Genomic DNA, 115,343 nt, shown 5'->3' with positions numbered 1-115,343 from the left:
CTGTTCAACCGATTTATTATTTTGCTGGTGGTTTCTATTCAAAAGAATACCAAGATGCGAAAGATTTACCTGAAAATGCCAAAGTGGGGATTCCTAGCGATCCAACCAATGAAGGTCGTGCTTTAGCAATTTTAAATGCAAACGGCGTGATTAAATTAAAAGAAGGTGTCGGCTTTAATGGCACGGTGGCAGATGTCGTGGAAAATCCTAAAAACATCACTTTTGAAAGCATTGATTTACTGAATTTAGCTAAAGCCTATGATGAAAAAGACATCGCTATGGTGTTCTGCTACCCAGCCTACTTAGAACCTGCTGGTTTAACAACGAAAGATGCGATCTTGTTAGAAGATGAAGAAGCAAGTAAACATTACGCATTACAAGTTGTGACACGTAAAGGCGAAAAAGATAGCGAAAAGATCAAGGTTTTAAAAGAAGCGATGACAACAAAAGAAGTTGCTGAATACATCAAGAAAAATTCTAAAGGCGCCAATATTCCTGCGTTTTAATGAATAGAAAAAATGAAGCCTCTTTTTTGAGAAGCTTCATTTTTTTCTTTTCTTTGATTTATAGTATAGTTAATAGGAAGGAGGTGCCGGTGTGGTCGAATTATTTATTTTAATGATGGAACGGGTGGGCTTAATTATTTTACTGGCCTTTCTTTTAGTGAATGTGCCTTATTTTAAGCGTGTTTTATTAAGTCGTGAAAAAATGTCTTCAAAAGTTCAGTTGATTTTGATTTTTGGTTTATTTGCTATTATTTCTAATTTTACAGGTATCGAAATCGCTAAGAATCAGATTGTCCCCAATAATTTACTAACCTATTTAAGCAGCAATGCTTCCATTGCGAATACGCGTACGTTAGTAATTGGCGTTTCTGGATTAGTGGGTGGTCCGATTGTCGGCAGTACGGTTGGTTTAATTGCTGGTTTTCATCGGGTTATTCAAGGCGGGGGGCATAGTTTCTTTTATGTGCCTGCTTCTTTAATTGTTGGCTTAATTGCCGGTTTTTTAGGGAGCCGCATGGCAAAGCAAACCGTTTTTCCGTCTGCCGGCTTTTCTGCCATTGTCGGAGCGTGCATGGAAATGATTCAGATGATTTTTATTTTCTTTTTCAGCGGTGATCTAGCGGATGGAGCCACGTTGGTTCGTTTTATTGCGCTGCCGATGATTTTGTTAAATAGCGTAGGAACGTTTATTTTTATGTCGATTCTAACGACGACATTGAAACAAGAAGAGCAGGCCAAAGCGGTTCAGACGCACGATGTTTTGGAATTAGCAGCGGAAACACTGCCTTATTTTCGAGAAGGACTCAATAAAAATTCCAGCAAAAAAGTTGCGGAGATTATTAAGCATTATACAAAAGTCAGTGCGATTAGCATGACAAACAGTCATCAAATTTTAGCTCATGTTGGTGCAGGAAGCGATCATCATATTCCAGAGCTAGAAGTCATTACAGAGCTTTCTCGGGAAGTGTTACGGACGGGCCGAATGACCATCGCGCATGCCAAAGAAGAAGTCGGTTGTTCGGACCCTAATTGTCCGTTGCAAGCGGCGATTGTGATTCCATTATTTTCCCATCAGCAAATTGTTGGCACCTTAAAAATGTACTTTACGGATCCAGCGCAGTTAACGCATGTCGAGGAACAGTTAGCAGAAGGTCTTGGGACAATTTTTTCTTCACAAATTGAATTAGGGGAAGCGGAAGTACAATCAAAATTACTTAAAGAAGCTGAAATTAAATCCTTGCAAGCGCAAGTGAACCCGCATTTCTTCTTTAATGCCATCAATACTATTTCCGCATTAATGCGGAAAGACAGTGAAAAAGCGCGGAAACTATTGCTCCAATTAAGCAAATACTTTCGAGGCAACTTGCAGGGAGCCGTGCAAACTACGATCCCAGTTTCACAAGAACTAGAACAAGTAAAAGCCTATTTGTCATTAGAACAAGCACGGTTTCCGAATCGTTATCAAGTAACATTTGACGTAGAAGAAGCGGTTGCTTCAGAAAAAGTACCGCCGTATGCGATTCAGGTGTTAGTGGAAAATACCATCAAGCATGCATTTGGCAGCCGGAAGGAGAACAATCAAGTCCGGGTAGTGGTCAAAGCAAAACAACACAAATTACATGTGGATGTGTATGACAATGGGCAAGGGATTCCTGAAGAACGCCGCTTGCTATTAGGAAAGACAACAGTGACTTCGGAAAAAGGCACCGGCACGGCACTGGAAAACTTGTCCCGCAGAATGGCGAACCTTTATGGATCAGAAGGTTGTTTTTTAATTGAAAATTTAGAAACAGGCGGGAGCCATGTTCATTTAGAAATCCCGATGGAACAGGAGGAATTAGATGCACGTATTAATCGTTGATGATGAGCCCTTAGCACGAGAAGAATTGAGCTATCTTGTTTCCCAACATCCGCAAGTGACGAGCGTTGCAGAAGCGGATTCTGTGGCGGAGGCAATGGAAGAGATGATGGATCAAAAGCCAGATTTGTTATTTTTAGATATTCATTTGACCGATGAAAGCGGGTTTGATTTAGCGGAAAAATTAACCCATCTTAAAAAAGCGCCCTACTTGGTCTTTGCAACCGCCTATGATCAATATGCGTTAAAGGCCTTTCAAGTGAATGCAAAAGATTATATTTTGAAACCTTTTGAAGAAGAAAAAATAACACAAGTCATTGAAAAAGCATCGAAAGAAATGGGCCAAGCTGTCCCAGAAAACACTGCCGAAAAAGGACCAAAATCTGAAGCAATACCTATTCAAGGGGAAGACCGCATTTATCTTGTGGCGCCAGAAGATATTTACCTCGTTTCTGTCGAAGAACGGCAACTGAGCATTTTTGTGGATCAACAAGTTTATAAGATGACAGGAACCCTCAACAGTATTGAACAAAAATTACCTGCCGCGCTCTTTATTAAAACGCACCGAAGTTTCATCTTGAATCGAACAAAAATTCAAGAAATCCAGCCGTGGTTTAATAACACGTTGCAAGTGATTTTAACCAACGGCTCAAAAGTACCTGTTAGCCGTTCATACGTCAAAGAATTTAAAGAAAAACTTGGCTTAAGTTAAAAAATCACCACTTGAAATGTCGAATGCATTTCAAGTGGTGATTTTTGCATTTGGTGAAGAAATTCTGGCATTTCATGAAAAAAAGCCCTTAAAAAAACGTTTTCTTTGTATACTTAACCCATAGAAAACAGACAAAAGGGAGCGAAGAAGAATGGAAAAGAAAGTATATTCATTTTTACAACAAGCAGCAGTTTTTGCCATTATTATGTTAATCGCCAACGGCTTGGCGTTCATTTCCCCAATACCAATGCCTGCTTCAGTAATTGGCATGGTGTTATTGTTCATTGGTTTATGTACAAAAGTTGTTAAATTGGAGCAAGTGGAAGGGCTAGGTAATAGCTTATCAACGGTTATTACATTTTTATTTGTTCCTTCAGGGATTTCCTTAGTTAATTCTTTAGGGATTATGCAACAATTTGGCGTTCAAATTGTTTTTGTTATTTTAGTAGCGACACTAGCGTTACTAGCAACAACTGGTTGGACGGGCGCCTTTTTATTGCATATGAAAGATGCTCGAAAAGAAAAAGAACCCGCAGCAACGAAGAAAGCGAAAGGAGAGGTTCGCGCATGAATCCGTATGTTGGCATTATTATTTCATTAGCTGTATTTGGCATAGGTACTTGGTTGTTTAAAAAAAGTAAAGGTTTCTTCTTATTTACACCATTATTCGTTGCGATGATTTTAGGCGTTGTCGTTTTAAAAGTAACAGGAATTAGTTACGAGCAATACAATGAAGGTGGCAAATATATCAGCTTCTTTCTAGAGCCTGCGACAGTAGCGTTTGCGATTCCTTTATATAAAAAGAGAGACGTGTTGAAAAAATATTGGTTAGAAATTTTAACGGCGTTAACAATTGGTTCTTTTGGTTCGCTAGTGGCTGTTTATTTTGCAGGAAAAGTGATTGGCATGGATAATCATTTAGTGGCCTCAATCTTACCACAAGCAGCTACAACAGCGATTGCCGTACCTATTTCTCAAACTGTTGGCGGCATTGCTTCCATTACGGCGTTTACTGTAATCTTCAATGGTGTACTAACCTATGCCTTGGGCCGAATTGCATTGAAATGGTTTAAAATTAACAATCCAATTGCCAAAGGTTTAGCTTTAGGTGCGGCCGGACATGCCCTAGGTGTGGCAGTAGGCATGGAAATGGGCGAAACAGAGGCTGCTATGGCTAGTATTTCTGTCGTAGTGGTTGGCGTAGTTACTGTTTTAGTAGTTCCTTTCTTTGCAACGGTCATTGGTCTATAAAAAAGTGGGCTTCCTCACTCTTTTATGAGTAGCTAATTTCTATCAGCTAGCAGTCTCTGCTTATTCTGTTCCCGCCGTTTATCAATTTTTAAGCCTGGGACAAAAATCCAAAGTGATTTTTGTCCCAGGCTCTTTTGTGTTGTTTACACGATTTTTTGAGTATAGATAGGGCGTATGGAAGGATTGACCAGTCTTTTTATAGAATGGTTGCTCCTAAAGTTTGTTTAAAGTGGCGTAACGCCCATTCGTGTCCTTGTTCATCAAAACTAGCAACGGCGCGTTCAGGAATCATTAATTGATAGCCTAAATTATAGGCATCAACAGCCGTATGCAACACGCAAATATCTGTACAAACACCAGTTAAACAAAGCTCTGTAATTCCTCGTTCTCGTAACCGAATGTCCAAATCCGTGCCACTAAAAGCAGAATAGTGCCGTTTGTCCAGCCAATAAACGGTTGCCTCATTTTTGTGAGCTTGATAAAAATCAGCTAGCGAGCCAAACAGATTACGCCCGTCAGTTCCTAAGACATTGTGGGGCGGGAAAAGTTTATTTTCAGGATGATAGTGATCTAGGGGGTCATGCCCATCAATGGCAAAAACCACAAAATCGCCATTGTCAAAATAGTGCTTTGTTTGTTGAACAAGGGCCGTTTCAATGGCTTGTCCAGCGGCACCAGTGGTTAGTTTTCCGTCTGTGGCGACAAAATCATTCGTATAATCAATGGAAATCAGAGCTTTCATTTGGCAACCTCCTAAAGGTTAAAGTCATTTTGTTCATTTTACAGCTTTTAAGAGGGCATTTCAAATGATAAAAGTACATCAAATTCTAAAAAAGCTGTTTCAAAATAAACGCTTTGGCTAAAAAACATGCTATAATTTTGCTACAAATTAAAGCAGGTGAATAGAGTGAAAAGAAAAATTGTACGTTTTATCCTTTGGTTGTTAGGAATCCTTGTGGTTATTTGCTTAGGCGTGTTTCTCGCCTTTCAATTATCTCCTAAGCCAGGCGCTTGGGTCATCAACCAGTTATTCGCAGGCGAAGTTGAAATAAAAGATTCAGCTTCCTATGATAAAGCATTGCCCAATGTTCAATTGCAAGAAAATCAAACATACCCTTCTTCAAGAAAAAAGAATACCTTTGATTTGTATTATCCCCAAACGTCAAAACAAGCGGTACCAGTCGTTTTATGGGTCCATGGTGGTGGCTATGTGGGAGGAGATAAGTCTGGGATGAAAGAGTTTGCGACACGTTTAGTGGCTGATTCCTCAGTTGCCTTTATTTCAATGAATTATGAATTAGCACCAGATGCACCTTATCCAAGCCAGCTCCAGCAGGTCAATGAACTTGTTCAATTTTTGTTAGAAAAGAAACAAGCGTATCCCATGTTAGATTTATCTAAGCTTTTTATTGGCGGGGACAGTGCGGGTGCACAGATTGCTCTACAATATGCAACAGTTCAAACCAATGCCAACTATGCCAAAGAACTAGGGATGACTGCAGTGTTGCCGGCTAGCCATTTAAAAGGTACACTCTCGTATTGTGGTCCGGTGGATTTGAAACAAATGGCCAACCAACAAAGTGATAATCGTTTTATGAAATTTTTCGTTAAAACAGTGGCTTGGTCCTTGCTCGGCACTAAAGACTGGCAGACGAGCGCGGAACTGCAAGAAGTGAGTTTAGTGGATAAAGTCACCAAAGAATTTCCCCCGACGTATCTAACAGACGGCAATAGTTTTTCATTCCAAGATCAAGGACTAGCCTTGGTTCAGCGGTTAAAAACTTTAAATGTTCCAGTTTCGGCTCTCTTTTTCAAAGATAAGAAAGCAACAATCACCCACGAATATCAATTCGACTATCAAACAAAAGAAGCTAAACAATGTTACCAAGAAACAGTCCAGTTTGTGAATACGTATAAATAAACAGAGGCCTTAGAAATATTTCTAAGGCCTCTGTTTATTTATTTTTGTCATTTTTTTAGCTGAGAAATATGTATAAATTAAACAAAAATGTTTATTTAATGATGTTTACATGAGAAAAAATCCGTGCTATACTACGAACTCGTTTGTTAATTTTAATGTTAAAAACAACGTTTTTGTTATTTTTGTGAAAAAATTAACATTTTTATCTTACAAAAACAGCAAAAAATTCGTTTAGTCAACAAAAAGAAAATTAAAAAATAAATTTTTTTTTTGAAATTAAGAAAATATCTTTAAAAAAATCAGAAGAAAACTTCGTATACTTGAGCCATAGGTTGGTTGTGGAAAGTTTACTTCGAGGGAGGAGTGATGAAGTTAATGAAAAAGAAAATCGCTGTTTTATTGGCAACTTGTTTACTTGTACAACCATTTTTATCTGTTTCAGCGTGGGCGATTGAAGGGGAGCAACAAACAGAACGTACGCAGACACAGCCAAAAAAAGCAGAAACCAGTACAAGTGAAGCAACAAAAGAAAGCAGCGCACATTCTATAGAACAGTCATCAATGACGGAATCTAGTGCTATCACAGAAAAAGTAACCACCTCTTCCACAGAAACAAAACCAAGCGAAGAGCAGAAGCAAATCACGTTGACATTTGAAACAACGGATCAAGCTTTGTTTCTAAATGATGCCAAAAGTTATCAAGTGGTAAAAGAAAAAAATCAGCCACTTCGGACAGAAGAATTACCAAAATGGGCGAATAGTGAGGAAAATACGACTTTCGTTGGCTGGTCTTACCAAGGAAAAACATATACAAATGAAGAACTTCTTCAATTAGAGTTTTCAGAAGATACACAACTTACGGCTGTCTTTAAACAGAAACGGACACGCATGGCCAGAGCTATCTCAGTTGATCAGTCCATTGCGGACACAATTGCTCCTGCAGATAAAACAAAAGTGATTGTTGTGCCAAGTCCAGCAGGAGATGGAGCAGCGTACAAAGAATATGCATCGACAGAGGCTGGCTTGAAAGAAGCCTTGTTTGATTTGTATCAACAGGGAAACAATGGCGATTTCACTCTTTATATAGGAAACAATATTACGACGAGTGCGGCGACCACCGCTAAAGTGATTCCTGACACCGTTACGGCAAGTAATATGACCTTTTACGCCTTGCAAGGCAAGGTCAATCATTTAGTGATTACTGGAAACAGCGCGGATCCGATTAGTATGGATACAACTTTACCTACAGGTTCCAAAACATTGGCACTAGGAATTGTTCACTTCGGTACAGATATTACTTTAAGAAATATTTCTTACACAGGATCACAAATGTATTTAAACGGTCATAGTTTGTCCTTGAATGGTGGTTCTATCGGGAATGGTTTCTCTGTGTTTGGCGGAACGGATTCAGGCGATGTTACAGGAAATCCTGTGATTACAGTAAATAGCACAGGTTCAGGTACGTGGTATTTTTATGGCGGAAATAATAATGGTGGAACTTTAAAAGGAAACCCAACGTTGCTCATTAATAACACGGTCTCTGGAATCAATACGCTATCAGGCGGTGCAAATCTAGGTACAGTCGATGGGAATGTAACCGTTTCTGTTAAACGAATCAATGGTGCTCTTTCTAATTATTATGGTGCAGGAATTGGTACAGCAGCAAACCCAATTTCTGTGACCGGGAGTGTTTCCAATGAGTTAGACATTGCAGCGGAAGCAAATAGTTCTTTTAGGATGTCCACTTACTATGGTGGCGCACTTTATGGAAACATTAATGGTACCATTAAAAATTCATTATCTGGATATGGCGGTTGGAGTTCAAGAGGGCCTTATGTTGGTGGTTCAGGTCGTGGGAATATTGGAACAAATCGTGGAACAAATGCAATTTCCACAACCCTCGATGCAAGTAATTATACAACCTATGGACCAAGTATTATTGGAGCCAATCGTTATAACGGAACAATAACAGGAAATATTGAAAATACGGTTATTGGTGGAACAACCGCTGCTCAAGGCGGTATAGGTAATTTTGATGGTGGTAGTGGAACGGAAGCTGATCGATTATCAAAAGCAGCACTAGGGGCTTCCAATGAAGGTACCTATGATGCTTATACATCAGAGCAACGGGCAAAATTAGCTTTTGATAGTGCAACTTATAAAATTTTAGGAAATATTCACTCACATCTTGTTAAAGGTTCATTTGGTAATGCGGATCTATGGCGAACAACCGCAGCTGGTGTAGGTGGTTACGTAGAAGGTAAGGCGACTATAGAAGTTGGAACACAAACAGGCGATGGCACAGCTGGCGGCGATGGCTTGGTTTATAAAGGAAGTCGTCCAACTGACACGAATTATTCTTCTAGTAGAAATAATTTAGCGAATGCGAAAGATTTTGATATTGCTGGCGGTGGTCTTGTCATTGGCCGAGATGCTTGGACTATCTACATTCGCGGTGAGTCAAATACAGTAATTAATAATGCTGTAGCTCGACGAACATACGGTGGTTTATTTTCTGGCGTTGTTGAAGGGAACACCTCTAATACATTGAATGGAGGTATTGTCGATACCTTAGAAGGAAGTGGTTATGAAGGCGGTCGAGTTTATGGAAATGCCCAAGCAACTGTCAGGAATGGTCAAGTTGACTGGTTCTTATCTGGTGGTGGCTGGAATGATAAAAAAATTGTCGGGAATGTTGGAGTAACCGTTTATGATGGTGTCATTAATGCCTCAATGGGAGCATCTTATGGTGCTTCAAGTGATCATACTGTTACTGGAAATTCTAATAATATTGTTTACGGTGGCGACTTTTCTGGTACTCCTCGTGAAGGAACGAATGGTTTTTCTGGCGGAATAACAAATGTTGGTTCTTTGTTAGGAAACGCAAATTTGACCATTGATTTAAGAAACTACAATCGCGAGTTTAAATTGCCTTCGGGAACGTCTATTTCAGGAGGTGTTCCTTATAACGGAACAACTAATTTAGGAACAGATGATTCTAATACAATCACGCTAAATATCTATACAAAACCAGGTTCAGATGTTTTGAATGGTGCAGCTATATACGGAGATGGCGCGCGGACGTCCTCATATACAAAAAGTGGCAAAATTATTATGAATATTCAAGCAACAGGTTCAAGTATTGGTAACTTATATGCAACAAATTATGGTAATGCCCCTACGACAGGGCTGTTACGTGATGTCGAGATAAATTTACAAGGTGCCAAAACAATCAATGGCTTATCTGGTGGAAATGCAACAGATAGTTTCACCAATACCATTGTTTCTAAAAATGCTCAGAAGGTTGTCATTAACATTGGCGAGAACGTTGATGGACTTGATAACTATCAAACAGAACCACTAAATGCGACAGGCTTAGGCGTTGTCAACTTTACGGAATTAAATGTCACCAATGGCATTAAATTAATGGCTAATGGTGGGAACATCAAAAATGGCGTTTCTGCTACTGCCGCGAATCATAGTACGACTTACAATGAATTCGGATCAATTCATCTATCTAAAAACGCTGGAATTGGGATCACCAACACGGCCAATTTAATTTCAGCTAGCAAACTAACGGTTCAGGATCATGCAACATTAGAAACAATTCCTGGTACAGGTAAAGTAAACATTGCGGATTTTGAAGCTGTCGATCCAACAAAAGATGAACTTTTATGGATTAAACCAACGACAGATACAACTGCTTTGGTGGATAGCACAGGGACTTGGTTTGGAAATGTCAAAGCCTATCAGGTCTTGACGATTAATCCAACGGTCAATAATGCTACAAAACTTACGCCAACAACGTTTCATGGGATTGAAAAAGCGACTGGAAAAACATTTATTGGCGATAACGATGTGACCAAGGGCGCCAATGGTTATGGGATAGCAATTCCTGGCTCCATCATCGATTACGAAGTGGAAACGCCTGGAATTGTGGCAGGTGCAGGTACTATTTCTCATGATGTAAAAGAGGTCAAAGCCGGCAATGCACCGTTAACCTTACAAGCGTGGGGCACCGAAGTAGCTGGACAAAAAGTTCAAAAAGGACGTTTGATGATTCCGACCTCAAGTACTTTAACACCAACCCTAAGCTTCCTTCCTGACGAAGTAACAGGTTCTTGGTTGCACCAAGGAACGGTTAAATCTAGTGAAGTTGGGAGCACGATAGAGCAAATTCCGGAGCAAAAAGATACCACCCCGCTTTCATGGAAAGCGACGAATACGAATTACAGTTATCAGGTGAAAGTTCAATTTTCAAATAAAGTGGAACTTTCAGGGCAATCGGTGATTGTCACAGAGGACGAGGCAGCACAGCTAACAACTGTTGATAAAGTAGTGGAAATGCTCGGCGCAAAAGGTCGACCGTTTTTCAAGACCTCATTAAAAGAGACGGATTTACCACAAATTCAAGCGCCGTTAGCAGAAAAAACTGTATCGCGGACACATGATATTCAATTAGAAGCAGGGACGTCAGGGGATAATTTGCAAAACAAAACGGTTCATTTAGTTGTTGTGAAAAATGAAAGTGTGCTTGCCAAAGATCGTTCGTTTGCCTTGTATGCGACAAGTGCGCATTTGAAATTAAAAGAAGCAAATGGCTTAACGAATTCAGACGAGTTGGCACAATGGACACAAGCAACGGTGATTTTCGCAGATGGTCGGGCCAATCAAACACCAAGTCTTGATGCCGCAACCTTCCAAGCCATTCAACAAGCGAAACCAGAAGAATTAGCCAAAACGGTGCCAGCCAATTATCAATTTACAGAAGCTGGTGAAACGTTAAATAAAAAAGTCAATGTGTCTATTTCAGGTGAGTTAACGTTAGAAAAAGTACCTAAAACAATTGATTTTGGCAAACAAAAAATTTCTGCCAAGCCAGAAGTTTACTGGCCAACTCTTTCAGATGATTTAGTCGTTCAAGACACACGCGGGACAGAAAGTACGCCTTGGAAACTGAATGTTCAGGTAACGAATCCCTTAACGAACGGCACAGATCAATTGGAAGATTTGTCGTTGGTTACAGACAAAGGAGAATTTTTACTCAATAAAGGAGATACGGTTGTTACAGAAAATGAAGGCTCCGGTTCAGGTAGTTATACAATTAACCAAGGTTGGGGTGCGGCAAACCAACGGGGACTTAAACTATCTGTGCCAGTCGAGAAACAAAAAGTCGGCGAATTTAAAGGGACATTGTCATGGTCATTAGTCATGGCACCATAATAAGGAGGAGAGAAGTGAGATGAAAAAATACCTTTTGCTTAGTTGTTTTTTAGGTCTTTTCAGCTTCTGTCATTCAGACACTGCGTTTGGGGAAGCAGCTTATGAAAATAGTGGTGTTGTCTCCTTTTATGGAACGTATGAATATCCCACAGAAGAGTCGACAACAGCGACAAGTAATTCTTCCACAACGACCGAACCCACCAAGCCAGCTGACGGAGGCGCTTCATCCGTCCTTTCTTCTGGCGTATATGGGTCGCGCCAAGGAAGATTACCGGCGACAGGTACCACCAATCAAGGACCATTTATTTATTTGGGAATCAGCCTTATCACTATAGGCATATTATTTATTAAAAGGAGAAGAGAAGATGAAAAAAACAGTATTAGCAGTAGTAGGGATTGTAGGATTTAGCGGTGTCCTAGCGACACAACAAGTATTTGCGGAAGATATTAACGTGAACTATACAAGTAATGGCGCCATTACATTTGAACCAGATACAGATCCAACGAAGCCAGTTAATCCAACCAATCCAGATGAAAAAGTTGAACCAGAAGATCCAACTGACCCAACTGGACCAAAACCAGGGACTGCAGGCCCCTTATCAATTGACTATGCTTCAAGCTTTCAATTTGGCGCCCAAAAAATCACTTCCGACACGAAAGATTATTACGCACAAATTCAAACATTTAAAGATGGAACAACAGGTCCCAACTATGTTCAGGTAACGGATAAACGTGGGACACAAGAAGGCTGGACGTTAAGCGCTGTACAAAATGCGCAATTCAAAACAGCCCAAAATGAAGAATTAGTGGGGGCCGCTTTATCGATTGCCAATGCAGGTGTGACATCGATTGTTGATGCCGCATACGCGCCAACACCAACAGCAGCACATACCTTTGTTCCTGGAACAGAAGTAGAATTAGTCAAAGCAGAAGATGGCAAAGGAATGGGGACTTGGGTCTATCGTTTTGGGAAAGATGCGACAGAAGGTGCTACTGCCGTGAAATTAAATGTCCCAGGTAAAGCGATTAAATTAGCAAAAGAATATCGTACGACCTTAACATGGACATTGAAATCTGTACCAACGAATGTTGGAGGCTAAGTAAATGAAAAAAACAGTCGTCTACTCCTTGTTATTCGGAACAATGTTGCTTGGCGCCACTGTTCCTGCTGAAGCGGCGACGGTCGTATTTGATAGCGAACAGTCGATTGTTTTTACCCCAAGCACAGATGGGACGGATCCAGTAAATCCAGAAAATCCCGATCCAGAAAAACCAGTTCGACCAGTCGATCCAACGAATCCTGATGGACCTAATCCAGGCACACCTGGGCCGCTTTCCATCGATTATGCCTCAAGTTTGGATTTTGGGAGTAATGAGATATCGAATAAGGATCAAACGTATTTTGCCAGAGCGCAAACCTATAAAAATCCAGATGGTTCAGCAAGTGAATTGGCAACTGCTAATTATGTGCAAGTAAGTGATTTACGGGGAACCAATGCTGGCTGGGTTTTAAAAGTGAAACAAAATGGTCAATTTCGTAATGCAGAAACATTACACAAAGAATTAACAGGCGCCACCGTCGCCTTTGCTGAGCCCAGTGTGCGCTCAAATGCGACGGACGTATTGCCGCCAACTGCTACCGCAAACATTCAATTGGATGCTGCAGGCGCAGAAACTGTTGTCATGCAAGCCCCAGAAAAGACCGGCGCCGGAACGTGGATCACGCTGTGGGGGCAAGCAGAAAAAGTGACCGAAAAAAATCAACAAGGACAGCAAGTAAATGCCACAATCACACGGGCAATCTCACTAACTGTTCCCGGGAAAACCCCTAAGGATGCAGTACAATATAAAACAACATTGACTTGGCTACTTTCAGATGTACCAGTAAATAATGGAGGGAAATAAATGAAAAAGACAAAAGTAATGACATTGATGGCAACCACAACTTTAGGCGCATTGGCACTTGTACCAATGAGTGCATTAGCAGTCGACGGTGGTGAATACCAAACAAACGGAGCGATTCAATTTGCACCAAATACGAACCCAACGAATCCAGTTGATCCGACGAATCCAGATCCGGATAAACCAATTACGCCAGTTGATCCAACTGATCCAACAGGGCCTAAGCCAGGGACAGCAGGTCCGTTATCCATTGACTATGCATCTAGTTTATCTTTTGGGGAACAAACGATTACCTCAAAAAATATGACCTACTATGCAGAAACACAAAAATACAAAGATAACGCTGGTGCCGATCAAGAAGGCCCGAACTTTGTTCAAGTCTCAGATAATCGTGGGACTGAAACAGGTTGGACGTTAAAAGTAAAACAAAATGGTCAATTCAAAACTGAAGCCAACCAAGAACTAACAGCGGCCAAAGTAACTTTAAGCAACGGACGCGTGGTTTCAGCTTCACAATCTGCAAAACCAACGACAGCGCCAGCTACGATTGAATTAAACCCAACTGGGGCTGAATCAGTGGTCATGGCTGCTGGCGATAAAGAAGGTGCGGGTACGTACTTAATGAGCTGGGGCGATAGTGTAGATGCCGCTAAAACAAGTATTTCATTAGAAGTACCTGGTTCAACCACAAAATATGCGAAAAAATACACGACAACTTTTACTTGGACTTTGACAGATACACCTGCTAACACAGGAAACTAAGAACGACAGCATACACGCAAGATCGGGATATAAGTCAAAAATTTTTTGGCTTATCTTTCGGTCTTTTGGTGCTTATAATACAACAAAGAATGACAGACATAGGAGAATGAATATGAACAGATGGAAAGTATATGCAACGGTAATCGCTTGTATGTTATTTGGCTGGATTGGCGTGGAGGCGCACGCTTCTGAATTTAATTTTGCGGTCACACCAACAATTCCCGAAAATCAAGTGGATAAATCAAAAACCTACTTTGACTTAAAAATGGTGCCTGGTGCCAAACAAACCGTAGAAATTCAGTTACGCAATGATACAGATGAAGACATTACCATTGAAAATACGGTGAACTCAGCGACAACAAATTTAAATGGCGTAGTAGAATATGGCCAAAACGGAATCAAACCTGACAAAACTTTACGCTTTAACTTAAAAGATTATGTGGAAGCACCGAAAGAAATCATCTTGCCGAAGCATTCCCAAAAGACCTTACCTTTAACCATCACGATGCCTAAAGATTCTTTTGATGGCGTGATGGCTGGCGGTATAACACTCAAAGAGAAAAAGAAAGAAACAACGACTTCTGCGGATCAATCAAAAGGGTTAGCTATTAATAATGAATACTCCTATGTTGTGGCTATTATTCTTCAGCAAAATGAGACAAAGGTTCAACCAGATTTAAAATTACTGGGGGTTAAACCAGGCCAAGTCAACGCGCGAAACGTCATCAATGTTTCTTTACAAAACCCACAAGCGGCCTATTTAAACCAATTACATTTAATCAACACTGTTTCAAAAGGAGGCGAAACGCTTTACCAATCCGATACTGAGGATATGCAAGTGGCGCCAAACTCTAACTTTAGTTACCCAATTTCTTTAAAAGGGGAACGATTAACGCCAGGGAAATATGTCTTGAAATCAACGGCCTATGGTGTAAAAGATGAAAAGGGCACCTATCAAGTCAAAGGTGCCAATGGTGAAGAACGGTACCTGTACAAATGGGAATTTACAAAAGAATTTACTATTTCTGGGGACGTCGCTAAAGAATTAAATGAAAAAGACGTAACCATTAAAGGAACCAATTGGTGGTTGTATCTACTGATTGCATTCATCATTCTAGCGCTGCTCTTATTGATTTTCTTCTTGTATCGTAAAAAGAAAAAAGAGGAAGAACAACAATCTGAGTAATAAAAAGGGCTATCTATTGACAAAAAGGGTTTTCCTTGTAAAAGTAAAGGTACTTTTACAAGGAATTGCTTCCCATAAAGTAGAGGTAGAGAGAGTGAGAAGCCATGAGAAAAAAGTATCTTTTTTTATTTAGTTCTTTGCTAATTTTTACGGCTGTCGAAATAGAACCAATTCAAACATTGGCGACACCTATTTATAATCCCTTAGAACCAACGGAAGAAATTCAACCAAAACCAGAATCAATCACCCCTCAGGAAAAGTCAGAACCGGAACAACCTGTGCCAACCCCTCCGGAAGATCAAAAAACAACGGTTCCTTCTGAAGAAAAAAAGCCTTCACCCAAGAAAAAAGACAAACCTGTGGAGAAACCGGCAATGTCAAAAGAAAAAAAGAAACAAACAAAAGAAACAACGGCTCATCCCCTACAAGTGAATAAAGATTTTGTCTTTCCTAACGGACTTGGTGCAGGCGGCGATGAAGAATCTGAAAGCTATTTAGCAGCGGTTGGGTACTTTCTTTCAGGAAATGGATTGTATGGGAAAAAAATGGATGTGAGAGAAGTCTATGATATTGATGATGTTTTTAAATAAAGTGGATAAAAGAAAAATCGCCTTATTTCAGTTACTGGAAAATGCACCGATGTTAACAGAGTCAAAAGAAACCGTAATGCAGGAGTTAGAATTATCTGAATTTATTGTGAACAAAACGGTTGCTGAATTAAATGCCGATTTTATTGAATTTGGTTTATCAGAGGATTTTCAAATTGTGAGCGATGGTATTTTCTTAACTCTTAATGAATCAGGAACGGAAACTTCCGCTACTTTGATTGATTGCTACATTAAAGAGTCGTTACGTTTTGCTATGTTTCAAGATTTCTTTTTTCAGCGTTTTGATTCTGTGAATGAGTTTGCTTTAGAACACTTTGTTAGTCACACATTGGCTTATAAGGAGTTCAAGGAATTAAAGAAAATGCTGGAAAATTATCAAATTACAATTAATAAAGAATTTCACTTGGTGGGAAATGAAACCAATTTACGCGAAGTAACAACACTGGTTTTTTTACAATTATACCAACGTGATTTTTCATTGTACGGTAAAAAAGTTTTAGAGCAGATTCGGAACTTTGAGCTATTTTTTTCTGAGAAGGTTCATCTTAATCAGCGTGCAGGCTATGCACAAGCTAAATGTTTTCATTTTTTGGCGGTTTCTTTAGTACGAACGCAGCAACAGTTTTATGTAGAGAAAAAAGTAGATTCGCAAGTGTTAAAACAATTAGCCGGTGACAATCAGCAGAATGTTTTCAACTGGTTAGAGAGTCTTCAAATCCCAGAACCACAACGAACAAACGAAGGCAATTATTTACTCTTATTTTTAATTGCTGAAGAGTGGCTTCAAGTAGCTTCAGCAGCACTTTGCCAAAGATTTGCAGAAATTCAACAATTGAATCGTGACTTGTTAAGCTATTTAAAAATACAATTTCAGCTTTCCGAGGAAGTCCTGCAAGGTTTTGAACAAAAAGTAACAATCGTTCATTTTAAATTGTTCCATTTTCCAATAGAAGCAAACTATAGTTATCGCAAAATGGATATAACCTACTTTGCAGAAACGTATACAGAGTATTTTTCTGCTAGTCGACAATTTATTCAAGAACAAAAAACGAATCCCGCTGTTTGGGATGCCAGACAGTTTTTATTTTATCGGTATCTGTTGTTAATGGTGGATGCGTTACCATTGAAAAAAGTTTTGGCTCCGATTACATTGTGTGTCGACTTTTCCTTTGGTGAAGCCTATAATCGTATGATACAAAAAAATATTGAAAAAATTACGGAATGGAATATCATTTTCAAAGCACATGTAGATGAAAGTGTACAATTAATTTTATCGGATATTCATTTTGTCGATTGGCCTGAGATTACTCAAATTATTTGGCTAGCGCCACCACGTCCTGTTGATTGGTCGCATTTTATTAAAACGCTGAGTGCACTAAGACCGCACTCGGGAGAAGAAAACAAGGTCGGGACAGCACCGCTTAGCTCCGAGAAATAAGAAGAAATTTCCGGAAATTGTTCTTTAATTTTTGGATAATTTCGGCTTATTTCCGAAGGAGCTGGTTCTGTTCCCGCCGTTTATCAGATTTTGAGCGTGGAGCAAAAATCCAAAGTGATTTTTGTACCGCGCTTTTTCTTTTAGAATATAAAAATTAAAAATAATAAAAAAGTTGAAACTTTTTATGCTTGTGATTCGTCTATATAAGTGTACAGGAAAGGAGGTTCCAGAAATCGATGGTTTTCGATGGTTGGAAAAGAAAAAAACAAATTCGCGCGTTAGAAACGCTTGTGGATACCAAATATGAAAAAATGTATCGCATTGCCTTTAACTATACACATTCGAAAGAAGATGCCTTGGATGTGATTCAAGAAAGCTTTGAAAAGGCACTGAAGGCCATCCAAAAAGGACCAGATATTAATGATTTTGACGCGTGGTTCTTTCGAATTCTGCTTTCTGTAGCGACAGATTATTGGCGTAAAAAGAAACGAGAAGCTGTTCATATTGAAAAAGATGAACATGTGTTAGCCCTTTTAAATAATCCCCAACGCAGTTTTTTAGAAATTGAAGAAATTATTAATCAATTAGATAGTCCCAATCGTGAAATTATTCTATTAAAATTTTTTGAAGGATTTACGCTAAAAGAAATCGCCTTGATCCTGGATATTAACGAAAATACGATTAAAACGAAGATGTACCGCAGTTTGAATGAACTCCGAAGTCTATTGAATTAGTAAAAGAAAGGAAGCGAAAAAATAATGGAAGATTTTGTAAAAAGCGTTGTTAAAAACTTTTCAAAAGAATACCGCCAACAACCGTTGCCAACGAATCTACAAGCGGAAGTCAAAGCGCGTTTTCATAAAGAGAAAAAGCGGTACACCTGGCTTCGTTTTAGAAACCGCTCACTGCAAAGTAGTCTAGTAGTAGCTTGTGGCTTTGTCTTATCAGTCAATTTGTTTCCAGGTTTTAGTGAAGCAGCCCGCAACATCCCTGTGTTAGATAAAATTGTTCAATTAGTCACCATCAAAACGTTGACAGCGAAAAAACAGGAAAGTGAAGTAAACATCGATGTCCCTAAAATCCAAACATCCCAAGAATCTTCAGTAGCCGATACACTCAACAAAAAATACTTGAAAGAAGCCCAAACAGAATTTCAACAAGTCAAAGGGCAATTGTTTGATGGTTCTCGTGTTTCAGTCACTGGAGATTATGAAAAAGTCGTGGACGACCGTCGCTTCCTAGTGGTCAAACGAACCTTCACAGAAATTAAAGGCAGCTCTGCGACGACAACGAAATATGACACCATCGACAAACGAGCCAATGTTGTCGTTTCACTCCCCTTAATTTTTAAAAATGATTTTTACATTGATGTCATTAGTAGTGAAATTAAACAACAAATAGCAGACCAAATGAAGAACGATAGCAATAAAATATACTGGTCCGAAAAAGAGGATGCCCCCAGTGATGTTCAACCCTTCAAAAAAATTAAAAAGGACCAACCTTTCTATATCAATGAAAAACACCAATTAGTGATTGTGTTTCCTCAAGGAGAAATTGCGCCTTACTATATGGGCACCCCTGAATTTGTGATCCCTAATCAAGTCATTGAGAATGAATTGGCAGCGCCTAATTATTTAAAATAAACTCAGTAAAAAACACGCGACATTTCTTAAAACTGTCGCGTGTTTTTTGCTGACCTAACCAAGTCAGTTGCGGTTTTACTGAGAGAAGCGTACACTAGAATTAAGCATAACAAGAAAGGGCGAATGGCAATGGAAAAATCAGAAAAAATTAGTATTTTACAAGATGTGGTTAAAATTAAATCTGTAAATGGAAACGAAGAAGAAGTGGCAATCTATTTACAAAATCTTTTGAAAAAATATGAGATCCCTTCTGAACTTGTTTCTTATGCACCAAATCGTAGTAGTTTGGTTGCTTATTTAGGTGAAAACCGAGAAAAAGTCTTAGGGTTTAGTGGCCACATGGACGTGGTTTCTGAAGGGGACGAAAGTCAATGGACTTTCCCGCCATTTGCGGCCCATATTGAAGGAAATAAATTGTATGGCCGTGGCGCAACGGACATGAAAAGCGGCTTAGTCGCAATGGTTTTAGCAATGATTGAATTAAAAGAAAAGGAAGTTCCATTAAAGGGAGCGGTTAAATTTTTAGGTACAGTTGGTGAAGAAGTCGGCGAGCTAGGTGCTGGCCAATTAACTGAAAAAGGCTATGCGGATGATTTAAGTGCCTTAGTCATTGGAGAACCAACCAATTATAACTTGATGTATGCGCACATGGGTTCAATTAACTATTCTGTTGTGTCACACGGAAAAGAAGCCCACAGTTCGATGCCAGAAGAAGGCATTAACGCGATTAATAATTTGAACGAATTTATTACAGAAGCAAACCAACAAATGGCGGAAGTCACAGCAAACTATGAAAATCCTGAATTAGGTCGAACGATTCACAATGTAACCGTCATTAAAGGTGGCACACAAGTGAACAGTATTCCAGGTCAAGCAACCTTGCAAGGGAATATCCGTTCAATTCCAGAATTCAGCAACGACCAAGTCATTGCATTATTACAAAAAATTATCGATGAATTGAACAAAAAAGAAAAACATCAGTTAGAATTAACGATTGATTACAATAAAATTCCTGTAAAAGCTGAGAAAGATTCTGCGTTAATCCAAGCCATTCAAGCCCAATTTGATCAACCATTACCATTAGTGACAAGCGCTGGGACCACAGACTTAGCTGAATTTACTAAATCAGACAATACATTTGATTGCGTTGTCTTTGGACCAGGTGTGACCACTACTGCACACCAAGTCGACGAATATGTCGAAATTGATAATTATTTAGATATGATTGATAAGTATCAAGCGATAGCAAAAAGTTATTTAAATTAAAAAAATGTCGCGCCTGAATCATAAAAATCAGGTGCGACATTTTTTATAAGGTTTATTCTACCACAGTCCATTCATTTAAGGTTTTGCCGTTCTCATCAACTAGCTCTAACCAGCTGTTTGTTCCAGCAAAATAGAGAAACAAGCCGACTTCATTAACGCTTTTTAAGACGATATCTTCCGTTGTGACAAAGTCTTTAAATTGGCCCTTGCGTTCATCACGAAGTTTTTCACCAAATCTGGCGGAGAAACCGACAGACCCGTCTTTATTTAAAGGGGCTTCTGGCATCATTGTCGCGCCAGCTTTAATAAGCATTTCATTGCGCTTTTGCCAAAAAACTGTTGCTTTGCTTTGTCGAGTATCAATATAAAAAGGAATTTGGCTGACTTCTTTTGTCCATTTGTGGCGTGCTTTGGCTGGTCTGGCTTTCTTCGGCGCCGGTTTTTTAAACAGAGAGTAGCCAAAACGTTCCAAGATAAAGGTGACTGTTTCTTTATAGTTAGTCACTGTCGCTACCGCACTTTTCGGAATTTTGACTGTCGTTGGGGTCGCTTCCAATGTTAAACCACTTTCTTTCGCATCATCTAGGAAAGCTTGCGCTAAATAGGCAAGTTCTGTGTCCCAAGTCGGTTTCAATAAAATCGAGTGATCAAAAGAAACTTCTTTATATGTAGCTTTTTCTTCAGCAAGTCCTAAAGCAACTAGTTGGTTATCTCTTAGCAAGAAAAGAATCGCTGCCTCTTTTTTCGGTAATTTAGTTGTTTGTTCAATGATTAAGTGGGCCTGATCGGCTAAATCAATGAGTGTCTTTGTTTTTTTTAAATCAACGGTTAAATGTAAGTCCATGAAGTCTGCTCCTTTATCGTTAGTTTCTTCATTGTATCATGAAACAGTGTCTTCGTCTTTTAACGAGTCAGCAACCTTACAATATTGTTTGAAACAAAAAGAAGCTTTCATGGTATACTTACTCACATGCATAATTTTTAATGAGGAAAGTAGAGGAACAAGAATGAAAACACTTGGCAATATTTTATGGTTCATCTTTGGCGGCTTTTTTGGTGGCTTATCTTGGCTATTCGCAGGCGTGATTTGGTGCATTACAATTATCGGTATTCCGATTGGTTTACAATGTTTCAAATTAGCGGGGTTGAGCTTTTGGCCGTTTAAAAAGCGAGTCGTGTATAGTGATAGCGGCGTATCTTTGGTGGTAAACATTATTTGGCTGATTATCAGTGGACTACCATTAGCAATTGGGCATTGTATTAGTGGCTTGTTGCTTTGTCTGACAATCATCGGTATTCCGTTTGGGCAACAATCCTTTAAATTGGCGAAATTAGCGTTAATGCCGTTTGGGGCCCGTGTTGTTTCAACAACTGATTTTTATTTTGAATAGTCAGAGGTTTCTCATTGACAAATAAAACGAAACAGCGTATTCTGTAAATGTAACAAGTAACGTTACATTTAGTTTGGAGTGATTAGACATGGCCATGTCAACGAAATTAAGTGTTGCGATTCATATTTTAAGTTTGATTGAAACAGGTCCTCAAGAACAAGTGACTTCTGAATACATTGCTTCGAGCGTGAATACGAATCCAGTCGTTGTTCGACGACTAATGAGCCAGTTAAAAAAAGCCGGCTTGATTCATTCCATGCGTGGAGCCAATAAAAATACCTTATTAAAGAAACCAGAAGAGATCTCACTGTATGAAATTTATACAGCGGTTGAATTGGAACGAGAGATTTTCAATATTCATCAAAATCCTAATCCAAACTGTTCCGTTGGGGCAAATATCCAATCGGTACTAGAAACTGAATTTACTAAAGTGCAACAAAAAATGGAAGAAGAATTGAAAAGCATCACCTTAGCAGATGTGATTCATGAAATAGAAGTTAAGAGAGATAAGTAATCTCTCTACTTTTAAAGTATTAAATGTAACTATTTTAGTTCTATTTAAAAATGAAAGGATGATTTACATGAAAGTAGCAGTATTAGGAGCAACAGGAAAAGAAGGACAATTACTTTTAGCAGAAGCTAAACGTCGCGGGATGGACGTGACAGCCATCGTTCGTAATGCCTCAAAAATAACAGATGGCACACCGACCATTGAAAAAGATGTTTATCAATTAACAACAGAAGATATTCAAGCGTTTGATGTATTAATTAGTGCCTTAGGATTCCCTGATGTGCAAGATTTCCCCAAATCTACCCAGCATTTGATTGAGATTTTAACCAATCAAAAAACGCGCTTGTTTGTCGTTGGGGGCGCTGGAACCTTGTATGTGGACCCAGAACACACAACTCAATTAAAGGATACACCATCATTCCCAGCAGAAATTCAGCCATTAGCTTCGGCGATGGGCGAAGCTTTAAACTTATTGAAAGAAGCTCAAAACATTCACTGGACCTATATTAGTCCTGCAGCCATGTTTGATGCTGAAGGTCCTGCGACAGGCCATTATGAAGTCGCTGGCGAAGAATTAACAACCAATAGTCAAGGTGACAGCTACATTAGTTACGCAGACTACGCCGTTGCCATGTTAGATGAAGTGGAAAGTAATGCACACCCAAATCAACGAATTAGTGTGTATCAATAAAAGAAAAAAATCATAAATAAAGAAAGAAGTGAGAGATAAAATGTTTTATCTCTCACTTCTTTCTTTATTTACACAAAAATTAATAACATTTAGAACAAGGTGTTAAGCCTCTTGCTTGGGCATCTGCCAACGTAGTTGCCGTATAGGTTCCATTTCCACATTTACGTGCATGGTATTTACTGCCAGTTGGTGTCACAAGAACAGTTGCGCTTGTTTCTGGACCAGCATTTGCAGCAGCCGTCTCGACTTCCGCCGGCGCCTGTGCGGCTTGTTGCGCCTCTGCTTCAGCTTGCGCTTTTGCTGCCGCTTCGGCTTGTTCTTTTTGCGCTTTTTCAGCGGCTAGTTTCTGAGCTTCTGCTTCTTTTCGTTGTTTTTCTTTGTGGGCATCTAATTGAGTTTTAACAACGGCTACCCGTTTTGTTAAAGCTTGATTTGGGGAGTTTAAAGCGTCAATTTGTTTGATCGCTTCATTATAGTAAGCTTCATTGGTTGGTTCTTGTTCAGCTTTTTCAACAGCGGCAGTTGCACTGGCGACTAATTGTTCATTTTTTTCTTTTTCAGTGATAGCGGTTTGAACAGTCGTTAATCGTTGTTGAAATCCTTCTTTGCCAACTGGGGCAGCAGCTACTAATTTTTCAGCTGCTTGATAATCGCTTTTACTTTTAGATTTTTCAGCAGTTGTAACTGCTTCATCAACAGGTACTGCTTCTTTGATTTTTTCAAGGCGATCATTGTATTCCTCGTATTCTTGACTTAATGAAGATACTAAGGTTGCGGCTTCATCATAGTTTTTCTGAGAAGGTTGTTTTTCAGCGTAAGCTAAGGCTTTTTCTGTTTTGGCCAATTCTTGCTCAGAATCTGTGATGCTCGCAATAAACTCTTTTGACGGTGTGACTTCGACTGATTTTTCAACTTTGGTATCTTTCTTCTCAGCAACAAAAGTGATTTTTTGCGTTTTTTCATCGGACAGTTTTACTTTGTAAGCAAACGTTTTGTCTTTCGTTTTTACTTCCTTGCCATTGGCCGTTAGTTTGCTGCTGCCATCGTATTCGCCTTTGATGGTGGCTGAGCCATTGGCATCGGTTTCAACACTCTCTGCATCAAGTGAAAGCGTTGGGGAAGAATCTGTCGTGGCAACCCCACCAATAAATAGAGCAGCACTTGCTAATGCGACATAGCCATATTGTTTTTTCGGTTGTTTCTTAATTAATGCTTTGATAGTCAGTCCCCCGCTGACAAGTAACCCTAATAGGCCCAAAAGTCCTAATACTACACTCATTCATTTCTCTCCTTTCGATATAACGTTATTATACAATGTATTGTGAGAAAATGAACATTTTTTTCGTAATAATTAATAAATTTCCTGATAAAAAAATTATTTCCTGAAGCTCAAATTCTTTTGTAAAAATTTTGTTGTGCTAAAATGGAAAGTGAGTTTAACTACGTATGTTATTAGAGAAGGGGAAATCAATGAAAGCAGAGATCATTGCAGTCGGAACAGAGTTATTACTGGGACAAGTAGTGAATACCAACGCCACCTTTTTATCAGAAGAGTTAGCTGCGCTAGGCATCGATGTTTACTATCAGACCGTTGTTGGTGATAACGGCGGCCGCTTAGAAACGCTACTAACAGAAGCAGAACAAAGAAGTGATTTAATTGTCCTTTGTGGAGGGCTAGGACCTACAGAAGACGATTTAACCAAGCAAGTTGTCGCACAACATCTCCATAAATCATTAGTAGAAGATCAAGAAGGATTGAACCGCTTGCACCAGTTTTTCCAACAGTCTAAGCGGCCAATGACGGAAAATAATCTACGACAAGTGTTAGCTATTGAAGGTGGACAAGTTCTTCAAAACCCGACAGGATTAGCGGTTGGTTCTTTCGTAACAGAAGGCACAACAAGCTATTTGCTCTTACCAGGACCACCCAATGAATTAATTCCGATGTTCCAACAAGCGGCACGACCTTTATTGATTGATGCGTTTCCACGAGAAGAACAATTGATTTCAAGAGTCTTGCGTTTTTATGGCATTGGTGAATCACAGCTGGTGACCGAGATTCAATCGTTGATTGCGCACCAAACGAATCCAACCATTGCGCCTTATGCTAAGCCTAATGAAGTGACACTTCGTTTAACAGTTAAAACAAAAGACTTAGTAGCTGGCGAAGAATTATTAACAGCGACGGAAGAAAAGGTTTTAGCTAAAGTGGGAGACTATTTTTATGGGTATGGGGATGACAATAGTTTAGCCAAGGTAACAGTGGATTTGTTATTACAAAACGGACAAACCGTCACGGCTGCTGAGAGCCTCACCGCTGGCCTATTCCAAAGTACACTGGGGGAAATTGCGGGTGCTTCGAAGATTTTTAAGGGAGGCTTCGTGACGTATTCGCAAGAAACAAAAGAGAACTTTTTAGGAATTTCTCATGAACTTTTAGAAGAGCATGGCACGGTAAGTGAAGCGTGTGCCAAAGAAATGGCAGAGAAAGCGCGTCAGTTAGCTAAATCTAACTATGGTTTATCATTTACTGGGGTCGCTGGTGACCCAATCGAAGGTCAACCGACAGGCACTGTTTGGATTGGGCTGGCGGAAGAAGGCCAACCAACCGTTGCAGAATGTTTCCATTTTAACCGTGACCGAAATTATATTAGACAGAGTGCGGTTATGCGAGGGTTAGATCTTTTGCGGCGCCGAATCATTAATAAAAAATAAATATGCGAATGTTTGTTCGGTTTTTTCTTGCTTTTTTGGTACAAAAGAGATATGATAGACCTACTAACAGGAAATGAAAAATAAGTTTATATAAATTAAAGGAGGATTATCCATTGGCAGATGATCGTAAAGTGGCTTTAGATGCCGCACTGAAAAAAATTGAAAAGAACTTTGGGAAAGGCTCTATTATGAAATTAGGCGAAAAAGCTGATCAAAAAATTTCAACTATCCCTAGTGGTTCTTTAGCGTTAGATGTTGCATTGGGCGTAGGTGGGTATCCACGTGGCCGAATTATTGAAGTATATGGTCCTGAGAGTTCAGGTAAAACAACTGTTTCTTTACACGCAATTGCAGAAGTGCAACGAAATGGTGGAACAGCCGCTTTTATCGATGCTGAGCATGCATTGGATCCTCAATATGCGGAGAAACTAGGCGTTAACATTGATGAATTACTTTTATCTCAACCAGATACGGGTGAGCAAGGCTTAGAGATTGCCGATGCCTTAGTTTCAAGTGGTGCGATTGACATCGTTGTCATCGACTCGGTTGCTGCGTTAGTTCCTCGTGCAGAGATTGATGGTGAGATGGGAGCGAGCCATGTCGGCTTACAAGCTCGACTAATGTCTCAAGCACTACGTAAATTATCAGGCTCAATTAATAAGACAAAAACAATTGCTATTTTCATTAACCAAATTCGTGAAAAAGTTGGCGTGATGTTCGGAAATCCTGAAACAACTCCTGGTGGACGTGCATTGAAATTCTACGCAACGGTTCGTCTAGAAGTCCGTCGTGCAGAGCAGTTGAAACAAGGAACAGACATCGTCGGTAACCGCACAAAAATTAAAGTCGTTAAAAACAAAGTGGCGCCACCATTCAAAGTGGCAGAAGTTGATATCATGTATGGCCAAGGGATTTCCCAAGAAGGTGAATTACTAGATATGGCTGTGGAAAAAGACCTTATCAGTAAAAGTGGTGCTTGGTATGGCTACAAAGAAGAACGAATTGGCCAAGGCCGTGAAAATGCCAAACAATACATGGCGGATCATCCTGAAATGATGGCAGAAGTGTCTAAATTGGTCCGTGATGCATATGGCATCGGTGACGGTTCAACCATTACAGAAGAAGCAGAAGGTCAAGAAGAACTACCCTTAGATGAATAAATAACGAGTGAATACGACTCGTTAAGAAGAAGGACAACACTTACTGAACAGGACAGGTGTTGTCTTTTTTTGTTTAGAACTAAATTGTTAAATAGACTGTTGTCCATGTCCGAACCCATCCACATCAAGCAGCTTAGTCAAACAGCAGACTATGCGGCGTTTGTTCTAAAATTTAAACAATTCGTGACGGCGGAAACCTAAAAATGTGACGTTGTCTAATATTTGCTGCCCTTTCCAAAAGAAAGGGCTTTTTTAAGTTGACACCTTTCGCGACAAACATTAGAATAAAATTGTGTGTATGCACAAATATGCAAGTAGGCATATTGATAATTGATTTTAGTTTATCAAAAAACTACAAGATATGAATTAACAAAAAGATAGTATGGAGGTGGAAATATGGTTTTAAATATTCTCCTCGCTATCGTCGGTTTGATTGTCGGTCTTGGTTTAGGATTTGTTATTGCAAAGTCACGTCATGATAAAGCAATAAATGGTGCAAAAATTTCAGCGTCGAGTATTCTCGAGAACGCTCGGAAAGAATCAGAAACACTGAAAAAAGAAGCATTGCTAGAAGCTAAGGAAGAGAACCAGAAGTATCGTTCAGAAATTGAAAGTGAGTTGAAAGAAAGCAGATTAGAACTTAAATCTCAAGAAAATCGTTTAATTCAACGGGAACAAACGTTGGATCGTAAAGATGACTCTCTTGAAAAACGTGAAGGCTCACTGGAAGAAAAAGAAGAGAAACTTGGTGCTAGACAGCAATTAATTGATGAGCGAGAAAAAGAAGTAGAAAACTTAATTAATCAGCAACATCAAGAATTAGAACGAATTGCTTCCCTTTCAAAAGAAGAAGCAAAATCGATTATTATGAAGTCAACAGAAGAAGAGTTGAATCATGAACTAACCTTGATGGTCAAGGAGTCAGAACAACGTGCCAAAGAAGAATCTGATCGCAAAGCGAAGAACTTGCTTTCCCTAGCAATTCAACGTTGCGCTGCTGATTCTGTTTCTGAAACAACTGTTTCCGTGGTCACTTTACCAAATGATGAGATGAAAGGTCGCATTATTGGTCGTGAAGGACGTAATATTCGTACATTGGAAACATTAACAGGGATTGACTTAATCATTGATGATACGCCAGAAGCGGTTGTGTTATCTGGATTTGATCCAATCAGACGAGAAATCGCTCGAATGACCTTGGAAAAATTAATCCAAGATGGTCGGATTCATCCCGCTCGTATCGAAGAAATGGTAGAAAAATCACGTAAAGAAATGGATGAACGGATTCGTGAATACGGAGAACAAGCAGCCTTTGAAGTAGGTGCTCATACGTTACATCCTGATTTAATTAAAATTTTAGGCCGTTTACGTTTCAGAACAAGTTATGGTCAAAATGTCTTGAACCATTCAATCGAAGTAGCAAAACTGGCTGGCGTTTTAGCCGCCGAATTAGGCGAGGATGTTCAATTAGCCAAACGTGCAGGGTTACTACATGATATTGGGAAAGCATTGGATCATGAAATTGAAGGTTCTCACGTTGAGATTGGCGCAGAATTAGCTGCGAAATATAAAGAAAATTCAGTAGTTATTAATGCCATTGCCTCGCATCATGGTGATGTGGAAGCAACCTCAGTTATTTCTGTTTTAGTGGCAGCCGCAGATGCGTTATCTGCAGCCCGTCCAGGTGCACGTAGTGAATCGTTAGAAAACTACATTCGCCGCTTAGAAAACTTAGAAAATATTTCTAATAGTTTTGAAGGCGTTGATTCAAGTTTTGCTGTTCAAGCAGGACGTGAAGTTCGTGTCATGGTGAAACCAGAAGAAATTTCTGATTTAGAATCTGTTCGTTTAGTTCGAGACATTCGGAAGAAAATTGAAGATGACTTGGATTATCCAGGACATATCAAAGTAACGGTTATCCGTGAAACACGTGCCGTAGACTATGCGAAATAAAATAAAAAGCGAATAAGTATCGCGTGTAGTGTCTCAACGAACAATTGCAAGGATTGTTCGTTGAGACACTTTTTTTAATCTTTTAAAACCAAAACTTTCTTTTCAAAGCGAAAACAACTATAATAAACAAGAGATGTTAAAAAGAGAAGAGGAACCTTTTTGCGTATATTATTTATAGGAGATGTTGTCGGTTCTTTAGGAAGAGAAGCCTTAGCAACGTATGTCCCTAAATTAAAGAAGAAATATCGTCCACAAGTGACCATTGCCAATGGTGAAAATGCGGCATCTGGTCGGGGAATTACTGGCAAGATTTATAAGAAATTTTTGCAAGATGGTGTCGATGTTGTTACGATGGGTAACCATACGTGGGACAACAAGGATATCTTTGAATTCATTGATGATGCGAAGAAAATGGTTCGTCCAGCGAACTTTCCAGAAGATGTGCCTGGTCAAGGAATGGTTTTTGTGAAAGTCAATCAATTGGAACTAGCGGTGATTAATTTACAGGCCCGCACATTTATGGTGCCATTGGAAGATCCTTTCAAGAAAGCCGCCGAGCTAGTGGCTATCGCTCGCAAACGGACACCGCTCATTTTTGTGGATTTTCATGGCGAAACGACGAGTGAAAAACAAGCCATGAGCTGGTTTTTAGATGGCCAAGTTTCAGCCGTTGTTGGAACACATACGCATGTTCAAACAAATGATGCTCGGATTTTACCGAAAGGGACAGCCTTCTTAAGTGATGTCGGTATGACCGGACCTTATGATGGGATTCTAGGAATGAAGCGTGAACCGATTATTGAGAAGTTTATGACAGCATTGCCGAAGCGCTTTGAGGTAGTCGAAACAGGGCGGACAATTTTATCTGCCTGTATTTTAGAGATTGATGACCAAACGGGCCAAGCGAAGATGATTGAGCCGATTCAGATTAGCGAAGATCGCCCGTTTCAAGAATAATAGAAGAAAAGTTAATCTCGGATCATTAAGAGGTTAACTTTTTCTGCTCTTATAGAAAAAGTGCCGGTGAAAGATGAAGGTGAAAAAAATGGAGCCGTTGAATTTAGATGCACAAAGTAATAAAGAATTAGAAAAATTGTTACATTTAATTGGACAAGATGAAGTCATTCAGCGCTACCAAGCGATTGAAGAAAAGGTAAAGAAAAACAAAAAGCTGACAGAATTAGTGGAAGAAATTAAAGCTGCGCAAAAAGATGCGGTTCAATTTGCTCACTATGGCAAACCAACTGCTGAAAAAGAAGCCATTCAACGAGCTGATGCGAAAACAAAAGAATTTGATGAGCACCCACTCGTTGTAGCCTACCGCGAACAACTGATCGAAGCCAATGACTTAGTCCAACATGTCACGGCGCTCATTCAATACCGCGTGAACGAAGAGCTAGAGAAGGAAGGGAATTAAATGCCACAAAAGACAAAAAATACACCCATGATGGAACAATATTTGTCCATTAAGGCCCAATACAAGGATGCGTTTTTATTTTATCGCTTAGGTGATTTTTATGAATTATTTTATGAAGATGCTATCAATGCAGCGCAAATCTTAGAATTGACGTTAACCAGTCGTAACCGCAATGCGGATGATCCGATTCCTATGTGTGGCGTTCCTTATCATGCCGCGCAAGGCTACATTGATACGTTGATTGAGCAAGGCTATAAAGTAGCGATTTGTGAGCAAGTGGAAGATCCAAAGACTACCAAGGGCATGGTCAAACGAGAAGTGGTCCAGTTGGTAACGCCAGGAACGGTGATGAATAGTAAAGGCTTGGAAGCCAAAGACAATAATTACTTAACTGCTGTGCTAACAGATGGTAATCAGTTTGGTTTTGCCTATGTAGATTTGAGTACAGGCGAATTAAAAACAGCAGTCTTGGCTGATGAAGAGGGCGTTTTAAACGAAGCTTCTGCGTTGCAAACAAAAGAAATGGTCCTAGGTTCAGGGATTCCTGAATCGTTAAAAGAGAACTTAAGTTTACGTTTAAATATTATCTTTTCGACACAAGAAACGGTGGAAGAAAATGCCGAGTTTAGTTTTTTAACCAATGAACTGATTAATCCATTAGAAATTGAAATTACAGGCAAATTATTATCTTATTTATCCGTTACCCAAAAGCGGAGCTTGTCCCATATTCAGAAAGCTGTGGAATATCAGCCAGATCATTTCTTGAAAATGGATCATTATTCTAAATTCAATTTAGAATTGAGTCAGTCGATTCGAACAGGACAGAAAAAAGGGACTCTTTTGTGGCTATTAGATGAAACGAAAACAGCTATGGGCGGCCGTTTATTAAAACAATGGTTGGATCGTCCGCTAATTCAGGAACGTCAAATTAAGGCGCGTCAAGAAATGGTGCAATCCTTATTAAATGCCTATTTTGAACGCTTAGATTTGCAAGCAGCATTGACGAACGTTTATGATTTAGAGCGGTTAGCAGGACGCGTGGCATTCGGCAGTGTGAATGGGCGTGATTTAATTCAATTACGGACCTCTTTAGAACAAGTACCAACGATTCGACAGTTAATTGTCGGGATCAATCAAGGGGAATGGGATGATTTGTTAGTCGACTTAAACCCCGTTGAAGATTTAGTGGCATTGATTGCGACGGCGATTAATGAAGAAGCCCCTTTACAAATTACTGAAGGAAATGTTATTAAGGACGGCTATAACGACCAATTAGATGAATACCGTGATGCCATGCGCAATGGTAAGCAATGGCTAGCGGAGTTAGAAGCGAAAGAACGCCAAGAAACAGGGATTAAAAACTTGAAGATTGGCTACAATCGTGTCTTTGGTTATTTCATTGAAATCACTAAGTCAAATTTAGCGAATTTAGAAGAAGGAAAATACGAGCGGAAGCAAACATTAGCTAATGCGGAGCGCTTTATTACGCCCGAACTAAAAGAACTAGAGCGTTTAATCTTAGAAGCTGAAGAAAAATCAGTTGAACTAGAATATCAATTGTTCTTGGCCGTGAGAGAACAAGTAAAAACGAATATTGATCGATTGCAAACACTGGCTAAAACCATTAGTGCGGTTGATGTTTTACAATCTTTTGCAACAATTAGTGAACGGTATCAATACGTTCGACCAACGTTAAGAAGTAACACGAAAAATTTGGCGATTGTCGAAGGACGACACCCAGTCGTGGAAAAAGTTTTAGGGCACCAAGAATACATTCCAAACAGTATCCGCATGAACCCAGAAACAGATATTCTCTTGATTACTGGACCAAACATGTCAGGGAAAAGTACCTACATGCGTCAATTGGCTTTGACGGTGGTCATGGCGCAAATTGGCTGTTTTGTACCAGCGGAAAGTGCTGAAATGCCAATTTTCGATCAAATTTTTACACGGATTGGGGCCTCTGATGATCTAATTGCAGGGCAAAGTACCTTTATGGTAGAAATGATGGAAGCCAACCAAGCACTGCGGCACGCCACGCCTAACAGCCTAATTTTATTTGATGAATTAGGACGCGGCACAGCAACCTATGATGGGATGGCGCTAGCGCAAGCCATCATTGAATATATCCATCGTGAAGTACAAGCCAAAACGCTATTCTCTACACATTATCATGAACTAACTGTTCTAGATGAAACCTTAAAAGGCTTGAAGAATATTCACGTGGGCGCTGTCGAAAAAGATGGCGAAGTGGTCTTTCTTCATAAAATGATGGAAGGACCTGCTGATAAGAGTTATGGGATACATGTTGCTAAAATCGCTGGTTTACCAAGCCCACTTTTAGAACGAGCAGCCACCATTTTATCCGCTTTAGAAGCGGAAGAAACAACGATTCCAAGTTCAGTTCATCATGAAGAAGTTTCAGAAGTCCATGAAGAAACCGAGCAACTTTCATTATTTAAAGAAGTTTCAACAGAAGAATTAAGTGTCATTGACACATTGAAGAAAATGAATCTATTAGAAATGACACCACTAGATGCGTTAAACATGCTTCATCAATTGCAAAAACGTATCTAATTAGGAACCGAACCGGTTAGGAGGTCGTGAAATGGGGAAAATTCAAGAACTATCCGAACAACTAGCCAACCAGATTGCTGCTGGTGAAGTTGTTGAACGTCCCGCTTCTGTCGTCAAAGAATTGGTGGAAAATGCACTGGATGCAGGAAGCACCCAAATTGATATTTTTATTGAAGAAGCTGGCTTGAAAACCATTCAAATTATTGATAATGGTGAAGGAATTGCCAAAGAAGATGTACTGAATGCCTTCAAACGCCACGCCACAAGCAAAATTCACACAAGAGATGATTTGTTCCGAATTCGCAGCTTGGGGTTCCGAGGCGAAGCCTTACCAAGTATTGCCTCAGTTTCTGAAATGATTGTCGAAACTGCCACAGCTGAGGAAGAAGAAGGCAGCTATGTGATTCTAAAAGGGGGCAAGGTCGAAGAAAACCGACCAGCAGCCCTCCGTAAAGGTACAAAAATGACCGTTTCTAATTTATTTTATAATACGCCCGCTCGTTTGAAATACGTCAAAACGATCCAAACGGAATTGGCCAATATCGGTGACATTGTCAATCGTCTGGCGTTAAGTCACCCTAAAGTCGCTTTTCGCTTAGTTCATGACGGCCACAAAATGATGAGTACAACAGGCAATGGTGATTTAAAACAAACGATTGCCGGGATTTATGGCATTAGCACCGCAAAGAAAATGTTGAAAATTGAAGGAAAAGACCTTGATTTTACTTTGACAGGGTATGTCTCATTGCCAGAAGTCACACGGGCCAGCCGTAACTATTTATCAACGATTATCAATGGTCGTTATATTAAAAATTTCGCGTTAAATAAAGCAATTGTAGCCGGCTATGGTTCGAAACTAATGGTGGGGCGTTTTCCAATTGCTGTGTTAGAAATTGAAATGGATCCGCTGTTAGTCGATGTCAATGTCCATCCTACTAAGCAAGAAGTTCGTTTAAGTAAAGAAAAAGATTTAATGGCATTAATTGAACAGGCGATTCAAGAAGTGTTGAGCCAAGAACAGTTGATTCCCAATGCGGCAGACAATTTGCGTTTTAAAAAGAAACTACCGCCAGAACCTAAAGCCGAACAAATGGAAATTCCTCTATCGACTGAACAACCTGCGGTAAAACAACGACCGGGCAGCTTAAGCTATAATCCCGCAACGGGTCGCTTCTATGCGGAACATGCGACAGACGAAACACCAGCCTCAAGCGCCCCTGAAGCTGTCAACCAGACAGAAAGAGCAGTGGACCCAATGGACGATCCATTTGCGCCGCCAGTGCCAGAATCAACGAGTATAGCAGAAGAAACGTCAGCTTACGAAACCTCTTCGGCAGATGTTGATTCCGCAAATCAGTGGGAAACAGCTAGTAATGAGCAACAGGTAATAGCCGAAGAAACGAAAATAACTGAAGTATCTGATTCAGAACCTTCTCTGCGTTCATCAGAGGCTGCTGACGAGGTTTTCCAAGAAGAAATGAAACTTCACCCGGAATTCGATGCCAATAGCGCTGCGAGTCAAAGAGAACTGAAACAAGCCTTGAACAAGTTGGAAGAAGAACGACCGACAGAACGTTTTCCTGAGCTAGAATACTTCGGTCAAATGCACGGAACTTATTTATTCGCACAAAGCAAAGATGGCCTGTTTATTATCGACCAACACGCTGCCCAAGAACGAATTAAATACGAGTATTTCCGTGAAAAAATTGGCGAAGTCAGTGACGATTTACAAGAGCTATTGGTACCAATCGTTATTGATTATCCAAATAGCGATGCCTTGAAAATTAAAGAGCAGAAAGAAACCCTTGCGGAAGTCGGCATCCATTTGGAAGACTTTGGACAAAATAGTTTCATTGTGCGGGCGCACCCAACTTGGTATCCTGCAGGCGAAGAGGAAAGCATTGTTCGCGAGATGATTGACATGTTGCTAACAACTGGCTCGGTCAGCGTGAAAAAATTCCGTGAAGCAACTGCCATTATGATGAGCTGTAAGCGATCCATCAAAGCCAATCATTACCTCAATGAGCAACAAGCACGCGTGCTATTAAAAGATTTAGCCTTGTGCGAAAATCCGTTTAATTGTCCGCATGGACGTCCGGTGCTGATTCATTTTACGAATTCAGATATGGAACGAATGTTTAAACGCATTCAAGACCCCCATTAAAAAGAAACGAGGCGTCATCAATTTATGCAAATTATTTTAGCATCCCAATCTCCTCGCCGTCAGGAGTTATTAAAGCGTGTGGTTCCAACTTTTACGATTGCACCAGCCGACATCGATGAAACTGTTGGCAAAGACGGCTTACCAGCAGAATATGTGGCGCAAATGGCTGCCCAAAAAGCAGCGGCTATAGCAGAGCAATCCCCCGAAGCACTAGTCATTGGCTGCGATACAATTGTGGCATTGGCGGGAGAAATCCTCGGTAAACCGACTTCTCGGGAAGACGGTTATCGCATGTTGCGCCTCCTAAGTGGCAAAACACATGACGTGTATACAAGTGTGACGTTGAAACAAGGGGAAAAAGAGCGCTCCGCGACAGTTCATTCAACCGTGACGTTTTATCCACTGACAGACACGGAAATCCATGCTTACTTAGATACCGCAGAATATGCCGACAAAGCAGGCGCTTATGGTATCCAAGGACAAGGGGCATTACTAATTGAAGCAATCGCCGGCGATTATTACGCCATTATGGGTTTACCAATTGCCAAAGTAGCCCGACTACTAAAAGAATTCAACTAATATAAGACAGTCCTTTTCATTCGTCAAAAAGAGAAAGGACTGTCTTTTACTATGCAAACTATTAGGTGCCTGTTTGGCAAACGTGGTATCATTGAACCCAATAAATTGAACAGAAGAAAAGGAGTGGACAGAATGACAAAACCAACAGAAGAAGAATTAAAACAAACCTTGACGGATCTTCAATATGCCGTCACACAAGAAAACGCAACAGAACGCCCTTTTTCAGGAGAATATGATGACTTTTACCAAGACGGAATCTATGTAGACATTGTTAGTGGCGAACCGTTGTTTAGCTCCCTAGACAAATACGATGCTGGTTGCGGCTGGCCATCCTTTACCAAACCAATTGAAAAACGTGGCGTCAAAGAAAAAGCTGATTTTAGTCACGGCATGCACCGAGTAGAAGTTCGCAGTCAAGAAGCGGATTCACATTTAGGGCATGTTTTCACTGATGGCCCACTCCAAGAAGGCGGCTTACGTTATTGCATTAATGCGGCAGCTTTGAGATTTGTGCCAGTGGCAGATTTAGAAAAAGAAGGCTATGGCGAGTACCTTTCTTTATTCAAATAATCCTCATTTTTTAGACAAATACGATAAAATAGTTAGAAGAAAGCGACTTTTGATGAATATCTTGTATGAAATACAGAAAATCTCTTGATTTATTTGGCTAGGACTACTATTATTTTAGAAGGAAAGTATTGTTCAGTTTTAACGAATTGGCTGAAATAGAAAGTGGAGGTTCTAATGTCGAAACATTATTTTGATCCAAGATTGAAAATCTTTTCTTTGAACTCTAATCGTCCCTTAGCAGAAAAAATTGCGGATGCTGTGGGTGTGGAGCTAGGAAAGTGCTCTGTAACACAATTTAGTGATGGCGAAATTCAAGTGAATATTGAAGAAAGTATTCGTGGTGCACATGTTTACGTCATTCAATCAACAAGTAGCCCTGTTAACGATAACTTAATGGAACTATTAATCATGATTGATGCGTTAAAACGTGCGAGTGCTAAAACAATTAACGTGGTTATGCCTTATTATGGGTATGCACGTCAAGACCGTAAAGCACGTGCCCGGGAACCAATCACTGCTAAACTTGTTGCAAACATGATTGAAAAAGCTGGTGCAACAAGAATGTTGACATTGGACTTACATGCGGTCCAAATTCAAGGATTCTTTGATATTCCAGTGGATCATTTGATGGGTGCACCATTAATTGCCGATTACTTCATCGAACACGGCATTCAAGGCGATGACGTCGTTGTTGTTTCCCCTGACCATGGTGGTGTAACGCGTGCACGTAAATTGGCAGAATTCTTAAAAGCACCAATTGCGATCATTGACAAACGTCGTCCAAAAGCGAACGTAGCAGAAGTAATGAATATCATTGGTCATGTGGAAGGCAAAACATGTGTCTTAATTGATGACATGATTGACACAGCGGGGACAATTTCTCTTGCTGCAAACGCATTGAAGGAAGCCGGAGCAAAAGACGTTTACGCTTCTTGTACACATCCCGTTTTATCAGGACCAGCCTTACAACGTATTGAAGATTCAGCAATTGAACGCTTAGTTGTAACAGACTCTATTTACCTATCTGATGATCGTAAAATTGCTAAAATTGACGAAGTCAGCGTTGGTGAATTAATCGGAGATGCGATTAAACGTATCCACGAAAACAAACCAGTTAGTCCGTTATTTGAAACAAAAAATAAATAATTATAAAAAACGCCCACATCATTTTTCTGATGTGGGCGGTTTTTTTGTGTATTATAAATTATTTAATAGCAAATGAATAGCAAGAGGATACATGAGATTGTTATTACAGAAACAATAGGTAGAGGCTAAAACCCAGCCCATTCCACAATAAAAAAGCATGGAAATTGATGGTAATAGTCCATGGCTAAGACCAAAAAAAAGACCAGAAAAAAATATTTTACATAAGACACTTCGAGAGGTGTTTTTTATAAAAAATAAGTTCATAAAAATGCCACGAGTCAGGAGTTCTTCTATTATAGGTGAAAAGAGTCTAGTATGAAGGGCCATTAAAACAGGTGCTACATTTCGGACTTCATTAATATAATGTTGATTTTCTGGAGTAGACATGCGTGAGAAAAGTAAATTTAGAATAATAGAAAATAAGAACATGCCAATAGCTAGTAATAGACTTTTAAAGATAGCTTGTTTTTTTTCTTTACTATTTTTTTATAGAAAACTGACAGCACGATAATAATAATTAAAGATAGTATACTATCAAAGATAATCAAGGTTTTTTCGTTATTTTTTATAGCTATTAAGCTCATTCCAGTTAATGCTTCTATGCTGGGTAGGGCTGTCAAAAAAGTGAACAGGAGATAAAGAAGTGTTTTTTTCTTTGTAGATAATTTTGTTTCGATACTATAACAACCTCCTTTTCTATTTTGTCAGAATGATATGTTTACAAATTGAACTACTAATCAAGGAATAAAAAGGAAATGAAAAAATGATGCTTCATCTATTGTGAGTTTTATTATAATTAGATAAAATATAGATGTCAAAAAGATTAAAAAGGTTGGAGCTTTAAAAATATTGGAAAGGAGTATACAAATGAAAAAGATAACTGAACGACCAATTGTCAAAATCTTAATTAAGATTTTGATGTTTGCCCTATGTTTTTATGCGGGGATAAAATTCGTTGATTTCATTTTTCCGTTAGTAGGATTTAAACAATAAGCAAAAGAAATGAACGTGGAGACAAGCACAAAGGACCGTGAACTTCGTTGCTAATAGTAAAGTATTGGTCCTTGGAAACTAAAAAGCTGTTAAAAATGACAATAAAAAATAACCGTTTACTTTGACTGAGTACGGTTATTTTTAAATAATTCAAAAAGTCACCGTCTTAAACGGCTCTACATCAGAGAGGTATGTTGACGCATATCTCTCTTTTCATTTTCATTATAGCACAATTCCCTAAAAAAATATATTTGAAACTAATTACTTTTTAGTTTTACATGGTATAATCTAAGTGTAGAGAAGTTATGGCGGTGGCTATCTAATCTGAAAGTGAGGTGGTGCGTATGAGCGTACTTCCAAAATTTACAGAAAGGAGAGGCCTTTTGTCAGCATATGAGACAATTCAGACGATCCTAGGTTTTGGTATGTTTACCATTGCTTTGATTGCACTGATTGTGAAATTGCTTAAAAATGACAAGAAAAAATAACCGTCTACTTTGACCAGTACGGTTATTTTTAATAATACAATTGGTCACCGTCTTAAACGGCTCTACATCAGAGAGGTATGTTGACGCATATCTCTCTTTTCGTTTTCATTATAGCACATTTTCCCAAATAGTACGAATAAATTTAGCGTTAATCCGTGAAATCCTAAAAGCTGTTAAAAATGACAATAAAAAATCAGTCACCGTCTTAAACGGCTCTACACTAGAGAGGTATGTTGAAGCATATCTCTCTTTTCATCTACATTCTAGCATAGATACAATGTAGATGAAAAGAGGTGCCTGCTGCTAAAGGTTCTTGTCATTCTTTAGCGATTGAGCAGTGCATCAACGCTTAGTTCAGTCATTTCAGAGACTTGCATGTCGGCTCCGAGTAAGGGTTGGTTGGCCGACAAGCCGACGGCATAGATGCCCGCGGCTTTCAAGCCGTCAATGCCTGATTGTGCATCTTCAAAGCCAATGGCGTTTTGCGGTAGCACGCCAATACTGTCAGCGGCGGCTAAAAAGATTTCAGGATCAGGTTTGCCTTTGCTTAACGAGTCGGGATCGACAATTGTGGCGAAGTACGCGCGCACGCCTAATTTTTCCAAAATCAGGGGCGCGTTTTTTGAAGCCGAAGCCACGGCACAGGGAATGTGACGTGCTTGGGCTTGCTGTAGCAATGGCACGACACCAGGTAAAACATCTTCTGTCGTTAAATGTTCTAATAATTGAACGTAGTGGTCATTTTTTTGCTGAGCTAAGGCTTCTTTTTCTGCTGGAGTAAACGCATTTTCAAGGTGGCCATGGGCTAAAATGCGGTCCAAGGAATCCATCCGACTAATGCCTTTCAATGTTTCGTTGAAGGTTTCGTCAATGGGAATACCTAGCGAATCGGCCAACGCTTTCCAAGCTTGATAATGAAATTTGGCGGTGTCAGTAATGACACCATCCAAATCAAAAATAAATCCAATCGTCATTGTGGTTCGCTCCTTTATTGATAATGTACTTCTTTTGGTCGTTCGGCGGTTAACGGAATCAACGCGCCCTGAACTAATAATTGTGTGTCTTTATCTGCTGTAATCGTGACACTGGTTTGTGTTAATGAAAATTGATAGGTCACGCCTTGATGAATAAACTGGAACGCCAATGCTTGCCAATGTTCAGGTAAGTTTGGACAAATTGATAACTCGTTCTGGCGCGTGTCAACGCCTGCATACGTCGCTAAAGTAACGTGAATCGTCGCAGCCATGACCCCTGTATGAATCCCTTCAGCGGTCGTGCCACCTTGAATGTCACGATAATCGGAATACAACGCTTCTTGATAAAGTTGCCAAGATAGCTCATGGAATTGCGCCATTTCTGCCAATTGGGCATGAACAATTCGTGACAAAGTCGAACCATGAGACGTCCGTTTTAGATAATACAAAAGATTTTTTTCCAAATAATCCGCAGGCAATTGATACCCTAAATCTTCTAAAATTTGATCCACTCGAGTTTTGTCTAAGTTGTAGAACAACATTAACGTGTCGGCTTGTTTCGCCACTTTGTAATCATCGGGGGATTCTCCTTCAGCTTTTAAAATTCGATCCATGCGGTAAATATTGCCGTATTTCTCTTTCATCGCTGTCCAGTCAATCTCTTTTAAGCCGAAATACCCTTCATATTGCGCAATAATGCCGTCAGAATTAACTTCAATTTCCAGTGAATTTTGAATTTGCTGCATGCGGGCTAGATCAGCCGAAGTGGTCTGAGTTTTGGCAAAAAGTTGTGCCTGTTCTTCCTCAGAGAAAAGTGCCAAAATGTTGGTTAATTCTTCGAATAGCCAAACCACCATCAAATTCGTATAGGCGTTGTTTTTCAAGCCGCTTTCCGCTTGGTCTGGATAGCCCTCGTGAAACTCATCAGGTCCCATCACTTTATCAATAAAGAACCGTCCTGTTGCGTCATCTAACGTCGCAGCGCTGTTCCAAAATTGAGCGATTTCTAACAACATTTCGCCGCCATATTGTTTCATAAATTCATGATCCTGTGTACTATGCCAATACAACCAAGCATTGTAAGCAATCGCTAGGGACACATGCCGTTGCAAAATACTATGATCCTCGCCCCAATGTCCATTCAACGGATTTAAGTGAAGTTTTTGCGTGGTTTCACGCCCATCACGCCCTGATTGCCACGGATACATTGCGCCACGATACTGGCTGGCCGCCGCATTCTCCTTCGCTTTCTCTAATCGGTGGTAACGATACAGCAACAATTGTTTCGCTGTGTCAGGATAATGTTGAATATAAAAAGGTAAAATAAAAATTTCATCCCAGAAAATATGTCCACGATACGCTTCACCGTGCAAGCCTCGGGCGGTAATCGAGACGTCCAATGCTTGTGCTTGGTTACTAAAAGGCGAAGCCGAAGCCAGCAAGTGATAACTGTGAATCCGTAAAAGTTTTTGAGACATCAAATCGCCTGTCACGGTAATGTTGGCTTGTTGCCAAAGAGTTTGCCAAGCGCGGGCGCTTTCCTGAGCGGCGGCCGCAAAAGAGTCCTTCGGCGTAAACGGTACCTGCCAACTTTGTTCGGCGTGGCTGGCTTGTACAAAGACTTGTTTTTCTAGCGTATAGCGCGTTCCTTGGTGCGCCATCACGGTTACCACTTGGGCGATTTTTTCCGCTTCTTCTTGAATCGTAATGGCTTCTTTTTCAAAAAAATCACCGGTTATCAAGGCCGTTTCTCGGACGCTTAAGTTAGATTGATTGGTACAAACCTCAATCACGGTTTTGTTTTCCTGCGCGCTTAATGCTGTCACCTGAAAATGTTTGGCTGTTAAGTTGCGGTACCGCGCCACGTTATAGTTGTAGACACTGCCATCCGTGACGGTTTTCAAAGTAATCGGGGCCGAAAAGTTTAACGGCTCAAACGTATATTGCAGATGATAGTCATTCGGCTGTGCCATATTGGCGATTTTTTTCGTCGTTAATTTAATTTGCTGATTGTCCGCATCTTTCAATATCATTTCTGCGACAAACAACCCCGTTTTCAAGTTCAGTTGACGGTGTAATTGTTGTAGCGTGTCTGGAGAAATCGTTAACCAGTCGGTGGCATCGCCAATTTTTAAAGCGATGTGTTGGTTGTCAGGAGCGTTGACGAAATCTTCATTTTCCACTACTTGACCCGCCACTTCCGAAGCCGCTGTATTATAAAGCCCCGCAATGTAGGTCGCTGGATAATGATCATCCGAAATCGTCATCTCAGGGGTTGTGCCACGCAAGCCTAAAAAGCCATTGCCGACAGTTAACAGGGACTCCACCGCATATTCATTTTTCCCAGGCACGTAGCCATAATAGTCCAAATGCCAAGCCAAATACTGCCGTTTTTCTTCAAATGCTGCCAGCAGATTCGGTGCCGCCGCTTGTTCGGCTGCTGTTAAAAGTGGCGTGTTCAACTGTTCCGCGAACGCTTGAATCACCGCTTGCGGAACTAGCGCCAACGTTTCCTCTGGCGAAAAGAAGTCCGCTGGGAACTCAGCCACAATCCCTCCCAGAATCGGCGCAGCCTCTGCCAAAATCAATTGGCACAGTTCAGGAACCGTTTCTTCGATAGTCAAAGCTTCAAAAGGGAACGTTTTTTGGTGAAGCGGTTCCAATTTATGGTTAAAAAAAGTCGTCGTTAGTTGGTTCGTTGCGAATGTTAATTCTAAAATGGTCATGTTTGGCGCCTCCTTGTAAACTTGTATAGACATGTTATGTTTGACTACAGTATAGTATGAACGAATCAGAATTACAAGGATTTTCCCCAGATTCTTGGGAAAACTTTTCCAGAAGGGGGAAGCAACAGACTACGCTGGGTCCGAAAAAAAGGCGGTCAAGCAGTGGTTTGGCTGGGGGAGTTTGTGGCGTAAGCAAGGCAGAAAGTGCGGGGGATTTTTCTGACCAGCTCTAGGTTTTTCGGAGGGAATATGCTATGCTTTTAGAAAAGAAATTGTTGGTAGAGGAGGATCGGCATGAACAAGTTTCATGACATATTTTTAGAATTAGAACAACAAATTGTCCAAGGCGACTATCAGCCAGGCGATTTATTACCTAGTGAAAATCAATTAGTGGAAACCTACAATGTTTCCCGTGAAACAATTCGGAAAGCCTTGAATTTGCTAATTAACGCTGGTTACATTCAGAAAAAACAAGGCAAAGGCTCGATTGTGCTCAACTTTAAAAAGTTTAATTTTCCTATTTCAGGGGTGACCAGTTACAAGGAGTTACAACAAACTCAGCATATTGAAAGTCATACCCATGTGGTTTCCTTAGAAGAAATTCCTGTGGAGCGCAACTTGGCTCAGTTGACTGGCTGGAGGGAAGGGGCCCCTGTTTGGCGCTTAGTCCGGCAACGGGAGATTGAAGGGGAAGTCGATATTTTAGATATTGATTACTTGATTAAAGAGATTGTCCCTGAACTGCCGAAGCACCGTGCCGAAGATTCGATTTTCGATTATCTGGAAAACGACCTTGGCTTGGCGATTAGTTACGCCCAGAAAGAAATTACCGTGGAACCGCTCACAGAGATGGACAAGCAGCTGATTGGTGAAGTGGAAGGCAATCATGTTGTCGTGGTCCGCAGTATCATGAACTTGGAAGATACCCGCTGTTTTGGGTATACGGAATCCCGTCACCGCTTAAACAAATTTAAGTTTGTGGAATTCGCCCGCCGCCGCAAGTTGTAAGTCTTGGCGACTAGTAAATGCAAAAATGGCTGTCATTAAATGAAATTTTACGGTTTTTTCGCCGCAACCGCGAATAAATGTATAAGATTTTAGGAGAAAACGTCACAATGTTAGAGGTGAACCTCTACTTTGTGACGTTTTCTCGTTGTTTATTAAAAGGATTCGCCCAAAAATGCATTAAATAACAGATGAAAATATCAAAAAGTATTGAAAAAAAGGTTTAAAAAAAGGATAAAACGTTGATTTTAAAAGGAATTTCGTTTTTTTACCAGAGCTGTTAAATATTTAAAATCACAAGAAAATGAGATTCTTGTATAATAAGGCTATAGCTTCAGAGGCGCGGAAGAAATGATCAGCGCACTCTGGAAATTCAGAACAGTTAAAGGAGACGTACATATGATGAAAAAGAAAATTTTGGCAAGTTTATTAGTTGGTAGCGCCGTGGTGGGTGCAAGTTTAGCACCACTGTCGGCTCAGGCGGTAACGACAGGGAATACGCCAGTGACAGTGGGTTTTGAAGGGGGCACGTTGCCAGATACTAATGGAGAAACGAATACAGTAAGGCCTGACCCAGATGCTACAAATAGCAATTTCGATTTACTATTTATTCCTAGAGAATTTGATTTTGGAACACTATCCATTTCAGATGATTTGTCGAAACCAATCCCAAATAAATGGGATGTGGGTGCAGCTAATGGACAGTCAGAGAAAGTTGCAGTCGGTGATTTAAGAGGAACCAAAGAAGGCTGGCATCTAACTGCTCAATCAACTGGCATGAAGCTAGGTAATGAGAGTTTAGAAGGCAATATCACTACTGTCATTGAATTGCTGCCATTGATTTATAATGAGACAACTAACCGGTATGTTCATCAAGATCCTGGGCTTGCCGATCCAGTTGCCAAGCCTGAAATTATTAATGCAAAAGCTTTTTCAATTCCTTTAGGCGGAGATGCCGCACTTCTTGCGAATGCCACAGTAGGAAGAGGGCAAGGATTATGGCAATTTTCAATGTATATGACTTCTTTAAATATCACCACTTCAGCGAACAACATCAAAGCCGGAAACTACACAGGTAACGTCACCTGGAATCTCGTCGCAGGGCCATCAATCTAAGCATAAACAAAAAAGTCATCCCCTCAGGATGACTTTTTGCTTATTTCTCTGTGAAGGTGCTGTCTGTTTTGACAGTTTCAGCAGGCGGTGTTTGCGCCGCTAATAAGTCGCGAATTTCTTTTAAGTAATCTTCGCTCGTTGGTACCACTTCTTCTTCTGCCGCTTCTTCTTTTTTGCCGCGGTTTTTCATTTTGTTGGCCGCTTTGACAATCAAGAAGAGGACGAAGGCCGTAATTAAAAATGTAATAAGTGCACTAATCACGCTACCAATATTGAATTCAACGCCTTCGACTTTATAGACAAGGGCACCCAATGCATCGTCGGCACTCTTTTTCCCAGTCGTCAAGACAAAAATCAGACTAATTAACGGGGTAATCAAGCCTTCCACCACTTGTGTCACAATCGCTGTAAACGCACTACCAATGACAACACCAACGGCTAGGTCTAAGACACTCCCGCGCATGATAAACTCTTTAAATTCTTTAATCATTCTTTTTTCCCTCCTCACTTTAAAAACAGTATACCGAATCTTCTTGAAAATTTGAACTGAAAAACTCTTATCATTCAGAAAGCACCTGAAGCTGTGTTATAATGGAGCTATTGGAAAAAACATTAAAAAATGCTTTAGAATTTACGCGATACATATATTTCACAGCATTCTTTAGGTAAGATGAAGCAAATGAAGGAGCGATGCGGCAATGTCTGTTCAATTAGTTAAAGGCGTGAATTTACACGTCATTCCTACAGAAAAATATAAAACGGTGCGTCTTTTAGTCCGCTTTAATACACGATTAAATCATGAAACTATTACAAAAAGAACGCTGTTGTCCAGTTTGATGGAAACCAACAGCTTGAATTACCCGAATCAAGTCAAGTTAAGTGAGCGTTTGGCGGAACTTTACGGCGCTAGCTTCGGGATTGGCGTTTCCAAAAAAGGCAATCAACATTGGTTTAATATTTCTATGAACATTGTCAATGATCATTATTTACAGGATAGTCAGGTTCTCGCCGAAGCGGTGGACTTTTTGAAGGAAATTATTTTTGCCCCCAATATTCAGGCGGGCCAATTCGAGGCGGAAACCTTCCAACGGGAGAAAGAGAACTTGAAAGCGTACTTGGAAAGTATTGTGGAGGATAAGCAAACCTATGCCTCTTTGGCGCTTCAAAGTGTCTATTTTAATCAATCGGAGGATCAAAAAATCCCTAGTTTCGGGACCGTTGCGGCGTTAGCTGAGGAAACAGCGGCATCATTAGCAGCGTATTATCAAAAAATGCTGGCGGAAGATCAAGTGGATATTTTTGTTTTAGGTGATGTCAAAGAGGCGGAGCTAGTGCCGTTATTCAAGCAATTACCGTTTACGCCTCGTGAAGAAGGCAAAGCCGCGATTTTCTACAATCAACCAATTCGCAACGTGATTGAAGAGCGGACCGAGCGTGAGGTGTTAGCCCAATCGAAATTAAACTTGGCTTACAACACGGATATTTATTATGGCGATAGCTATTATTTTGCATTGCAAGTGTTTAATGGAATTTTTGGCGGTTTCCCGCATTCTAAATTATTTATGAATGTCCGTGAAAAAGAACATTTAGCGTATTATGCTTCTAGTAGTATCGACACCTTCCGTGGCTTCATGACGGTTCAAACAGGGATCGATGGCAAAAATCGGAATCAGGTCTTGCGTTTGATTTCGACAGAATTGGAAAATATTCGTTTAGGTAAGATTAGCGAATTAGAAATTGAACAAACGAAAGCAATGTTAAAAAATCAGTATATCTTAGCGTTAGATAATGCAGGCGCGTGGCTGGAAAAAGAATACTTGAACGAATTAATGCCGCAGACGATGCTGACGGCGGAGGAATGGATTGCGCGGATCAATGCCGTGACCATTTCAGAAATCCAAGAAGTAGCCAAACGCTTGGAACTTCAAGCGATCTTCTTTTTGGAAGGGTGACAACAGTTAATGATAATGTATAAATATCTATAAATATATTATTATGAATATCGATATATGGGATAATCATGTTGATGTGAAGATCATGACTATGTATTCGATAGGGGAATTTGGAAAACAAATAGGTGTAACGCCACAAACATTGAGAAATTGGGATAAAAAAGGGGAATTGAAACCTGCTCATGTTTCGAAAGGTGGCACTCGTTATTATATCTGAAGAACAACGAAATCAATTCTTAGGAATCGCTGGAAGAAAGAAACCAAATCGGATAACTATAGGTTATTGTAGAGTAAGTTCAAATAAGCAAAAAGACGATTTAGAACGTCAAGACTTACATGATTGCACGAGGGTATCAATTTGACATTATTCAAGATATTGGTAGTGGAATCAACTACAATAAAAAAGGATTAAATCAATTAATCAATAGAATTACTAATGGCGAAATAAACAAGGTAGTGATTCTGTACAAAGACCGTTTAATCCGATTTGGTTATGAACTTATTGAAAATCTTTGTAATAAATATGGTACAGAAATAGAAATCATTGACAATACAGAAAAGATTGAGGAACAGGAACTAGTCGAGGACTTAATCCAGATTGTCACAGTTTTTAGTTGCCGATTACAAGGAAAACGAGCGAATAAAGCTAAGAAGATGATTAAGGAGTTGATGGAAGATGATACGAGCGAAAAAAGTAAGGTTGCGCCCGACTGAAGAACAAGAAAAGCAACTATGGCAATCGTCTGGTACTGCACGATGGATTTTCAATTGGACGTTAAAAATGCAAGAAATGAACCATCGGTTTGGCGGAAAGTTCATCAGTAACAACGATTTACGAAAGCACATCACAAAAATGAAGCAATGTCCTAAGTATGCTTGGTTAAACAATGTATCCAATAATATTGCTAAACAAGCCGTAAAAGATGCTTGTAACGCCTATAAAAAGTGGTTTGATGGTATGACAGATAAAAGTCGTTTAAAGGCTGAAAAGCCACGATTCAAGGCAAGAAAGAAGTCGAAACCAGCTTTTTATAATGACAATATCAAACTGAAAGTAAAGCATAAATCGGTCTTACTTGAAAAAATTGGTTGGGTAAAGACAAGTGAAAAGTTGCCGGTGAATACGAAGTATTTTAATCCACGAATTAGCTTTGATGGAAAGTATTGGTATGTATCAGTTGGCATTGATGAAGTACAACCAGCGCAGAGCTTAACAGGTGAAATTATTGGAATTGACCTAGGTATCAAAGATTTAGCGATTGTTTCTAATGGCAGAGTCTACAAGAATATTAATAAAACAGGAAAAGTAAAGAAGATTGAGAAACGATTACGTCGGTTACAACGTAAAGTCTCACGAAAATACGATATGAATAAGGAGGGAAACCGATTCGCCAAAACTTGTAACATCTATAAATTAGAAAGAGAAATTCGACATACACATCGAAAACTAGCGAATATTCGTCAGAACCATTTACATCAAACAACAACGGAGATAGTGAAAACCAAACCATCGAAAATCGTTGTAGAAACCTTGAATGTAAAAGGCATGATGAAAAATAAGCACTTAGCAAAATCAGTTGTACAACAAAAATTCTACGAGTTCAAAAGACAACTCCAGTACAAGTGTGAAGATTATGGTATTGAATTAGTGGAAGCTGATAAGTTCTATCCAAGTTCTAAATTGTGTCACGAATGTGGACACAAAAAAGTAGACTTAAAACTGTCTGACCGTACCTATCACTGTGAAGAATGCGGATATACAGCGGATAGAGATTATAATGCAAGTCTGAATTTAGCAAGTTATAGTGCGTAATCTACGAGCTTCTACTGAAACAGAAACGTAGATATGTAGGATTCGTTGTATCCGAATTAACGCCTGCGGAGTGTTATAGCAAACGAGAGTAGCGAGCAAGTAGCAAAATCGGGCACGTAGAAACAGGAAATAAACATAAATCTGATAACTTTTATAGTTGGTTAGAAATATTTATAGATTTTTGGCAACGGAGAAACGGAAAATGATTAAAAAAGACTATGCACAAATTAAAGAAACATTGTATACAGAAACACTGGCGAATGGGTTAAAGGTTTACCTATTACCGAAAAATGATTTCCAAAAAACGTATGGCTTGTTTACGACCGATTATGGTTCCATTGACAATACGTTCGTGCCAATTGGTCAAGAGGAAATGATTGAAGTACCTGACGGAATCGCCCACTTTTTAGAACATAAAATGTTTGAAAAAGAAGATGGCGATGTCTTCCAAAAATTTGGGCAACAAGGAGCTTCAGCGAATGCCTTTACCAGTTTTACGAAAACGAGTTATTTGTTTTCAACGACGGATCAAGTGACACAAAATCTAGAAACGTTGCTTGATTTTGTGCAATCGCCGTATTTCACGAAGGAAACGGTCGAAAAAGAAAAAGGCATCATCGGACAAGAAATTCAAATGTATTTAGATGATCCTAACTGGCGCTTGTTCTTTGGCATTTTAGGCAACCTTTATCCGAAACATCCATTGCATATTGATATTGCCGGTACAGTGGCAAGTATTGCGGAGATTACCGCAGAAGATTTGTATACATGCTACAATACGTTTTATCATCCAAGTAATATGACCTTATTCGTGGTAGGAAAAATGGACCCTGAAGCGTTAATGGCCTTCATTCGTGAAAACCAAGCGGCGAAAGAGTTTCCTGCCGCCCAACCTATTCGTCGGCATTTTCCTGAAGAAACAGCTGCTGACATTGTCAAAGAGAGCGCCATTGAAATGGCAGTCACACGGGCAAAAGTGCTTGTTGGCTTGAAAGGCTTAGATGAAGTGCCAACAACGGGTCGTGACTTAATGAAATATCAAGTCACCGTGAACTTGTTGTTACAATTATTGTTTGGTAATACCTCTCAAAACTATTTGGCTCTTTATGATGAAGGCTTGTTAGATGATAGTTTTAGTTATGACTTTAATTTAGATCGCAGTTTCCATTTTGCGGATATTGGCGGCGATAGTGAGCAACCAGAAGTCTTAGCAGAACGAATTGAAGCTATTTTATTATCTGCCACAACAAGTCCAGAATTAACGGAAGAAAATTTGTCCTTATTGAAGAAAAAAATGATTGGTAAATATTTCCAATCCTTAAACTCTTTAGAGTATATCGCCAACCAATTTTCACAATCATTGTTTGGGGAAACCACGCTGTTTGATAAGATTGAAGTCATTGAAAGCATTCAATTAGCCGACGTCCGCCAAGTAGCAGAGACCTTGATTCGTGAAGAAGGATTGAGCCGTTTCTACATGTATCCTAAAGGAGAAACCGAGCAATAAACCAACTGTTTAAGAAAAAGAAAAATCTTTGAAATCTTTCAATTTTGTTATCCTCAGTTGGCTTCTTTTGTGGTATTCTTAAAGGACGGGAATGTTTTCCTTGGCAATTGAAAAAGACTGATGAGACAATCGATAAATTAACAAAATAGACTGGAGAAGATGGACGAGTGGCCAGCGTAAATATTGGAGAAACACTAAAAGAAGCAAGATTGCAGAAGAACATCTCAATTGATGAACTGCAACAAATGACAAAAATTCAAAAAAGATATTTAGAAATTATTGAACAAAACGATTTTGAGTCCTTACCAGGCACCTTTTATGTGCGGGCGTTTATCCGCCAATATGCAAGTGCGGTCGGCTTAGATGGCAATCAATTGGTAGATATCTATGATGGCAAAGAACCTGAAATTGTCGAAGAACCCAAGCCAGTGTATGAAGAGCTTGAAGGATCACGTAAGCAATTGCATGACGAAGAGAAGCAATCCAGTTGGTTACTGCGGAACTTACCAGCCATTGCCTTTTCGTTAATTGGTTTAGCCATTGCGGTCGTGGTGCTGTATATTATGTGGCAAGATCAAAAAGCCGAACCGATTATTCAAACACCGGCAACTAGTGCCAGTGTGGAAAAACCAAAAGAATCAAGTCAAGCCCCAGAAAGTAGCACACAAAGTAGTACACCGCCGTCTTCTTCAAGCGAACCAGAGAAGAAAACAGCTGTGGCTGTGGTGAGCGATGCCAACAATCAAGTAACTGCAACGGTTAAAGATGCGAATAGGCCAATCAACATTACCTTTAAAGGGACTGAAGGCTCTTGCTGGATTGGCGTGATGGTCGATGGCAACTATACGTACCAACACACCCTGCAAGCAGGAGAGACCCAAACAACAGCTTTACCTGCGAATGCCGCCAATGCGACACTGATTTTAGGCGCCTCAAATAACGTCGCCATTCAAGTCGATGGCGCCGATTTAACACTGGAAAAAACGCCAGTTTTAATTCGTAAGGATGTTACATTAGGGATTACGTATCGTTAGAAATGGTGTAAGAAGAATCTGGATAAACTGTCAAACGGCAATTATTCCAGATTCTTTTCTTTTTTTCGTGACACTGCCAGCAAGATAACGTAAAATAGAACAGGAGAAGGAAGGGGCAATTGAAGTGAATTTACCAAATAAATTAACAGTTTTAAGAATATTTATGATTCCGATTTTTATTATTATTGTGTCAGTGCCAATGGACTGGGGAACGATTAGTTTTGGCGACACAACGTTAGCCGTTACCCAATTAGTGGGCGCGATTATTTTTGCAGTTGCTAGTTTTACAGACTGGTTGGATGGCAAAATTGCCCGTGCGCAAGGCTTGGTGACGAACTTCGGAAAATTTGCGGACCCATTAGCGGACAAAATGCTAGTGATGACCGCTTTTATCGTCTTAGTTGGTCAAGGCAAAGTACCTGCTTGGATTGTAGCAATTATTGTTTGTCGTGAATTGGCAGTAACTGGTTTACGGTTGTTATTAGTCGAACATGGCGAAGTAATGGCCGCAGCTTGGCCGGGAAAAGTAAAAACAGCTACCCAAATGGTTGCAATTATTTTACTATTCATTAACAACATTCCATTTTCAGCACTCCATCTACCACTAGATCAAATCATGCTATATGCCTGCTTGATTTTCACCATTTACTCTGGTGTTGATTATTTTGCTAAGAATAAAGATGTTTTTAAAGGTTCGATGTAAAGAGAGAATCAAAACGCTTGGCTTGTGCCAAGCGTTTTTTTAGTATTCATGATTGAATCGGCAAATAGATTTTTAAGTAGAGGAACAGATGAATCGATAAAACAAATCGGCAATTTCTTTATGCTATTTTTCATTTTGGTTATATCTACATACAAATAATTAGTTTGTTGTTGACAAAATAAACTAAATAGATTACTATTTAGTTCGTTAGCTTATATATAAACTAAATAAATTTTTTGGAGGAAATTATGAAAAAAACAGATATTTTAAATAAACTATTAAAAATTGCTCAACAACCTTACTTAATCTTTGCTTCTAGCATAGAGGAAAAACCAGATAACACTTTTGAAACGTTAAAATTGCTTGCTTCTGAAGAAAATGTAACAGCTGGAAGAATCGCTGAATATTTAGATATAAAACCTTCTAGTGTGACACAAATCATAAAAAAATTAGAGTCTGTTAAAGCAGTTAAACGAGTCAAAAATGAATCAGATGCTCGGGTCACATTTGTTGTATTGACTGATAAGGGACGAGAAAGTTTAAGTACTCAAGGAAATATTTCTAATGGATTTAATGAAGAAATGTTTAAGGGCTTTTCAGAGGAGGAACTAGAGTCTTTAAATAATTATTTAGAACGTATAGAAAAGAATATTTCTAGTGAAGAATTTTTAGATAAAATTGAAACAATTTTTGGCGACGATAAAAATTGGGAACATTTCAGAAAAATATCAGCTAGATATGGTAGAGCTAGAGAACAGATGATGGGACATGATGGCTTTGGTAGATTTGGTGAATTCAACGGTGAATACGGTGGCTTTGAAGGATGGAAGAGAGGTCGGAGAAGATAATGGCAGTAGGTGGAGGCGGCAAAAATAGTCATGATTCTATCCGAGCAGATAAAACAAAATTTTCGTTTAAAGAATTTTTAGGCTTAATCAAGATGACAGAGCCTAACTATTTACTGCTTGGCATTGGGATGATATTTCTTGTGATTTCTTCTAGTATCCAAGTGTACGTTCCAAAACTTGCTTCAAGTTTAGTCAATAATTTTCAAAAGGGAGTAGATTATAGTTTATTAGGTAAAGTTGTTGGATTATTTATATTTTCAGCACTCGTTTCTGCATTAGGAGGGACAATTTTAGGTATTTTTGGTGAAAATGTCATCCAAAATATGCGTAAACGCTTATGGAATAAATTAACTATTCTAAAAGTTTCTTATTTTGACTCTGTTAAAGCGGGTGAAATATCCAGCCGGGTCGTAAATGATACTAATCAAGTTAAGCAATTGTTAGCCGTTACTTTTCCTCAAACAGTTGCCAGTGTGATTACAGTTATTGGTACGGTATATATGATGATTAAAATGGATTGGCATATGTCGCTTGCTATGGTAATTGCTGTTCCTGTTGTAATCCTTTGTATGATTCCAGTAATGGCATTTGGCTCAAAAGTTAGTCACATTCGCCAAGATGCTATGAGTCAATTTAATGGACTTGCTACTGAAACGTTGAGTGAAATTCGTTTAGTCAAAACTTCTAATGCTGAATCTCAGGCGCAGGTTCGTGCTGCAAATGAAGTGGATCGGTTATTTAATGTAGGGAAAAAAGAAGCAATATTTGATGCATCTATGCAACCAATTATGATGATGGTCTTTATGAGCATGGTATTTGGGCTATTAGCATATGGGATGCATCGAATTGCCATTGGTGTGATGACAATCGGAACATTGATGAGTTTCTTAATGTATCTATTTAATCTTATTGGTGCCATGCCAATCATTGCGACGTTATTTTCTGAAGTAGCTAAAGCAGCAGGATCAACGCGACGAGTGCAAGAATTGTTATCTAGAGAACCTGAAGACTTTGAAAGTGGACAAGATATTGATTTATCGGAAAAGACTTTATCAGTTAAAAATGTAAAATTTTCTTATGAAGATGCACCAGAGGAACCTATCTTAACAGACATTTCTTTTACTGCTCAGCCAAACCAAGTAATTGCTTTTGCTGGCCCATCAGGTGGCGGAAAATCGACGATTTTTAGTTTAATTGAAAGGTTTTATGAACCTACAGAAGGACAAATTAAATTTGGAGATATTGACATAAAAGATATCAAATTATCAGATTATCGTCGTCAAATCGGCTTTGTATCACAGGATTCTGCGATTATGGCAGGGACAATCAGAGATAATCTAACGTATGGCTTAGCAGAAAACTTCTCAGATGAACAACTATGGGATGTCTTGGAACTAGCATATGCGCGAAAATTTGTAGAAGAAATGCCAGATAAATTGAATACGGAAGTCGGTGAACGTGGCGTTAAAATTTCTGGAGGACAAAGACAGCGTATTGCAATTGCTCGTGCATTCTTGCGGAATCCCAAGATTCTAATGTTAGATGAAGCTACTGCTAGCCTAGATTCAGAATCTGAGATGAAGGTTCAAGAGGCATTGTCCAATTTAATGAAGGGCCGAACGACATTGGTTATTGCCCATAGATTGTCGACAATTGTTGATGCGGATAGCATTTACTTTGTTGAAAAAGGGAAAGTAACTGGTTCAGGAAAACATGATGAGCTAGTAAGTAAACATAAAACTTACGCTAAATATGTGTCCGAACAATTTAAAGTAACGGAATGAACGAAATAAGCAAATTTAAAATAAAGCTAAGACAACACATGCATTTAACTAATTGTCTTAAGATTTAGAAAGAACTTGGACATAACCCCCAAGTTCTTTTTTCTAACTTATTTTTACCCACAAGATAAAAAGCGTGGGACAAAAATCACTTTGGATTTTTGCTCTACGCTCAAAAACTAATAAACGGCGGGAACAGAAACAACACTACGCGTTGCTTCGATCTCAACAACTTCTAAGGTGTTTTCTCGACTTGCGTCTCGTCACAGTACAGCCTTCAAAAGAGCTACAGCTCTAAGAGTTGCGATGTTTCACTGTGAAGCATGAACAGATGAAATCATCGTACCTACTTGGTGAAGGTCCTTCGGAAATAAGCCGAAATTGTTGAGAATCACGAAGAACGTAGTGTTTCGATGATGAACAATACCTACTTGGTCTCCAAAAATTAAAGAACAATTTTCGGAAATTCCTTCTTATTTCTCGGAGTTAAACACTTCTGTCCCGACCTCTTTAAATACCTCCATGATAGTTCACTTACTTCATAAAATGTAGAGTCACGGTATAAAGCCAATTTGCGAGGACCGATATTACAAAAATAAGCACCATTCAGATCTTTACGACAAGTAATGCGGATCGGTCTTAGTCGTGCTAATGTTATCACGGATTTTTTTCAAGGAATCGGCATTTTGATCAAAATTGTGATACATCGTATTTGTATATAAAATATCCATTACCGTTAAGTAACTAATCCGTGAAGCCAAGGATTCCGCACGAAACAAGCCTTCTTCGGTGACGACAATAATTGCTTCGTCGGACAAGCCTGCCAACTCTGAACCGCTGTTACCAGTTAACGTAATCATTTTTGCGTTGGTTTTTTTAACTTGTCGTGCTAGGTTGATTGATTCTTTGGTTTTGCCTGAATGGGAAAAAATAAACACGCAATCTTCACTGGTTAATTTTGTGACAAAGCTTAACTGCATGTGGTAATCAAAAATGTAGTTACACCGATAGTTGGTCCGAATGAATTTATGGAAACTATCAAAAGCCACAATCGAGGACCCGCCTTGCCCAAAAAAATGAAGCGTTTTGGCAGAGTACATCAAAGCCAACACGTTATCTAACAGCTCCTTTGTTAAGAACTGTGTGGCGTTACTGAGGGAATAAATATTGGCTTGTAAGACTTTTTTAGCAATCGTAATACTATCATCATCTGGTGAAATATCATCGGCGCCATTCACGCTATTGACGTTTTGAAAAGTCGGCTGATAATTAGAATTCCTGGCGATATCAATTTTAAATTCTTGGAACCCAGAATAGCCAATCTTTTTTACAAATTGATACACGGAAGATTGGGAGACGCCAATTTCGTTGGCCAGACTTTCTAACGTCATTTGTGTCAATAATGATTCAGAATGAACAAAGTAATCGGAAATTTTCTTTTCTGTGAGGCTCAAATTCGGTTTTTTGATCCGAATCCGTTGATCCAAATAGTGGTTTTTCATTAACACGTTCCTCCAATCTTATTTTTTAAAAATAGAATGAATGCCTTTTCATTGTTGGTATAGACTGATTATAGTGGAAAAAGAGGACAAATACAATTTCTCTTTTTCTCCACAAAAAAGAAATTCTTTAAAAAAGCCAAAAAAAAAATAAATAATCTTTTTTCTGAAAAATGAAGGGGTCTTGAAAAGACTTCTCTCAACTAAAGAAAGTAGCCAGTAAAAAGAACGTGATACCAAGAGATTTACTTGTGTTTTTTGTATGAAAGCTCCTTAAAAATAAAAACGTTTTACCTTTTGAGTAGGCAAGATTTTTGCTAAAAAATAAAAAATATTTTTTAATTAGTGTAATCGTTTACATTATTTTTTTTATCCTTTATGATTGAAGTATCAAAAGAGGCAGGTGAAAGAAAAATGGATATTGGCTTTATTGGACTTGGGAAAATGGGTTTGAACATGGCGTTAAATGTTCACGAACAAGGCTGGCCTATTATTGGCTTTGATGTGACAAAGGAAGCAAGAGCGGCTGCTAGAGAACAGGGGCTTTCCGTTGTAGATTCGTTGCCGGAACTATTGAAAGCGCTTAACAAAAGGAAGGTGATTTTTTTAAGTACCCCCGCTGGTCAGATTACCAATCAATTAGTGGCAGAATTGGTAGAGCAATTAGCACCAGAGGATATCATTGTGGATAGTGGCAATTCAAATTTTCATGATAGTGTTGCGAATGCTCAACTTGCCAAGGAAAAAGGAATTTATTTTATTGATTGTGGTACTTCTGGTGGCATCAAAGGAGCGCGGGAAGGAGCGTGTTTAATGGTTGGCGGTGCGCCTGAAGCTGTCAAGGTGTTAACCCCATTTTTTGAAGATTTAGCTTGTGAACAAGGGTATCTTTATGCTGGGAAATCAGGAGCTGGTCACTATTTGAAAATGGTGCATAACGGGATTGAGTACGTCATGATGCAAGCCATGGGCGAAGGATTCAATTTATTAGAAGCTGCCGAATATGATTTTGCGTTGGAGAAAGTAGCCGATGTGTGGAATCACGGCTCGATTATTGAAGCTCGCTTGATGGGCTTAGCGAAAGAGGTTTTTGCGGAAAATCCTACGTTAGCCAATCTAGAAGGGAAAGTTGCAGCAAATGGCGAAGCCAAATGGATGATTGAAGAAGCATTGCGTTTGGAGATGCCCGTCCCAACTACGGCATTGTCCTTATTTACGCGAAATGAAAGTATGCTAGCAAATCATTTTTCAAACAAAGTGGTCGCTTCTTTGCGACAAGGATTTGGCGGGCATGAAGTCGTAAAAAGTCAGTAAAGGAGTTTAGTCATGTTAAAAAAACAAAAAATTGCCATAGTGAATTCCAGTAGTTTTGGTCAAATTTTTCCTGAACACTTAACGCGCTTAGAAAAGATAGGCACCGTGAAGCATTTTACAGTCGACAGTGAAATTGGTGGCAAAGAGTTAGCGGAACGTTTACAAGGATATACGATTATTATTGCTAGCGTAACGCCATTTTTCACGAAAGAATTTTTTGAACATAAAGATGAATTATTGCTGATTTCTCGCCATGGTATTGGGTATAACAACATCGATTTAGACGCTGCAAAACAGCATGACACAATTGTTTCCATCATCCCAGCTTTAGTAGAACGAGATGCCGTGGCGGAAAACAATGTCACAAATTTACTAGCTGTTTTACGCCAAACCGTGGCTGCAGATGCCAGCGTTAAAGCGGATCAATGGGAAAAACGAGCGAATTTTGTCGGTCGGACGTTATTTAACAAAACTGTGGGTGTCATTGGTGTTGGGAACACAGGAAGTTGTGTCGTGGAGACGTTACGAAACGGATTTCGCTGTGACGTGTTAGCATATGATCCCTATAAATCCGCCACTTATCTGCAAAGTTATGGAGCCAAAAAAGTAGACTTAGATACGTTGCTAGCTTCAGCAGACATCATTTGTTTATGTGCCAATTTAACTGAAGAAAGTTATCACATGATTGGCTCGGCGGAAATTGCCAAGATGAAAGACGGCGTCTATCTTTCCAATAGCGCACGAGGCGCCTTGATTGATGAAGAAGCCATGATTGCCGGCTTGCAATCGGGCAAAATTGCTGGGCTTGGGACAGATGTTTTAGAAGAGGAACCAGGTCGGAAAAATCATCCTTATCTTGCGTTTGAAAATGTAGTAATGACGCCGCACACCTCCGCTTATACCATGGAATGCCTGCAAGCGATGGGAGAAAAATGCGTGCAAGATGTGGAAGACGTGGTGCAAGGTATTTTACCTCAACGGGCAGTGCAAGAAGTCAGTCGTTACGTTAGTTAAGAAGGAGGAGGAGCATGTTAACTGATTTAAAAGTGAAAGTTGGACCGCAATTTTATCGTTACCACGAAGGCGCCTTAGCTTCGGTGCCGTCACTTTTCAAGGAATATCACGCCCAACGAATTTTGGTGGTGCATGGCACCGTATCCTTTGAAAAAGCTCAGCCATTTTTGCCATTCTTGGCAGATTCAGAGTATCAATTCTTCTATCACACTTACACAGGAGAATGTAGTTATTTTGGCGCCGAACAAATTTCACAGCAAATAAAGGAACAGCAGATTGACTTTCTTCTGGGAGTCGGCGGCGGTAAGTTAGCCGATTTAGTGGGCTACAGCGCCCATTTAAACAATCTGAATTTTGGCTTGGTCCCCACTTTGGCTAGTAACTGTGCGCCGTGGACACCGTTAGCTGTGATGTATCAAGAAAATGGCGCGGCCGAAGGCAAAACGGAACATTTCTTTCGCCAAGCTGCGTTTTTAATCACCGATCCTAAGTTGCTTCTGGATGCACCCCGTGATTATTTTGTCGCTGGTTTAGCTGATACGTTAGCGAAATGGTATGAATCAGAGACCATTTTACGCCAAGCCCATTTGCAAGGGGAACCCTTTTTACAATTAGCGGGAGCGACCGCCAAGCTTTCGCAAGAAGCGATTATGCGGGACTCAAAAGCAGCCTTAGCAGCGATGGACGAGGGCAAACTCACGCCTGAATTTGTCCATCTTTCAGAAATTGTTTTCGCCGTTTCCGGATTAGTCGGCGGCTTCGGTGACAAATACGCCCGCAATGCAGCAGCACACGCCATGCATGATGCTATGAGTAAATTTTTACCCAAAAGTCATGACTATTTACACGGCGAAAAAGTAGCTTACGGCATCTTCTATCAATTAGCATTGGAAAAAAGGTGGGCCATCATAGACGCATTAATCCCTTTTTATCAAGAGCTAAACTTGCCCATGTCGTTACGACAAATGGGCCTTTACCCAGAAGAAGAAGCAGTACTCGATGCAATGGTTCAATTTATTGATTCAAAAGAAAAGGTTCATTTAATTCCTATTGAGATTTCGGAAGAACGTTTACGTCAAGGGATTGAAGAGCTAGAAAAGTATATCCAAAACCAAGGATAAGAAGGAGGAACTATGGAAACGTTAAGTGTTTTACAAAGTTTGATAATGGCGCTTTGGGTGGCAGCAATTATGTCCAGATGGCTTGGAGGAGGAGCAACGTTAACGTTGCGTTTCTCGCCCTTAATGACAGGGTTAGTAGCAGGTTTAGTGATGGGCGATGTCCCGAAAGCGATGATTGTCACCGCAGCATTACAAATGATTTACATGGGTGTTTTTTCACCAGGTGGCTCTATGCCAGCAGAACCATCAATTGCGGCAGCGATTGCTGTGCCAGTTGCGTTGCTAGGGAATTTGAAGCCGGAAGCGGCTATCGCCGTAGCGGTTCCTGTCGGTCTTTTAGGAAGTTATTTATATCAATTCCGTTTCTTTATTAACACGTTTTTAGGGAAGTATACCGATCGTGCGGTGGCTGAACTAAATTCTAAAAAAATTGCCCGCTCAATTATCTGGTATCCAACGATTGCCTCATTTATTTTATTCGTTCCATTAGTCTTTTTTGCTCTTTATTTAGGGGCACCAGTTATTGCCGATATTATTAAAGCATTAGAAGGAACCGTTGTGATTCACGTGTTAGAAGTAGTCGGTGGTGGTTTAGCCGCAATTGGGATTGCGACAACGGTCTATGTCATTGGTCGAAAAGATTTCTTGGTTTTCTTTTTCCTTGCATACTTCATGAGTATCGTCTTTAAGTCATTGGAAATTACCATGGTAACGTATGCCATCTTTGGCGTAATTATTGCGTTAATTTTTGTGCAAGTCCAAAAAGGCAAACCTGTAGCAGAAAGTGCTGGTTCCGCCAGTGCCACCACTGATTTTGATGATGATGACGATTACGATGACGGGTTTTAAAAGAAAAAGGAGGAACTGAAATGACGGAAACAACAGAAAAAGTCGTGCCGAAAACAACGAATTTAGCACCAGAAGAAATTACCAATAAAGATGTTACAAAAGCCTATCTCCGTTGGCATTTTGCCAATGAAATTCCCCATTCCTTTGAACGTTACTTGGCGCCTTCGTTATTGTACGCAATGATGCCACTTTTAAAGAAATTATATAAAGACGATGAACAATTAAAAGCCGCTTATATGCGTCAACTGCTGTTTTTCAATACGCAATTAAGTTGGGGCGGTGGGGTCATTACTGGGTTGATGGCTTCTATGGAACAAGAGCGGGCCAAAGAAGAACATGAAGGCCGCGAAATCATGATGCAAGATGATTTAATGTATAACACCAAAGCTGGATTGATGGGCGCGCTAGCTGGGATTGGTGATGCGATTGACTCAGGCACGGTTCAATATATTTTTATTGCGATTGCGGTGCCGTGGGCGCAACAAGGTAGCGCATTAGGCGCGATTTTCCCATTTGTCGCGTTTGCCCTTTATCAAGTACTGTTAGGTGTGTTCTTTGCGAGACAATCCTTCAAAATGGGGCGGAATGCCACAGGCTTAATGCAAAGTGCGGGGATTCAAAAAGCCATTGAAATGTTATCTGTTTTAGGGTTGTTCATGATGGGAATTTTAGCTGGTAATTATGTCAAAGTTTCTTCAACTCTTCAATTTAAACTTTCTGGCCGTGAGTTTGTGGTCCAAGATATCCTTGATCAGATTGTCCCAGGACTCTTGCCGCTAGCTGTCGTAATGGGCGTGTATTGGTTCTATACGAAAAAAGGTTTGAAAGTTACGCAAGCATTATTGTGGTTAACAGGTATTTTAATTGTCTTAGCAACAGTCGGTATTTTATAAAAAGAAAAGGACGTGAATCAGATGGGCGTAGTAAATTTAGCAAGAGTAGATGAACGATTAATTCATGGACAAGTGATGGTGACCTTGTCCCAAAAAAGTGGCGTTAATTCCATTTTCGTTGTCGATGAAGTGGTGGCAAAGGATAAATTTATGCGTGATTTATACAAAAGTGCAGGCAGTCGGACAGGACAAAAAACCATTGTCATTACGCCGGAAAAAGCCAAATTTTATTGGGATGAATACCAATTCAAAGAGTATAACTGTATTTTAATCGCTAAAACCGTCTCTGTAATTTATGACTTAGTAAAACACGGAGTCCCTATGAAGGAGTTAAACATCGGCGGTATCGCACAGAAGAATCCAGAAAAAGATTTATTAGTAACCAAATCTGTTTATTTAAACAAAGAAGATGCCGAAAAATTAAAAGAACTACATGAGGTGTATGGCGTAGAAGATATTTATTTCCAAGCAACGCCTTCTGCACCAAAAACTAGTTTAAAAGAGGTTTTAGGCAAATTTAATTTATAAAAAAGGCCAGTCGTTTGAGTCATTGCATGACTGTTTGAAGCAATGACTCGAGCCGCTGAATTGAAGGAGGAACTTTTATGTTAGGGATTGTGATTGCTACACATGGTGCACTAAGTGACGGTGCAAAAGACGCAGCTACCGTGATTATGGGCGCAACCGAAAATATCGAAACTGTTAATCTAAATAGTGGCGACGATGTCCAAGCACTAGGCGGACAAATTAAAACAGCGATTGAGAACGTCCAACAAGGGGATGGCGTGTTGGTCATGGTTGACTTATTAAGTGCGAGTCCTTACAATCAGGCAGTTTTGGTGATTAATGAACTCGAACCAGCACTACAAAAGAAAATCTTTGTGGTGAGTGGTACCAACCTACCAATGGTCTTAGAAGCGATAAACCATCAATTATTGGGCACACCGATTGCTGAAGCGGCGCAAGCGATTGTTGCGCAAGGCAAAGAAAGTGTGCAAGCATGGGATATTTCTATGACTTCATTTGAGGATGAAGAGGATGAGGACGATGATTTTTAAGAATGTAGTAAAGGGTGAAAGCAATGAAATGGGGATTTAGATGGTACGGAGCGGCAGGCGATGCCATTCCATTAAAACACATTCGACAGATTCCAGGAATTACTGGCGTTGTCGGTACCTTGTTAAATAAACTACCAGGCGATGTTTGGACTGTAGCTGAAATTCAGGCACTTAAACAATCGGTAGAACAAGAAGGATTGGCACTTTTAGGAATTGAAAGTGTCGCTATTCATGATGCCATTAAAGCGGGGACGGATCAACGAGACCACTATATTGATAATTATCGCCAGACGTTGCGTAACTTGGGGAAATGTGGAATTTCCTTAGTGTGCTACAGTTTCAAGCCTATTTTTGGTTGGGCTAAAACGGACTTGGCGTATGAGAATGAAGATGGCAGCTTATCGTTGTTATTTGATCAAGCTGTGGTAGAGAACATGCAGCCAGAAGACATGTATCAATTAATTCACAGTCAGTCAAAAGGATTCCGGTTACCAGGTTGGGAAGAGGAGCGTTTGCAACAATTTCAAGAATTGAAAGCCATGTATGCCGGCGTAACGGAAGAAGATTTGGTCGAAAATTTGCGCTACTTTTTAGAACGTGTGATTCCTGTCTGTGAAGAAGAAAATATCAAAATGGGGATTCACCCCGATGATCCACCTTGGGAAATTTTTGGTTTGCCAAGAATCACTAAAAATTTAGCGGATTTAAAACGGATCCTTTCCTTAGTGGACTCACCAGCAAATGGGATTACATTTTGTACAGGTTCCCTTGGTGCGGATCCGACGAATGATTTGCCTGCTATGATTCGTGAAATAGGTCACAGAATTAATTTTGTTCATTTCCGCAATGTGAAGTATTTAGGCGAGCATCGTTTTGAAGAAACGGCGCATCCGAGTGTCGCTGGTTCGTTAGATATGGCGGAATTAATGCAAGTGCTGGTAGACGTAGGGTATGAAGGCGTTATTCGCCCTGACCATGGGCGGGCAATTTGGGATGAAAAAGCGATGCCTGGTTATGGTTTATATGATCGAGCAATGGGGTTGACCTATATTCAAGGACTGTACGAAGCAACCAAAGCCAAACAAAATAGGAAGTGACAGAATGGAAACAAAAGTTGAAAAAAATCAACTGTATCAACAATTAGCGACATGTAAACTTTTACCACTATACACTGCAACAGATTTACGCTATTTGCCACAAGTAGAATCAGTCTTAGTAGAAAATGAATTACCGTTTATTGAAGTCACTTTTCGGAGTCAGCTGGCCTTGCCTGCCATCAAACAACTTGCTGCTTCAGGGAATTTAATAGTGGGCGCAGGAACTGTTCGAACCTTGAAAGAAGCCCAAGAGGCAGTAGCGAACGGTGCACAGTTCATTGTTTCCCCAGCGATTGTTCCAGAAGTCATTGATTTTTGTCTAGCAAATGAGGTGCCTATTTTTCCAGGAACAGCTACGCCTGGGGAGATTCAGCGAGCGCTGGCGTATGGCTTACGAGTGGTTAAATTTTTCCCAGCCGATATTTACGGCGGGTTAAAAGCCATCAAAAGTTTAAGTGGCCCGTTTTATGATGTTCAATTTTTACCAACTGGTGGGATTGATGAAACAAACTTTATAGAGTATGTGGAAGCCAAAGAAGTATTAGCAGTGGGCGGTTCCTTTATTTTATCAGAAAAGATGCTTCAAGAAGATGAAGCTTCGGCACGCCAGCATGTTCAATCTTTACTCACGAAAATCAAAGAACGACAAGCAAAATAAAAAGATGGGCTAAGTTTTGTTACTTAGTCCTCTTTTTTTTTCTGTCCAAATACTACTGACATTATTTTAGTTTTCATTTTGTAAAAATAGTATAGGAGAAAAGCAATCAGTTATGTATAATTAGTGAAAGAAGGTTGCGTGAAGTAAAAATAAAAAGGAGAGCAAAGGATGTTAAAAAATGTAGAAGTGTTCTGGCAAAACTTTTTAGATAAACATGAATTAGATATGCTGATGCCCGATGTGTGGATGTTTGGTGATGGCTCTTCTGAGATGGGTAATCGTTTGGGTCAATTGGTTGTTTCTGGTCGTAAGACAGCGACATGTTCTTCTTTAGATATTTATAAGATGGAAGGAGAACAACTCCCTAAAGCTGGTCAATACGACATAATTTTAGATGGTCAGTCTCAACCGCTGGCTATTATTCGAACAACCAAAGTTGAAATTATGCCCATGAACAAGGTCTCAGAATCTTTTGCGCAAGCAGAAGGTGAAGGAGATTTGACATTGGATTATTGGTATGAAGAGCATGCGCGGTTCTTTAAAGAAGAACTGGCCCCCTATCAGCTACAATTTTATCCCGACATGCTGTTAGTTTGCCAAAGTTTTGAAGTGGTGGATCTTTATACAGAAAAAGAATAAACAGAGAAGCGGTGACTGACACGATTGAAACGAGCAGTCGTCGCTTTTTTTACTGATTTTTTGAAAAAGTTGCGTATGTTTATATAGACAGGGTGATAGAAAAGAAATGTGTATTTTAAGTGTCGAGGAAAAGATGGTACAATAACCTAAGGAATACTAACAAGGAGTGAATGTTATGAAAGAAGAATTTTCATATGAAATTTTAGAAGAAGTCGCTGTGTTATCTGAGAATGCTCGTGGCTGGCGTAAAGAATTGAATTTAATTAGTTGGAATGGTCGTCCACCAAAATTTGATTTGCGTGAGTGGGCCCCTGATCACGAAAAAATGGGTAAAGGCATCACCTTAACTAACGAAGAATTTGCTGAATTAAGCAAAACAATTAAATCCATGTAAAAGGAGCACCCTGTCAATGAAAAGTATGACTGGATTTGGAAAAAAGACCATTCAAAATGAAAATTATCAATTGGATGTCGAAGTCAAAAGTGTCAACCAGCGGTTTTTAGATATTCAGTTGCGTATGCCAAAGGAACTGAATGCCTATGAACTGGTGATTCGGCAAGTAATCAAACGCACGTTAAAACGTGGACGTGTGGAAGTCTATGTAAATCTCCAAAAAATCGGCAACAATCAAAAAGAAGTGCGCGTGCAGTGGGACTTAATTGATCAATTATTAACTTCGGTAGATCAACATTTAAAGGAAAACTATCCGGAAGCAACGTTTGATGCAGGGGACACGGTCAACCATTTATTAAAGCAAAATGATTTTGTCGAAATAGTGGAAGCAGAAATTGCTGATCAGACATTTGAACCATTTCTTGTTCAAGCATTTGAAGCAGCCATCGCTAGTCTTGACCAAAGCCGTGTGCAAGAAGGAACGCAAATTAAACAAGTCCTGCTTGACTATGTAGCAGTGTTGACCCAATCAATTCAAGAGCTGCAAGCATTTGTGGTCGTTTTTGAACAAGAATACCGTCAACGTTTTGAAGCGAAATTAAACGAATGGTTAGGTAGCCAAGTGGATGAAACACGCTTATTAACAGAAATGGCCATTTTATTGGAAAAAGGCGATATTCATGAAGAATTGGATCGTTTAAATATCCATATTGATAAGTTGCATCAGTTGCTTGACGAAACAGAACCAGTGGGCCGAGAACTAGATTTCTTAATTCAAGAAATGAACCGTGAAGTCAATACGATTGGTTCGAAATCAAGTCCAATTGAAATAAAAAATAGTGTCGTTCAAATGAAAACAACCTTAGAAAAGATTCGTGAACAAATTCAAAATGTCGAATAGAGAAAATGGTTTCGTGTTTTTCCAGAAAACGCTATAATATAGAAGTAACGAATAAATGACAGAGGTGAAAGCAATGACTAAATTTTATGATGTAACCTTTCAAGAATTAAGTGGTCGTTCTGTGGTAAAAACAGAAGTCGCTTCAGACAGAGAACCATTTGACGTCTGGCAAGATGCTTGTGCAAGCTATTCTGAAACAGAATTAAATATCCAAATTAACGAAGACACGTTTGTAACTTTAAATCGTCACTTTGTTGTTCGGATTGACGTAAAAGAAGTCGACGGCCCTGTCGACAAACAAGTTCGTCGTCGCGACGAATTGATGAACGTGGTCAATACGCTTTCTAATATGGGCTTATAAAAAATACCACCAAGCATTTCACGCTTGGTGGTATTTTTAAGAATTAGAATAAAAGAAACAAGCCAATGGCGCAAAGGAAAGAAAGGACTGCGGCACTTAAAAAGATTGTCCGCATGGATGCAGTTTTACTGCTTTCTTTGCCGTGTTTTTTCTGACGTTCTAAACGTTTTTGAAGCTGACGGGTAATTACTGAGAAAATCAGCCCGAAAAGGACTAAAACACTTGTGGCAATCGATTTGGGAATAAAATGATTCGGTTCTGCAACGGTGGTGTCCCCAGAATGTTCGTTTGATTCTTCCGCAGCTTCCGCTGTTGTTTGTTTTGGCTTAACTTCTTGGTAAGCCACTTTTGGCGCTTGAACCGTACTATTTAATAATGTCAAGGGCGTGTCGACTTGCACTTGCCCTGCTACTAATTTAAAAGTAGGCTGACTGCCTTTGGGAACGACACCGTATAAATCATTAGCTAAAGTGACTTTTTTGTGATCAATGGTTTGTGGTCCTTTGTCTAAAAGTTTTTTGCGTTCGTATGTCGTATAGGCATAGTCCAGCAAAGCATTCCCAGCCACATGCCGTTCGTATTCACCATCTTGGTTTTGCCAATTACCAACGCCTAAAATGACTTCAATTAAACGAAAATCTCCTTGTTTGACAGTCGCAATATAGTTAAAGCCGCCTGTTGGACTAGAGCCTGTTTTTAAACCATCCACGCCTTGGTAGCCATACTTAGCGCCTGGTAAAGAATAATTGTACGCTTCAAAAGTTTCCTCGTAAGGCGTGCCGACCATTGTTTTCACCACTGGCTTATTGGTGATTTCTAAAATTTCTGGATAATTTTTCAGAAAATGATAGGTTAGTGAAGCTAAATCTCTAGCTGTAGAGACGTTATCGCCATTTGGGTCAATTCCTTGCATTTGATACAGGCCGTTAAAGGCACTTGCTTGCGCTCCACTGCAGTTGTAATAGGTAGTATTTGTCATCCCTAATTCAGCCGCTTTTTGATTCATTAAATGAACAAAGTCAGTAGGCTGGTTCCCTGAAATTAAATTTGCCAACATGAGAGTCGCCACATTAGAAGAGGGGACAGCAATCATTTTTAACAGTTCACGGACTGGATAAGCAACACCTAACGTAATTTTGTTATTACTAATGGCATATATTTTAGAAATATCGACATCTTTTTGCGTAGCAGTCACAGTCGTATCCATTGTAAATTTTCCTTGCTCCATTGCTTCAAAGGCCAAGTACATGGTCATCACTTTGGCAATACTGGCAGGATTCCACGCTAAATCTGGTTGCTGCGACCAGAGAATTTCTCCAGAATCAGCATCAACAACGATGGCTGCTTTGGGAATGCCATCCGCTTTCAGGGTCGTCCCCATTTTTTTAGCAATCGCGGTAATATCTTCTTCTGCGTGAGTCACAGTAGGTTGGGCAAAAAAGGCCCCACAACTGACAACTAAGCCTAGCAGAAACAATGTAAATGGTTTAATTCGTGCGATGTTTCTCAGTCCTTTCTTATTCACGTTTTTTCATCCTAAAGGAGTCATCACTTCATTTTACTTAAAAAATGGCTGCCTGTATAGGAATTCTAGGTAATTTGTTTAAAAAAAGAACAAGTTATGAAAGTCAAATTAAAGAAGAAATGTTATTTTTTCAGTGAATCTCCAAGAAAGTCTTGAAAATTGCAGAAAAAAAGTGCAAAATAGAACTAATACTGTGAAATTATGTTTTGAAAGGAAGTCGTTATGTCAGAGCGCGGGTTATTAATCGTATTGTCAGGTCCTTCAGGAGTGGGGAAAGGGACTGTAAGAAAGGCTATTTTCGACAGTGAAGAAAATGATTTTCAATATTCAATCTCAATGACCACTCGGAAACAGCGAGAAGGCGAAGTGGATGGAGTAGATTACTATTTCCGTTCAAGAGAAGAATTTGAAGCGATGATTGAAGCTGGAGAAATGTTGGAATATGCGGAATATGTTGGTAACTATTATGGGACACCATTAACGTATGTTAACCAGACGCTAGATGAAGGCAAAGACGTCTTTTTAGAAATCGAAGTCCAAGGGGCTAAACAAGTCAAAGACAAAGTGCCTGATGGCGTATTTATCTTTTTGACACCCCCCGATTTAGCGGAATTAAAATCAAGAATTATTGGCCGCGGAACAGACGAAATGTCTGTGATTGAAGAACGAATGGCTGTGGCCAGAGAAGAAATCGAAATGATGGCGCTGTATGATTATGCGGTAGTGAATGATGAAGTTCCTTTAGCCGTGCAACGAATTAAAGACATTATCGCGAGTGAGCACTTCCGTGTTGACCGTGTAATTGGAAAATATATTAAAATGTTAGAGGAGATGTAGCCTTATGATGTTAAAACCGTCAATTGACTCATTGTTAAAAGAAGTCCCTTCAAAATATTCTTTGGTTATTTTAGCAAGCAAACGTGCGCATGAATTAGATGAAGGCGTTCAACCAACCGTTGAATCCTTTGATTCTGTAAAAAGTGTGGGTCGTGCGTTAGAAGAAATCGAAGCAGGAACAGTGATCAGTGATCCAAATCCTGAAGAAAAACGCGAACGTCTACGCATTGAACGTGAAGAACGCAAACGCCAACGTGAACAAGAACAAAAAGAATTAGAAAACCGTTTACGTGACGAAAAAAATTAATTGAATGAAAAACAAGTCTATGATTGAAGCTTTCTTCAAGTAAAGGCTTGTTTTTTTGTGATTGCAAATGTTGTGGGATGACTTTTGTGGTATACTGTTTTTGTAGATAAGTTATGACGGTGGCTACTTCTGGAAGGTGGTGGTGCTTATGAGCATAAGTACTGAAATCTATGAAAGGGGAAAGCCGTATTTGTCCGCATTAGATATAATCGGACTAATTTTCGACTTTGGTTTATATACCATTGCGTTGATTAGTTTGGTTGTCACTTTGCTAAAAAAAGACAAAAAGAAATAACCAGTCATAAACTTTGAACGGTTAACTGGTTATTTCTTTTTAATTAAGTAAAAACTAAGTTACTGTCATGATTCTACAGTTAGAGAGATGGACCAACATCTCTCTTTCAAAATGATTATACCATAAAAAAATGTAGAGTGCTAACACTAGTTAGCAGTGTAAGTTTCAAAGTATTTTAAGAGGATTACTAAAAGCTACTTTCTTAGATCATTTGTTTAGGAAAGCTAGCTTTTTATATTTTAAGGGGAAATTAACTAAGCTTAACAACAACGAGACACACAAGACAAATCAGTCAATCTTTAGTACAATAGGCAAAGAGAATTTACATAAAAAGGAGGATGCACCATGCAAAAAGTAGCCAAAGTTATTGTGGATGTACCAACGATGCAAACCGATCAACCATTCACTTATTTAGTTCCTGAAAATTTAAATGAGCAATTGGCTGTCGGCATGCGTGTAGAAGTGCCTTTTGGTAATGGTAATCGGCATGTTCAAGGGTTTGTTCTAGCCATTGAACCAATGGCTGCAACGGTTCTTGACGAAACCAATGTTCAGTTGAAAGAACTAGTGGCGGTGTTGGATTTAAAACCTGTCTTAAATACAGAAATGTTGGCTTTAGCTGATTATATGAAGGAAAAAACGTTTGCCTTTAAAATCACTTGTTTGCAAACCATGTTGCCTAGCGTAATGCGTGCCGATTACCAAAAATATATTTATTTAACGGATGAGCTTTCTGAAGAATTACAAGATCAGTTATTTTATGGTTTAGAGGAAATTTCGTGGGACCAAGCGCAAGAACGTGGGATTTTGCCTCAACTAATGGCGTTGCGTAAACAGCAAAAAGTCGATATTCGCTACGAAGTTACGACGAGAAATAAAGTCAAAATGGTCCGCTTTATTCAAGCCGCTAAGGAATTTGAACAATTAGAGGAAATTCGTTTGGGTTTACGCAAGGGAGCCAAGAAGAAAGAGCAACTTCTTTACTATTTACAACGCTTGGGTACTGAAAAAGTCACCGCCGTGAAGGAAATGAAAGAATTAGGTTTCAGTACCGCACTTTTAAATGAAGCGGCCAAAAATGGTTGGTTAACGTTCGTTGAAAAAGAAGCGTATCGTGATCCGTTTGCTAATCAGACGTTTGAAAAAACGACTGCGTTATCTTTGAATGCAGAACAACAGGTGGCTGTGGAAACAATCTTACAATCGGTCCAAGAACAGCAAAGCCAAACCTACTTATTGGAAGGTATTACAGGAAGTGGGAAAACAGAAGTTTATCTACAGGTCATTGCAGAAGTTCTTAACCAAGGCAAAACAGCCATTATGCTTGTTCCTGAAATTTCTTTAACTCCGCAAATGGTGCAACGCTTTAAAAGTCGCTTTGGCGAACATGTTGCTGTAATGCACAGTGGCTTATCGCAAGGTGAAAAATACGATGAGTGGCGGAAGATTGAACGAGGAGAAGCGGAAGTGGTGGTTGGCGCGCGTTCTGCCATTTTTGCGCCAATCGAAAACATCGGTGTGATCATTATTGATGAAGAACACGAGGCAAGTTATAAACAAGAAGAAACCCCCCGCTACCACGCGAGAGATTTAGCGATTTGGCGTTCGGAGTACCATCATTGCCCTGTTGTTTTAGGTAGTGCCACGCCGTCCTTGGAATCACGCGCTCGTGCACAAAAAAATGTTTATCAGCGGTTACGATTAACACAGCGGGCCAATCAAGCGGCAACCTTGCCTACGATTGATGTAGTGGATATGCGGCAAGAAGTAGAAAATGGCAATGTCTCTTCTTTTTCCATGTCGTTGCAAGAAAAACTCCAAGAACGCTTAGAGAAAAACGAACAAAGTGTTCTCCTACTTAATCGCCGTGGCTATTCGTCATTTGTGATGTGTCGCGATTGTGGCTATGTGTTGCCGTGTCCGAATTGTGATATTTCCTTAACTTTGCATATGGATAGCAAAACAATGAAATGTCATTATTGTGGACATGAAGAACGGATTCCTTATCGCTGTCCTAACTGTGGCCAAGATAAAATTCGCTACTACGGAACAGGCACACAAAAAGTAGAAGAAGAATTACAAACGTTGTTACCAGACAGTCGTATTCTCCGAATGGATGTTGATACGACCCGTCGCAAAGGTGCGCATGAAAAGATTTTGCGAACATTTGGTGAAGGACAAGCGGATATCTTATTAGGCACACAAATGATTGCCAAAGGACTGGACTTTCCAAATGTGACGTTAGTCGGTGTCTTAAATGCTGATACCGCCTTGAATTTACCCGATTTTCGTTCCAGTGAACGGACCTTCCAATTATTGACACAGGTCAGCGGTCGCGCTGGTCGCGCTGAAAAACCGGGGGAAGTCATCATTCAATCTTTTAACCCCGAGCATTATGCGATACAATTGGCAAAAGCCCAAGATTATGAAGATTTTTATACAAAAGAAATGTATATCCGCCATCGTGGGGATTATCCACCGTACTATTTTACGGTCCAAATTACGGCTAGCCATCCTGAAGAGAATGAAGCAGCGAAACAAATGTTTCAAATTGCGACGAAATTAAAACAAGGCTTATCGCCGCAAGCTATTTTGTTGGGACCAACGCCCAACGCAATTATGCGTGTCAATAACCGTTACTTTTATCAAGTGATTATCAAGTATAAACAAGAACCAATGCTTCAACCATTATTGAAAGAAATTTTAACTGATACACAACGAGCAACGGCTCGTGGCTTAAAGCTTTCCATTGATGCAGAACCCATGAATTTTATTTAAAAAATACAGCTTTGAAAGGAGCACTTATGCGCTATCCAGTTGTGATTCACCCGAACGAACACTTAAAAATGAAGGCTCAACCTGTGACGATTATTACCGATGAAATTGTGCAGTTACTAGAGGATATGTATGAAACAATGCTGGCCCATGATGGGATTGGCTTAGCAGCCCCGCAAATTGGGAAAAATTTGCAAATGGCAGTGATTGAAATCGATGAAGAATCTGGTCGTTTTGAACTAATTAATCCTGTGATTATTGAAAAAAAAGGAACCAGTATTGATGTGGAAGGCTGTTTAAGTATTCCAGAAACATATGGAACCGTTGAACGAGCAGATGAAGTGACTGTCCGTTATTTTGACCGTGAAGGTGAAGAAATGGAAGTTACGGCTTACGGCTATTTAGCTCGAGCTTTTCAACACGAAATTGATCATTTGAATGGCGAGTTATTTATCGATAAAATGATTGAGAAAATTGCACCAGAAGATTTAGAAGCGTATATGGAGGAACATTTTGATGACTAAAATTGTATTTATGGGCACACCAGCCTTTTCTGTTCCGATTTTAGAAAGTTTAATCGAGGCAGGCTATGACGTTCAAGCGGTTGTCACGCAACCAGATCGACCAGTTGGCCGAAAAAAAGTGATTACCCCAACGCCTGTCAAAGAAGCAGCTTTAAAACATAACTTATTAGTCTTACAACCAGAGAAAATTTCAGGTTCTCCTGAAATGGAAAAAGTGATTGACTTAGCACCAGATTTAATTGTGACAGCAGCCTTTGGTCAATTTTTACCAGAGAAAATCTTAAAAGCGCCCAAACTAGGTGCGATTAATGTCCATGCCTCACTTTTACCAAAATATCGTGGCGGCGCACCTGTACATTACTCGATTATTGAAGGAGAAAAAGAAACAGGCGTCACGATTATGGAAATGGTGAAAAAAATGGATGCTGGCGCGATTTTATCGCAACGTGCAATTCCGATTACGAAACAAGACGATGTAGGCACCATGTTTGAAAAATTAAGTATTCTAGGAAAAGAACTTTTATTAGAGACGTTACCTAAGCTAATTGCTGGCGAAATTACGCCTATTCCACAAGTGGAAGAAGAGGCTACTTTTTCACCCAATATTACCCGGGAACAAGAACGAATTGACTGGCAAAAAACTGCTGAGGCAATTGATAACCAAGTGCGTGGTATGCGTCCTTGGCCAACAGCGTTCACAACCTATCAAGGGACCAACTGGAAAATTTGGGCAGTGACACCACTGACTGAAACAACAACCAGCGCCCCAGGAACGATTATCCAACGTAGTAAAAAAGCGCTATGGATTGCTTGTGGCGAAGGGACAGTCCTTCAAATTGATCGCCTGCAACCAGCAGGTAAAGGTCAATTAACGATTCAAGAATTTTTAAATGGCGTTGGTCAAAATGTCGCAGAAAAAGATAAGGTGGACTAACAAAAATGGCTGAAAAAATCCCCAAGAAATTAAAACGTTCTGTTCGATACGTTGCTTTAGAAACCATCGAACGTGTGGATAAAGGTGGGGCGTACTCCAATCTTTTACTTAATGAAATGATGACAAAATCAGAACTAAGCGAGAAAGATGGCCGCTTGTTTACAGAACTTGTCTACGGCACAATTAGTCGCAAATTATTGTTGGAATACTACTTAACACCATTTGTTAAGAAACCGCAAAAAGTCGATAATTGGGTGAAAAATTTATTGATTTTATCGTTATATCAATTACTTTATTTAGATAAAGTGCCTGATCATGCAGTCATTAATGAAGCGGTTGAAATTGGCAAACGTCGTGGCAATCCTGGGATTGGTAAATTCGTGAATGGCGTGCTGCGGGCGTTCCAACGAAATGGAGCACCTAGCTTGGCAGCAATTAGCGATCCAGTTGATCGTTTAGCAACGGAAATTAGTATGCCACGTTGGTTAACAGAAAAATTACTTGCCCAATTAGGCGAAGAAGAAACACGGCAGTTGGGTTTGTCGTTATTTGAAAAAAGCCATGCGAGTGGCCGAGTAAACACACGGTTTATTTCACGAGAAGAAGCGCTGGAAGAATTACAAGAAACAGGAATTGCCGCGAAGGAAAGTCAACTTTCCCCTTATGGTGTTGTCGCTGAAAAAGGCTACTTAGCTGGCAGTGAACTGTTTATTAACGGTTGTTTAACCATTCAAGATGAAAGCTCTATGCTCGTGGCTCCAGCGATGCAAATTGAACCGCATCATCGTGTTTTGGATGCCTGCGCGGCTCCTGGTGGTAAAACGACTCATATCGCAACTTTTTTAGAGGCTGAAGCAGGTGGTCGTGTGACTTCTTTAGATATTCATGCGCACAAAATTAAGCTAATTAATGAAAATGCGCAGCGCCTCCATGTGGCGGATGTCGTCCAAGCAGAAAAGCTTGATGCGCGACAAGTGGCCGAAGAATTTCCCGCAGAAACCTTTGATCGGATTTTAGTTGATGCGCCATGTTCAGGCTTAGGGCTGATGCGCCGTAAACCAGACATTAAATACCATAAAACAGCCAGTGATTTTCAAAATTTACCTAAAATTCAGTTAGAAATCTTAGAAAGTGTTGCCCCAACATTAAAACAATGGGGTATAATGGTCTATAGCACTTGTACTATTACGCCAGAAGAAAATCAGGAAGTAGTGGCAGCCTTTTTAGCCAAACACCCTGAATTTGAAAAAATTGAAATTGTTGCAAATGAAAACGTCCAAGCAGTAGTAAAAGAGCAAGAACTGGTTCTGTATCCCCACCAATACATGACAGATGGCTTCTTTATTTGCTGTATGCGGAAAGTTAGTTCAAATGAGGTGAAATAATTTGGAAATCAACGTTCAATCAGATGTCGGTCGCAAAAGAAATACGAACCAAGATTATGCCAACGTTTTTGAGAACCAACAACACATAACCTTTGCTGTTTTAGCAGATGGCATGGGTGGTCACCAAGCAGGTGATGTCGCTAGCCAAATGGCAGTCAATAATTTAGGTGAGAGTTGGTCCAATGCGTCTGTCGACTCAGCTGAAAAATCTGCACAGTGGTTAATTCAAGCAATTCAAAAGGAAAATGAAAAAATTTATGAACGCGGACAATCGAAACCAGAGTATTTAGGAATGGGGACAACCGTGGTTGGTGCCATCCTTTTACCGGATTCATTTGTCTTAGCAAATGTGGGGGACAGTCGTGCTTATTTAGTTCGTGACCAACACATGTTACAATTAACAGAAGATCATTCTTTAGTGAATGAACTAGTAAAATCAGGGGAGATTACTCGTGAGATGGCTGCAAATCATCCACGAAAAAATGTCCTAACACGTTCTTTGGGAATGCCTGGCACTGTCGAAGTCGATGTAACCAATCATGAATGGCTGCCTAATGACTATTTACTGTTATGTTCGGACGGCTTAACCAATATGGTTCCTGAGACAAAAATTTTAGAAATTTTAGAGACGTCAGATCCTTTAGAATCCAAATTAAGCCAACTCGTTGCTCAAGCAAATGAAGCGGGTGGTTTAGATAACATTACCGTGTTAGTGATACACTTTGACGAACAGAAGGAGGAAAACCAATGATAGAAATCGGCAAGAAGCTGAATGGTCGATATCACATTATTGGCAGCATCGGAAGCGGCGGCATGGCCAACGTCTATTTAGCACACGATTTAATTTTAGACCGAGACGTTGCAGTAAAAGTCTTGCGCTTTGACTTCCAAAACGATCAAGCCGCCATCCGACGTTTTCAGCGTGAAGCACTAGCCGCAACTGAGCTGGTTCACCCGAATATCGTCAGTGTGTACGATGTAGGCGAAGAAGATGGACTACAGTATTTAGTCATGGAATATGTGAAAGGAATGGACTTAAAACGTTACATCCAAACGCATTTCCCAATCCCTTATTCCACAGTTGTGGACATTACGCAACAAATTTTATCTGCTGTCGCAATGGCACATGAACATAGAATTATTCACCGGGATTTAAAACCGCAAAACATTCTGATTGACGAACACGGCACAGTCAAAATTACTGACTTTGGGATTGCGATTGCCTTGTCAGAAACGTCAATTACGCAAACGAACACAATGTTAGGTTCGGTGCATTACTTATCGCCAGAACAAGCGCGCGGAAGCATGGCGACCAACCAATCAGATATTTACGCTGTGGGAATTATTCTCTATGAAATGCTAACAGGGAATGTACCTTTTGATGGTGAATCAGCCGTAACGATTGCCTTAAAACATTTTCAAGAAGAAATTCCCTCTGTTAAAATGTTTGATCCAGGGATTCCTCAATCATTGGAAAATGTGGTTCGTCACGCAACCGCAAAAGACCCAAGCGATCGCTACAAAACAGCGAATGAGATGGCAGAAGACTTATACACGTCCTTGTCAGCCAGTCGTTTAAACGAACCTGCGTGGGAACCAACGGCTTTATTAGGAGAAACGAAAGTATTAACTCCGATTCCCGAAGATATCGCTGAACCGGAAGAGACAACGCCTGTCGAAGTCCCAGAAGATATCGCAGATGACATTTTAGCTGAACAACCACCGAAGAAAAACCGTAAAAAATTGTGGATTGGCTTAGCAATTGCGGCATTAATTGCTTTAGCAATAGGTGGCTTAGCCTTTGCAATGTCGGGTGGTAAAGACGTTGAAGTTCCTGATGTTACAAATGAAACGAAAGCGGACGCTTCACAAGCGCTACAAAGTGCCGGGCTGAAAGTCGATAGTGAGACCAAAAAAATTCCCGACGATAAGATTGAAGAAGGCAAGGTGGTCAAAACAGACCCCGAAGCAAAATCATCTGTGAAAAAAGGCCGATCTGTTACTTTATACATCAGCTCTGGAACAGAAAAAATTGAGATGGCCGATTATACAAACGAATCGTATGAATCTGCTGTCGAGGCCTTGAAAAAACTAGGGTTTTCAGAAGACCAAATTACAACAAAAAAAGAATACAGTGATTCTGTGTCTACAGATAACATTATTAAACAAAAACCAGCTGCAGGTAAAAAAGTTGATCCGAAAAAAGACAACGTCACTTTAACGGTCAGTAAAGGACCAGAAGCGGTTACTTTGCCTAGTTACGCCGGTTATTCTTACACAAATGCAGTAAATGCACTGGCACAATTAGGTATTTCTGAATCTCAAATTACGCGTGTCGACCAAGCAAGCGATACGGTAGAACCAGGTTTAGTCATTACGCAAGACCCCGCACCAGGTGGCACCGTGACACCTAAAAATGGCCAAGTGACATTATATGTAAGTAAAGGTAGCGACAAAGTGACACTTTCTGATTATAGCGGAATTTCTTACGATAATGCGGTAAGTCGCTTAATTGCTTTAGGTATCCCAGAATCTCAAATTAAACGAGTGGACGAAGAAAGCGACAAAGTTGAAAAAGATACCGTGATTAGTCAAGAGCCAGCTTCTGGTACCGCTGTTGATCCGAAAAATGACACGATTACTTTACATGTCAGCAAAGGCAGTGACTCAGTAACTGTTCCCGATATTTCAGGTTATTCGCCAAAAGCTGCAGAAGACAGCATCAATAACGCTGGCCTTAAAATCAATGAACAAGGATTATCTGGCTCTGGCGATGGCCAAGTCGTTGAACGAACTAGCCCATCCGCTGGCAGCAAAGTCAAAAAAGGCGACTCTGTTACGGTTTATTATTCAAAAGCAAATGATTCAAAAAGCACCACTAGTGAAAGTAGTACGAGTAATTAAGACAAGAGGTTGGGACAGGAGTATTTAGCTTCAAGAAATAAGAAGAAATTTCCGAAAGATGCTTTTCGTCTTTCGAGGAATTTCGGCTTATTTCTGAAGAAGCTGCTCCTGTCCCGCCGTTTATCTTAAGATTTAAGTCTAGGAAGGTAAGTCATTTCGACTTATGTCCTAGGCTCTTTTTAATTAATAGAATCGAGAGGCTCCCTTGATTTCTCTGCCACTATCCTGTATATTCGAAAGTAGTTAGGAGTGGTTTATCTGAAAGGTCAAATCAGAAAAGCGTTAAGCGGTTTTTATTATGTATACGCAGATGGAGAAACATATCAAACAAGAGCGCGAGGGAATTTTCGTAATCGAAAAATTACGCCACTCGTGGGAGATGAAGTACTTTTTGAAAGCGATAATTTAACAGATGGTTATGTGTTGGAAATTTTACCAAGACGAAATGAATTAGTGCGCCCGCCTGTTGCAAATGTGGATCTAGGTGTGGTTGTCATGAGTATGGTTTCGCCAAATTTTTCGTTTAATTTGTTGGATCGTTTCTTAGTCAGCTTAGAGTATAAGGATATAGAACCAGTTATTTATTTAACGAAAGTTGATCTATTAGATGAGCCGCAACGTCAAGAAGTCACTGAAATTAAACAGATTTATGAAGCGTTAGGTTATGCGGTGATCGCTTCGGAAGACGTAGAAGCCACCAAAGAATTAGAACGCTTTTTCCCAGAACGGTTGACTGTTTTTATGGGACAATCAGGCGCTGGAAAATCAACATTGTTGAATCAAATTTCACCAGAATTACAACTAGCAACTGCGGAAATTTCCCAATCTTTAGGACGGGGCAAACATACGACCCGTCACGTGGAATTGATTCCGTTATACGACGGTTTGGTTGCTGATACACCAGGATTTAGTGCCATCGATTTCTTGGAGATGGAAGCAGTGGAATTACCAAAGCAATTTCCTGAATTTGTTGCCGCGGCCTCTCACTGTAAGTTTCGTGAATGTATGCACCACAAAGAACCTGGTTGTGAAGTGAAACGCCAAGTGGAAGCGGGAACCATTGCGACGAGTCGTTACGAAAATTATTTACAGTTTTTAATGGAAATCGAGAATCGACGACCTGTTTATAAGAAAAAATCATAGCAAATATAAAGGGAGCGAGCCAAATGAAACTAGCACCATCCATTTTAAGTGCCGATTTTGCCAATTTAGAAAGAGATATCCGTTTAGTAGAAGAATTAGGAGCAGATTATATTCATGTTGATGTCATGGACGGTCAATTTGTGCCCAACATTACCTTAGGACCGAATATCGTTTCAGCGATTCGTCCAGTGACAAAACTACCATTGGATGTTCATTTGATGATTGTACAACCTGAAAATTATATCAATGCCTTTGCGGAAGCCGGTGCGGATATTATTACTGTCCATCAAGAAGCAACACCCCATATTCATCGTGCCTTACAAATGATTAAAAATGCGGGTGTGAAAGCTGGTGTAACCATCAATCCTGGGACACCACTTTCGATGATCGAAAATGTATTAGATTTGGCAGATCAAGTCTTGGTAATGACTGTCAATCCAGGCTTTGGCGGACAATCATTTATTGAAAACTCACTAGAAAAAATTGCTCAATTAAAAGAATGGAAAGAAACAAAAGGATACACCTATGAAATTGAAGTCGATGGCGGGATTGTTCCTGAAACTGCCGCACGCTGCAAAGAAGCCGGTGCAGAAGTGTTTGTTGCAGGCTCCTACATTTATAATGCTGAAAATCCTCAAGAACGAATCGATGCACTGAGAGCAGTGCTAGACAAATGAGTCGTGTCTTACTGGTAGCTGGCGGCAATCCAAGTGATTGGCCAACCATTGAACTAGCTACGTATGATTATTTCGTAGGTATTGATCGCGGCTGTCTCCATTTATTAGAGGCCGATTTACCGTTACAATTAGCGGTGGGCGATTTTGATTCATTATCACGAGAAGAATACCATTTTGTCCAAGAAACTGCCGAAACACTCATCCAAGCACCTGCTGAAAAAGATGATACAGATACACAATTAGCGCTTCAAGAAGCTTTACAACGATTTCCACAAGCAGAGATGACGATTATCGGTGCGACAGGGGGCAGAATTGACCACTTATTAGCCAATCTTTGGTTACCCTTTGAACCACGATTTCAAGGTGTACTTCGCCAAATCCGTCTATGCGATCGTCAAAATAGCATCCAGTATTACGCCCCTGGTTCGTATATCGTACCGAAAGAGCCAGATAAAGAATATCTGGCCTACTGCTGTTTGACGCCTGTAGAAAACTTGACGCTACGACGCAGTAAATATTTATTAACCAATCAAGATGTTCCTTACCCAACATCGTATGCAAGTAATGAATTTATCGAAGAAGCCGCTGCTTTTTCCTTCGATGCAGGGATGATTGCAGTTATTCAAAGTAAAGACAAGTAAAAAGAAGTTGGACCTTCATCAATGCGATGAAGGTCCAACCTCTTTTTTTATGCAATAAAAAAAGCCGAACAACGAACGTCCAGCTTTGCTTATTTAAGTTTATTAAACACGTTCGATTTTACCAGATTTCAAAGCACGAGTTGACACCCAAACTTTTTTAGGTTTACCATCGATTAATACGCGAACTTTTTGTAAGTTAGGTTTCACAGTGCGTTTTGTTGAGTTCATCGCATGTGAACGGTTATTACCACTTGAAGTCTTACGACCAGTGAAGTAACATACTTTTGCCATTTTAAGTTTCCTCCTTTGCCTTGATCTTGGAGCGATAATATTCAGCTCATACTAACTTAATTTATCATATTAGGCACTGATTTGCAAGAAGATTTTTAGTGAGAAAATAGGAATGTAAAAAATCAGTGATTTCAATTTAAAATCACTGATTTTTTACATTCCTATTTTCTCACTTTCATAGACACACTGGATAAGTATGAAGAATAAAAATATCCACTAAGAATAACTGTTGCAATGGCTAATATTGCTTTTATAGCTACAGGCTTAACGAAAATCGTCATTGCTACAAGTAGGAATAGTAAACATAGTAGTACAGTGATGTACTTCTGATTCATATAAGGAACACCTTCTTCCTTTTTATTTATACTTATGTGATAATGATTGCTATACCAACGCTAGCACCTGCTCCAGCAAGTACTCCAGCTCCCATGCACCAACCGCAATTTAGATTTTTAATTGTACATTCAGTCATTTTAATTTTCATATCGTTTCCTCCTAGTTAATTAAGTCAATGCAGCAAGACCTACACCTGCTGCAATAAGGCCTGCACCAATACCGACACCAGTCCAAAAATCAGTTCCATGTGAATTTAATGTCTTGTGATCTACCTCTACAAATTTAATTAATTTCATTATTATCTCTCCTTTATAAAAAATATTAGTTAGAATTTTTTACTACTTAAAATCGCCAAATTGGCAAAATGATGATTGGAGATGGGAAAAACCATTTCATGTTGGCTCACCTCCTAGTAGCCTAAATCTGGGCATTTCTTTTACTGAGTTAAAAAAATACAGGAATCAAAAGCGTATTAACGTTAACACCTCAATAATATTCAGGTAGTCTTTTACTTTGTTACCTGTTTTTTAACTTAAAATCCCCCTATGTTAATACTACAACTGCAGCACCAATACCAATACCTACACCTACACCATGCCAAAAGCTATTGATTACCTTGTTTTCTGTTTCCTTAAACTTAATTTTATCCATACTATTATCTCCTCTTTTCCTAAATATTTTTATTGTGCACACTTAAAGTATATGAGGTGTGAAAGAATATATATTTTTTTTCTTTAACTATGTGTTCTTTAACTTATTCGTTAGAAATTGAAGTTCTTTAAACGTTTGAGCAGTCGTAAATGTTAGAAAAGACAATAGAGACCAAAACTTAAGAAGTTAAGAGAAAATGTAAACGGGGGGTATTAGGCCATTATAATTAACCTAGTTAAATATTAAATAAAAGTGGAGTGGAAGAAATGATTGGAATAACATTAGTAGAAGAAAGCAACTATGTATTAAAAAATATTGAAGATGTAGCGCTGTCTGATATCATGAGAGAAGGTGCTTTTATAGAAGAATTGAGTACTGATACATATAATTTTGATACAAACACTTTTTTAGATTTATTGGAATACGTAGAGTTTCAAGAATATACAAACTATATTTTTGTCAATTTTTCAAAATCAAAGCGGCTGCCTAAAATTATCTCTTTTTTAAATGCATTTAGTAAGACAACGATATTTCATTATGTGTCTATAGAAGATGGAGATTCTCTAACTAAGCAGTATATTGATAGAGATAAACTGAAGTTTTATGAAAAAAAGATAGACATATCAGAACAAGTTTTAAAAAATGGTTTAATGGCACTTTTCACAGGTCTTTATCCAAGAATATTTAAAAAGAACATGATTAAACATCTTTATTTTGAACAATTGGAAGATGCAGAGAAGCTTCATCCTTCAGTATATCTAAATTGTGCAATTAATTATGGATTATATATCGATGAATTGGAAAAAAATTTTGATAGCGAAATTCCTGGTATTATCACGTTCAAAAATTCTTTACAAACTTTTAAGAAAGATATTGAATTAGAGGTACTTTCCGAAAAAAAGCTAGATAAATTGTTACAGAAATTTAAAGAAAATGGGACTGTATTCTGGAAAACAAGGAAGAGTGGGATTTATGATTATTCTCAAATATTATCACTCGGTTTAGAACGTGGTTTATTTATCTTTTCAGATGGAGTTTATTTGGATTATCAAAGAAAAAAGCAAGTATCTTCATCAATAAACTGTACATTTTCAGAAATAGAACTAGGGAAAAGCAGAATTAGTCATAAGAATAAAAAAAATGGACTTTATGAAATTTATCCATTATTAGTAAGTATTGCTGCATCAATAAAGGATGCACATCTAACCTTTATTACACCATTTAATAAATATCAATTCGATTCTATTGATTTAGGCAATTATCCCAGTGAATGGGTAGTTTTTTCTACTAGAGAGACTTATTTTGCATTACATGTACCAAGTAATCGAACATTTGAAGTTAATCAATTATTTGTAGAAATTTTTGAGGCACAAATGAAAAATTGTGTTGAATTAGCCAAAAGTAAGAATGGAGAAATCACAGATGAATTAATTAAAGAGCAGCAGGAGTTGATGTTTAGTGTATAAAGCTGAAACAGTCTTTTTTGGAACATTTAAAGAAAAACTGAGGGATGGTAAAGAAATAGATATAATAAATAATATTTATCAAGAAGTAGAATTTGCACAATACTATGAAGCAGTTGCATGTGAATCTATAAGTGGTGATATTGAATATTATCTAGATATGCTTTCTAAAAACGATCGAGTATTGGAAATTGGAACAGGAAATGGACGTGTTTTGAAGCCTTTATTGGCTCATGGGATTGATATCTACGGAATTGAGCCAGAGCAAGCGATGCTAGAATTTCTAAATGAAGAAGAAAAATCTCGTGTATATATTGGAGGTATTGAAAAACTGACTCAATTTAATCATACATCAAAGTATAGTTATATTATTATCCCTGCTACTTCTGTTTCTCTGTTTGATGAACAAATCTTTTCAAATTTTTTGTCTGAAGCAAAGAAAGTGTTAAATAGTAAAGGTAAGATTATTTTTGATTTTATTAATCCAGAGCAGATAAAAAAATTAGATGGAGTGGTTTCTATTGATAAGATTAGCGATCAATTATTTATATCAGGAAACTTTGTCCAAGGAAAAAAGTTCATCTATAACATTTACACAAAAACAGCTAAGGGAAGTAGAAAGTTAGGTTATTCAATAAAGAATATTTACACCATTGATCAAGTAAATCATTTAGGTGAACAATTAGGCTATACGTCAAGAATCATAAAAAAACAACCTGATTATATTATGATGGAGGTGCAAAAAAATGAAATATAATTATCTAGTCCCGATAGGTGATATTACAAAAGTGAATGAACATAAAACTACTATTGTTCGAGCTGAAGAGGAGTATGTATTTGATGAAGAGCAGAAGAGATTTGTGGATTTAAGAAGTGGATTATGGAATACAAATTTAGGCTATAAAAAAGAATTGTATGAGATAATCAGTCAACGATTCACTGAACAACTATCAAAGAGCTTAACTTATCTAGATATTCATTCTTTTCATCATCCAGTTTATCAAGAATATGCTAAAAAACTTGCAACATTTGCCGATAAAGAAGGATTCTATGAACAGGTTATTTATACAAACAGTGGGTCTGAATGTACCGAGCTGGCATTAAAACTATCGCGTCAAATAAATAAAAGCAATCAAAAGATACTAGCCTTTTCTCAAGGGTATCATGGTACTTTTTGGGGAGGGATGTCAATCAGTGGGTTAGATCAAGAAGTAACAGACATTTATTCACCTAAACTGAGTAATATGGAATTTATAAAATCTCCGGAGAATGATATAGAGGAGAAGAATTTTTTTAAGCATATTGAATATCATCACCATGAATATAGTGCAATGATTATTGAACCTGTTTTGGGCTCTGCAGGTATAAAAATGCCTTCAATTCGATTCTTGAATAAATTAGGAAGTTTACTAAAAAAATACGGTATAATAGTTATTTTTGATGAAGTGGCAACTGGTTTTTATCGGACCGGAAAACCATTTTATTTTCATTATTTAGATTTTAAACCAGATATTATAAATCTCAGTAAAGGAATAAATAATGGTATGTTACCGTTTGGGGTTGTTTTGTTATCAAATGATATTGTTTGTGAATTGAAAAAAGAAAAATTAGAACATTTTTCGACGCAGAATGGTAATTTACTTGGTGTGATCAGTGCATATGAAACTTTAAATTATTATCGACAACATGAAGTAGAAATTGTGCAAAATATCCAAAATTTAAATGAACTTATTTTAACAGAGTTAAATGTATATGGTATTTCTGTTAGAGGAATAGGTTGTATGTTTGCAATACCAATAGATGACAAACAAGCACTACCTTTAATTATTCAGTCATTAAAACAGACAGGGATATTATGTTATCAATATTTTAATTCTGCTGAAGACAATGGATTGACATTGATGCCATCATTTTATACAAACTATCAAAAGATGTTACAAATAATAAGGCGTATAGCTAAAGTGGTGAACGCGTATGCTTGATGTACGTTATTTGAAAGTAAATCAAGTTCTTTTTGAGTATATAGAATGTGATGAAGTTGTCTATATCTATAATACAAATAATGAACGAATGGTCCAATCAACAATTGATATGATTAATTATTTAAAAGAATATAAATCGGGAGATAGTACGAATGATCCAGCAATTGACAATTTTATTTTTGGTTCAGGAAAAAGAAAGTTATTAGATATTAAGTTGAAAGGTTTTTCTATATCCAAATCATTTTTTTTAGTTTTTTTTAAATTTATGGATGCGACGATTATAACAAAGATACGTTTTGCTTTCACTCTAATAGGTGTGATTCTTTTGCCATTTTTTTTTCAAAAAGAACTTATAGTTTATTTTACTGAGATGAGGCGAGTGGATTGGAGGACACTGGTAGTTGTGTATGTTGGTCAATTGATAATCACTATGATTCATGAGCTGGGACACTATTACTATTATCAAAAATATATCAGTTCGAATCAGTTTCGCTTTGGTTTTTTGTTAAGATATTTTTTCTTATTTATGTTTTATACGAATGTGAATTTTATTGAACAACTATCAAAGAAAAAGCAATTAAAAATTATGATAGGTGGTATTCAGATTCAGATGATGATCAGCGGAATTCTTTGTTTGATAATGTTGGTTAATTCTTCACGTATATTAATACTGCTCTTTTTTTTAAATAGCTTTAATATTTTGATTAACTTACTACCTTTTATAAAAACAGATGGATATTGGATTGTTAATTTATTGATTGATTCACAAGACTATATGAGTTCTTTTAAATCATGGATCAAAAAAGAGAAAAAAGACATTATGCTAGTAGAAATTTTATTATCTTTAGCAAATATTGTTATTATTTTTTTTATTATCTTGATGGGAGCCATACAGCTGATACAGTTTTTCTTTTAAGAGAATACGAAGGAGAGTAAGTATGAAAAATTTATTAGTTGTGGGATCTGCTGGATATTTAGGTAGGTCTTACATAGAAAAAAATAAAGAAAAATATAATTTTTGGGGAATAGATAAAGTCAAGAATACTAGTTGTCCAGATTTTATTAAGCAAGAATTTATTGCAGATGTAACAGATTTAAACAACATTCGAAAAATAAGAAAAAAACTTGAATGCGAGAGGATAAAATTAGATAGTCTATTATTTTCAGTAGGGATTAATCCTTTTCAAAGTTTTTATAGTATTGATGAAGAAATATGGGATTACACATTTTCTGTAAATCTAAAGTCTATTGTATTCATGATTAAAGAACTGTATCCATTATTTAAAGAACAAGTAGCTATCGTTCTGATTGGTTCTCAAAATGGTGTGGTTGGGCATGAACAGAGAATAGATTACGGTCCATCTAAAGCGGCGTTGATTCAATTAGCTAAAAATTTAACTTTGGATTTTGAGAAGGATCAGGAAAAAGATATTAAAGTTAATGTTGTTTCCCCATCATATATTCTAAATCAAAGTAATAAGCAGTTATTAACAGAATCTTTTGAAGGAAAGAAATTGCTAAAAAAAATTCCACTAAAGAAATTTGTTCAACTGGAAGATGTTGTTGAAGCCATTGATTTTCTGTTATCAGATCGCAGTAAAGCAATTAGAGGTCAAAACATTATCGTGGATTATGGTTACACCATTGTTTAACAGGAAGAGGGAAAATATGAGCTTAGAAATCAAAAAGTTGAAAAAGAAAATGAATGAGCAGGAAATTATTAAAGGAATCAATTTGACTATTCCAGAAGGCGAAATTTATGGCTTCTTAGGCGCAAACGGTGCAGGTAAAACTACTATTTTCCGCCATATTTTAGGCATCTACTCTCCTGATGAAGGGGAAATAACATGGCAGGGACGTAAAGTTGATCGCTTTGATGCTAAAGAAGTCGGTTATCTTCCAGAAGAGCGTGGACTATATCCGAAAAGAACGGTGAGACAACAATTAACTTTCTTTGGGAAGCTCCGTAAAATGAAAAAGAAAGAAATTGAAAAAAGTATCCTCTTTTGGCTGGATTTTTTTAAGATACAAAAGAACGTAGATCGAAAAATTAGTGAATTGTCAAAAGGGAATCAACAAAAGATTCAATTTATTGCGTCGATCATTCATGGACCCAAGCTTGTCATTTTGGATGAACCATTCTCTGGGCTAGACCCGATTAATGCGAATCAACTAAAAGAAGCAATTCTTTTTTTGAAGGAAAATAGTGCTACGATAATTTTCAGCTCTCATCAAATGGCAAACGTAGAAGAAATCTGTGAAAACATTTGTATGATGAAAAAGGGTGAGGTTCTTTTAGAAGGAAATTTAAAAGAAATCAAAGATGAAACGGATAAAAGAAAAGTGATTGTTCAGGCTGATTTTGACAGAGAAATATTAAAGCAAGATTTTGAAATAGAATCGTATAAAGAAGAAAATGATGTTATTTCTTTTTATGTAAAAGATGAATGTACTGCGAAGAAAATTCAAAAATTTATTTTTCAATCAGAAAATATTCAGCAATTCAGAATTGAGCCAATTTCGTTAAATGATATTTTTCTAGAAAGAGTGGGTGAGTAAAGTGAAAAATATAGTGACGATTGCTTTAGAAACATACAAACAAAAAGTCGTGTCAAAAGTGTTTGTTATTATACTGTTGGTTTTGATGGTAGGGACATTTTTGGGAATGAATTATGAAGGGATTCTAAAAAAAGAGGAACCAAGTAAAGAAACCATCCTTGTTGTTTCAAATAATCAAGAGACTGTTACTATGCTGAAAGAAGTTGGTAAAGGTACCAATCTGAACTTTGTTGACGGCGGTCAAAAGTTATCAGATGCTGAGAAAGAGCTGAAAGATAGAGCGAGTAAAACCATTTTGAAAATTGAAAAAAGTAGCACTGGTCTATACGAAGGAAAAATTTATTACGAAGGAGCTCTCCAATATAATGTGTCTGAACAATTACAAAGTCTTGTAACCACTGTAAATCAATCGATTAAATTAAATCAATTAAATATTGATGCGGCGCAACAACAGTTTTTGAATGAAAGCACACGTTTATCCTTAGAATCTTTAGCTGGAAATCAAGATAATTCGGTTCAAACATTAATACTAGTTTATATTGTTGGTTTTATTCTCTACATTGCAGTTATGCTCTTTTCTACAATGGTTGCCCAAGACATTGCGGTGGAAAAGAGTTCAAGAGTTATGGAAATTTTACTCACAACAATTACACCAGTTCAGCATTTAATTGGTAAAATTGTTGGCATTGGGCTAGTTGGGATAACGCAAGCAGCAGCAATTTTTGGGGCTGCGTATGCATCTTATGGAATTTTTGGAGATAGTACAGGAGTATTTGACTTTTTGAGTGAAGGCAAAAATAGTCAAGCAATCATCTTAGCTGTCATATGTTTCATTTTAGGTTATTTGCTATATTCTGTTACGGCTGCTATTTTAGGTTCTGTTGTTTCCTCTGTTCAGGAAGTTCAACAGTTGATGTATATTTTGATTATTCCTTTATTTATTGCGATGTTTATGGTAATGATTCTTGCAACTGGATTAGGAAGTAACCAAGCGACTATCATTTCATCTTATATACCGTATCTATCACCGATAGTCATGTACGCACGTTATATGCTGGGGGATGCATCGTTAAATGCTTTTGCAATAGCGATGGGAATTAATCTGGTCTTTACTATGATTTTAGCGTTTCTAGGGAAGAGTGTTTATCAAGGGGGCGTGTTTATTTATAGTGGAGATAAACTTATAAATGTTTTCAAAAAAGCGTTTAAATCTGGGAAATATTATGTTAGATGAGTATAAAAAATCTTGTCGCAACTCTCATGTATAAAACATTTATTTTGATAAATAAAAAAGTAATTGAAATTGTACACTCAGTATAGCGAGTGTACAATTTTTGTTTATAGCGTAATAGTCGGGCACTGAAAACTAATTTTTCTCAGTTTCACTTTTAAAGAAAGCTTGAATTGTCTTTTATTAGAGTATATACTTTTTTTATTAACTGAAATATAAGGAGGTTTTAATTTGGAGAGATTTCTTTTTATTCTAAGTAATATCACGGCAGTGTTTCAAGTGTTCTTTAATTATCTAAAGTCAAAAGTAGTAAAGCTTAATAAAAAAATTACTTTACATAGTATTTTCGGCTTGATGGTTATCGCAATTTTGAATGGTAAAATAATTTCTGCTATAGGAATGTATGGATTTGCTTGGATTTATTTGAGTATAATAATTTTAGGTTATTTTTTTATCTCTAAAAGCCTTATTAAAGTTTTAGGTATAAATTCTTATATCGTCATTATTTCAGCTATAAGTGGTCAGTTTGTATCCTTTATAAAGGAAAAAATATTTGGCACAGAACTAATTTTTTCAAGTAATTTAACTATGTTTTTACACAGTACATTTCGGCTAGCACTATCAGTAATTCTGACGATATTAATGATAAAGGGGATAAAAAAAATAGAAAAAAAGTTTTCTATTATCAATGAGTGTCTTCTGCTGTTTAATTTGATAGGAATCGGCACAATGATTATCTACTATACCAGTCTGATTTTAGGAAAATATCTGGGGAATAACAAGGAAATAATTGTAGTAAATTCAATCTTTCTCACGCTCTATTTAGTCGTTTCATTAATTTCTTTTATTGTGTATCTTAGTTCGCTCAAAAATAAATATGATCTTCAACAGAAGGAAAGAGAATATTTAGAAAATCAGAGATATATGGAGGCAATGGAGAAACAATTCAAGGAGATTCGGAAGTTTCGGCATGATTATAAAAATATCCTAAATTCATTAGAAGATTTTATTGTAAGTGGAGATTACGAGAGTCTTAATGACTATTATTTCAGTAAAATAAAGAAAGCATCAAAATGCATTGACCAAAATGGGTTCAAGTTAGAAGCGATTGGAAACATTCGAGTAAGAGAAGTTAAAAGTCTCCTTGTGTCTAAGTTGATTTCAACGCAAGAAAAAGGAATGGATGTACAGTTAGAAGTGACTGAACCAATTGAAGAATTAGCCATTGACTCAATTTCTTTGGTTAGAATACTAGGTATTTTTTTAGATAACTCTATAGAAGAAATCGAATTTTTAGGTGAGGGTAAGCTTGTAATCGCTGTATATAAAGATGCCTCTGCTGTACATATTATTATCCAAAATTCATGTAGGAAAAATTTACCAAAATTCCATCTACTTAAGCAACGCGGTTTTTCATTAAAGGGCACTGATAGAGGAATGGGATTGAGTAATGTTCAAGAATTGCTTCAATCCCTAAATAATGTTCAACTAGCTACCTCCATCAGTGATGGATGGTTTACTCAAAAATTGACGATTGAAAACAATAGGAGGTGCGAATAAGGTGATTTCTGTTATTATTTGCGAAGATGATTGGCGACAACGACAAATGTTGGAAACCTATGTTAAAAATTACATAATGATGGAAAGTCTTGATATGGAACTGGTTTTTTCAACAGGAAATCCGTTAGAAGTACTTGAATTTGTCAAAAGTCAGTCTAGAATAATTGGGTTATATTTTCTAGATGTTGATTTACAACATGAAATGTCAGGATTAACCTTAGCAGCTAAAATCAGAGACTACGATAATTTAGGTAAAATCGTTTTTGTCACAACACATGGGGAACTGTCCTATCTGACGTTTACGTATAAAGTGGAAGCGCTGGACTATATCATTAAAGACAACAAAGAACATCTACAGCAGAAAATCTGTGAAAATATTCAATTGGCTCATGAACGTATAACTAGTGAGCGTGGAGCTACAAAAAAATTATTTAAATTTAAGGACGGCGATACCATTCGGTCTGTAGATATGGCAACAATCATTTTTTTTGAATCTTCTTCCGTATCGCATAAAATCGTTTTACATCTTGAAAACGGAGAAATGGAATTTTATGGTTCCTTAAAGGAGATTGAAGAACAGTCTAATGACTTTTATCGTTGTCACAAATCATATTTAATCAACCGCAAGCATATAAGTAAAATTATAAAAAGCGAACGGATTGTCGAAATGAGTAATGGAGAAAGATGTTTAGTCTCAGTGAGAGCCATGAAAAACCTCTAAAATCACCAGACAAGATTCAATGAACCAAGTCGAATCTTGTCTTTTTCTGCATTGACAATGCACGACAAACGTTGTAAATTGTACAAATGTTGGTAATTATGAGGAAGGGTCTATAATATCTGACGAACTTCCTTTTAATTAAAGGCTGGATATGATAAAATGTTATGGAAGAAAATAGGGCGAATGTGCTCTTATAAGGAGGCTTTCATCAATGGCTGTAAAAATTCAAACACCCGCAGGTACCATTGAGATTACCAATGATGTGATCGCTACAGTAGTTGGCGGAGCTGCGACAGATATTTACGGAATTGTCGGAATGGCAAGCAAAAATCAAATTAAAGATAACTTAAACGATATTTTACGTCGTGAGAATTACTCACGTGGTGTCGTTGTTCGTCAAGAAGACAACGGAATCGCAGTGGATGTCTACACGATTGTTAGTTATGGTACAAAAATTTCTGAAGTTTCTCGTAACGTCCAAGAAAAAGTAAAATATAATCTTGAAACATTATTAGGTGTCACTGCGAATTCAGTTAACGTTTTTGTTCAAGGAGTTCGTGTATTACCGGATTAGAGGTAGTGTACTGTCAACGATGCAATTGCACAAGGAAGTCGTGTGTTGCCGTTAGCGGTAAATCTGAAGGAGGATTTTTTAGGTGAATGTAACAGAAATCAGCGCAGGTCAGTTCCAGGAAATGGTCCAGGCAGGTGCGACTCGTCTGCACACAAATGCAGAATATGTCAACTCATTAAACGTTTTCCCTGTACCCGATGGTGATACAGGAACAAATATGAACTTATCAATGACCAGTGGTGCAAAGGCTGTGGCCGATTCTCGCTCTGAAAAAGTAGGAGAATTAGCAGGTGCGTTATCCAAAGGGTTATTAATGGGTGCTCGTGGAAACTCTGGGGTTATTTTATCTCAATTATTCCGCGGCTTCTCAAAACAAATTCCTGAGGTTACAACATTAAATGCCAAAGACTTGGCCGCTGCCTTTACACATGGTGTAGAAACAGCGTATAAAGCAGTGATGAAACCCGTTGAAGGAACAATCTTAACTGTTTCTCGTGAAGCGGCGCGTTCTGGTGAACGTAAAGCGAAAGAAACAGATGACTGTATCGAAGTTATGACAGCTGTTGTAGCAGGTGCTAAACGTGCCTTAGCGAAAACACCTGATTTATTACCTGTCCTAAAAGAAGTCGGCGTTGTAGATAGTGGGGGTCAAGGACTACTATTTATCTATGAAGGATTTTTAGAAGCGCTTAGTGGTGAATTTTTACCAACTGAAACGTATGAACCAAGTCCTGCCGAAATGGACGAAATGGTGAATGCTGAACATCACCGTGGTGTTAGTGGTCACGTTGCGACAGAAGACATTAAATTTGGCTATTGTACAGAAATTATGGTTCGTATCGGCGAAGGCCCAACCGTGGACAGCGCTTTTGATTATGAAACATTCAGAAACTACTTAAATGAACTAGGCGATTCTCTATTAGTCGTTAACGATGACGAAATTATCAAAGTTCACGTGCACACTGAGCATCCAGGTGAAGTGATGAACTACGGCCAAAAATTTGGTTCGTTAGTAAAAATAAAAGTAGACAATATGCGTTTACAACATGAAACGTTAGTTGAACGCGATGCTCAGCAAGAAGCGTTGACTGAAAAAGTTCGCGTACCGTTTGCTGTGATTGCTATTGCAGCCGGTGAAGGCGTTCAAGAATTATTCCGAAGTTTAGGTGCAAGCTACATTATTAGTGGTGGCCAAACAATGAACCCAAGTACGGAAGATATTTTAAAAGCAGTCAAAGAAGTGAATGCAGAGCAAGTCATTATTTTACCAAACAACAAAAACATCTTTATGGCGGCTGATCAAGCAGCAGAAGTTGCCGATGTACCAGTAGCGGTTGTTCCATCTAAAACCATTTCTCAAGGAATGACAGCAATGTTAGCTTTCAATGATCAACAATCATTAGAAGAAAACAAAGCAAGTATGACGGAAATGTTAGACAGCGTTGTGAGTGGTCAAGTAACCACAGCTGTTCGTGACACAACCATTGATGACGTTGAAATTAAAAAAGATGACTTCTTAGGAATGATTGATGGTAAAATCGTCGTTTCTGAAGCAGATCGTTTTAATGCATCATTAGACACGTTGAACCGCATGATTGATGAAGACACTGAAATCGTGACAATTATTGTCGGCGAAGATGGTTCGGTTGAAGAAGCTGAAAAGCTAATCGCTATTTTAGTTTCTGAAAACGATGAACTAGAAACAGAACTTCATGAAGGTGGACAACCTGTGTATCCATACTTATTCTCAGCAGAATAGGTTTTCGTGATGAAAAAATAAAAACGAATAGGCTGGTTCATTAGTTAGGGCTAATGAACCAGCCTATTTAATGAATGATCCATTTTTTTGCGTATATTAATGAGGAGGGGATTTTATGGACATCACAGATTTAGTCAGCGTATTGCCCGGTGTTGGCCCAAAACGTGCTGAAAATTTACAAGAACTGGGGATTGTTACAATTGAAGACTTATTGACGTATTATCCCTTCCGCTACGATGATATCCAAGAAAAGGATTTAAGCGAGATTCAGGATCAGGAAAAAGTTACGCTAAAAGGGCTAGTGGTTTCGGAAGCAGTCGTTAGTCGGTACGGTTATAAGAAGAGCCGGTTAACGTTTCGAATGATGCAAGAACATGCGGTCATTAATGTTTCCTTCTTCAATCAACCTTTTTTAAAAGACAAAGTAGTTCTTTCCGAAGAAATTGCTGTTTATGGCAAGTGGGATGCCAAGAGAAAATCATTAAATGGCATGAAAATCTTAGCTTCTAAAGGAGACAATGAAGATTTCGCCCCCATTTATCATGTGAATAAAAAAGTCCGCCAAAGCACGTTGGTTCAGTTAATCCGCACTGCTTTTGAAGAGTATGGTTCGCTGATTGAAGAGATTTTACCGAATGATTTATTAGAAAAGTACCGCTTGATGCCTAGAAAAGAAGCAATGTGGGCGATGCATTTTCCCAGTAATCCAGAAGAAAGCCATCAAGCCAAACGGCGAGTAGTCTTTGAAGAGTTTTTCCTTTTCCAACTTAAAATGCAAGGACTGAAGAAACAAGAAAAAGCGGAAAAAAATGGTTTAGCCATTCAATATGACGTGGATCGCTTAAAAACGTTCACCCAAGGACTGCCGTTTGAATTGACAGGCGCCCAAAAAAAAGTGACCAATGAAATTTGTCGAGACTTGCGAAGTCCGAAGCATATGCAACGATTGCTTCAAGGTGACGTGGGGAGTGGGAAAACGGTAGTGGCTGCGATTGCGCTATACGCCACCATGACCGCTGGCTTTCAAGGAGCGTTGATGGTTCCGACTGAAATTTTAGCGCAGCAACACATGGAAAGCTTACAGCAGTTGTTTGATCCATTAGAAGTGCGAACGGCCTTATTAACAGGTTCCACCAAAACGAAAGAACGTCGTCTAATTCTCGAAGAACTGGCCAATGGCGAGATTGACATTGTGGTAGGGACCCATGCTTTGATACAACAAGATGTCAGTTTCCATCAATTAGGTTTGGTAATCACCGATGAGCAACATCGTTTTGGTGTGAATCAGAGAAAAATATTAAGAGAAAAAGGCTTAAAACCAGATGTTTTATTCATGACGGCCACTCCGATTCCTCGAACGCTGGCCATTACAGCCTATGGCGAAATGGATGTATCAATCATCGATGAAATGCCAGCTGGACGGATTCCAATCGAAACACGTTGGATTCGGCCGCCGCAGTTAGATACTGTTTTAGAATGGATGGAAAAAGAGCTAGCTCGAGGACATCAAGCCTATATTATTTGTCCCTTGATTGAAGAATCAGAAGCCTTAGATGTGAAAAACGCAACAGAAATTTTTGAACATATGCAAAGCTTTTATTCCCCAAGATATCAAGTGGGATTACTACATGGTAAAATGAAAAACCAAGAAAAAGATGACATTATGCAGGAGTTCAAAGACAATCAGCTGCAATTATTGGTTTCTACCACCGTTATTGAAGTTGGCGTGAATGTACCAAATGCCACAGTGATGTTAATTATGGATGCGGACCGGTTTGGGTTAGCACAGTTACATCAGTTACGGGGCCGTGTGGGGCGTGGCTCCAGTGCATCTTATTGTATTTTAGTGGCCAATCCGAAAAATGAAATGGGCGTTGAGCGTATGAAAATCATGACAGAAACCACCAATGGTTTTGTCTTGAGTGAGCGTGATTTGGAACTTCGCGGACCTGGGGAAGTGTTCGGTGCACGGCAATCAGGAGTGCCTCAATTTGCGGTAGGAGATATCGTGACGGACTTTAACATTTTAGAAGTTGCGCGCCAAGAAGCAAGTGCCCTATGGCAAGTGAAAGAATGGTGGCAATATCCTGCTTATCAAGGCTTAGCCAATCGAGTGAAACCCCAAGATGAGGCGGCCCAATTTTTCGATTAGAAGAGGTAATTTTTGAAGCCAGAAAGTAAAAGCCAATGCGTATTTCTTTGAAAAAAATATGTTATACTTGTTAGGAAACAAAAAAGTAGGAGGGAATCACTCATGAAAATTGCTGTAGATGCAATGGGTGGAGATAACGCCCCACAAGCAATTGTTGAAGGGGTTATGCTAGCCAAACAAGACTTCCCAGACATTGAATTTCAATTATATGGAAAAGAAGCCGAAATAAAAAAATACATCACCGATGAAAAAAACATTACGATTATTCATACCGATGAAAAAATTGCTAGTGACGATGAGCCAGTGAAGGCAATCCGTCGTAAGAAAACTGCTTCCATGGTTTTAGCAGCGCAAGCAGTTAAAAATGGAGAAGCCGATGCGATTTTTTCTGCCGGCAACACCGGAGCGCTATTAGCAGCGGGGCTGTTCATTGTCGGCCGCATCAAAAATGTGGAACGGCCCGGTTTGATGTCAACTTTACCTGTCATGGGAGAACCAGACAAAGGGTTTGACATGTTAGATTTAGGAGCCAATGCAGACAATAAACCAGAACATTTGGTTCAGTATGCCGTTTTAGGTTCATTCTATGCTGAAAAAGTTCGGAACGTTCAGAATCCTCGTGTCGGTCTATTAAATAACGGAACTGAGGAAACAAAGGGCAGTGAATTAACGAAAAAAGCCTTCGAATTGTTAGCAGCAGATGAAACGATTAATTTTGTCGGAAACGTTGAAGCACGAGAATTATTAAATGGCATAGCTGACGTGGTGGTGACAGATGGCTTCACAGGGAATGCCGTTTTAAAATCCATCGAAGGCACAGCTATGAACATGATGAGCTTGCTGAAAACAGCGATTCTTTCTGAAGGTGTCAAAGGAAAAATGGGCGCCTTATTATTAAAGAATGCGTTGCGTGGCATGAAAGACGAAATGGACTACTCAAAACATGGGGGGGCGGTTTTATTTGGCTTAAAAGCGCCAGTCATTAAAACGCATGGGGCTACGGGTCCTGATGCCGTCCGCTACACCATTCGTCAAATTCATACAATGTTAGAAACCCAAGTTGTCCCACAATTAGTGGAATATTATGAAGGCAAAGTAGAGTAATTTGCAATTGTCTTGACATCAGTTTGTTACTCAAATGAAAAAAAGATGGACAAATACCCAAATTGTGAGTACAATGTATCTTAGCGTTTTAGTAAAAGAAAGAACCTTTTTTCAAAAGCAGTGGAGGTGAATACAGTTGACTCGTGAAGAAGTACTTCAAAAAGTAGCGAAGATTATCTCAAACCACTTTGATATTGAAGCGGATCAAGTAACAGATCAATTAAACATTAAAGATGATTTGAACGCTGACTCAATTAGCGTAATGGAGTTTGTTTTAGAACTTGAAGATGAATTTGGAACAGAGATTTCAGATGAAGATGCAGAAAAAATTGAAACAGTTGGTGCCGCTGTAGATTATATTGTGAGTAATTCATAAAAAATAATAAGACAAAGTCGATTGACATTCGTGTTGATCGACTTTTTTTGCGTACATAATGGTTATTTTATTAAGCAATAAGGCTATTTTTACACATATTTTTGTAAAAAAATCATACATGTAAAAAAATAACTGCGAAAAAAGTTATTTTATCTTGCTTTTTATGGAATAATTCTATAAAATTATGAAAAAACAATGAGCTGTAAATTAACATTGATAAAAATTAGAAAGTGCTATCATTAAATATTAGTTAATTTATATAATGTTTTTGAAAGGACGTAAGGGGTGCGTATGGATGCAAGGAAATGAACAATTACTAGAGGTTTCAGGATTAGAAACAGCATTTAGAATCAAAGATGATTATTATAATGCCGTCGATGATGTTTCATTTGAATTGAAGAAAAATGAGATTCTGGCAATCGTCGGAGAATCTGGTTGTGGAAAAAGTACCTTAGCAACAACGATTATGGGCTTACATGATCCCAATCATACCAAAATTACTGGGGAAATTTTATACAACAATTTAAACTTAACTACGTTTAATGAAACATTGTACAACAAAGTCAGAGGAAACGATATTGGGATGATTTTCCAAGATCCGTTGTCTGCACTGAATCCGCTCATGCGAATTGAAGACCAAATTAAAGAAAGTCTCACGTATCATACCAAAATGACCGCACAACAAAAACAAGCACGGGCCATTGAATTGTTAGATCAAGTGGGGATTCCCAACCCAGAGCGTGTCGGGAAACAGTATCCTCATGAATTGTCTGGCGGCATGCGTCAACGGGTAATTATCGCCATTGCAATCGCGTGTAAACCACCGATTTTAATTGCAGATGAACCAACAACGGCCTTAGACGTTACCATTCAGGCACAAATTCTCGATTTGTTAAAAGATTTACAAGAAGAAACAGGGAGCGGCATTATTTTAATTACCCATGACTTAGGTGTAGTTGCGGAAATGGCTGATCGTGTAGCGGTTATGTATGCGGGTCAGTTTGTAGAAGTAGCCACTGCTGAAGAATTGTTTAGTCATCCGAAACATCCATATACACGTTCCTTACTTCAGTCCATTCCCCAAGAGAATTCAGATGAAGAAGAACTTCATGTGATTGAAGGGATTGTTCCTTCGTTAACCAAATTACCTAGAAAAGGTTGTCGGTTTGCCCCACGAATTCCTTGGATTGATGCATCGGAACATGAAGAAAATCCAACATTACATGAAGTTGCACCGAATCATTATGTTCGTTGTACATGTTATAAACATTTTCATTTTAGAGACGGGGAAGGGGAAGCGTAATGACAGAAATTATTCAAATTAAAGATTTAAAAGTTCATTATCCAATTCGCAGCGGCTTCTTCAATCGAATCACTGATCATGTTTTGGCGGTTGATGGTGTGGACTTCATGATTGAACAAGGTAAAACGTATGGGTTAGTTGGTGAATCGGGTTCTGGAAAATCAACGACAGGAAAAGCAATTATTGGTTTAGAAAAAATTACAAATGGTGAAATTATTTATCAAGGACAAGATGTAACCAAGCCGCGAAGTCGAAAAGCGATTGGATACAACAAAGATGTCCAAATGATTTTCCAAGATTCAATGTCAAGTTTAAACCCTAAAAAACGAGTACTAGATATTATCGCCGAACCAATTCGAAATTTTGAACGGTTAAGTGACCAAGAAGAAAAGAAAAAAGTCAAAAGTTTGTTGGATATTGTGGGGATGCCAGAAGATGCGTTGTACAAATATCCTCATGAATTTTCTGGTGGACAACGCCAACGTTTAGGCGTCGCCCGAGCGGTGGCTACCAGCCCAAAATTAATTATTGCGGATGAACCTGTTTCAGCACTGGACTTATCTGTGCAAGCACAGGTATTGAATTTTATGAAAAACATTCAACAGGAATATGGGTTAAGTTACTTATTTATTTCCCATGATTTGGGCGTAGTTAAACATATGTGTGACAACATTGCCATTATGTACAAAGGCCGTTTTGTTGAAATCGGTACACGCCAAGATATTTACACTAATCCACAACACATTTATACCAAACGCTTACTTTCAGCAATTCCTAAAATTGACGTAGCGAACCGAGAAGCTCACAAAGAAGAACGAAGAAGAGTTGAGCAAGAGTATCGGGAAAATCATAAAGACTATTATGATGAAAATGGGCGGGTTTATAACTTACATGCGATTAGTCCAACCCACCAAGTAGCGTTAAAAAATGGAGGTGCTGAATAATGTGGAAAACAATTTTACGCCGTTTGTTATTGATGATTCCGCAAGTGATTATTTTAAGTGTCTTGATTTTCCTGTTGGCTAAAATGATGCCAGGTGATCCGTTTACAGGATTGATTAATCCGAACCAAGACCCTAAAGTGATTGAAGCCATGCGCGAAGCTGCCGGGTTAAATGATCCTTGGTACGAACAATATTTCCGTTGGATTGGCAATGCCTTACATGGAGATTTTGGGCATAGTTTTATCTTTAAATTACCTGTGTCCACGCTCATTGCTGGTCGGGTGGGGAATACGATTGCATTGGCTGCTGTATCAGTCATAATCACGTATTTAATCGCCATTCCTTTCGGTTTAATTGCTGGCCGTTACCAAAATTCATGGTTTGACAAAATGGTGGTTATCTACAACTTCTTCAGTTTTGCCGTGCCATTATTCATCTTTGCCTTGATTATGCTCTTTATTTTTGGGTATCGCTTAGACTGGTTCCCAACGAGTGGAACCGTGACTGTTGGTTTGGCTGAGGGAACGTGGCCGTATTATTTAGATAAACTGAAGCATTTAATTTTACCAGGGGTCACTCAAGCGTTGCTAGGGACAGCGGTCACTATTCAATATTTGCGCAGTGAAGTGATTGATGTTAAAAACATGGACTTTGTTCGTACTGCTCGTTCAAAAGGAGTGCCAACGAATAAAATTTTTAATCGACACATTTTTAGAAATGCAGCATTACCAATTGCCTCTCAATTAGGTTATGAAATTACTGCTTTGATTGCCGGATCAGTCGTTATTGAAAAGATTTTTGCTTTCCCAGGAATTGGAAAATTATTTATTGATAGTATCATTCAACGTGACTATTCCGTTATTACCGCTCTCGTGTTGATTTTGGGATTGGCAACCCTTATCGGAACCTTAATTTCTGATATTGTAATGAGTATTGTTGATCCAAGAATTCGAATTCAGTAGAAAAAACACGAAGAAAGGGTGATAAAAATGGAATTGACAGAAGAAAAAAGAGAAGAAGTCTTACAAGAAAGTATTCCACCAATGGGCTTTCGGATGATTGCGCGAGAATTCGTCAAAGAAAAAATGGCGATGTTTTCTTTAATCCTTTTGGTTATTATCTTATTAGCCGTTTTTATCGGTTCGTTAGTGTTAGACCAAAGTGCCGTTATGCATGTAAGTATTTTAGATAAATATGCGGAACCAGGTACCGTTACAATGAATGGCACCAAGTTCATTTTAGGTGCCGATGAAGGGGGTCGTGATGTTTTAGGACAATTGATTATCGGGGCTAGGAACTCGATTTTAATCGGTTTTGCCATTACGATTATTACGTCTATTATCGGGGTCGGTTTAGGGATTATTTCCGGTTATTATGGGGGCATGATTGATAATGTTTTGATGCGTATCGTGGATTTTATTATGATTTTGCCAATTATGTTAATTATTATTGTGTTCGTTTCCGTGATTCCTAAATATAGTATCTGGTCCTTTATTTGGATTATGTGTGCGTTTTATTGGGTTGGAAAAGCGCGGTTGTTCCGCAGTAAAACGTTATCTGAAGGGCGCCGAGATTACGTTAGTGCCTCTAAGACAATGGGAACAAGCGATTTTAAAATTATGTTTCGAGAAATTATGCCGAATTTAAGTTCATTAATTATTACGAACTTAACGATTAATTTCGCGGCCAATATCGGGATCGAAACAACGTTAACTTTCTTAGGCTTCGGGTTACCACAAAGTGTCCCAAGTTTAGGAACCTTAATTGGCTACGCCAGCAGTGGGGATGTATTAGTCAATAAACAATGGGTTTGGTTACCTGCATCAATTCTAATTTTAGTCTTGATGTTAAGTATAAACTATGTTGGACAAGCATTTAAGCGCTCAGCAGATGCACGACAACGATTAGGCTAATTAGCCAAAAAATGAGGGAGGAAAAGAGATGAACAAGAAACGGATTTTAGGTGCAATCACGTTAGCTTCTGTGTTAGTATTCGGGTTAGCTGCATGTGGTGGCGGCAATAAAGGCGGGGGCAATAAAGCAACGGAAACAGAAGATATTTCAAAAATGCCAATCGCTGTTAAAAATGATAAAAAAGCAATTGATGGCGGGACATTAGATGTCGCTGTAGTTATGGATACACAATTCCAAGGACTTTTCCAGCAAGAATTTTATCAAGACAACTATGATGCACAATACATGCTTCCAACGGTACAGCCATTATTTAACAATGATGCAGACTTTAAGATTGTCGATGGGGGTCCTGCGGATCTGAAATTAGATGAAGATGCCAATACAGCAACCATTAAATTACGTGACAATTTAAAATGGTCTGACGGTAAAGATGTGACGGCAGATGACGTGATTTTCTCTTATGAAGTCATTGGTCATAAAGACTATACAGGGATTCGTTATGATGATAACTTTACGAATATTGTTGGCATGGAAGACTACCATGATGGTAAATCACCAACCATTTCTGGCATAGAAAAAGTCAATGATAAAGAAGTTAAAATCACTTACAAAGAAGTTCACCCAGGAATGCAACAATTAGGTGGCGGTGTTTGGGGTTCAGTTTTACCAAAACATGCCTTTGAAGGAATTGCTGTTAAAGACATGGAATCAAGCGATGCAGTTCGTAAAAACCCTGTAACTATTGGACCATACTACATGAGTAATATTGTGACAGGTGAATCTGTTGAATACCTACCAAATGAGTACTACTACGGTGGCAAACCTAAATTAGATAAATTAGTGTTCAAATCTGTTCCTTCTGCGAGCATTGTAGAAGCAATGAAAGCGAAACAATACGATATTGCATTATCAATGCCAACAGATACGTATCCAACATACAAAGATACAGAAGGATATCAAATCTTAGGACGTCCCGAACAAGCCTACACGTATATTGGCTTTAAAATGGGTACGTTTGACAAAGAAACCAATACAGTGAAATACAATCCAAAAGCTAAAATGGCAGATAAAAGCTTACGTCAAGCCATGGGCTATGCAATTGACAATGATGCAGTCGGCCAAAAATTCTACAACGGCTTACGAACAGGGGCAACAACGTTAATTCCACCAGTCTTCAAGAGCTTGCATGATAGCGAAGCGAAAGGCTATACGCTTGATTTAGACAAAGCGAAAAAATTATTAGACGATGCTGGTTATAAAGACGTAGACGGCGATGGCATTCGCGAAGACAAAGAAGGCAAACCACTAGAAATCAAGTTTGCTTCAATGTCAGGCGGCGAAACTGCACAACCACTTGCTGATTACTATGTCCAACAATGGAAAGAAATTGGCTTAAACGTAACGTATACAACAGGACGCTTAATTGATTTCCAAGCATTCTATGATAAATTGAAAAATGATGACCCAGAAGTAGATATCTATCAAGGCGCGTGGGGCACAGGTTCAGATCCTTCACCAACCGGCTTATATGGTCCAAACTCAGCCTTTAACTATACACGTTTTGAGTCAGAAGAAAATACTAAATTACTTGATGCGATTGATTCAAAAGCATCATTTGATGAAGAAAAACGTAAAAAAGCCTTCTACGATTGGCAAGAGTATGCCATTGATGAAGCGTTTGTAATCCCAACGCTTTACAGAAATGAAGTCTTGCCTGTCAACGACCGTGTAGTTGACTTTACTTGGGCAGTTGATACGAAAGATAATCCATGGGCAACGGTGGGTGTCACTGCGGAAAAACGTTAAACAACGTTCCGCTGATTTAATAGAGATAGAACGAGGTCGGGACAGAAGTGTTTAACTCCGAGAAATAAGGAGGAGTTGCTTCTGTTCCCGCCGTTTATCAGTTTTTGAGCGTGGCGCAAAAATCCAAAGTGATTTTTGTCCCACGCTCTTTCTATCTCTTACGTAAACAAACGCTTTTATCTCAGTCATAGCTCTATTTATTTATTTTTTTCTAAAAAATAATGAGAACACAGTGAATAACAGGCTTTTTCTGAATAGAACCATTTAAAAAAAGTGAAAAAAAAAGTATAATGAAACAAGGTGTAAATAAATGTAAAGGAATGTGGAGAATGGACAATCAGTTAACAACAGAGTTAAAAGAACGTTACGGCATTGTTTTCCATGATGTCAATCTATTAGAGCAAGCTTTTACTCATTCATCCTATGTGAATGAGCATCGCTATTTAAAATTATCCGATAATGAACGTCTTGAATTTTTAGGAGATGCAGTTTTAGAATTAATTGTTTCACAATATTTGTATTTAAAATTCCCAGAACTTCCAGAAGGAAAATTAACGAAGATGCGCGCAGCCATCGTTCGGGAAGATAGTTTAGCCAAATTTGCGAAAGAATGTCACTTCGACAACTACATTTTATTAGGTAAAGGAGAAGAAGCATCGGGCGGACGAACACGTGCATCATTATTATGTGACTTATTTGAAGCCTTTTTAGGTGCCCTCTACTTAGACCAAAAAGTTGGTGCAGCCAAGAAATTTATTGAAGACGTTATTTTTCCGAAAATTGATGCCGGTGCTTTTTCACATGAGATGGATCACAAAACACAATTACAAGAAGTTTTACAACGCAAAGGCGATGTTTCAATTGAATATCGCTTAATTAAAGAAGAAGGCCCTGCTCATGACCGCACCTTTTTCACTGAAGTTTACATGAATGGTGAACTCATTGGGTTAGGCCAAGGAAAATCGAAGAAGTTAGCTGAACAGGATGCCGCTGAGCGGGCACTGAAAAGTATTCCTCAGTAAGGCTGGAAGGAGCAATATTCGTGTATTTAAAACGAATTGAAATTACAGGATTTAAATCATTTGCAGATAAAACCATTATTGAATTTGAAGATGATGTGACAGCAGTGGTTGGTCCGAATGGAAGTGGGAAAAGTAATATCACGGAAGCCGTTCGCTGGGTATTAGGTGAACAATCTGCGAAAAACCTTCGCGGGGGCAAAATGAACGACATTATCTTTGCCGGTTCGGAAGGTCGTAAGCCGCTAAATATTGCGGAAGTTACCGTGACGTTAGACAACAGCGACCATTATTTAGCATTGGATTATAGTGAGATTAGTGTCACCCGTCGTTTAAAACGAACGGGCGAAAGTGACTTTTTTATTAATAAACAAGCGTGCCGTTTAAAAGATATTCAAGATTTATTTATGGATTCAGGGTTAGGCAAAGAATCTTTTTCAATTATTTCACAAGGGAAAGTTGAAGCGATTTTTAATAGTAAACCTGAAGACCGTCGAGGGATTTTTGAAGAAGCAGCGGGCGTTTTAAAATACAAACAACGAAAGAAAAAAGCTGAACAAAAGCTTTTCGAAACCGAGGACAACTTAAGCCGTGTCCAAGATATCATTTACGAGTTGGAAGACCAATTAGTTCCTCTAGCCGTCCAAGCAGATGCGGCTAAAAAGTATTTAGCTTTGAAAGAAGAACTTACCGAAATTGATGTCAATTTAACTGTGACCGAAATTCAAGAAGCAAAAGCTATTTGGGAAACGAAAACGCAAGAATTAACAGCCATTGAAGAAAAGTTAGCTGGCGCAAGTAAGCAAGTCCATGACTTAGAAGGCAAATTGGTACGTTTACGCAGCAAGCGCAATCGTTTAGATGAACAAATTGAAACGGAACAACAACAATTATTACAAGTGACAGAAGCGTTGAAACAAGCAGAAGGACAAAAAAATGTTTTAATTGAACGTTCCAAACACACCTCCCAAACGGCAAGCGAATACGAAGAGACATTGGCAGAAACGGCCGAAAAAATTGTTCGTTATCGAGAAGAATTGCAGACGCTGGAAACAGCAATCGCAGAAAAAACGGCACAACGTCAGACGTTAAAAGAAGCATTGGCTTTGGCAACGAAAGATGTGGAAAAATATAGTAAGTCTTCTAAAGAATTGATGGAAGAATTGCGCAGTCAGTATGTGGAAGTCATGCAAGAACAAGCCAATACAGCCAATGACTTAAAATATTTAGAACGACAATATCAACAAGAAACAGCTAAAAATCAACAATCGCTAGCAAAACACGAAGCGCTAGAAGAACAGATGGTTGAAGCTCTTGCAATGAAAGAAACGCTAGAAAAAGAGCAAAAAGTCGCAAAACAAGGCTTACAAGAACAGCTGGAAGAATACACTGCGTTGAAAGCAACGCTTGAAGCCAAACGTGAACGATTAGCACAGCGTCAAAACGATATGTACCAAGCGATGAATCAAGTGCAACAAGCGAAGGCACGCCAAAAAAGTTTGCAAGAAATTCAAGAAAATTACGCTGGCTTCTATCAAGGCGTGAAAGCTGTATTGCGTCACAAAAACCAATTAACTGGGATTGTTGGCGCAGTGGCTGAGTTAATTGAAGTGCCTAAAGAATATACGTTGGCGATTGAAACGGCCCTAGGTGGTGCGGCGCAACATATTGTTGTGGAAAATGAGAAAGATGGTCGAGCAGGCATTACCTTCTTAAAACAACAACACAGTGGCCGGGCAACCTTTTTACCATTGACTACCATTAAGCCGCGCTCTGTATCGGCGATGGTTCAGAATCGTTTGGCTGGTGCACCGGGCTTCGTGGGGATTGCCAGTGAATTAGTTCGTTATCCAGAACAAGTACAAACCGTTATTCAAAATCTCTTAGGCGTCACGATTTTAGCGGCAGATTTAACGAGTGCCAACCAGTTAGCAAAATTAGTCAATTACCAATATCGTGTTGTCTCATTGGAAGGCGATGTGATGAATCCTGGCGGTTCGATGACTGGGGGAGCCAATAAACGTGGCAACCAAGGAAGCCTATTTTCACAAGCGCAAGAACTTCAAACAATTACTGAACAAATGACTCAATTAGAAACACAACTAAGAAGTGTGGAACAAGAAGTCCAAGCGCTCTCGCAAGAAGTGAAAACAGCCACGGAACGTGCAGAAATGTTGCGCTCTGCTGGTGAACAAAATCGTTTAAAACAACAAGAAATTGATAATAAATTAGCCAATCAAACAGAAACGATTACTCGTTTAACAAAAGAAAAACGTTTGTTTGAATATGAATCACGGGAATTGCATCAATTCTTAACCGAATATCAAACGAAAAAAGCCAAATTGACAGAGCAACAAGCAAACTTAACGGCAACGAAAGAACGTTTAGATGCTGAAATGAAACAAGTGGAACAAGAAGCTAGCCAAATGGAAACCTTTAAAGCCCAAGCGCAAGAACGCTTGACGACAGTTCAAGCAGAACAAGCAGTAGCGGCGGAACAATGTGCCCATTTTGCTCGTCAAAAACAAGACAAACAAGAACAATTGGACGAATTGTTGATTCGAGAAACGGCCATCCGTCAACAGCTACAACAATTAAGTAGCCATTCTAGCGATCACCAGTTAACCGAAGAAGGCTTAGCGGCACAAGTCGCGCAATTAGCGGAGAAACAAACAGCGTTGCAAACGTCTTTACAAACGGCACGCAGTCAACGACAAGCGTTGCAAGAAGAAGTAGACGAGTTAGATACAAAATTAGCGGAAGAAAACAAACGCCAACAACAGTATTTAGCAGATAAAACACAAATCGAAGTCCTAAAAAATCGTGCAGAAATGCAATTAGATAGCTCATTAAGTTACTTACAGGAAGAATACAGCTTAACCTTTGAAGCTGCCTATGAAGCGTATTTCCCAATCGATGATTTGGCGCAAGCGCAACAAACAGTGAAGCGCCTAAAACAAGAAATTGAGCGGTTAGGACCTGTTAACTTAAGTGCCATCGAGCAATTTGAACAAGTCGATGAACGCCATCAATTTTTAGTCAGTCAACGAGATGATTTATTAAATGCGAAAGAACAATTATTTGAAACCATGGATGAAATGGACCAAGAAGTGAAAGAACGGTTTAAAGAAGTCTTTGAAGCAATTCGTGCCCAGTTTAAAGTGGTGTTTCCTAATATGTTTGGTGGCGGACGGGCAGAACTGGTGCTAACTAACCCAGAGGATCTCTTGAATACAGGGATTGAGATTGAGGCGCAACCACCAGGGAAAAAATTACAACATTTAAGCTTGTTGTCTGGAGGCGAACGGGCATTAACGGCGATTGCGTTACTATTTTCAATTATTCGTGTTCGACCAGTTCCGTTCTGTATTTTAGATGAAGTAGAAGCAGCTTTAGATGAAGCCAACGTTGCTCGTTTTGGCCATTATTTAAGCGAATTTGAAGATGGCACACAGTTTATTGTGGTGACGCATCGTAAAGGGACAATGGAAGCCGCAGATGTTTTATATGGCGTGACTATGCAAGAATCTGGGGTTTCAAAAATCGTTTCAGTTCGCTTGGAAGAGGTCAAAGAAGGTGGCGCAATTGAAAAAAGCAATTAGCCAGAAGCAAGGAGGAGCGAACGTTTGATAAAATTAGTTGCTATTGATTTAGATGGAACATTATTAAATAGCCAAAAAGAGATTTCTTTACGGAATAAACAAGCACTGATGGCTGCGAAACAAGCAGGCGTGAAAGTTGTTATCTGCACAGGTCGACCTTTGGCAGCTATTGGTCCTTACTTAGAAGAATTAGGTTTACAAGATGAAGGCGATTATAGCATTACTTTTAACGGCGGATTGGTTCAAAAAAATGATACAGGGGCCATTATTGAGAAAACATTGATGCCCTTGGAAGCGATTCATGAGCTATACCAATTAGCAACCACACTCAACATGCCGTTTGATGTCTTATCCGATGAGGTCGTGATGCAACTGCCTTCTGCCCCAAATTATCCTTCAATTTATAGTTCTCTAAACAAATTATTAACCTTTGAGTCCTACAAATTAGAAGAGTTAACCCCGAATCGAATTTATAATAAAGTTGTTGTTGCGATTGATGAAGCGTATTTAAATGAACGCATCAAGGAAATTCCAGCCTCTTTTTATGAGCGCTTTGAAATTATTAAAACGCGAAATAACTTATTAGAATTTATGCCAAAAGGGATTACGAAAGCCTATGGTATTTCCTTGTTAGCCAAAGATTTAGGAATCCGTGCAGAAGAAATCATGACCCTAGGGGACGAAGAAAACGATTTACCGATGATCGAATACGCTGGCTTAGGTGTCGCCATGGCAAATGCGATTCCATTAGTTAAAGAAGCCGCAGATGTCGTTACAGACACGAATGACCAAGATGGCGTTGCCAAAGCGGTCGAAAAATATATTTTAACGCCGTTGGAAGGAGGCCAATAAGAATGGGATTTTTTGATAAAATTAAAAAAGCTTTTTCCGCTGAAAAAAAGGAAGAAGAAAAACAAGAGATAATTGAAGAAACAGTAGACGAAACACCTAGTGATGAATCAGCGCCTGCTGAATCAAAAGAAACCGCAACAGAAGAGGCGCAAATAACGCCAGAAACGACAGCGGAAGAAGTCACAGAAACAGCCGATTTAACAGATAACGCTGAAATGGAAAAATTAGCTGGCGTAGGAGAAGCGTTAGAAGAAGAGCCAGAAGAAATCCTGACAGAGGAAACACAAGAAGTTGTTGTGGAAGCGCCTGAGGAAGAAAGTAGTGTCGTAACTCCGTTGGCAGAACCAACAGACACGCAGGTTTCAGAAGAAATTGAAGAGTCAAAAGAAGAGCAGGTCCAAGAAAAATATGAAAAAGGCTTGGAAAAAACGCGTAAAACATTTGGTCAACGGTTGAACGAATTGTTTGCTAATTTCCGAAGCGTCGATGAAGATTTCTTTGAAGAATTAGAAGAGACGTTAATTGGTGCAGACGTAGGCTTTGATACATCCTTAAAAATTACAGAAGCCTTGCGACAAGAAGTGAAACTGCGAAACGTGAAAAAACCAGCTCAAGTTCAAAATACCATCATTGAAAAAATGGTTGATTTGTATGAAGAAGCAGGAATTAATGAAAATAATGCAATTAACTTACAGCCAAATGGCTTAACCGTGATTTTATTTGTCGGTGTTAATGGAGTTGGTAAAACAACCAGCATTGGTAAATTAGCCCATCAATACAAGTTGGAAGGAAAGAAAGTTTTAATGGCCGCTGCCGATACGTTCCGAGCGGGCGCCATCGATCAATTAGTTGTTTGGGGTGAACGGGCTGGAGTTGAAGTTGTACGTGGGAATGCTGGCGGCGACCCAGCAGCGGTCGTTTTCGATGCAGTGGAACGTGCCAAAGCAGAACAGGCTGATGTTTTGCTAGTGGATACAGCAGGTCGTTTACAAAATAAAGTCAACTTAATGAAGGAATTAGAAAAAATTAAACGAGTCATCCAACGAGAAATTCCAGATGCGCCTCACGAAGTTCTCTTAGTCGTGGACGCAACTACTGGGCAAAATGCGATGACACAAGCCAAACAGTTCAAAGAAACAACCGATGTCACTGGCTTAGTTTTAACCAAACTAGACGGAACAGCCAAAGGTGGTATTGTCATTGCTATTCGGAATGAATTACACTTGCCAGTGAAATTAGTTGGTCTAGGTGAAGGCATTAACGATTTAGAACCATTTAATGCCAACGATTTCGCAATGGGCTTATTTAAAGGCTTATTAAAAGATGTTTAGTTGTAGAAAATAACAGGTTTGGGAAGAACGTGGGACAGGAGTATTTAGCTTCAAGAATGAAGAAGCTACTCCTGTCCCGCCGTTTATTTTAGGATTAGGACGGATGTTCTAAGTTCTTCCTAAATTGTTTCTGAAAAAAATGAAGGAGTGAGGGAGAAGATGACAGAACAAATGTGGATTGAGAAGTTAGGATTAGAAGCGCATCCTGAGGGCGGTTATTTTAAACAAACCAATAAAAGTGAACAATTGATTCCGACCAAACGAGGCGAACGGGCGTTGCATACAGCGATTTTGTTTCTATTAAATACAGAAAGTCCGTCACATTTTCATCGTTTAAAAGCGGATGAATTATGGTTTTTTCACGATGGTCAGCAGTTAACCGTTCACTGTATTTTTCCTGATGGAACGTATCAAGCTGTTCAGTTAGGGAAAGACTTAGTTCAAGGACAACAGCTTTCGTTCTCAGTTCCTGCCGGCACAATCTTTGGCTCTACAGTAGCGACAGGATTTGCGTTAGTCAGTTGTGTGGTTACACCAGGCTTTGAGTTTGAAGACTTCGAGTTATTTACTCAAGCGGAATTGTTAAACGATTATCCACAACATAGTGAAATCATTCAGCACTTGGCTTATCGAGAATTACCTTAAGAAAACGTTTTAGTAACATTTCTTTTATGAATATGCTAGTATAAATCAAACAAGCTTGTTGATTTTGTCGCAACGCACAGTTAGCTGTCGTAGATGATTAAAAGAAAGGGATGAATCACATGGGCACAATGGTTTTTGTTAACTTCCCAGTAGCGGATGTCCAACGTTCTACAGCATTTTATGAAAAACTTGGATTCAAAAAGAACGAGGAATTTTCAACAGAGGAAGCTAGTTCGATGATGTGGGATGATCAATTTTGGATTATGTTGTTGAACCATGACTTTTATGGAAAATTTATCCAAGAAAAGCAAATTATTGATGCGCAAACAACCAGTGGAGCATTAATTTCCTTTAGTTTAGAGAGTACCGAAGCCGTAAAACAGTTTGGCGAAACCGCCAAAGCTAACGGAGGCAACTGCTACCGAGTTGATATGGGAATACCAGAAGAGCAAATGTATGGCTTAGAAGTGCAAGATTTGGATGGCAATAGCTTAGAACCTGTCTGGATGAAGATGTAAAAAGAGCCGCAAAATCTCTACAGAAAAAATATTATAATCAAACAAAAATATACGCCATTCTTCAAACTTAGATTAAAAAGTCTAACTTTGAAAATGGTGTATATTCTTTTACATTTGAATTACTTCATCAAATTTACTAGAAATATCATTGTTTACATGATGAAGAACAGCAAGGACTGTTTTAGAACTTTCAGCTAATAGGGATAAAACTTTTTCAGTATTTTCTTTATCTGTTGAAGAAGTTGGTTCATCTACCAATAAAAATGGACGATTTTCATATAGCGCCCGAGCCAAGGAAACTAACATAGCCTCACCACCACTGATTGTGGCAGTAGATTGATTGGAAATTATTTCAAAATTGGCACCAAAAACTTTTTTACCAATTTCATGTAACTTCTCTTTATTAGGTTTATTGAAAGAAGTAATATTTTCCGCGACTGTCCCATCATAAAGCTTGGGTTTTTGGGAAACATAGCCAATCATTGTCGAGAAGTCGACTGTGCGTAATTCTTGTTGTTGATTCAATAATATTTTTCCTTGATACTGATTTATCTCTTGTGTCAATAATTTTAGGAAAGATGATTTTCCACTTCCGTTTTTACCAATGATTATATACTTTTTTCCTGAATATAATTCTAAATTAATCGGACCAATATTTTTTTCTTCATAAGTAATCAAAACACTATTAAATAAAATTGTTTTGGGAACTATAGAAGAATGAAGAAGTTCAGGTTCGGTGGAAAGCAAGACATCATTAACTTTGCGAATCTCTTTTGTAGAATAAAGTTCTGTTAATACAGTTGAGAGCCAAAAAATAGGAGTAGTAATTGTTTCGACAGATTGTGTTATCGCTAATAGTTCGGGAAAAGTCAATTCTTGCTGGCGAATTAAAAAAATACCTATTAATAACAAACCAATTTGAATAAACCACCCACAAGTATCATTAATAACTGTTATCGTTGATTGGAAAAAATTATTCTTGAAAAAATGTTTTTCAGCTTCTTTGTTTTTTTGAGAAAAACGAGGAAAGAGACGTTTGCCAATAGAAAAAATTTTTAATACTGCTAAGTCTTCAAAAATATCTTGCAATGTTTGTACAATATTAGCTTGTGAATCATTAAATTTTTTTTGATGTATAGCGATTTTTTTGACAAAATGTTTCGTTGTAAAAAAAGAGATCAACGTTAAGGCTAATAAATAGAGCCAAATATGCCAATTAATTGTCAGAATTAATAGCGAACCTAGAGAAAATGAACAAATAAAATAAATCAAACTAATTAGCGCACCTAGATATTTTTTTATCACAAAAGGATTGTCAATCGTCATTATTTTAACAACTTTTTCTGTAGGATATTTTTTTATTAAAGTAGCCAGCGGTAACCGAATCAAAGCTTGGTACATTTGATTATTCATTTTTTTAAAAGAACTGGCAAAAAAATGTTGTTGAACAATTTGTGATCCTAAATTAATTAAAACAAGACTAAATAGAATTCCTAAGTTGATACAAACTAAGATGTAAAAAGGTAAAGTTTGTTCTTGTTTAATATAATTTGAGTCGAATAAAATCAGTAGCGAAAAAATCGGTTTGTAGGTAGCGAAAAGTAATGTCATCAGAAATGTAGCAAGGAATAACTTTCGATTTTTACTGAATAAAAATTTAAGCATCGAGGTGGGATGTCCTTTCTATGAATAGTCTAAAAGTGTGAAATTGTCTATCAAAAAATTGGTAAATTTAATCACCTCCAGTCTATATTTGTATTTTTCTGAATTTTTGATTAGAATTATGTTAACAAATAAAATTAAGAAAAAATTAGTTTGTACACTTTAGTCACAAGTATTATAAAAAGGAGTGATGGTGGTGAAATGGAATTTTGGGAAAGTTTATAAGGAGGTAAGAGAGTCTAAAGGTATTTCGCAGAAAAAAATTTGTCATGAAGCATTATCCAGAACAACCTTATCCAAATTAGAAAATTGTAAAATAATGCCCAGTTATCAAACTATGGAGTATTTATTACAACAAATAAATATGAGTTTTTCTGAGTTCGAGTATATATGTAATGTTTATCAGCCCCAGGAAAGAGAGTGTATCATTGAAGAATTCAATTCTTTAATAAATAATACAGACAAAGTGAATATCAAGGACTTACTAAAACGATGCGAAAAATTTTTAAAAATAACGGATGATTATTATATCAAAGATATTCAGATGCTATTAAAAGCTCAGTTAGCCTTCCAATTAGAATCAATGAGTAGCAATGTGTGCAAATCGAAACTGCTAATTAGTCAAATTTGGACTAGATTAGAGAAAATGGATGTATGGTATTATAATGAGATTCGCTTACTTAATGGTATTTTGTTTTATTTCCCACTTGAAACAATCGAAGCCATATCCGATAAGTTATTGTATTCTTTAAAGAAATACAGTACATATGCTAAAATTAAAGATCTTGAAATATCTATATTGACTAATTTATCAACCATTTATTTGAAAAATTGTAAGATGGCTGAGTGTGAAAATGTTTTGCTTCGAATGAAACAACTAGCACTAGATTTAAAACGATATGACTTTTTAGGCGTTTATTTTGTTAGAATGGGAATTTGTGAAAAAAATAGCGTACTAATAGAGCGAGGAATGAAAATCTTAACATTAACCGATGAAAACGAATTAATCGAAGAACTGAATAAAGAAATCGAATTTTTTAAGATGACTGAACAATAGAGTATAAATTAAGAGCCGCAAAATCTCTACAGATTTTGCGGCTCTTTTCCTACAAAAAACTATTGTAAATTATTGGCGTTAGTTGCTTCAACTCCATAAGAATCAGCTACTTTTTTCAAGCTAAATCCTTTTCCGTAGACTTCACTCGCACTCATTGAAATCAAAAAGGCTTCTTCATCAATCTCAAGAATGGCTTCTTTTAAGCGGGGAAAATCTTTTTCACGAATGACAGTCATTAAGAGCATGCCTTTCGCGCTTCGATAACCGCCTTCGATTGGCACCAAGGTCACACCTTTATCTAGTTCACGTAATAAGCGTTCTTGAATAGCGACATATTTTGGTGAAATAATCATCACATTCTTCGAGCGAACCAGACCAACTTGAATCATGTCAACGACACGACCAATTGTAAATAAACAAATTAAAGAGAATAACACAATATCTGCATTAAAAGCATACATTGCTGATAAAATGACTAAACCATCGACGAATAAAATAGCAATACCCAAGGAAACTTTGAAGTATTTATTGACAATTTGTGAAATGATTGCTGTCCCACCAGTTGAAGCATTGCCACGGAAAACCAAGCCTAGGCCAGCACCTGTAATAATACCGCCAAATAATGCTGCTAGAAAAATATTATGTGTTAAAACAGGCATCCCTGAAGTAATTCCTACAAAAAATGGATAAATAAGACTGCCATAAATGGTTTTGACACCGACCTCTTTCCCAAGAAGTAAGAAACAAAGCACTAAAAGAGGAATATTGATGGCGTAAAGAACAATGGCGGGACTAATCCCGAAAACATAATTAATAACAATACTAATGCCATTGGCTCCGCCTGCGACAAGTTTATTTGGCAATAAGACCGCATTGATTGAAATGGCCAAAATGAATGCACCGACTGTTACATAGGCGGTGTCTTTTAAACGTTGGGCTGTAAAAAATTTATTCATGAAATACCTCCAATTATTTATTAGTTTAGTGAATGATGACATAAAAAAAGACAGAACATGAGAGACAAGCCTAATCGACTTATGTCCCACACTCTAAATCTTCAACTAATCAACTGAACACTTTTTCCTTATACTAACATGAAATACGACAAGAAAACATAGTGAACAAACAATTTTTTGGAAAAGAGGTCGGGACAGAACCGTTTAGCTCCGAGAACCAAGTAGGTACTGTTCAACATCTATTTGCTTTGCAAATAGTGTTTCTCAGCAATAAGAAGGAATTTCCGAAAATTGTCATAAAACACAACGAGGAACGAGTTGATGTTGCATGATACACTACACTCCGTTTCGTTCGCATCAATTTCTACGCATGGAACATGCTAGAATTGAAGGACCCGGTGCTCTTTAATTTTTGGAGACCAAGTAGGTATTGTTCATCATCGAATCACTACGTTCTTCGTGATTCTCAACACTTGGAAGGATTAAGATGCGCCGAACACTTGTGTGAGAAAGTCAATTTCGACTTATTGTTTTCTCGCCAAAGGCTCGTCACAGTTTTATCCTTGTAAGTTCCGAAGGACCTTCACCAAGTAGGTACGATGATTTCATCTGTTCATGCTTCACAGTGAAACATCGCAACTCTTAGAGCTGTAGCTCTTTTGAAGGCTGTACTGTGACGAGACGCATGTCGAGAAAACACCTTAGAAGTTGTTGTGATCGAAGCAACGCGTAGTGTTGCTTCTGTCCCCGCCGTTTATCAGGTTTTGAGCCCGGAACAAAAATCCAAAGTGATTTTTGTCACAGGCTCAAAAAAGTCAAAAAGCGGCCAGCCCAAATAGCTTCATGATGTTGGATAATTTGTGCCGCGGTTAAATGTCCATTATCCAAGGTGGAAGTGGTTTTCGGTGTCATCAAACACGTATAGCCTAAACCATGAGCCATCCGAATTGTAGTGTCTACACAAAACTCGGTTTGGACACCAGCGATTTCTAACGTTTGAATGTCTTGTTCCGTCAATAAATCATTTAAATTTGTTTGGTAAAAGGCATTCGCATGTGTTTTGCGGATGAAAAAATCTGTGGGCTGTGCATCCAGCTTTTCAAAAAGTTGCCAAGAGTCTGAGCCAAAAGGTAATTCGGT

General features: G+C 38.7%; 105 protein-coding genes and 2 pseudogenes (2 of these 107 only partly in view). 93 read left to right on the top strand and 14 right to left on the bottom strand.

Features of this window, described 5'->3' with window-relative positions:
* The 5 genes from IGL07_RS12975 to lrgB all read left to right on the top strand — a co-directional run.
* Positions 1–506: the 3' portion of a MetQ/NlpA family ABC transporter substrate-binding protein gene (locus IGL07_RS12975; RefSeq protein ID WP_002354826.1), read on the top strand. 313 nt of this gene lie to the left of the window's left edge; only the last 506 of its 819 coding nucleotides appear in the window; its start codon lies beyond the left edge, outside the window; its stop codon occupies positions 504–506.
* A gap of 91 nt (positions 507–597) precedes the next feature.
* Positions 598–2,367, top strand: a complete 1,770-nt coding sequence (locus IGL07_RS12970) for a sensor histidine kinase (protein WP_002360969.1) — start codon at positions 598–600, stop codon at positions 2,365–2,367.
* Complete coding sequence (locus IGL07_RS12965) at positions 2,348–3,076, top strand: LytR/AlgR family response regulator transcription factor (protein ID WP_002365412.1); 729 nt, start codon at positions 2,348–2,350, stop codon at positions 3,074–3,076. The genes IGL07_RS12970 and IGL07_RS12965 overlap by 20 nt, the downstream gene beginning before the upstream one ends.
* Positions 3,077–3,227: 151 nt before the next feature.
* Positions 3,228–3,647 (top strand): antiholin-like murein hydrolase modulator LrgA, encoded by a 420-nt coding sequence (lrgA, locus tag IGL07_RS12960; protein WP_002354829.1) that lies wholly within the window; start codon positions 3,228–3,230, stop codon positions 3,645–3,647.
* Complete coding sequence (gene lrgB, locus IGL07_RS12955; RefSeq protein WP_002354830.1) at positions 3,644–4,327, top strand: antiholin-like protein LrgB; 684 nt, start codon at positions 3,644–3,646, stop codon at positions 4,325–4,327. The genes lrgA and lrgB overlap by 4 nt, the downstream gene beginning before the upstream one ends.
* Before the next feature lie 196 nt (positions 4,328–4,523).
* Here lrgB and IGL07_RS12950 read toward each other — a convergent pair whose 3' ends face one another.
* The gene (locus IGL07_RS12950) at positions 4,524–5,069 is read right to left on the bottom strand and encodes a cysteine hydrolase family protein (protein ID WP_002375480.1); all 546 of its coding nucleotides are present in this window, start codon (positions 5,067–5,069) and stop codon (positions 4,524–4,526) included.
* A gap of 165 nt (positions 5,070–5,234) precedes the next feature.
* Here IGL07_RS12950 and IGL07_RS12945 point away from each other — a divergent pair, with 165 nt between their 5' ends.
* The 12 genes and pseudogenes from IGL07_RS12945 to IGL07_RS12890 all read left to right on the top strand — a co-directional run bounded on the left by IGL07_RS12945 (position 5,235) and on the right by IGL07_RS12890 (position 20,276).
* Entirely contained in the window at positions 5,235–6,248 is a 1,014-nt protein-coding gene (locus tag IGL07_RS12945) for an alpha/beta hydrolase (RefSeq protein ID WP_010817716.1), read from the top strand.
* A 1,335-nt stretch (positions 6,249–7,583) separates the two neighbouring features.
* Positions 7,584–11,471: pseudogene (locus IGL07_RS12940) on the top strand (hypothetical protein); the annotation flags it as partial.
* Between the two features lie 19 nt (positions 11,472–11,490).
* The gene (locus IGL07_RS12935) at positions 11,491–11,880 is read left to right on the top strand and encodes an LPXTG cell wall anchor domain-containing protein (protein WP_002365408.1); all 390 of its coding nucleotides are present in this window, start codon (positions 11,491–11,493) and stop codon (positions 11,878–11,880) included.
* On the top strand, positions 11,837–12,571 hold the full coding sequence (locus tag IGL07_RS12930) for a WxL domain-containing protein (RefSeq protein ID WP_195526211.1): 735 nt from the start codon (positions 11,837–11,839) through the stop codon (positions 12,569–12,571). The genes IGL07_RS12935 and IGL07_RS12930 overlap by 44 nt, the downstream gene beginning before the upstream one ends.
* A 4-nt stretch (positions 12,572–12,575) precedes the next feature.
* A complete protein-coding gene (locus IGL07_RS12925; protein WP_002383194.1) occupies positions 12,576–13,376 on the top strand; it encodes a WxL domain-containing protein in 801 nt (266 codons plus the stop codon).
* Positions 13,377–14,135 (top strand): WxL domain-containing protein, encoded by a 759-nt coding sequence (locus IGL07_RS12920; RefSeq protein ID WP_002383195.1) that lies wholly within the window; start codon positions 13,377–13,379, stop codon positions 14,133–14,135.
* A gap of 106 nt (positions 14,136–14,241) precedes the next feature.
* Positions 14,242–15,321 (top strand): DUF916 and DUF3324 domain-containing protein, encoded by a 1,080-nt coding sequence (locus tag IGL07_RS12915; protein ID WP_025189600.1) that lies wholly within the window; start codon positions 14,242–14,244, stop codon positions 15,319–15,321.
* 104 nt (positions 15,322–15,425) lie between these two features.
* Positions 15,426–15,911, top strand: a complete 486-nt coding sequence (locus IGL07_RS12910) for a hypothetical protein (protein WP_002415616.1) — start codon at positions 15,426–15,428, stop codon at positions 15,909–15,911.
* Positions 15,886–17,367: a helix-turn-helix domain-containing protein gene (locus tag IGL07_RS12905; RefSeq protein WP_002378832.1), complete on the top strand. Its 1,482-nt coding sequence runs from the start codon at positions 15,886–15,888 to the stop codon at positions 17,365–17,367. Before IGL07_RS12910 ends, IGL07_RS12905 begins: the two co-directional genes overlap by 26 nt.
* 236 nt (positions 17,368–17,603) lie before the next feature.
* Positions 17,604–18,101 carry an RNA polymerase sigma factor gene (locus tag IGL07_RS12900; RefSeq protein WP_002372752.1) on the top strand — a complete coding sequence of 166 codons (498 nt, stop codon included), beginning with the start codon at positions 17,604–17,606 and terminating at the stop codon, positions 18,099–18,101.
* Positions 18,102–18,125: 24 nt separating this feature from the next.
* Positions 18,126–19,010, top strand: coding sequence for an RsiV family protein (locus IGL07_RS12895; protein WP_010817712.1), 885 nt, complete (start codon positions 18,126–18,128; stop codon positions 19,008–19,010).
* A gap of 129 nt (positions 19,011–19,139) precedes the next feature.
* The gene (locus tag IGL07_RS12890) at positions 19,140–20,276 is read left to right on the top strand and encodes an ArgE/DapE family deacylase (protein ID WP_010710866.1); all 1,137 of its coding nucleotides are present in this window, start codon (positions 19,140–19,142) and stop codon (positions 20,274–20,276) included.
* A 52-nt stretch (positions 20,277–20,328) separates the two neighbouring features.
* Here IGL07_RS12890 and IGL07_RS12885 read toward each other — a convergent pair whose 3' ends face one another.
* Positions 20,329–21,120 (bottom strand): hypothetical protein, encoded by a 792-nt coding sequence (locus IGL07_RS12885; RefSeq protein ID WP_002367471.1) that lies wholly within the window; start codon positions 21,118–21,120, stop codon positions 20,329–20,331.
* 163 nt (positions 21,121–21,283) lie between these two features.
* On the opposite strand from IGL07_RS12885, the gene IGL07_RS12880 reads away from it, so the two are divergent.
* The 3 genes from IGL07_RS12880 to IGL07_RS12870 all read left to right on the top strand — a co-directional run bounded on the left by IGL07_RS12880 (position 21,284) and on the right by IGL07_RS12870 (position 22,869).
* Positions 21,284–21,667: a YccF domain-containing protein gene (locus IGL07_RS12880; protein ID WP_002354850.1), complete on the top strand. Its 384-nt coding sequence runs from the start codon at positions 21,284–21,286 to the stop codon at positions 21,665–21,667.
* An 88-nt stretch (positions 21,668–21,755) separates the two neighbouring features.
* Positions 21,756–22,181, top strand: a complete 426-nt coding sequence (locus tag IGL07_RS12875) for an Rrf2 family transcriptional regulator (protein ID WP_002383201.1) — start codon at positions 21,756–21,758, stop codon at positions 22,179–22,181.
* 58 nt (positions 22,182–22,239) lie between these two features.
* Positions 22,240–22,869, top strand: coding sequence for an NAD(P)-dependent oxidoreductase (locus IGL07_RS12870; protein ID WP_002354854.1), 630 nt, complete (start codon positions 22,240–22,242; stop codon positions 22,867–22,869).
* Between the two features lie 79 nt (positions 22,870–22,948).
* Here the strand turns inward: IGL07_RS12870 and IGL07_RS12865 are convergent, their stop codons facing one another.
* Positions 22,949–24,148, bottom strand: a complete 1,200-nt coding sequence (locus IGL07_RS12865) for a hypothetical protein (protein WP_010817711.1) — start codon at positions 24,146–24,148, stop codon at positions 22,949–22,951.
* 191 nt (positions 24,149–24,339) lie between these two features.
* Between IGL07_RS12865 and IGL07_RS12860 the strand changes: the two genes are divergently transcribed.
* The 10 genes from IGL07_RS12860 to IGL07_RS12815 all read left to right on the top strand — a co-directional run bounded on the left by IGL07_RS12860 (position 24,340) and on the right by IGL07_RS12815 (position 37,150).
* Complete coding sequence (locus IGL07_RS12860) at positions 24,340–25,584, top strand: competence/damage-inducible protein A (protein ID WP_010817710.1); 1,245 nt, start codon at positions 24,340–24,342, stop codon at positions 25,582–25,584.
* Between the two features lie 113 nt (positions 25,585–25,697).
* Complete coding sequence (gene recA, locus IGL07_RS12855; protein ID WP_002354860.1) at positions 25,698–26,744, top strand: recombinase RecA; 1,047 nt, start codon at positions 25,698–25,700, stop codon at positions 26,742–26,744.
* Between the two features lie 396 nt (positions 26,745–27,140).
* On the top strand, positions 27,141–28,697 hold the full coding sequence (rny, locus tag IGL07_RS12850) for a ribonuclease Y (RefSeq protein WP_002354863.1): 1,557 nt from the start codon (positions 27,141–27,143) through the stop codon (positions 28,695–28,697).
* A gap of 159 nt (positions 28,698–28,856) precedes the next feature.
* A complete protein-coding gene (locus IGL07_RS12845; protein ID WP_002354864.1) occupies positions 28,857–29,654 on the top strand; it encodes a TIGR00282 family metallophosphoesterase in 798 nt (265 codons plus the stop codon).
* Between the two features lie 73 nt (positions 29,655–29,727).
* A complete protein-coding gene (locus IGL07_RS12840) occupies positions 29,728–30,114 on the top strand; it encodes a RicAFT regulatory complex protein RicA family protein (protein ID WP_002359008.1) in 387 nt (128 codons plus the stop codon).
* A complete protein-coding gene (gene mutS, locus IGL07_RS12835) occupies positions 30,115–32,691 on the top strand; it encodes a DNA mismatch repair protein MutS (protein ID WP_002354867.1) in 2,577 nt (858 codons plus the stop codon).
* A 31-nt stretch (positions 32,692–32,722) separates the two neighbouring features.
* Positions 32,723–34,855, top strand: coding sequence for a DNA mismatch repair endonuclease MutL (gene mutL, locus IGL07_RS12830; RefSeq protein ID WP_002415625.1), 2,133 nt, complete (start codon positions 32,723–32,725; stop codon positions 34,853–34,855).
* 24 nt (positions 34,856–34,879) lie between these two features.
* Entirely contained in the window at positions 34,880–35,434 is a 555-nt protein-coding gene (locus IGL07_RS12825) for a Maf family protein (protein WP_002354869.1), read from the top strand.
* A gap of 132 nt (positions 35,435–35,566) precedes the next feature.
* Complete coding sequence (gene msrB / locus IGL07_RS12820) at positions 35,567–36,004, top strand: peptide-methionine (R)-S-oxide reductase MsrB (RefSeq protein ID WP_002354871.1); 438 nt, start codon at positions 35,567–35,569, stop codon at positions 36,002–36,004.
* Positions 36,005–36,178: 174 nt separating this feature from the next.
* Complete coding sequence (locus tag IGL07_RS12815) at positions 36,179–37,150, top strand: ribose-phosphate diphosphokinase (RefSeq protein WP_002381060.1); 972 nt, start codon at positions 36,179–36,181, stop codon at positions 37,148–37,150.
* A gap of 51 nt (positions 37,151–37,201) precedes the next feature.
* On the opposite strand, the gene IGL07_RS12810 is transcribed toward IGL07_RS12815, so the two are convergent.
* The gene (locus tag IGL07_RS12810; RefSeq protein ID WP_438747462.1) at positions 37,202–37,477 is read right to left on the bottom strand and encodes a CPBP family intramembrane glutamic endopeptidase; all 276 of its coding nucleotides are present in this window, start codon (positions 37,475–37,477) and stop codon (positions 37,202–37,204) included.
* A gap of 540 nt (positions 37,478–38,017) precedes the next feature.
* Here IGL07_RS12810 and IGL07_RS12805 point away from each other — a divergent pair.
* Together IGL07_RS12805 and pepG1 are read left to right on the top strand one after the other, a co-directional pair.
* A complete protein-coding gene (locus tag IGL07_RS12805; protein ID WP_002383214.1) occupies positions 38,018–38,143 on the top strand; it encodes a hypothetical protein in 126 nt (41 codons plus the stop codon).
* Positions 38,144–38,487: 344 nt separating this feature from the next.
* A complete protein-coding gene (gene pepG1, locus IGL07_RS12800; protein WP_002367458.1) occupies positions 38,488–38,631 on the top strand; it encodes a type I toxin-antitoxin system toxin PepG1 in 144 nt (47 codons plus the stop codon).
* 323 nt (positions 38,632–38,954) lie between these two features.
* Here pepG1 and pgmB read toward each other — a convergent pair whose 3' ends face one another.
* Positions 38,955–39,605, bottom strand: a complete 651-nt coding sequence (gene pgmB / locus IGL07_RS12795; RefSeq protein ID WP_002415627.1) for a beta-phosphoglucomutase — start codon at positions 39,603–39,605, stop codon at positions 38,955–38,957.
* 14 nt (positions 39,606–39,619) lie between these two features.
* Positions 39,620–42,364: a glycoside hydrolase family 65 protein gene (locus tag IGL07_RS12790; RefSeq protein WP_025189598.1), complete on the bottom strand. Its 2,745-nt coding sequence runs from the start codon at positions 42,362–42,364 to the stop codon at positions 39,620–39,622.
* Positions 42,365–42,625: 261 nt separating this feature from the next.
* Here IGL07_RS12790 and treR point away from each other — a divergent pair, with 261 nt between their 5' ends.
* A complete protein-coding gene (treR, locus tag IGL07_RS12785; protein WP_002367455.1) occupies positions 42,626–43,339 on the top strand; it encodes a trehalose operon repressor in 714 nt (237 codons plus the stop codon).
* Positions 43,340–43,738: 399 nt separating this feature from the next.
* Positions 43,739–44,452 carry a WxL domain-containing protein gene (locus IGL07_RS12780; RefSeq protein ID WP_025189597.1) on the top strand — a complete coding sequence of 238 codons (714 nt, stop codon included), beginning with the start codon at positions 43,739–43,741 and terminating at the stop codon, positions 44,450–44,452.
* 40 nt (positions 44,453–44,492) lie between these two features.
* On the opposite strand, the gene mscL is transcribed toward IGL07_RS12780, so the two are convergent.
* Entirely contained in the window at positions 44,493–44,942 is a 450-nt protein-coding gene (gene mscL, locus IGL07_RS12775) for a large conductance mechanosensitive channel protein MscL (protein WP_002354883.1), read from the bottom strand.
* 208 nt (positions 44,943–45,150) lie between these two features.
* On the opposite strand from mscL, the gene yfmF reads away from it, so the two are divergent.
* The 8 genes and pseudogenes from yfmF to IGL07_RS12735 all read left to right on the top strand — a co-directional run bounded on the left by yfmF (position 45,151) and on the right by IGL07_RS12735 (position 54,093).
* Positions 45,151–46,404 (top strand): EF-P 5-aminopentanol modification-associated protein YfmF, encoded by a 1,254-nt coding sequence (gene yfmF, locus IGL07_RS12770; RefSeq protein ID WP_002415632.1) that lies wholly within the window; start codon positions 45,151–45,153, stop codon positions 46,402–46,404.
* A gap of 85 nt (positions 46,405–46,489) precedes the next feature.
* Positions 46,490–47,118: pseudogene (locus IGL07_RS12765) on the top strand (IS607 family transposase).
* Positions 47,081–48,217 (top strand): RNA-guided endonuclease InsQ/TnpB family protein, encoded by a 1,137-nt coding sequence (locus IGL07_RS12760; RefSeq protein ID WP_002375521.1) that lies wholly within the window; start codon positions 47,081–47,083, stop codon positions 48,215–48,217. Before IGL07_RS12765 ends, IGL07_RS12760 begins: the two are co-directional and overlap by 38 nt.
* Before the next feature lie 202 nt (positions 48,218–48,419).
* On the top strand, positions 48,420–49,724 hold the full coding sequence (gene yfmH / locus IGL07_RS12755; protein WP_002354885.1) for an EF-P 5-aminopentanol modification-associated protein YfmH: 1,305 nt from the start codon (positions 48,420–48,422) through the stop codon (positions 49,722–49,724).
* A 167-nt stretch (positions 49,725–49,891) separates the two neighbouring features.
* The gene (locus tag IGL07_RS12750) at positions 49,892–50,758 is read left to right on the top strand and encodes a RodZ domain-containing protein (protein WP_002375522.1); all 867 of its coding nucleotides are present in this window, start codon (positions 49,892–49,894) and stop codon (positions 50,756–50,758) included.
* Positions 50,759–50,882: 124 nt separating this feature from the next.
* Positions 50,883–51,461 carry a CDP-diacylglycerol--glycerol-3-phosphate 3-phosphatidyltransferase gene (pgsA, locus tag IGL07_RS12745; protein ID WP_002365382.1) on the top strand — a complete coding sequence of 193 codons (579 nt, stop codon included), beginning with the start codon at positions 50,883–50,885 and terminating at the stop codon, positions 51,459–51,461.
* A 248-nt stretch (positions 51,462–51,709) separates the two neighbouring features.
* Positions 51,710–52,309: a MarR family winged helix-turn-helix transcriptional regulator gene (locus IGL07_RS12740; protein ID WP_002359022.1), complete on the top strand. Its 600-nt coding sequence runs from the start codon at positions 51,710–51,712 to the stop codon at positions 52,307–52,309.
* Positions 52,309–54,093, top strand: a complete 1,785-nt coding sequence (locus IGL07_RS12735) for an ABC transporter ATP-binding protein (RefSeq protein WP_002370114.1) — start codon at positions 52,309–52,311, stop codon at positions 54,091–54,093. The genes IGL07_RS12740 and IGL07_RS12735 overlap by 1 nt, the downstream gene beginning before the upstream one ends.
* 611 nt (positions 54,094–54,704) lie before the next feature.
* Here the strand turns inward: IGL07_RS12735 and IGL07_RS12730 are convergent.
* Entirely contained in the window at positions 54,705–55,592 is an 888-nt protein-coding gene (locus tag IGL07_RS12730) for a MurR/RpiR family transcriptional regulator (protein WP_002383224.1), read from the bottom strand.
* Between the two features lie 375 nt (positions 55,593–55,967).
* On the opposite strand from IGL07_RS12730, the gene gnd reads away from it, so the two are divergent.
* The 13 genes from gnd (at position 55,968) to IGL07_RS12665 (ending at position 65,888) form a co-directional block, all read left to right on the top strand.
* Positions 55,968–56,903, top strand: coding sequence for a phosphogluconate dehydrogenase (NAD(+)-dependent, decarboxylating) (gnd, locus tag IGL07_RS12725; RefSeq protein WP_002375527.1), 936 nt, complete (start codon positions 55,968–55,970; stop codon positions 56,901–56,903).
* A 12-nt stretch (positions 56,904–56,915) separates the two neighbouring features.
* Positions 56,916–57,917: a D-isomer specific 2-hydroxyacid dehydrogenase family protein gene (locus IGL07_RS12720; protein ID WP_002375530.1), complete on the top strand. Its 1,002-nt coding sequence runs from the start codon at positions 56,916–56,918 to the stop codon at positions 57,915–57,917.
* Positions 57,918–57,931: 14 nt separating this feature from the next.
* Entirely contained in the window at positions 57,932–59,038 is a 1,107-nt protein-coding gene (locus tag IGL07_RS12715) for an iron-containing alcohol dehydrogenase family protein (protein WP_010817706.1), read from the top strand.
* A 12-nt stretch (positions 59,039–59,050) separates the two neighbouring features.
* Positions 59,051–59,887: a PTS mannose/fructose/sorbose/N-acetylgalactosamine transporter subunit IIC gene (locus IGL07_RS12710; RefSeq protein WP_002354902.1), complete on the top strand. Its 837-nt coding sequence runs from the start codon at positions 59,051–59,053 to the stop codon at positions 59,885–59,887.
* Between the two features lie 20 nt (positions 59,888–59,907).
* Positions 59,908–60,780, top strand: a complete 873-nt coding sequence (locus tag IGL07_RS12705) for a PTS system mannose/fructose/sorbose family transporter subunit IID (protein ID WP_002354903.1) — start codon at positions 59,908–59,910, stop codon at positions 60,778–60,780.
* A gap of 21 nt (positions 60,781–60,801) precedes the next feature.
* Positions 60,802–61,308: a PTS system mannose/fructose/N-acetylgalactosamine-transporter subunit IIB gene (locus tag IGL07_RS12700; RefSeq protein WP_002354904.1), complete on the top strand. Its 507-nt coding sequence runs from the start codon at positions 60,802–60,804 to the stop codon at positions 61,306–61,308.
* A gap of 77 nt (positions 61,309–61,385) precedes the next feature.
* Positions 61,386–61,838 carry a PTS sugar transporter subunit IIA gene (locus IGL07_RS12695; RefSeq protein WP_002354905.1) on the top strand — a complete coding sequence of 151 codons (453 nt, stop codon included), beginning with the start codon at positions 61,386–61,388 and terminating at the stop codon, positions 61,836–61,838.
* Between the two features lie 23 nt (positions 61,839–61,861).
* Positions 61,862–62,935 carry a mannonate dehydratase gene (uxuA, locus tag IGL07_RS12690; RefSeq protein ID WP_010817705.1) on the top strand — a complete coding sequence of 358 codons (1,074 nt, stop codon included), beginning with the start codon at positions 61,862–61,864 and terminating at the stop codon, positions 62,933–62,935.
* A gap of 4 nt (positions 62,936–62,939) precedes the next feature.
* A complete protein-coding gene (locus IGL07_RS12685; protein WP_002354907.1) occupies positions 62,940–63,593 on the top strand; it encodes a bifunctional 4-hydroxy-2-oxoglutarate aldolase/2-dehydro-3-deoxy-phosphogluconate aldolase in 654 nt (217 codons plus the stop codon).
* A gap of 168 nt (positions 63,594–63,761) precedes the next feature.
* Entirely contained in the window at positions 63,762–64,232 is a 471-nt protein-coding gene (locus IGL07_RS12680) for an ASCH domain-containing protein (RefSeq protein ID WP_002368453.1), read from the top strand.
* A 175-nt stretch (positions 64,233–64,407) separates the two neighbouring features.
* Positions 64,408–64,626: a YdbC family protein gene (locus IGL07_RS12675; protein WP_002381076.1), complete on the top strand. Its 219-nt coding sequence runs from the start codon at positions 64,408–64,410 to the stop codon at positions 64,624–64,626.
* A 16-nt stretch (positions 64,627–64,642) separates the two neighbouring features.
* Positions 64,643–65,527, top strand: a complete 885-nt coding sequence (locus IGL07_RS12670) for a YicC/YloC family endoribonuclease (protein WP_010817704.1) — start codon at positions 64,643–64,645, stop codon at positions 65,525–65,527.
* Between the two features lie 55 nt (positions 65,528–65,582).
* Entirely contained in the window at positions 65,583–65,888 is a 306-nt protein-coding gene (locus IGL07_RS12665) for a hypothetical protein (RefSeq protein ID WP_002383233.1), read from the top strand.
* Between the two features lie 43 nt (positions 65,889–65,931).
* Here the strand turns inward: IGL07_RS12665 and IGL07_RS12660 are convergent, their stop codons facing one another.
* Positions 65,932–67,413, bottom strand: coding sequence for a DUF1958 domain-containing protein (locus tag IGL07_RS12660; RefSeq protein WP_002391150.1), 1,482 nt, complete (start codon positions 67,411–67,413; stop codon positions 65,932–65,934).
* Positions 67,414–67,635: 222 nt separating this feature from the next.
* On the opposite strand from IGL07_RS12660, the gene gmk reads away from it, so the two are divergent.
* The 12 genes from gmk (at position 67,636) to IGL07_RS12600 (ending at position 79,835) form a co-directional block, all read left to right on the top strand.
* Positions 67,636–68,250, top strand: coding sequence for a guanylate kinase (gmk, locus tag IGL07_RS12655; RefSeq protein ID WP_002354915.1), 615 nt, complete (start codon positions 67,636–67,638; stop codon positions 68,248–68,250).
* Between the two features lie 4 nt (positions 68,251–68,254).
* Complete coding sequence (rpoZ, locus tag IGL07_RS12650; protein WP_002354916.1) at positions 68,255–68,557, top strand: DNA-directed RNA polymerase subunit omega; 303 nt, start codon at positions 68,255–68,257, stop codon at positions 68,555–68,557.
* Positions 68,558–68,705: 148 nt separating this feature from the next.
* Entirely contained in the window at positions 68,706–68,852 is a 147-nt protein-coding gene (locus IGL07_RS12645; RefSeq protein ID WP_010817703.1) for a putative holin-like toxin, read from the top strand.
* 345 nt (positions 68,853–69,197) lie between these two features.
* Positions 69,198–71,630, top strand: a complete 2,433-nt coding sequence (priA, locus tag IGL07_RS12640) for a primosomal protein N' (protein WP_002415651.1) — start codon at positions 69,198–69,200, stop codon at positions 71,628–71,630.
* A 26-nt stretch (positions 71,631–71,656) separates the two neighbouring features.
* Complete coding sequence (gene def, locus IGL07_RS12635) at positions 71,657–72,151, top strand: peptide deformylase (RefSeq protein WP_002371656.1); 495 nt, start codon at positions 71,657–71,659, stop codon at positions 72,149–72,151.
* Positions 72,144–73,085, top strand: a complete 942-nt coding sequence (gene fmt / locus IGL07_RS12630) for a methionyl-tRNA formyltransferase (RefSeq protein WP_002365369.1) — start codon at positions 72,144–72,146, stop codon at positions 73,083–73,085. Before def ends, fmt begins: the two co-directional genes overlap by 8 nt.
* Before the next feature lie 5 nt (positions 73,086–73,090).
* Entirely contained in the window at positions 73,091–74,470 is a 1,380-nt protein-coding gene (gene rsmB / locus IGL07_RS12625) for a 16S rRNA (cytosine(967)-C(5))-methyltransferase RsmB (protein ID WP_033625858.1), read from the top strand.
* Between the two features lies 1 nt (position 74,471).
* Positions 74,472–75,221 (top strand): Stp1/IreP family PP2C-type Ser/Thr phosphatase, encoded by a 750-nt coding sequence (locus IGL07_RS12620; RefSeq protein WP_002354922.1) that lies wholly within the window; start codon positions 74,472–74,474, stop codon positions 75,219–75,221.
* Positions 75,218–77,374: a serine/threonine protein kinase IreK gene (gene ireK / locus IGL07_RS12615; protein WP_195526210.1), complete on the top strand. Its 2,157-nt coding sequence runs from the start codon at positions 75,218–75,220 to the stop codon at positions 77,372–77,374. The genes IGL07_RS12620 and ireK overlap by 4 nt, the downstream gene beginning before the upstream one ends.
* A gap of 249 nt (positions 77,375–77,623) precedes the next feature.
* The gene (rsgA, locus tag IGL07_RS12610) at positions 77,624–78,517 is read left to right on the top strand and encodes a ribosome small subunit-dependent GTPase A (protein WP_002359046.1); all 894 of its coding nucleotides are present in this window, start codon (positions 77,624–77,626) and stop codon (positions 78,515–78,517) included.
* Positions 78,518–78,540: 23 nt separating this feature from the next.
* Positions 78,541–79,194: a ribulose-phosphate 3-epimerase gene (gene rpe / locus IGL07_RS12605; RefSeq protein WP_002354925.1), complete on the top strand. Its 654-nt coding sequence runs from the start codon at positions 78,541–78,543 to the stop codon at positions 79,192–79,194.
* Positions 79,191–79,835 (top strand): thiamine diphosphokinase, encoded by a 645-nt coding sequence (locus IGL07_RS12600; RefSeq protein ID WP_010817701.1) that lies wholly within the window; start codon positions 79,191–79,193, stop codon positions 79,833–79,835. The genes rpe and IGL07_RS12600 overlap by 4 nt, the downstream gene beginning before the upstream one ends.
* Positions 79,836–79,937: 102 nt before the next feature.
* Here the strand turns inward: IGL07_RS12600 and rpmB are convergent, their stop codons facing one another.
* Both rpmB and IGL07_RS12590 read right to left on the bottom strand, forming a co-directional pair.
* A complete protein-coding gene (gene rpmB / locus IGL07_RS12595) occupies positions 79,938–80,126 on the bottom strand; it encodes a 50S ribosomal protein L28 (protein WP_002354928.1) in 189 nt (62 codons plus the stop codon).
* Positions 80,127–80,629: 503 nt separating this feature from the next.
* Complete coding sequence (locus IGL07_RS12590; RefSeq protein WP_002386259.1) at positions 80,630–80,758, bottom strand: hypothetical protein; 129 nt, start codon at positions 80,756–80,758, stop codon at positions 80,630–80,632.
* Between the two features lie 621 nt (positions 80,759–81,379).
* Here IGL07_RS12590 and IGL07_RS12585 point away from each other — a divergent pair.
* The 25 genes from IGL07_RS12585 to IGL07_RS12465 all read left to right on the top strand — a co-directional run bounded on the left by IGL07_RS12585 (position 81,380) and on the right by IGL07_RS12465 (position 110,528).
* The gene (locus IGL07_RS12585) at positions 81,380–82,579 is read left to right on the top strand and encodes a hypothetical protein (RefSeq protein WP_010817698.1); all 1,200 of its coding nucleotides are present in this window, start codon (positions 81,380–81,382) and stop codon (positions 82,577–82,579) included.
* Entirely contained in the window at positions 82,572–83,333 is a 762-nt protein-coding gene (locus IGL07_RS12580) for a class I SAM-dependent methyltransferase (protein WP_002375552.1), read from the top strand. The genes IGL07_RS12585 and IGL07_RS12580 overlap by 8 nt, the downstream gene beginning before the upstream one ends.
* Complete coding sequence (locus IGL07_RS12575) at positions 83,323–84,558, top strand: aminotransferase class III-fold pyridoxal phosphate-dependent enzyme (protein WP_002375553.1); 1,236 nt, start codon at positions 83,323–83,325, stop codon at positions 84,556–84,558. The genes IGL07_RS12580 and IGL07_RS12575 overlap by 11 nt, the downstream gene beginning before the upstream one ends.
* Positions 84,551–85,474, top strand: coding sequence for a hypothetical protein (locus IGL07_RS12570; protein WP_002375554.1), 924 nt, complete (start codon positions 84,551–84,553; stop codon positions 85,472–85,474). The genes IGL07_RS12575 and IGL07_RS12570 overlap by 8 nt, the downstream gene beginning before the upstream one ends.
* Before the next feature lie 22 nt (positions 85,475–85,496).
* Positions 85,497–86,210 (top strand): SDR family oxidoreductase, encoded by a 714-nt coding sequence (locus tag IGL07_RS12565; RefSeq protein WP_002375555.1) that lies wholly within the window; start codon positions 85,497–85,499, stop codon positions 86,208–86,210.
* 16 nt (positions 86,211–86,226) lie between these two features.
* On the top strand, positions 86,227–87,117 hold the full coding sequence (locus IGL07_RS12560) for an ABC transporter ATP-binding protein (RefSeq protein ID WP_002370094.1): 891 nt from the start codon (positions 86,227–86,229) through the stop codon (positions 87,115–87,117).
* Complete coding sequence (locus tag IGL07_RS12555) at positions 87,110–88,351, top strand: ABC transporter permease (protein WP_075575545.1); 1,242 nt, start codon at positions 87,110–87,112, stop codon at positions 88,349–88,351. Before IGL07_RS12560 ends, IGL07_RS12555 begins: the two co-directional genes overlap by 8 nt.
* Before the next feature lie 228 nt (positions 88,352–88,579).
* Positions 88,580–89,908, top strand: a complete 1,329-nt coding sequence (locus IGL07_RS12550) for a sensor histidine kinase (RefSeq protein WP_010817696.1) — start codon at positions 88,580–88,582, stop codon at positions 89,906–89,908.
* Position 89,909: 1 nt separating this feature from the next.
* Positions 89,910–90,629, top strand: coding sequence for a LytR/AlgR family response regulator transcription factor (locus tag IGL07_RS12545; RefSeq protein ID WP_010817695.1), 720 nt, complete (start codon positions 89,910–89,912; stop codon positions 90,627–90,629).
* Positions 90,630–90,840: 211 nt separating this feature from the next.
* Positions 90,841–91,203 (top strand): Asp23/Gls24 family envelope stress response protein, encoded by a 363-nt coding sequence (locus IGL07_RS12540; RefSeq protein WP_002354933.1) that lies wholly within the window; start codon positions 90,841–90,843, stop codon positions 91,201–91,203.
* An 82-nt stretch (positions 91,204–91,285) separates the two neighbouring features.
* Positions 91,286–92,962: a DAK2 domain-containing protein gene (locus tag IGL07_RS12535; protein WP_002354936.1), complete on the top strand. Its 1,677-nt coding sequence runs from the start codon at positions 91,286–91,288 to the stop codon at positions 92,960–92,962.
* Positions 92,963–93,077: 115 nt separating this feature from the next.
* On the top strand, positions 93,078–95,114 hold the full coding sequence (recG, locus tag IGL07_RS12530; protein WP_010817694.1) for an ATP-dependent DNA helicase RecG: 2,037 nt from the start codon (positions 93,078–93,080) through the stop codon (positions 95,112–95,114).
* 102 nt (positions 95,115–95,216) lie between these two features.
* Positions 95,217–96,218 carry a phosphate acyltransferase PlsX gene (gene plsX / locus IGL07_RS12525; protein ID WP_010817693.1) on the top strand — a complete coding sequence of 334 codons (1,002 nt, stop codon included), beginning with the start codon at positions 95,217–95,219 and terminating at the stop codon, positions 96,216–96,218.
* Between the two features lie 136 nt (positions 96,219–96,354).
* Positions 96,355–96,594, top strand: coding sequence for an acyl carrier protein (gene acpP / locus IGL07_RS12520; protein ID WP_002354939.1), 240 nt, complete (start codon positions 96,355–96,357; stop codon positions 96,592–96,594).
* Positions 96,595–96,856: 262 nt separating this feature from the next.
* The gene (gene opp2D, locus IGL07_RS12515; protein WP_002367425.1) at positions 96,857–97,897 is read left to right on the top strand and encodes an oligopeptide ABC transporter ATP-binding protein Opp2D; all 1,041 of its coding nucleotides are present in this window, start codon (positions 96,857–96,859) and stop codon (positions 97,895–97,897) included.
* Positions 97,897–98,841, top strand: a complete 945-nt coding sequence (gene opp2F / locus IGL07_RS12510) for an oligopeptide ABC transporter ATP-binding protein Opp2F (protein WP_002354942.1) — start codon at positions 97,897–97,899, stop codon at positions 98,839–98,841. The genes opp2D and opp2F overlap by 1 nt, the downstream gene beginning before the upstream one ends.
* Complete coding sequence (gene opp2B / locus IGL07_RS12505; protein WP_002354943.1) at positions 98,841–99,803, top strand: oligopeptide ABC transporter permease Opp2B; 963 nt, start codon at positions 98,841–98,843, stop codon at positions 99,801–99,803. The genes opp2F and opp2B overlap by 1 nt, the downstream gene beginning before the upstream one ends.
* Before the next feature lie 27 nt (positions 99,804–99,830).
* Complete coding sequence (opp2C, locus tag IGL07_RS12500; protein WP_002415659.1) at positions 99,831–100,754, top strand: oligopeptide ABC transporter permease Opp2C; 924 nt, start codon at positions 99,831–99,833, stop codon at positions 100,752–100,754.
* A 28-nt stretch (positions 100,755–100,782) separates the two neighbouring features.
* Positions 100,783–102,561, top strand: a complete 1,779-nt coding sequence (opp2A, locus tag IGL07_RS12495; RefSeq protein WP_002408275.1) for an oligopeptide ABC transporter substrate-binding protein Opp2A — start codon at positions 100,783–100,785, stop codon at positions 102,559–102,561.
* 329 nt (positions 102,562–102,890) lie between these two features.
* Positions 102,891–103,583 (top strand): ribonuclease III, encoded by a 693-nt coding sequence (rnc, locus tag IGL07_RS12490; RefSeq protein ID WP_002354946.1) that lies wholly within the window; start codon positions 102,891–102,893, stop codon positions 103,581–103,583.
* A 20-nt stretch (positions 103,584–103,603) separates the two neighbouring features.
* Positions 103,604–107,182 (top strand): chromosome segregation protein SMC, encoded by a 3,579-nt coding sequence (gene smc / locus IGL07_RS12485; RefSeq protein WP_010817692.1) that lies wholly within the window; start codon positions 103,604–103,606, stop codon positions 107,180–107,182.
* A 24-nt stretch (positions 107,183–107,206) separates the two neighbouring features.
* On the top strand, positions 107,207–108,034 hold the full coding sequence (locus IGL07_RS12480) for a Cof-type HAD-IIB family hydrolase (protein WP_002359053.1): 828 nt from the start codon (positions 107,207–107,209) through the stop codon (positions 108,032–108,034).
* A gap of 2 nt (positions 108,035–108,036) precedes the next feature.
* Entirely contained in the window at positions 108,037–109,365 is a 1,329-nt protein-coding gene (gene ftsY, locus IGL07_RS12475; RefSeq protein WP_195526209.1) for a signal recognition particle-docking protein FtsY, read from the top strand.
* Between the two features lie 159 nt (positions 109,366–109,524).
* Positions 109,525–110,010, top strand: a complete 486-nt coding sequence (locus tag IGL07_RS12470) for a cupin domain-containing protein (protein ID WP_010817690.1) — start codon at positions 109,525–109,527, stop codon at positions 110,008–110,010.
* A 119-nt stretch (positions 110,011–110,129) separates the two neighbouring features.
* The gene (locus tag IGL07_RS12465) at positions 110,130–110,528 is read left to right on the top strand and encodes a VOC family protein (protein WP_169062857.1); all 399 of its coding nucleotides are present in this window, start codon (positions 110,130–110,132) and stop codon (positions 110,526–110,528) included.
* Positions 110,529–110,636: 108 nt separating this feature from the next.
* Here IGL07_RS12465 and IGL07_RS12460 read toward each other — a convergent pair whose 3' ends face one another.
* Positions 110,637–112,139 (bottom strand): ATP-binding cassette domain-containing protein, encoded by a 1,503-nt coding sequence (locus tag IGL07_RS12460; protein ID WP_289855241.1) that lies wholly within the window; start codon positions 112,137–112,139, stop codon positions 110,637–110,639.
* A gap of 241 nt (positions 112,140–112,380) precedes the next feature.
* On the opposite strand from IGL07_RS12460, the gene IGL07_RS12455 reads away from it, so the two are divergent.
* Entirely contained in the window at positions 112,381–113,247 is an 867-nt protein-coding gene (locus IGL07_RS12455; protein ID WP_002415662.1) for a helix-turn-helix domain-containing protein, read from the top strand.
* Between the two features lie 59 nt (positions 113,248–113,306).
* Here IGL07_RS12455 and IGL07_RS12450 read toward each other — a convergent pair whose 3' ends face one another.
* Both IGL07_RS12450 and IGL07_RS12445 read right to left on the bottom strand, forming a co-directional pair.
* Positions 113,307–114,203: a YitT family protein gene (locus tag IGL07_RS12450; RefSeq protein WP_002365354.1), complete on the bottom strand. Its 897-nt coding sequence runs from the start codon at positions 114,201–114,203 to the stop codon at positions 113,307–113,309.
* Between the two features lie 798 nt (positions 114,204–115,001).
* On the bottom strand, positions 115,002–115,343 hold the 3' portion of the coding sequence (locus IGL07_RS12445) for a cysteine hydrolase family protein (RefSeq protein WP_002395960.1). Its footprint extends 159 nt past the window's final position; only the last 342 of its 501 coding nucleotides appear in the window; the start codon falls outside the window, past its right edge — the gene reads right to left on this strand; it ends in the stop codon at positions 115,002–115,004.

The organism is Enterococcus sp. DIV1368f, from assembly GCF_051712245.1.
GTDB classification, from domain to species: Bacteria; Bacillota; Bacilli; order Lactobacillales; family Enterococcaceae; genus Enterococcus; species Enterococcus faecalis.
Note: the sequence above shows the minus strand (reverse complement) of the source record. Positions and strands in the feature narration are given on the sequence as shown.

Excerpts from the sequence above, each read along its gene's own strand:
- IGL07_RS12965 (WP_002365412.1), top strand. The coding sequence starts at position 2,348 with ATGCACGTATTAATCGTTGATGATGAGCCCTTAGCACGAGAAGAATTG.
- lrgA (WP_002354829.1), top strand. The coding sequence starts at position 3,228 with ATGGAAAAGAAAGTATATTCATTTTTACAACAAGCAGCAGTTTTTGCC.
- lrgB (WP_002354830.1), top strand. The coding sequence starts at position 3,644 with ATGAATCCGTATGTTGGCATTATTATTTCATTAGCTGTATTTGGCATA.
- IGL07_RS12950 (WP_002375480.1), bottom strand. The coding sequence starts at position 5,069 with ATGAAAGCTCTGATTTCCATTGATTATACGAATGATTTTGTCGCCACA.
- IGL07_RS12935 (WP_002365408.1), top strand. The coding sequence starts at position 11,491 with ATGAAAAAATACCTTTTGCTTAGTTGTTTTTTAGGTCTTTTCAGCTTC.
- IGL07_RS12930 (WP_195526211.1), top strand. The coding sequence starts at position 11,837 with ATGAAAAAAACAGTATTAGCAGTAGTAGGGATTGTAGGATTTAGCGGT.
- IGL07_RS12925 (WP_002383194.1), top strand. The coding sequence starts at position 12,576 with ATGAAAAAAACAGTCGTCTACTCCTTGTTATTCGGAACAATGTTGCTT.
- IGL07_RS12920 (WP_002383195.1), top strand. The coding sequence starts at position 13,377 with ATGAAAAAGACAAAAGTAATGACATTGATGGCAACCACAACTTTAGGC.
- IGL07_RS12915 (WP_025189600.1), top strand. The coding sequence starts at position 14,242 with ATGAATATGAACAGATGGAAAGTATATGCAACGGTAATCGCTTGTATG.
- IGL07_RS12910 (WP_002415616.1), top strand. The coding sequence starts at position 15,426 with ATGAGAAAAAAGTATCTTTTTTTATTTAGTTCTTTGCTAATTTTTACG.
- IGL07_RS12905 (WP_002378832.1), top strand. The coding sequence starts at position 15,886 with ATGATATTGATGATGTTTTTAAATAAAGTGGATAAAAGAAAAATCGCC.
- IGL07_RS12900 (WP_002372752.1), top strand. The coding sequence starts at position 17,604 with ATGGTTTTCGATGGTTGGAAAAGAAAAAAACAAATTCGCGCGTTAGAA.
- IGL07_RS12895 (WP_010817712.1), top strand. The coding sequence starts at position 18,126 with ATGGAAGATTTTGTAAAAAGCGTTGTTAAAAACTTTTCAAAAGAATAC.
- IGL07_RS12890 (WP_010710866.1), top strand. The coding sequence starts at position 19,140 with ATGGAAAAATCAGAAAAAATTAGTATTTTACAAGATGTGGTTAAAATT.
- IGL07_RS12885 (WP_002367471.1), bottom strand. The coding sequence starts at position 21,120 with ATGGACTTACATTTAACCGTTGATTTAAAAAAAACAAAGACACTCATT.
- IGL07_RS12880 (WP_002354850.1), top strand. The coding sequence starts at position 21,284 with ATGAAAACACTTGGCAATATTTTATGGTTCATCTTTGGCGGCTTTTTT.
- IGL07_RS12875 (WP_002383201.1), top strand. The coding sequence starts at position 21,756 with ATGGCCATGTCAACGAAATTAAGTGTTGCGATTCATATTTTAAGTTTG.
- IGL07_RS12870 (WP_002354854.1), top strand. The coding sequence starts at position 22,240 with ATGATTTACATGAAAGTAGCAGTATTAGGAGCAACAGGAAAAGAAGGA.
- IGL07_RS12865 (WP_010817711.1), bottom strand. The coding sequence starts at position 24,148 with ATGAGTGTAGTATTAGGACTTTTGGGCCTATTAGGGTTACTTGTCAGC.
- IGL07_RS12860 (WP_010817710.1), top strand. The coding sequence starts at position 24,340 with ATGAAAGCAGAGATCATTGCAGTCGGAACAGAGTTATTACTGGGACAA.
- rny (WP_002354863.1), top strand. The coding sequence starts at position 27,141 with ATGGTTTTAAATATTCTCCTCGCTATCGTCGGTTTGATTGTCGGTCTT.
- IGL07_RS12840 (WP_002359008.1), top strand. The coding sequence starts at position 29,728 with ATGAAGGTGAAAAAAATGGAGCCGTTGAATTTAGATGCACAAAGTAAT.
- mutS (WP_002354867.1), top strand. The coding sequence starts at position 30,115 with ATGCCACAAAAGACAAAAAATACACCCATGATGGAACAATATTTGTCC.
- mutL (WP_002415625.1), top strand. The coding sequence starts at position 32,723 with ATGGGGAAAATTCAAGAACTATCCGAACAACTAGCCAACCAGATTGCT.
- IGL07_RS12825 (WP_002354869.1), top strand. The coding sequence starts at position 34,880 with ATGCAAATTATTTTAGCATCCCAATCTCCTCGCCGTCAGGAGTTATTA.
- msrB (WP_002354871.1), top strand. The coding sequence starts at position 35,567 with ATGACAAAACCAACAGAAGAAGAATTAAAACAAACCTTGACGGATCTT.
- IGL07_RS12815 (WP_002381060.1), top strand. The coding sequence starts at position 36,179 with ATGTCGAAACATTATTTTGATCCAAGATTGAAAATCTTTTCTTTGAAC.
- IGL07_RS12810 (WP_438747462.1), bottom strand. The coding sequence starts at position 37,477 with ATGGCCCTTCATACTAGACTCTTTTCACCTATAATAGAAGAACTCCTG.
- IGL07_RS12805 (WP_002383214.1), top strand. The coding sequence starts at position 38,018 with ATGAAAAAGATAACTGAACGACCAATTGTCAAAATCTTAATTAAGATT.
- pepG1 (WP_002367458.1), top strand. The coding sequence starts at position 38,488 with ATGAGCGTACTTCCAAAATTTACAGAAAGGAGAGGCCTTTTGTCAGCA.
- pgmB (WP_002415627.1), bottom strand. The coding sequence starts at position 39,605 with ATGACGATTGGATTTATTTTTGATTTGGATGGTGTCATTACTGACACC.
- IGL07_RS12790 (WP_025189598.1), bottom strand. The coding sequence starts at position 42,364 with ATGTCTATACAAGTTTACAAGGAGGCGCCAAACATGACCATTTTAGAA.
- treR (WP_002367455.1), top strand. The coding sequence starts at position 42,626 with ATGAACAAGTTTCATGACATATTTTTAGAATTAGAACAACAAATTGTC.
- IGL07_RS12780 (WP_025189597.1), top strand. The coding sequence starts at position 43,739 with ATGAAAAAGAAAATTTTGGCAAGTTTATTAGTTGGTAGCGCCGTGGTG.
- mscL (WP_002354883.1), bottom strand. The coding sequence starts at position 44,942 with ATGATTAAAGAATTTAAAGAGTTTATCATGCGCGGGAGTGTCTTAGAC.
- yfmF (WP_002415632.1), top strand. The coding sequence starts at position 45,151 with ATGTCTGTTCAATTAGTTAAAGGCGTGAATTTACACGTCATTCCTACA.
- IGL07_RS12760 (WP_002375521.1), top strand. The coding sequence starts at position 47,081 with ATGATACGAGCGAAAAAAGTAAGGTTGCGCCCGACTGAAGAACAAGAA.
- yfmH (WP_002354885.1), top strand. The coding sequence starts at position 48,420 with ATGATTAAAAAAGACTATGCACAAATTAAAGAAACATTGTATACAGAA.
- IGL07_RS12740 (WP_002359022.1), top strand. The coding sequence starts at position 51,710 with ATGAAAAAAACAGATATTTTAAATAAACTATTAAAAATTGCTCAACAA.
- IGL07_RS12735 (WP_002370114.1), top strand. The coding sequence starts at position 52,309 with ATGGCAGTAGGTGGAGGCGGCAAAAATAGTCATGATTCTATCCGAGCA.
- IGL07_RS12730 (WP_002383224.1), bottom strand. The coding sequence starts at position 55,592 with ATGAAAAACCACTATTTGGATCAACGGATTCGGATCAAAAAACCGAAT.
- gnd (WP_002375527.1), top strand. The coding sequence starts at position 55,968 with ATGATTGAAGTATCAAAAGAGGCAGGTGAAAGAAAAATGGATATTGGC.
- IGL07_RS12720 (WP_002375530.1), top strand. The coding sequence starts at position 56,916 with ATGTTAAAAAAACAAAAAATTGCCATAGTGAATTCCAGTAGTTTTGGT.
- IGL07_RS12715 (WP_010817706.1), top strand. The coding sequence starts at position 57,932 with ATGTTAACTGATTTAAAAGTGAAAGTTGGACCGCAATTTTATCGTTAC.
- IGL07_RS12710 (WP_002354902.1), top strand. The coding sequence starts at position 59,051 with ATGGAAACGTTAAGTGTTTTACAAAGTTTGATAATGGCGCTTTGGGTG.
- IGL07_RS12705 (WP_002354903.1), top strand. The coding sequence starts at position 59,908 with ATGACGGAAACAACAGAAAAAGTCGTGCCGAAAACAACGAATTTAGCA.
- IGL07_RS12700 (WP_002354904.1), top strand. The coding sequence starts at position 60,802 with ATGGGCGTAGTAAATTTAGCAAGAGTAGATGAACGATTAATTCATGGA.
- IGL07_RS12695 (WP_002354905.1), top strand. The coding sequence starts at position 61,386 with ATGTTAGGGATTGTGATTGCTACACATGGTGCACTAAGTGACGGTGCA.
- uxuA (WP_010817705.1), top strand. The coding sequence starts at position 61,862 with ATGAAATGGGGATTTAGATGGTACGGAGCGGCAGGCGATGCCATTCCA.
- IGL07_RS12685 (WP_002354907.1), top strand. The coding sequence starts at position 62,940 with ATGGAAACAAAAGTTGAAAAAAATCAACTGTATCAACAATTAGCGACA.
- IGL07_RS12680 (WP_002368453.1), top strand. The coding sequence starts at position 63,762 with ATGTTAAAAAATGTAGAAGTGTTCTGGCAAAACTTTTTAGATAAACAT.
- IGL07_RS12675 (WP_002381076.1), top strand. The coding sequence starts at position 64,408 with ATGAAAGAAGAATTTTCATATGAAATTTTAGAAGAAGTCGCTGTGTTA.
- IGL07_RS12670 (WP_010817704.1), top strand. The coding sequence starts at position 64,643 with ATGAAAAGTATGACTGGATTTGGAAAAAAGACCATTCAAAATGAAAAT.
- IGL07_RS12665 (WP_002383233.1), top strand. The coding sequence starts at position 65,583 with ATGACAGAGGTGAAAGCAATGACTAAATTTTATGATGTAACCTTTCAA.
- gmk (WP_002354915.1), top strand. The coding sequence starts at position 67,636 with ATGTCAGAGCGCGGGTTATTAATCGTATTGTCAGGTCCTTCAGGAGTG.
- rpoZ (WP_002354916.1), top strand. The coding sequence starts at position 68,255 with ATGATGTTAAAACCGTCAATTGACTCATTGTTAAAAGAAGTCCCTTCA.
- IGL07_RS12645 (WP_010817703.1), top strand. The coding sequence starts at position 68,706 with ATGAGCATAAGTACTGAAATCTATGAAAGGGGAAAGCCGTATTTGTCC.
- priA (WP_002415651.1), top strand. The coding sequence starts at position 69,198 with ATGCAAAAAGTAGCCAAAGTTATTGTGGATGTACCAACGATGCAAACC.
- def (WP_002371656.1), top strand. The coding sequence starts at position 71,657 with ATGCGCTATCCAGTTGTGATTCACCCGAACGAACACTTAAAAATGAAG.
- fmt (WP_002365369.1), top strand. The coding sequence starts at position 72,144 with ATGACTAAAATTGTATTTATGGGCACACCAGCCTTTTCTGTTCCGATT.
- rsmB (WP_033625858.1), top strand. The coding sequence starts at position 73,091 with ATGGCTGAAAAAATCCCCAAGAAATTAAAACGTTCTGTTCGATACGTT.
- ireK (WP_195526210.1), top strand. The coding sequence starts at position 75,218 with ATGATAGAAATCGGCAAGAAGCTGAATGGTCGATATCACATTATTGGC.
- rpe (WP_002354925.1), top strand. The coding sequence starts at position 78,541 with ATGAAACTAGCACCATCCATTTTAAGTGCCGATTTTGCCAATTTAGAA.
- IGL07_RS12600 (WP_010817701.1), top strand. The coding sequence starts at position 79,191 with ATGAGTCGTGTCTTACTGGTAGCTGGCGGCAATCCAAGTGATTGGCCA.
- rpmB (WP_002354928.1), bottom strand. The coding sequence starts at position 80,126 with ATGGCAAAAGTATGTTACTTCACTGGTCGTAAGACTTCAAGTGGTAAT.
- IGL07_RS12590 (WP_002386259.1), bottom strand. The coding sequence starts at position 80,758 with ATGAAATTAATTAAATTTGTAGAGGTAGATCACAAGACATTAAATTCA.
- IGL07_RS12585 (WP_010817698.1), top strand. The coding sequence starts at position 81,380 with ATGATTGGAATAACATTAGTAGAAGAAAGCAACTATGTATTAAAAAAT.
- IGL07_RS12575 (WP_002375553.1), top strand. The coding sequence starts at position 83,323 with ATGAAATATAATTATCTAGTCCCGATAGGTGATATTACAAAAGTGAAT.
- IGL07_RS12570 (WP_002375554.1), top strand. The coding sequence starts at position 84,551 with ATGCTTGATGTACGTTATTTGAAAGTAAATCAAGTTCTTTTTGAGTAT.
- IGL07_RS12565 (WP_002375555.1), top strand. The coding sequence starts at position 85,497 with ATGAAAAATTTATTAGTTGTGGGATCTGCTGGATATTTAGGTAGGTCT.
- IGL07_RS12560 (WP_002370094.1), top strand. The coding sequence starts at position 86,227 with ATGAGCTTAGAAATCAAAAAGTTGAAAAAGAAAATGAATGAGCAGGAA.
- IGL07_RS12540 (WP_002354933.1), top strand. The coding sequence starts at position 90,841 with ATGGCTGTAAAAATTCAAACACCCGCAGGTACCATTGAGATTACCAAT.
- recG (WP_010817694.1), top strand. The coding sequence starts at position 93,078 with ATGGACATCACAGATTTAGTCAGCGTATTGCCCGGTGTTGGCCCAAAA.
- plsX (WP_010817693.1), top strand. The coding sequence starts at position 95,217 with ATGAAAATTGCTGTAGATGCAATGGGTGGAGATAACGCCCCACAAGCA.
- opp2D (WP_002367425.1), top strand. The coding sequence starts at position 96,857 with ATGTTTTTGAAAGGACGTAAGGGGTGCGTATGGATGCAAGGAAATGAA.
- opp2F (WP_002354942.1), top strand. The coding sequence starts at position 97,897 with ATGACAGAAATTATTCAAATTAAAGATTTAAAAGTTCATTATCCAATT.
- opp2B (WP_002354943.1), top strand. The coding sequence starts at position 98,841 with ATGTGGAAAACAATTTTACGCCGTTTGTTATTGATGATTCCGCAAGTG.
- opp2C (WP_002415659.1), top strand. The coding sequence starts at position 99,831 with ATGGAATTGACAGAAGAAAAAAGAGAAGAAGTCTTACAAGAAAGTATT.
- opp2A (WP_002408275.1), top strand. The coding sequence starts at position 100,783 with ATGAACAAGAAACGGATTTTAGGTGCAATCACGTTAGCTTCTGTGTTA.
- rnc (WP_002354946.1), top strand. The coding sequence starts at position 102,891 with ATGGACAATCAGTTAACAACAGAGTTAAAAGAACGTTACGGCATTGTT.
- ftsY (WP_195526209.1), top strand. The coding sequence starts at position 108,037 with ATGGGATTTTTTGATAAAATTAAAAAAGCTTTTTCCGCTGAAAAAAAG.
- IGL07_RS12470 (WP_010817690.1), top strand. The coding sequence starts at position 109,525 with ATGACAGAACAAATGTGGATTGAGAAGTTAGGATTAGAAGCGCATCCT.
- IGL07_RS12465 (WP_169062857.1), top strand. The coding sequence starts at position 110,130 with ATGGGCACAATGGTTTTTGTTAACTTCCCAGTAGCGGATGTCCAACGT.
- IGL07_RS12460 (WP_289855241.1), bottom strand. The coding sequence starts at position 112,139 with ATGACATTACTTTTCGCTACCTACAAACCGATTTTTTCGCTACTGATT.
- IGL07_RS12455 (WP_002415662.1), top strand. The coding sequence starts at position 112,381 with ATGGTGGTGAAATGGAATTTTGGGAAAGTTTATAAGGAGGTAAGAGAG.
- IGL07_RS12450 (WP_002365354.1), bottom strand. The coding sequence starts at position 114,203 with ATGAATAAATTTTTTACAGCCCAACGTTTAAAAGACACCGCCTATGTA.